Origin of the sequence: Lysinibacillus sp. NPDC096382 (assembly GCF_044762845.1) — a bacterium.
GTDB lineage: Bacteria > Bacillota > Bacilli > Bacillales_A > Planococcaceae > Lysinibacillus.
The window spans coordinates 208,986-301,489 of sequence record NZ_JBIWFC010000004.1 but is presented as its reverse complement, the minus strand read 5'-3'; the positions used below and the strand labels follow the sequence as shown (position 1 = coordinate 301,489).

The 92,504-nt window shown below is 37.8% G+C and carries 75 protein-coding genes, 7 tRNA genes, 1 riboswitch and 1 other annotated feature; of the genes, 63 read left to right on the top strand and 19 right to left on the bottom strand.

From position 1 onward, the window contains the following. Positions 1-14 precede the first annotated feature (14 nt). The 8 genes from ACIQZA_RS09295 (at position 15) to ACIQZA_RS09260 (ending at position 3,756) form a co-directional block, all read left to right on the top strand. Positions 15-90 (top strand) — tRNA-Asp (locus ACIQZA_RS09295). Between the two features lie 14 nt (positions 91-104). Then, positions 105-180, top strand: a tRNA-Phe gene (locus ACIQZA_RS09290). A gap of 5 nt (positions 181-185) precedes the next feature. Further along, positions 186-259: transfer RNA gene (locus ACIQZA_RS09285), tRNA-Gly, on the top strand. A 1-nt stretch (position 260) separates the two neighbouring features. Further along, positions 261-337: transfer RNA gene (locus ACIQZA_RS09280), tRNA-Ile, on the top strand. Between the two features lie 4 nt (positions 338-341). Further along, positions 342-418 (top strand) — tRNA-Asn (locus tag ACIQZA_RS09275). A 9-nt stretch (positions 419-427) separates the two neighbouring features. After that, positions 428-518, top strand: a tRNA-Ser gene (locus ACIQZA_RS09270). A gap of 2 nt (positions 519-520) precedes the next feature. After that, positions 521-592, top strand: a tRNA-Glu gene (locus tag ACIQZA_RS09265). Between the two features lie 386 nt (positions 593-978). Beyond that, a complete protein-coding gene (locus tag ACIQZA_RS09260) occupies positions 979-3,756 on the top strand; it encodes an S-layer homology domain-containing protein (protein ID WP_402882022.1) in 2,778 nt (925 codons plus the stop codon). 110 nt (positions 3,757-3,866) lie between these two features. Here the strand turns inward: ACIQZA_RS09260 and ACIQZA_RS09255 are convergent, their stop codons facing one another. Beyond that, entirely contained in the window at positions 3,867-4,505 is a 639-nt protein-coding gene (locus ACIQZA_RS09255) for an NAD(P)H-binding protein (RefSeq protein ID WP_402882023.1), read from the bottom strand. A gap of 152 nt (positions 4,506-4,657) precedes the next feature. On the opposite strand from ACIQZA_RS09255, the gene dpaL reads away from it, so the two are divergent. The 4 genes from dpaL (at position 4,658) to ACIQZA_RS09235 (ending at position 8,551) form a co-directional block, all read left to right on the top strand. Further along, entirely contained in the window at positions 4,658-5,869 is a 1,212-nt protein-coding gene (dpaL, locus tag ACIQZA_RS09250; protein ID WP_402882025.1) for a diaminopropionate ammonia-lyase, read from the top strand. Between the two features lie 384 nt (positions 5,870-6,253). After that, positions 6,254-7,015 carry a MerR family transcriptional regulator gene (locus tag ACIQZA_RS09245; protein ID WP_402882027.1) on the top strand — a complete coding sequence of 254 codons (762 nt, stop codon included), beginning with the start codon at positions 6,254-6,256 and terminating at the stop codon, positions 7,013-7,015. A gap of 110 nt (positions 7,016-7,125) precedes the next feature. After that, positions 7,126-7,575: a TraR/DksA C4-type zinc finger protein gene (locus tag ACIQZA_RS09240; protein WP_142510661.1), complete on the top strand. Its 450-nt coding sequence runs from the start codon at positions 7,126-7,128 to the stop codon at positions 7,573-7,575. Positions 7,576-7,624: 49 nt separating this feature from the next. Next, positions 7,625-8,551 carry a dipeptidase gene (locus ACIQZA_RS09235; RefSeq protein ID WP_402882030.1) on the top strand — a complete coding sequence of 309 codons (927 nt, stop codon included), beginning with the start codon at positions 7,625-7,627 and terminating at the stop codon, positions 8,549-8,551. Positions 8,552-8,642: 91 nt separating this feature from the next. Here the strand turns inward: ACIQZA_RS09235 and ACIQZA_RS09230 are convergent, their stop codons facing one another. Beyond that, the gene (locus ACIQZA_RS09230) at positions 8,643-9,563 is read right to left on the bottom strand and encodes a 1,4-dihydroxy-2-naphthoate polyprenyltransferase (protein ID WP_132364620.1); all 921 of its coding nucleotides are present in this window, start codon (positions 9,561-9,563) and stop codon (positions 8,643-8,645) included. Positions 9,564-10,174: 611 nt separating this feature from the next. On the opposite strand from ACIQZA_RS09230, the gene ACIQZA_RS09225 reads away from it, so the two are divergent. From ACIQZA_RS09225 to ACIQZA_RS09190, 8 genes are all read left to right on the top strand, one after another. Continuing rightward, the gene (locus ACIQZA_RS09225; RefSeq protein ID WP_400932257.1) at positions 10,175-11,560 is read left to right on the top strand and encodes an isochorismate synthase; all 1,386 of its coding nucleotides are present in this window, start codon (positions 10,175-10,177) and stop codon (positions 11,558-11,560) included. Beyond that, positions 11,553-13,277, top strand: a complete 1,725-nt coding sequence (menD, locus tag ACIQZA_RS09220; protein ID WP_402882034.1) for a 2-succinyl-5-enolpyruvyl-6-hydroxy-3-cyclohexene-1-carboxylic-acid synthase — start codon at positions 11,553-11,555, stop codon at positions 13,275-13,277. Before ACIQZA_RS09225 ends, menD begins: the two co-directional genes overlap by 8 nt. Continuing rightward, on the top strand, positions 13,265-14,098 hold the full coding sequence (menH, locus tag ACIQZA_RS09215; RefSeq protein WP_402882035.1) for a 2-succinyl-6-hydroxy-2,4-cyclohexadiene-1-carboxylate synthase: 834 nt from the start codon (positions 13,265-13,267) through the stop codon (positions 14,096-14,098). Before menD ends, menH begins: the two co-directional genes overlap by 13 nt. A 160-nt stretch (positions 14,099-14,258) precedes the next feature. Then, the gene (menB, locus tag ACIQZA_RS09210; RefSeq protein ID WP_132364614.1) at positions 14,259-15,077 is read left to right on the top strand and encodes a 1,4-dihydroxy-2-naphthoyl-CoA synthase; all 819 of its coding nucleotides are present in this window, start codon (positions 14,259-14,261) and stop codon (positions 15,075-15,077) included. An 86-nt stretch (positions 15,078-15,163) separates the two neighbouring features. Then, entirely contained in the window at positions 15,164-15,691 is a 528-nt protein-coding gene (locus ACIQZA_RS09205) for a hypothetical protein (RefSeq protein WP_403009886.1), read from the top strand. A 101-nt stretch (positions 15,692-15,792) separates the two neighbouring features. After that, a complete protein-coding gene (locus ACIQZA_RS09200) occupies positions 15,793-17,220 on the top strand; it encodes an o-succinylbenzoate--CoA ligase (protein WP_402882038.1) in 1,428 nt (475 codons plus the stop codon). Positions 17,221-17,300: 80 nt separating this feature from the next. Beyond that, entirely contained in the window at positions 17,301-17,507 is a 207-nt protein-coding gene (locus ACIQZA_RS09195) for a hypothetical protein (protein WP_402882168.1), read from the top strand. A 225-nt stretch (positions 17,508-17,732) separates the two neighbouring features. Continuing rightward, complete coding sequence (locus ACIQZA_RS09190; RefSeq protein ID WP_402882041.1) at positions 17,733-19,022, top strand: transglutaminase domain-containing protein; 1,290 nt, start codon at positions 17,733-17,735, stop codon at positions 19,020-19,022. Here the strand turns inward: ACIQZA_RS09190 and ACIQZA_RS09185 are convergent. The 4 genes from ACIQZA_RS09185 to ytzI all read right to left on the bottom strand — a co-directional run bounded on the left by ACIQZA_RS09185 (position 18,968) and on the right by ytzI (position 20,654). After that, positions 18,968-19,939, bottom strand: coding sequence for a metal ABC transporter solute-binding protein, Zn/Mn family (locus ACIQZA_RS09185; protein ID WP_400932276.1), 972 nt, complete (start codon positions 19,937-19,939; stop codon positions 18,968-18,970). The genes ACIQZA_RS09190 and ACIQZA_RS09185 overlap by 55 nt on opposite strands. Before the next feature lie 108 nt (positions 19,940-20,047). Then, positions 20,048-20,281, bottom strand: a complete 234-nt coding sequence (yidD, locus tag ACIQZA_RS09180) for a membrane protein insertion efficiency factor YidD (protein ID WP_082172819.1) — start codon at positions 20,279-20,281, stop codon at positions 20,048-20,050. Continuing rightward, positions 20,278-20,439 (bottom strand): hypothetical protein, encoded by a 162-nt coding sequence (locus tag ACIQZA_RS09175; protein ID WP_248716946.1) that lies wholly within the window; start codon positions 20,437-20,439, stop codon positions 20,278-20,280. Before ACIQZA_RS09175 ends, yidD begins: the two co-directional genes overlap by 4 nt. 68 nt (positions 20,440-20,507) lie before the next feature. Continuing rightward, positions 20,508-20,654, bottom strand: coding sequence for a YtzI protein (gene ytzI, locus ACIQZA_RS09170; protein ID WP_400932280.1), 147 nt, complete (start codon positions 20,652-20,654; stop codon positions 20,508-20,510). A 138-nt stretch (positions 20,655-20,792) separates the two neighbouring features. Between ytzI and ACIQZA_RS09165 the strand changes: the two genes are divergently transcribed. The 3 genes from ACIQZA_RS09165 (at position 20,793) to ACIQZA_RS09155 (ending at position 22,661) form a co-directional block, all read left to right on the top strand. Next, positions 20,793-21,110 carry a transposase gene (locus ACIQZA_RS09165; protein WP_132364602.1) on the top strand — a complete coding sequence of 106 codons (318 nt, stop codon included), beginning with the start codon at positions 20,793-20,795 and terminating at the stop codon, positions 21,108-21,110. A 326-nt stretch (positions 21,111-21,436) separates the two neighbouring features. Further along, complete coding sequence (locus ACIQZA_RS09160; protein ID WP_400932284.1) at positions 21,437-21,901, top strand: NUDIX domain-containing protein; 465 nt, start codon at positions 21,437-21,439, stop codon at positions 21,899-21,901. Then, entirely contained in the window at positions 21,885-22,661 is a 777-nt protein-coding gene (locus tag ACIQZA_RS09155; RefSeq protein WP_402882166.1) for an alpha/beta hydrolase family protein, read from the top strand. The genes ACIQZA_RS09160 and ACIQZA_RS09155 overlap by 17 nt, the downstream gene beginning before the upstream one ends. Before the next feature lie 179 nt (positions 22,662-22,840). Here ACIQZA_RS09155 and ACIQZA_RS09150 read toward each other — a convergent pair whose 3' ends face one another. Further along, positions 22,841-23,797, bottom strand: coding sequence for an alpha/beta hydrolase (locus ACIQZA_RS09150; protein ID WP_402882047.1), 957 nt, complete (start codon positions 23,795-23,797; stop codon positions 22,841-22,843). A 122-nt stretch (positions 23,798-23,919) separates the two neighbouring features. Continuing rightward, a complete protein-coding gene (gene pckA, locus ACIQZA_RS09145) occupies positions 23,920-25,506 on the bottom strand; it encodes a phosphoenolpyruvate carboxykinase (ATP) (protein ID WP_400932290.1) in 1,587 nt (528 codons plus the stop codon). A 617-nt stretch (positions 25,507-26,123) separates the two neighbouring features. Next, positions 26,124-26,243: riboswitch (SAM riboswitch) on the top strand. A gap of 359 nt (positions 26,244-26,602) precedes the next feature. Between pckA and metK the strand changes: the two genes are divergently transcribed. Further along, positions 26,603-27,799: a methionine adenosyltransferase gene (metK, locus tag ACIQZA_RS09140; RefSeq protein ID WP_400932293.1), complete on the top strand. Its 1,197-nt coding sequence runs from the start codon at positions 26,603-26,605 to the stop codon at positions 27,797-27,799. A 172-nt stretch (positions 27,800-27,971) separates the two neighbouring features. On the opposite strand, the gene ACIQZA_RS09135 is transcribed toward metK, so the two are convergent. Continuing rightward, the gene (locus ACIQZA_RS09135) at positions 27,972-28,490 is read right to left on the bottom strand and encodes a gamma carbonic anhydrase (RefSeq protein WP_142510678.1); all 519 of its coding nucleotides are present in this window, start codon (positions 28,488-28,490) and stop codon (positions 27,972-27,974) included. Between the two features lie 136 nt (positions 28,491-28,626). Here ACIQZA_RS09135 and ACIQZA_RS09130 point away from each other — a divergent pair, with 136 nt between their 5' ends. The 3 genes from ACIQZA_RS09130 (at position 28,627) to ACIQZA_RS09120 (ending at position 31,870) form a co-directional block, all read left to right on the top strand. After that, entirely contained in the window at positions 28,627-29,433 is an 807-nt protein-coding gene (locus tag ACIQZA_RS09130) for an alpha/beta hydrolase (RefSeq protein ID WP_402882050.1), read from the top strand. A 127-nt stretch (positions 29,434-29,560) separates the two neighbouring features. Further along, on the top strand, positions 29,561-31,063 hold the full coding sequence (locus tag ACIQZA_RS09125; RefSeq protein WP_402882052.1) for an alanine/glycine:cation symporter family protein: 1,503 nt from the start codon (positions 29,561-29,563) through the stop codon (positions 31,061-31,063). Positions 31,064-31,231: 168 nt separating this feature from the next. After that, entirely contained in the window at positions 31,232-31,870 is a 639-nt protein-coding gene (locus ACIQZA_RS09120) for a superoxide dismutase (protein WP_402882054.1), read from the top strand. A gap of 147 nt (positions 31,871-32,017) precedes the next feature. Here ACIQZA_RS09120 and mnmM read toward each other — a convergent pair whose 3' ends face one another. Continuing rightward, positions 32,018-32,596 (bottom strand): tRNA 5-(aminomethyl)-2-thiouridylate-methyltransferase MnmM, encoded by a 579-nt coding sequence (gene mnmM, locus ACIQZA_RS09115; RefSeq protein ID WP_400932305.1) that lies wholly within the window; start codon positions 32,594-32,596, stop codon positions 32,018-32,020. After that, positions 32,593-33,549 carry a tRNA modification radical SAM protein MnmL/YtqA gene (mnmL, locus tag ACIQZA_RS09110; RefSeq protein WP_400932308.1) on the bottom strand — a complete coding sequence of 319 codons (957 nt, stop codon included), beginning with the start codon at positions 33,547-33,549 and terminating at the stop codon, positions 32,593-32,595. The genes mnmM and mnmL overlap by 4 nt, the downstream gene beginning before the upstream one ends. Positions 33,550-33,760: 211 nt before the next feature. Between mnmL and ACIQZA_RS09105 the strand changes: the two genes are divergently transcribed. The 9 genes from ACIQZA_RS09105 (at position 33,761) to ACIQZA_RS09065 (ending at position 46,871) form a co-directional block, all read left to right on the top strand. After that, the gene (locus ACIQZA_RS09105; RefSeq protein ID WP_400932311.1) at positions 33,761-34,939 is read left to right on the top strand and encodes an MDR family MFS transporter; all 1,179 of its coding nucleotides are present in this window, start codon (positions 33,761-33,763) and stop codon (positions 34,937-34,939) included. Between the two features lie 172 nt (positions 34,940-35,111). Then, positions 35,112-35,459 carry an ArsR/SmtB family transcription factor gene (locus ACIQZA_RS09100; RefSeq protein WP_142510684.1) on the top strand — a complete coding sequence of 116 codons (348 nt, stop codon included), beginning with the start codon at positions 35,112-35,114 and terminating at the stop codon, positions 35,457-35,459. A 65-nt stretch (positions 35,460-35,524) separates the two neighbouring features. Next, the gene (locus tag ACIQZA_RS09095; RefSeq protein WP_402882059.1) at positions 35,525-37,249 is read left to right on the top strand and encodes a SulP family inorganic anion transporter; all 1,725 of its coding nucleotides are present in this window, start codon (positions 35,525-35,527) and stop codon (positions 37,247-37,249) included. Between the two features lie 317 nt (positions 37,250-37,566). After that, entirely contained in the window at positions 37,567-39,318 is a 1,752-nt protein-coding gene (gene dhaK / locus ACIQZA_RS09090) for a dihydroxyacetone kinase subunit DhaK (protein WP_400932317.1), read from the top strand. Positions 39,319-39,419: 101 nt separating this feature from the next. After that, positions 39,420-39,633 (top strand) — a binding site (T-box leader). 90 nt (positions 39,634-39,723) lie between these two features. After that, the gene (gene leuS, locus ACIQZA_RS09085; protein ID WP_402882060.1) at positions 39,724-42,141 is read left to right on the top strand and encodes a leucine--tRNA ligase; all 2,418 of its coding nucleotides are present in this window, start codon (positions 39,724-39,726) and stop codon (positions 42,139-42,141) included. Between the two features lie 97 nt (positions 42,142-42,238). Then, positions 42,239-42,760, top strand: a complete 522-nt coding sequence (locus ACIQZA_RS09080) for a sigma-70 family RNA polymerase sigma factor (protein ID WP_402882062.1) — start codon at positions 42,239-42,241, stop codon at positions 42,758-42,760. After that, on the top strand, positions 42,747-43,679 hold the full coding sequence (locus ACIQZA_RS09075; RefSeq protein ID WP_402882063.1) for a hypothetical protein: 933 nt from the start codon (positions 42,747-42,749) through the stop codon (positions 43,677-43,679). The genes ACIQZA_RS09080 and ACIQZA_RS09075 overlap by 14 nt, the downstream gene beginning before the upstream one ends. A 918-nt stretch (positions 43,680-44,597) precedes the next feature. After that, entirely contained in the window at positions 44,598-45,869 is a 1,272-nt protein-coding gene (locus ACIQZA_RS09070) for an L-lactate MFS transporter (protein ID WP_400932323.1), read from the top strand. Positions 45,870-46,178: 309 nt separating this feature from the next. Further along, on the top strand, positions 46,179-46,871 hold the full coding sequence (locus ACIQZA_RS09065) for an AIM24 family protein (protein WP_053485054.1): 693 nt from the start codon (positions 46,179-46,181) through the stop codon (positions 46,869-46,871). A 378-nt stretch (positions 46,872-47,249) separates the two neighbouring features. On the opposite strand, the gene ACIQZA_RS09060 is transcribed toward ACIQZA_RS09065, so the two are convergent. Then, entirely contained in the window at positions 47,250-48,500 is a 1,251-nt protein-coding gene (locus ACIQZA_RS09060) for a BaiN/RdsA family NAD(P)/FAD-dependent oxidoreductase (protein WP_402882066.1), read from the bottom strand. A gap of 528 nt (positions 48,501-49,028) precedes the next feature. Between ACIQZA_RS09060 and asnB the strand changes: the two genes are divergently transcribed. From asnB to ACIQZA_RS09040, 4 genes are all read left to right on the top strand, one after another. Next, entirely contained in the window at positions 49,029-50,879 is a 1,851-nt protein-coding gene (gene asnB, locus ACIQZA_RS09055; RefSeq protein ID WP_400932328.1) for an asparagine synthase (glutamine-hydrolyzing), read from the top strand. A 483-nt stretch (positions 50,880-51,362) separates the two neighbouring features. After that, a complete protein-coding gene (locus ACIQZA_RS09050; RefSeq protein WP_400932330.1) occupies positions 51,363-52,976 on the top strand; it encodes a putative polysaccharide biosynthesis protein in 1,614 nt (537 codons plus the stop codon). A 9-nt stretch (positions 52,977-52,985) separates the two neighbouring features. Next, positions 52,986-53,699 carry a pseudouridine synthase gene (locus ACIQZA_RS09045; RefSeq protein ID WP_400932332.1) on the top strand — a complete coding sequence of 238 codons (714 nt, stop codon included), beginning with the start codon at positions 52,986-52,988 and terminating at the stop codon, positions 53,697-53,699. A gap of 175 nt (positions 53,700-53,874) precedes the next feature. Continuing rightward, entirely contained in the window at positions 53,875-55,389 is a 1,515-nt protein-coding gene (locus ACIQZA_RS09040) for a GGDEF domain-containing protein (RefSeq protein WP_400932334.1), read from the top strand. A 495-nt stretch (positions 55,390-55,884) separates the two neighbouring features. Here the strand turns inward: ACIQZA_RS09040 and ACIQZA_RS09035 are convergent, their stop codons facing one another. Next, on the bottom strand, positions 55,885-57,060 hold the full coding sequence (locus tag ACIQZA_RS09035) for an MDR family MFS transporter (protein WP_402882071.1): 1,176 nt from the start codon (positions 57,058-57,060) through the stop codon (positions 55,885-55,887). A gap of 480 nt (positions 57,061-57,540) precedes the next feature. On the opposite strand from ACIQZA_RS09035, the gene ACIQZA_RS09030 reads away from it, so the two are divergent. Continuing rightward, positions 57,541-57,717: a hypothetical protein gene (locus ACIQZA_RS09030; RefSeq protein WP_400932338.1), complete on the top strand. Its 177-nt coding sequence runs from the start codon at positions 57,541-57,543 to the stop codon at positions 57,715-57,717. Between the two features lie 265 nt (positions 57,718-57,982). Here ACIQZA_RS09030 and ACIQZA_RS09025 read toward each other — a convergent pair whose 3' ends face one another. Further along, positions 57,983-58,204: a DeoR family transcriptional regulator gene (locus ACIQZA_RS09025; protein WP_036118795.1), complete on the bottom strand. Its 222-nt coding sequence runs from the start codon at positions 58,202-58,204 to the stop codon at positions 57,983-57,985. Between the two features lie 355 nt (positions 58,205-58,559). On the opposite strand from ACIQZA_RS09025, the gene pepV reads away from it, so the two are divergent. The 7 genes from pepV to ACIQZA_RS08990 all read left to right on the top strand — a co-directional run bounded on the left by pepV (position 58,560) and on the right by ACIQZA_RS08990 (position 66,380). Then, complete coding sequence (pepV, locus tag ACIQZA_RS09020) at positions 58,560-59,966, top strand: dipeptidase PepV (RefSeq protein WP_402882074.1); 1,407 nt, start codon at positions 58,560-58,562, stop codon at positions 59,964-59,966. A gap of 29 nt (positions 59,967-59,995) precedes the next feature. Then, positions 59,996-60,850 carry a D-amino-acid transaminase gene (gene dat / locus ACIQZA_RS09015; RefSeq protein WP_402882076.1) on the top strand — a complete coding sequence of 285 codons (855 nt, stop codon included), beginning with the start codon at positions 59,996-59,998 and terminating at the stop codon, positions 60,848-60,850. Positions 60,851-61,180: 330 nt separating this feature from the next. Further along, positions 61,181-62,185: a nuclease-related domain-containing protein gene (locus ACIQZA_RS09010; protein WP_400932344.1), complete on the top strand. Its 1,005-nt coding sequence runs from the start codon at positions 61,181-61,183 to the stop codon at positions 62,183-62,185. Between the two features lie 3 nt (positions 62,186-62,188). After that, positions 62,189-63,124 (top strand): diacylglycerol/lipid kinase family protein, encoded by a 936-nt coding sequence (locus ACIQZA_RS09005; RefSeq protein ID WP_402882079.1) that lies wholly within the window; start codon positions 62,189-62,191, stop codon positions 63,122-63,124. Between the two features lie 112 nt (positions 63,125-63,236). Further along, positions 63,237-63,884 carry a tRNA (guanosine(46)-N7)-methyltransferase TrmB gene (gene trmB, locus ACIQZA_RS09000; protein ID WP_402882082.1) on the top strand — a complete coding sequence of 216 codons (648 nt, stop codon included), beginning with the start codon at positions 63,237-63,239 and terminating at the stop codon, positions 63,882-63,884. Positions 63,885-63,895: 11 nt separating this feature from the next. Beyond that, on the top strand, positions 63,896-64,759 hold the full coding sequence (locus ACIQZA_RS08995) for a YtnP family quorum-quenching lactonase (protein WP_400932350.1): 864 nt from the start codon (positions 63,896-63,898) through the stop codon (positions 64,757-64,759). A gap of 394 nt (positions 64,760-65,153) precedes the next feature. Continuing rightward, entirely contained in the window at positions 65,154-66,380 is a 1,227-nt protein-coding gene (locus ACIQZA_RS08990) for a carboxylate--amine ligase (RefSeq protein WP_402882084.1), read from the top strand. Positions 66,381-67,011: 631 nt separating this feature from the next. On the opposite strand, the gene ACIQZA_RS08985 is transcribed toward ACIQZA_RS08990, so the two are convergent. Then, positions 67,012-67,326 carry a hypothetical protein gene (locus ACIQZA_RS08985; RefSeq protein ID WP_142508747.1) on the bottom strand — a complete coding sequence of 105 codons (315 nt, stop codon included), beginning with the start codon at positions 67,324-67,326 and terminating at the stop codon, positions 67,012-67,014. Positions 67,327-67,610: 284 nt separating this feature from the next. Here ACIQZA_RS08985 and ACIQZA_RS08980 point away from each other — a divergent pair, with 284 nt between their 5' ends. The 8 genes from ACIQZA_RS08980 (at position 67,611) to ACIQZA_RS08945 (ending at position 77,768) form a co-directional block, all read left to right on the top strand. After that, positions 67,611-68,687, top strand: a complete 1,077-nt coding sequence (locus ACIQZA_RS08980; RefSeq protein WP_402882087.1) for a M42 family metallopeptidase — start codon at positions 67,611-67,613, stop codon at positions 68,685-68,687. Positions 68,688-68,762: 75 nt separating this feature from the next. Further along, complete coding sequence (locus tag ACIQZA_RS08975) at positions 68,763-69,284, top strand: DUF84 family protein (RefSeq protein ID WP_402882088.1); 522 nt, start codon at positions 68,763-68,765, stop codon at positions 69,282-69,284. 264 nt (positions 69,285-69,548) lie between these two features. After that, positions 69,549-70,373: a DUF1444 domain-containing protein gene (locus tag ACIQZA_RS08970; RefSeq protein WP_142508749.1), complete on the top strand. Its 825-nt coding sequence runs from the start codon at positions 69,549-69,551 to the stop codon at positions 70,371-70,373. Beyond that, positions 70,370-70,984: a YtpR family tRNA-binding protein gene (ytpR, locus tag ACIQZA_RS08965; RefSeq protein WP_142508750.1), complete on the top strand. Its 615-nt coding sequence runs from the start codon at positions 70,370-70,372 to the stop codon at positions 70,982-70,984. The genes ACIQZA_RS08970 and ytpR overlap by 4 nt, the downstream gene beginning before the upstream one ends. 629 nt (positions 70,985-71,613) lie before the next feature. Next, positions 71,614-74,976: a DNA translocase FtsK gene (locus ACIQZA_RS08960; protein WP_402882091.1), complete on the top strand. Its 3,363-nt coding sequence runs from the start codon at positions 71,614-71,616 to the stop codon at positions 74,974-74,976. A 227-nt stretch (positions 74,977-75,203) separates the two neighbouring features. Then, the gene (gene murC / locus ACIQZA_RS08955) at positions 75,204-76,517 is read left to right on the top strand and encodes a UDP-N-acetylmuramate--L-alanine ligase (RefSeq protein WP_400932363.1); all 1,314 of its coding nucleotides are present in this window, start codon (positions 75,204-75,206) and stop codon (positions 76,515-76,517) included. A gap of 109 nt (positions 76,518-76,626) precedes the next feature. After that, complete coding sequence (locus ACIQZA_RS08950; RefSeq protein WP_400932365.1) at positions 76,627-77,133, top strand: DUF948 domain-containing protein; 507 nt, start codon at positions 76,627-76,629, stop codon at positions 77,131-77,133. A gap of 134 nt (positions 77,134-77,267) precedes the next feature. After that, on the top strand, positions 77,268-77,768 hold the full coding sequence (locus ACIQZA_RS08945; RefSeq protein ID WP_053485032.1) for a YtxH domain-containing protein: 501 nt from the start codon (positions 77,268-77,270) through the stop codon (positions 77,766-77,768). Positions 77,769-77,820: 52 nt separating this feature from the next. Here the strand turns inward: ACIQZA_RS08945 and pilM are convergent, their stop codons facing one another. Then, positions 77,821-79,974 carry a pilus assembly protein PilM gene (gene pilM / locus ACIQZA_RS08940; RefSeq protein WP_402882096.1) on the bottom strand — a complete coding sequence of 718 codons (2,154 nt, stop codon included), beginning with the start codon at positions 79,972-79,974 and terminating at the stop codon, positions 77,821-77,823. Between the two features lie 336 nt (positions 79,975-80,310). Here pilM and ACIQZA_RS08935 point away from each other — a divergent pair, with 336 nt between their 5' ends. Next, positions 80,311-81,396, top strand: a complete 1,086-nt coding sequence (locus ACIQZA_RS08935) for a bifunctional 3-deoxy-7-phosphoheptulonate synthase/chorismate mutase (RefSeq protein WP_132357238.1) — start codon at positions 80,311-80,313, stop codon at positions 81,394-81,396. A gap of 383 nt (positions 81,397-81,779) precedes the next feature. Beyond that, complete coding sequence (gene ccpA, locus ACIQZA_RS08930) at positions 81,780-82,784, top strand: catabolite control protein A (RefSeq protein WP_132357237.1); 1,005 nt, start codon at positions 81,780-81,782, stop codon at positions 82,782-82,784. Between the two features lie 139 nt (positions 82,785-82,923). Here the strand turns inward: ccpA and ACIQZA_RS08925 are convergent, their stop codons facing one another. Genes ACIQZA_RS08925 through ACIQZA_RS08915 form a run of 3 tightly spaced genes read right to left on the bottom strand, consistent with a single transcriptional unit; the run spans position 82,924 to position 85,388 of the window. After that, positions 82,924-84,084 (bottom strand): acetoin utilization protein AcuC, encoded by a 1,161-nt coding sequence (locus tag ACIQZA_RS08925; protein ID WP_402882097.1) that lies wholly within the window; start codon positions 84,082-84,084, stop codon positions 82,924-82,926. After that, positions 84,081-84,731, bottom strand: a complete 651-nt coding sequence (locus tag ACIQZA_RS08920; protein ID WP_142508756.1) for an acetoin utilization AcuB family protein — start codon at positions 84,729-84,731, stop codon at positions 84,081-84,083. The genes ACIQZA_RS08925 and ACIQZA_RS08920 overlap by 4 nt, the downstream gene beginning before the upstream one ends. 24 nt (positions 84,732-84,755) lie before the next feature. Next, complete coding sequence (locus ACIQZA_RS08915) at positions 84,756-85,388, bottom strand: GNAT family N-acetyltransferase (RefSeq protein ID WP_100542416.1); 633 nt, start codon at positions 85,386-85,388, stop codon at positions 84,756-84,758. A gap of 347 nt (positions 85,389-85,735) precedes the next feature. On the opposite strand from ACIQZA_RS08915, the gene acsA reads away from it, so the two are divergent. The 5 genes from acsA (at position 85,736) to ACIQZA_RS08890 (ending at position 92,207) form a co-directional block, all read left to right on the top strand. After that, the gene (acsA, locus tag ACIQZA_RS08910) at positions 85,736-87,463 is read left to right on the top strand and encodes an acetate--CoA ligase (RefSeq protein ID WP_402882101.1); all 1,728 of its coding nucleotides are present in this window, start codon (positions 85,736-85,738) and stop codon (positions 87,461-87,463) included. 374 nt (positions 87,464-87,837) lie between these two features. Next, positions 87,838-88,872, top strand: a complete 1,035-nt coding sequence (gene argC, locus ACIQZA_RS08905; protein ID WP_402882102.1) for an N-acetyl-gamma-glutamyl-phosphate reductase — start codon at positions 87,838-87,840, stop codon at positions 88,870-88,872. An 82-nt stretch (positions 88,873-88,954) separates the two neighbouring features. Then, on the top strand, positions 88,955-90,187 hold the full coding sequence (gene argJ, locus ACIQZA_RS08900; protein ID WP_400932379.1) for a bifunctional glutamate N-acetyltransferase/amino-acid acetyltransferase ArgJ: 1,233 nt from the start codon (positions 88,955-88,957) through the stop codon (positions 90,185-90,187). Next, positions 90,150-90,920 (top strand): acetylglutamate kinase, encoded by a 771-nt coding sequence (gene argB / locus ACIQZA_RS08895; RefSeq protein ID WP_402882104.1) that lies wholly within the window; start codon positions 90,150-90,152, stop codon positions 90,918-90,920. The genes argJ and argB overlap by 38 nt, the downstream gene beginning before the upstream one ends. Positions 90,921-91,076: 156 nt before the next feature. After that, positions 91,077-92,207: an acetylornithine transaminase gene (locus tag ACIQZA_RS08890; RefSeq protein WP_400932383.1), complete on the top strand. Its 1,131-nt coding sequence runs from the start codon at positions 91,077-91,079 to the stop codon at positions 92,205-92,207. Positions 92,208-92,504 lie beyond the last annotated feature (297 nt).

The window sequence follows — 92,504 nt, the reverse complement described above, 5'->3', positions numbered from 1 at the left end:
CCCGCAACCAAAATGGTCCCGTGGTGTAGCGGTTAACATGCCTGCCTGTCACGCAGGAGATCGCCGGTTCGATCCCGGTCGGGACCGCCATTTTTAAAAAATATGGGTCAGTAGCTCAGTTGGTAGAGCATTAGATTGAAGCTCTAAGTGTCGGCGGTTCGATTCCGTCCTGACCCACCATATTTGCGGGTGTAGTTTAATGGTAAAACCTCAGCCTTCCAAGCTGATGTCGTGAGTTCGATTCTCATCACCCGCTCCAAGGGCCTATAGCTCAGCTGGTTAGAGCGCACGCCTGATAAGCGTGAGGTCGATGGTTCGAGTCCATTTAGGCCCACCATTATTCCGAAGTAGCTCAGTTGGTAGTAGCACCTGACTGTTAATCAGGTTGTCGCAGGTTCGAGTCCTGCCTTCGGAGCCATTTTTTTATGGGGAAGTACTCAAGAGGCTGAAGAGGCGCCCCTGCTAAGGGTGTAGGTCGGGTAACCGGCGCGAGGGTTCAAATCCCTCCTTCTCCGCCATTGGCCCGTTGGTCAAGTGGTTAAGACACCGCCCTTTCACGGCGGTAACACGGGTTCGAATCCCGTACGGGTCATACTGAAATGCAGTAGATGTAATTTACATCTACTGCATTTTTTTTATGGTACTTTATCAAACAACGAAAATTCCTTTCCGTCGAACCGCTGTTGCAGTTAGAATAGCTAGTCTGCTTATTTATCATTCTTCCGCTTATCACGTTTAGAGACAATCGTGTATAACCTTCATTTGGCCTTTGCTCTAAACTATCTAAAAAGCTAAAAACCAACCTTAAGATTCGCGCCTCCCATAAAATTAGGTAATTCATATAGAAAAAAATATGTGTTCACTATTAAATTGGACAAATAATCCATGGTAAATAGCTATAATATTGGTATATCCTTTGGAATATAGCTATCTTTCTTTTATAATGGGAATGAATAGAATTCATAGGAGGTAATAAATGTGAAAAAAAAGCAGGGTAAATGGATTATGAGTGCAGCTTCTGCTGCTTTGATTGCTGCAGCTGTTGTTCCGACTGCAAGTGCGGCTAACTTTACAGACATTGCAAAAAATGACCATAAAGAGGCCATTTTGGCACTAGCAGATGCAAAAATTGTAGCTGGATATCCAGACGGTTCGTTTAAGCCAAACGGGGTCCTTACGAAAGGCAATGTAACAAAATTTTTAGGGAAATGGCTTGTATTAGAACACTTCCAAGTGCCAGCAGACTACAATAAAAAAGTACGTTTTACCGACATGCCTACATCTTCAAAAGATAAAGAATTACTACAATATGCAGCGCTTATAAATGATACTGGTATTTTCAAAGGGACTAACAACAAGTTATTACCTTCCGAGTATATCTCGCGCGAACAAATGGCTTCTATTTTAGTACGTGCAATTGAAAAAGTTTACGATATCGATTTAATTGCGATGTATAAAAAAGAAAACTTTAAATCATCTATTACAGATTTAAAAGTAGCTTCACCAGAAAATCATGAGGCTATCATCGCATTAGAATATGCAAAAATTACAAATGTAAAGACATTTAATCCGAAAAAAACACTAACACGTGGTCAATTTTCGTCATTTTTACATCGGTCAATGACGAATATCAGTGAAATGGTAAGAGGACCCGAAGTGTCCATCCAAACAGTTAAAGTTATAGATGCAAAAACACTACAGGTAACATTAACAGATGGGACAAGCCATAAGGTAACATTAGCGACACCGCTTACTGAAAATATGGAAACGAAGGTAGATTTCAAAATTAATGACAAACCATATTTCGCTGTTGTTACATATGAAGTGAATGAGTTAAATGTACAATCCATTGAGGGAATTAATGCTTCTCAGATTAAAGTTGTTTTCAACCAAGCTATTGATCCACTTTCTGTGATAAAAGCAGATGGGAAATTACAGGATAATGTTGTAGCTTTCTCTAATGTGGATACTTTAAGAGCGCTATCGGTTATAAAAACAGAAATCAGCGCTGATAAAAAATCAATCACCTTTACAATGAATGAATCATTAAAAGGTACACATCGTTATGTGTTCAGTAACATCAAATCGGAAAAGGGCGCAGTGCTTCAAAAAGTAGATGCGAATTTTGTTATTGCTGGAGATACACAAGCACCTACGATTTTAGGAACAACGCAAGGAAAAAATTCTTCAATCGTTAAAGTGCAGTTTTCTAAGCCAATGGCAGCATTTCCAAATGAACGCATTCAATTTACATTAGCAAATGGTACAAAGGTATCGAATGTAGTTGGAAGCATTGAGCAAAACTCAACTGAAGCGACATTTGACTTATCAGCTGCAACAATAAATGGTGTGTATTTAGCACCTGGTACAGCTGTTCAAATTACATTCGTAGCGTCAACAGATATAGCAGGGAATATTATTTCACCAAACCCTTCAACTGTAACAGTGAAAAAGGGAGATAAGGATGGTGTTCCACCGACACTATCTTCTGTTACACAAACTGGACCAAATACGTTCCAGCTATTGTTCTCAGAGGAGATTCAACCACTTTATTCATATGACCTTTCAGTGAAAAGCGGCCAGACTTCAATTTCTGTGAATTCTGTAGAGAAAGATCCTAAAAATGGTCGTTTATTTAATGTTACGGTGGATCCAAAAAGCTCGCTTCAAGGAATTACAACGATTGGGACAGCTTCTAGTCGTGTAATAACCGACTTATCAGGTGAAACGGCAACATTCTCAACAGCGTATAACTTTATAAGAGATGACAGAGCGCCAGCCCTAATGAATTCTGAAATTGTTTACGAGGATAGTGTAGAATATTTACAATTAACTTTCGATAAGCCAGTACAGTTAGGCGTTAACGCAAAAGCATCATTTACTGGAAAATTCGTGAATAATTACATTTTATATGAGGTATCAAGAGGACCTCAAAGTGATATTCAGATTGTAAAAGATCAACCTACGAAATTACGTGTTAAAATGGCAGGACTGCTAGGCATGTATGATACAAAGGGAGCTCTTTACGACGGCAAATTAAATTTATTTAATGTTACTAATTTATACGGTGTGCCAGTCACTGAAGTGCAAAATGTTAAATTTACACGTAACGGTGATTTAAATATAAATGGCAATAAATTAGCTTTATCGCAATACAATGCAATTCAAACATCTGCAACAGATTATTCTATTAAAGATAATAATATTGTTTATTTAAATTTCAATTATCCTGTTGATCCAGCACTTGCTCAAAATGTTCAAAATTATAGTATTGATAATGCTCAGGTAGAAAGTGCTGTTGTAGAGGGATCCAATTTAAATCGTATTAAGCTCACATTGAAAAAGGATTCAAATTATTTTAATGGCACACGAAACTTCACGATTAAAGGCTTAAGAGCAGCAAACTCTATGGAACCATTTGATGAGGTGCGAACATCCATTAACCTTAAAGAAAATATTGCACCAAAGGTTGTAACTGTTAATGTTAGTAATTCACAAACATTAGAGCTTGTTTTCAGTGAACCAGTAATAAACGTTAATAATTTGGATTTTAATATTACTGTGAATGGTTCTTCGGTAGCAGGAACTACCTATCCACAAGGTAATGATAGAGTATTAATTACAATACCTCAGAATGGCTATTTATTTGATAACGGCAGAAGTGTTACGATTCAAGCTTCACCTCGTAATAATATTATGGATTTCAATGGGAATAAATTAGATTTCATTTCTCAAACAATTACAGTACAAAGATAAATAAAAAGGGATTAAGCAAAAATTTACTACGATTTATCTTTAATTAAAATATAGCATGCTGGATATATTCTCAGCATGCTATTTTCTCATATCTTTTTATTGCGATTTCACTAATGAGAGATAAACGGTGCTTTATGCACGTATTTTGTATTATCAATATGATCAATGATAAAGGTGGCTATATCTTGATTCGTAATTTTTGTACCAGGCATATCCGTCAGGTTTTCCTTTATCTGATTGGATGTTAAACTATCTTTTACAAACGGTAATCTAATTAGTGTCCATTTGATCTGTTTGTTATTTAATAAATATTCCCATTCCAATTTTTTATCTTGCATCATTTTTGAAAGGAAAACTTCAAATATCTTTGCTCCTAAACGATTCATCATGCTTTTTTCGTCCTCTTTAATCGTTAGAGAACCACCTGAAACACCTATATAACGACTAATGTTTAATTCTTTCATCACATTAAAAATATTATTTGTAACTTTGCTATATATAGGTTCCTCTTTAGTTGGTTGACCAAATGTATTAATAACAACTTGACTATCTTTAAGAAGTTCTCGGATGTTTTCTATATCCTGTACCTGCCCTTTCACTATTTCAATTGCATCATTTTTATCCAGTAACTTTTCAGGATTTCTAACAAGCATCCGAACATGATATCCTTTTTGGATGGCTTGAGTTGCTATATGCCTTCCTACTTTCCCTGTTCCTCCAATTATCGCTATCTTATAAGGATTATCCATTATATACCTCCTATTTATTATGTTGGTAGATATACGATAAACCCTATCAAAAGGATTCAAATTTTTCTTTTTTTACTAAAGTATGTAATATGGTTTTGTTTTGCGAATCTATAAGCTAAGATGAAAATAGTACAAAAACTAGGGGGATATGGATGGGGAAATTATTGTGGACTAACAACCAACAATATTTGTTACAGAAGAATGTAGAACAAGTAGTACCTTTTCTACGTCATTTTTCACCAGAACAAGTAAATCGTGTTGGTAAATTTCAGCGTACATATGAGAAGTTTGAAAGCACTCCATTACGATGCTTAAATACTTTTGCATCATTCGTTGGGGTACAAAGTATTGTGGTAAAAGATGAATCTTATCGATTTGGCTTAAATGCATTTAAAGTATTAGGTGGCGTGTATGCAATTGGGCAGTACGTTGCTAAAAAGTTAGATAGAAATATTGATGAGCTATCGTTTGACCAGCTTAAATCACCTGAAATAAAGGAGCAGTTAGGGGACTTAACGTTTATTTCAACGACAGATGGCAATCATGGTCGTGGAGTGGCATGGGCTGCTAGAGAGCTTGGTTTAAAAGCTCGGATTTATATGCCTGCTGGTAGTGCAGAGGAGCGCCTCCAAAATATTAAAAATGAAGGTGCATATGCTGAAATAACAACAATGAATTATGATGATACAGTTCGTTATACATCACAACTAGCAACAGAAAATGGATGGGTCGTTATTCAAGATACGATGTGGGAAGGCTATGAAGAAATTCCGTTATGGATAATGCAAGGCTATACAACACTAATAAAAGAAGCCGCCCTGCAGTTGGAAAAAGCACCTACCCATGTATTTTTGCAAGCTGGGGTTGGATCTTTTGCAGGGGCAGTTGTAGCTTTCTTACAACAATATTATGAGCAAGAGATTACATTTGTCTTAGTTGAGCCTTTTGTAGCGAATTGCTATTATGAAAGCTTTAAAGCAGGAGATGAACAGTTTGTAACGGTTGGTGGAGAGATGCAAACAATTATGGCAGGTCTTGCTTGTGGTGAGCCGAATCCACTTGCTTGGGACCTGTTAAAGACTTATACGAAAGTAAGTATTTGCTGTGATGAAGAAGTTGCCGCAATAGGTATGCGTATTCTAGGAAATCCACTAGCGGCAGATGCACGAATTATTGCTGGAGAATCGGGAGCTGCCCCAGTTGGATGTTTTTATGAATTGATGACGAATGAGCAATATACAGAACTGAAGGAAACATTACAATTAGATGAAGATTCTCGAGTGTTGTTTATTAACACTGAGGGTGACACAGATGTAGAAAACTATAGAAATATTGTGTGGCATGGCAAGTATGCAAAAATTTAACTTCTTTCAGTGGATGTCCAAACATCTATACCTGTCGCTACGCATTCGGTACAAAAGACATTCGCTAAAATAGATGAACTTAGTCTAAGAACACCACGCCCTGTGGCAACGGCTAAGTGGCCAACGTCATGCTGTTGCTGACACTTCGCTTTCGCACAAAAAACATTTGTTGGCCTAAACCCTACGGATTATGCCAGGCATAATTGATTTTAAAGAAAAAGCAAACTAGTGTTAATAAAACGTTCTAGTTTGCTTTTTTTATTTACTGGGTCGGATCATCGACGCCAGTCGGAACGGAAATCAACCCAACGTTTTTTCTTAATTTTTTTCTTGACCTTAACGTTGCGTAAACATTTACAGTAGCATTAGTGGAGGTGAAAAAATGTGGAATATACAATTCAAGAGCTTGCTCAATTATCCGGGGTTAGCACCAGAACACTGCGTTATTATGATGAAATTGGATTACTAAAGCCTGCAAGAACGAATGAGGCGGGCTATCGATTTTATGGACAGTTTGAAGTTGATATGCTCCAGCAAATTTTATTTTATAGAGCATTAGATATGAAGCTAGCAACAATTAAGGAAATTATTAAAGCGCCTGATTTTCAACATACAGCGGCACTCAAAAATCATCGTACTGCTTTACTGAAACGCAAGGAGCAGCTGGAAAAGATATTACAAACAGTAGAAAAAACCATTCAATCTATTGAGGAGGAACAACCGATGGCAAATGAAGAGAAATTTAATGGACTAAAAGAGAAGCTAATCGAGGAAAATGAAAAGCAATATGGTCAAGAAATTCGTGCAAAATATGGTGATAAAACAGTTGATGCATCAAATGCAAAGGTAATGAATATGACAGAGGAACAGTATGAAGCAATGCAACAGCTAGAACAGCAATTATTTAATCGTTTAAAAGAAGCGATGGATATCGGCGATACGAACAACGATGTGGCAATGGAGGTTGCAGAGCTTCATAAGCGTTGGCTTAGCTTTACATGGTCACAATATTCTAAAGAGGCACATGCAGGTATAGCTCAGATGTATTTAGCGGATGAACGCTTTTCAGCATATTACGATGAGCGTGTTTCTAAAGGAGCAGCACAATTTTTACATGATGCCATCATCAATTTCACTCTGGCGTAAATATACTAAATGAAGATACATTATAAAAAAAATAAGTGATTCATCCGCATGCTTTCATGTTTTAGAAATATTAATTTAGGAAAAAATGAAGGCATGAGGAGGAGATTTTTTTGAACCCACAAGTAATGGAAAAATTAAGGAAGCAATTAGAGCAAGAATTACAGGAAATAGAGAAGCGACTTGAGGAATCAGAGCGTCCACAAGCGACAGAGCTATCTAATTATGATAATCATCCAGCTGACAATGCGAGTGATTTAACAGATCAGCTAACGGAAATGGCGATTGACGAGCACCGGGGTGACGATGCTGAAGAAATAAAAGCTGCGCTACAAGCGATGGAAGACGGTACGTATGGTAAATGTGCTGTATGTGGTGAAGAGATTCCTATTGGTCGCTTAGAAGCTATGCCGAAAGCATTGACATGTGTTGAGCACGCAGAGCACAGAGAAGAAAATTTAAGGCCAGTAGAGGAAGATGTGTTGTCTTCTACGCCAAGATCGGATGATTTCATAGAACTTGAGGAATTTGGCTCTTCTGATACACCTCAAGATAAAAGTTAGTAAGCATTTTCGCTCACAGGCAGTATAATAGCTGTATGGGGGTGAGGATATGGACATAATTGATTTACACTGCGATGCTCTATTGAAATTAACAACTTTAGAAGCGGCAAAATTTGAAGATGATGTACGTTTGCAAGCTAATCGACAGAGATTACAATTAGGGCGTGTTAAGGCACAAGTATTTGCTATTTTTATTAATCCTAAAATTCCGCAAAGTATGCGATTTTTAGAGGCAGTGCGGCAAATTGAAGCCTTCCATACACATGTATTACAAACTGAAGGCATGGTGCATATTACGAATTGGTCGCAATTAGATACTTTAACTCCGCATGAAATTGGTGCAATTTTAAGCTTAGAGGGCTGTGGTCCAATCGGCGAAGATTTAGCAAAGCTTTCTGCAATATTAGATGCAGGAGTGAAGCTAGTCGGCTTAACGTGGAATGAAGAAAATGCTGTGGCCCACGGTGCTGAACAAGATGCAAGCCTTGGTTTAAAATCATTTGGTAAAGAGGTTATAAACTTGCTAAATGAGCGAGATATTATTATCGATGTCTCGCATTTAAATGAACAGAGTTTCTGGGATGTCTTACCATTAGCGAAGCATATTATTGCGAGCCATAGCAATGCACGTGCAATTTGTGATCATCCAAGAAATTTAACGGACGCTCAGGCAAAAGCACTTGTCGAGCATGGAGGGCATATTCATGTTGTTTACTACCCGCCTTTTATCCATGACAATGCTACGCTAGATGATTTAGTAGCGCATGTGAAGCATCTAGTGAATATAGTAGGGGTAGAGCACCTTGGACTAGGTTCAGACTTCGATGGAATAGATACAACTGTAAAAGGATTAGCACACGCAGGAGAGGCACAAAATTTGTTAGAGGCGTTACGTGAACATTTTTCAACCGAAGAAGTTCGTGGTATTGCAAGTGAAAATTTTAGATGCTATGTAAAAAATGCAGCAGCCCGTTAAGCTGCTGCATCTTTAACTTCTCCCAGAAGTCAATGCCTCTCGGCACAAAGCCGGTTCCGGACCAATTATGCTGAGGCATAATTGATTAATATTAATAAAAGAAATATTGAATTAATAAACCGATTCCTAAGAGGAAGCCGAAGAATGTATTTGTTTGCGCTGTAAATTTCATCGCAGGCATAACTTCTTTTGCTTCTTTTTTATCGCGGAAAATTTGGATCGCACGAAGTGGTTTTGGAACGCTTAAGAAAATGATTAGAGCCCAAAAAGTTATACCATCAATCGCTACAAGAGCGATTACCCATAAATATGAAACGATAAAAAAGCCAGATAGCACAGAAATGGCATTATCTCGACCTACTAAAATAGCAAGCGTTCTTCGACCACCCTCTGTATCGCCAACGATATCACGGATATTGTTGGACAGCATGATAGCTCCAACTAAAATCATACTCGGTACTGAAAGCAAAACAGCGTCTAATGTCACAGTAAGCGTTTGAATATAAAATGCGATTAAAACAATCCCCATTCCCATAACAGCGCCAGAGACAATTTCTCCAAATGGTGAATAGGCTATTGGGTATGGTCCGCCAGTATATAAAAAACCAATAAGCATACAAACAAGCCCAACAGCAGCAAGCCACCAAGAGGTTGAGGCACATATGTAAATGCCAAGCAGCATAGCGATTGCGTAAAAGCTTAAGGCAATCATCATAATTGTTTTTGGTTGAACACCGTGACGCACAATCGTTCCGCCGATACCGACAGAATTTTCATTGTCCAATCCTAATTTGTAATCGTAATATTCATTGAACATATTTGTTGCTGCTTGTATAAGCATACTTGCAATGAGCATAGCAAAAAATAGTCCAAAATCAATTGTTTGTTTTTCAATTGCTAAAGCAATCGCTGTTCCTAAAAATACTGGAACGAATGAAGCGGTTAAAGTATGTGGACGTGTTAAATGCCACCAAACTTTAAAACCCCTATCAGCTTCAATGACTTTGGTCATAAGGTCTTTCTCTCCTTCAAATGTTGTAGACTATTCTTATTTTATACGAAGAATGAGAAAATGGATAGGTTCACAGCTTATTACATACAGTCCAATAAAAAAAATGATACAATAGAACATGCATTTATGAACTGAAAACAATAATTAAGATAATAGCAACAGTACGAAGAATAGGCTAGCAAATAAAAAAAATATGATGTAAAAAAGTACAAATGCTCATGTCATTATGCAAAGTTTTGGTCAATTTGTTCTAAAGAAAAGGTTCATCACCAAAAGTTTGGATGACATTTGTTAAAACGTCTACTATGTAAATAAGTTGATTGGAGTGAGGCTGGGCGACTACTTGGGGATTAGCGATATAGATGAACGAAGGCTAAAACCATCACATCCTGTGATAACGCCTTCGTGACCAACCTCGTGCTGGCCCGAGACCCTGGAGCGAGCAAAGCGACAGCTACAAAGCGCTCAGTCGGAACGGAAATCAACCACACGTTTTGGTGATGATCCAAAGAAAAGCCAAAGCAGTTGATATTTATGAGAAAGTGTAGAACGAGTACAAAACATACCGTGCGTCATTCATTATGTACATTGCAACAACGGAGGTAATTTTCATGCAACAGAAGTGGTACCAAGCCACAGAGATAGAAGTGGACTCTTTGGGCCAAAGCCTTCATTTTTATATGGAAACAATTGAAGTTAGTCGCTTATCGGCGCTCGCATTTTATGCAGCGGGCGAGGAGCATTATAAAGGTGAACGATTTTATTGGCAAAATAGAGAAAAAACAATGACATTAGTAGGGCTAGGACATGCCTATACGATTCAAAGTAACGCCAAAAATGATCGCTTCGATGCAATAGAAGCAGAGTGGAAAAATTTAACGAAAAACTGTGTGAAGGGACAAAGCGAGCTACAGCCAATTTTGTTTGGCGGATTTACATTCGATCCGCAAAATGAAGTAACTGGGGAATGGACAGACTTTCCAGAGGCTTATTTTGCACTTGCAACTTACCAGCTTGTTATTCGTGATGACAAAGCGTTTGTAAGTATTCATCTTATTTCGAAAAATGAGCAAGCAGCAACTCAATTTGAAGCGCTACGTAAAGAGCGAGATCATTTAATTCATGCAGCTCAAGTAAAAGAAGTGAAAACGTATTCAAAGCCTGAAATCACAAGTTACTTTGAGCCATACAAGGAGCCGTATTTAGCTTCGATTGACCAAGTAACAGCATTGATTAAGCAGAAGAAAGCAGATAAAGTCGTTATTGCACGCTCACTAGCATTGCAATTTAAAGAACAAGTTTCTTCACCACAGGTACTCTCACAAATTATTCATGAGCAGCCAGAGAGCTATTTATTTGGTTTAGAACGTCAAAAATTATTGTTCTTTGGTGCGTCCCCTGAACGTCTTGTAAAAGTAGAAGAGGGGCGAGCCTTTTCATCTTGTGTAGCAGGCTCTATTAAACGTGGTAAGACAGCAGAGGAAGATGAAGCCTTTGGACAAAGCTTATTAAATGATTCGAAAAATGGTGGCGAGCATCAATATGTTGTCGATATGATTGCGGAAACATTCCGTAAAAATTGTATAGAGATGACAATACCTGATGGCCCACGCTTACTAAAAATTAGAGATATACAACATTTATATACACCTGTTGAAGGTCAGTTAAATAATGAGGCAACAATATTACAACTGACAAAATCTTTGCATCCAACGCCAGCTTTAGGCGGTGTGCCAAGGAAAGAGGCAATGGCAGCTATACGTAAGTATGAGCCTATGAATCGTGGGCTTTACGCTGCTCCAATTGGTTGGGTAGATGCTGACGGCAATGGGGAATTTGCAGTGGCCATTCGTTCAGCTGCTTTACTTAAGGACAAAGCTTATTTATATGCTGGTGGCGGTATTGTAGCAGATTCAGAGCCACAATCTGAATATGAGGAAACATTAGTGAAATTCCGTCCAATGCTTCGTGCGCTAGGAGGACAATTACATGAGTGAACGGAAAATATTAACGGATTATGTTTATAAAATGGTAGCATCACTAGTACAAGCTGGTGTTGAAAACGTTGTTGTCAGCCCTGGCTCACGTTCGACACCTTTAGCTTATGCATTTGCTTCAACGAAACAGCTTCATATGTATCGTCAAGTTGATGAACGATCAGCTGCCTTTTTTGCGCTAGGAATTGCAAAGGCTACAGCAAAACCTGTTGTTCTTTTATGTACATCGGGAACAGCTGCGGCAAACTATTTTCCTGCCATTGTTGAAGCAAGCTATGCTCGTGTACCGTTAATCGTCATTACAGCTGATCGTCCACATGAATTGCGAGAGGTGGGTGCACCACAGGCTATTAATCAGCCGAATTTATATGGTACAAATGTCAAATGGAGCGTGGATTTCCCTTTGGCAGATGGTGCCGCACCAACATTGCCGTTTATTGAGCGTCATACTGCACGTGCGGTAGCAGTGGCAATGAACGCACCATTTGGACCAGTGCATATTAATGTACCGTTCAGAGAACCTTTGTTGATTGATTTTCAAGAGGAACTTCCAGAAGCGATATTTAAGCATAGCAGTATGGGTCAGTTAGTACCTTCAAAGGAGACTCAACAAGAGCTATCGGAGATTTTACGTGCAACCAAAAGAGGCTTTATTATTATTGGTGAGCTAGCACTCGGTACAGATTTAACAACTATGTGGGAGTTTATTCGCCAATTAAAATGGCCGGTCATTGTCGAGAGTTTATCTAATATGCGGTCATCTGTCCCAGAAGATTGTCTCCCTTATATGATCACGACGTATGATGCCATTATGAAAAGTGAAGATTTTAAAGCATTAGTTGAACCAGATACGGTGCTACGCTTAGGAGCACAGCCTGTTTCTAAATTTATCATGCAATTTATTACAAAATCTCAGCCTAATGCTTATATTGTTGTCGATGAAGATCCGATGTTCCGTGATTCTACAGGTGTATCTACTCATTTTGTTCATGCTAGTGTTGGTGAGTGGCTCACGCAATTAGAAATCTCTGAAACAGCACTAGAAACAGAGTATTTAGCTGAGTGGCAGGATGCTAATGATATTGCACTTGAGTATATTGAACATTATGCTGACGGTGCGATTGATGAGGGAGCAATGGTAAGTCGATTACTAAAATTGATTCCGAATGGCAGTGATATTTTTGTTAGTAGCAGTATGCCAGTGCGTGATATTGATACGTTTTTAATGGCGACACCGAAGGATATTCGGATTGTTGCGAATCGTGGAACGAATGGTATTGATGGTGTCGTATCAACTGCAATGGGCTTTAGTCAAGGGAATAACCGTGAAACCTACTTGCTTATTGGCGATTTAGCCTTTTTACATGATGTCAACGGTCTCATTGCTTCAAGATACCAGGAATGCAATTTGACAATAATCGTTATGAATAATGATGGTGGTGGTATTTTCTCTTATTTACCACAAGCTACAGTTGAGGCGCATTATGAAGATTTATTTGGTACGCCAACAGCCCTTAAATTCCATGATATTGCCAATATGTACGATATGGATTATATACGAGTAGATGATATTTCAGAGCTATCAGTAAAGTTTACTACGATGAAAAAACGACCAATGCGCTTAATTGAAATTTTCACGAATCGAGAGGAAAATGTGTATGCGCATCGTGCACTATGGAATCGCATTAACGTAGGGTTAAAAGCATGGCAAAGCTAATGATTCGAGGGCTTGAAACATACGTAGAAATCTGGAATGAAGAAGCGGAGCAAACGCTCGTTGCATTGCATGGTTTTACAGGTAGTTCGGCTACATGGCGAAATTTAGCGAAAGCTCTACCTAGTGTACGAGTGATTGCCATTGATTTAATTGGCCATGGCCAAACAGCTATACCTCAACAAATTAGTCGTTTCTCTATGCAAGAACAAATCCAAGATTTAGAGGAAGTTTTTGGCCAGCTACAGCTCAAGAAATTTACGCTGCTAGGCTATTCAATGGGAGGAAGAGTTGCGTTATCGTATTCAACCTTCTACCCAGAACGCATTGACAAGCTCATTTTAGAAAGTGCTTCTCCAGGCTTACGAACTTCTAAGGAGCGTTCTGAACGCTGTGAGAGAGATAACGCTCTAGCTGAAAAAATAATTAGTAACGGTTTGTTATCATTTGTTAATGCGTGGGAGAACATTCCTTTGTTTGAATCTCAAAAGCGTTTATCGCATAGTGTACAAGAAGCTATTCGATTAGAACGACTTTCTCAGAAGGAGGAAGGCTTGGCAGGTAGTTTACGAGGGATTGGTACAGGCAGTCAGACATCGAATTGGATGTCATTGGAGAAGCTTGAATTTCCTGTTCTACTAATTACAGGCTCACTTGATGAGAAATTTTGTAAAATCGCACTAGAAATGAAAGCGTTATTAAAAAATGCCAAGCATGCGACGGTAAATGACGCAGGACATGCAATTCATGTGGAAAATCCCGCTGAGTTTGCTACAATAGTAGGGGAGTATTTAACTTCTTTCAACACCAATGAAAGAAGTTAAAGCCTCCGGCGGATGTCACGGAATCGGAAAGGAATGCTTTGTGCTTGCACAAAGCCGATTCCAGACACAATTATGCCGAGGCATAATTGATAGTAATATAATTTTTACGTTATCGCCTCGATTTTGAACGAGACGAATTTAATTATTAGGAGGCAATTCAATGACACGTCAATGGACAAGTTTACATACTTATGAAGACATTAAGTATGAGTTCTATAACGGTATCGCAAAAATTACGATCAACCGTCCAGAAGTGCGCAACGCATTCCGACCAAAAACGGTAATGGAAATGATCGATGCTTTTTCACGTGCACGTGATGACAAAAATGTTGGAGTTATCATTTTAACTGGTGAAGGTGAGCATGCCTTCTGTTCAGGTGGAGACCAAAAAGTACGCGGCCATGGTGGCTACGTTGGTGAAGATGAAATCCCACGTCTAAACGTTCTTGATTTACAACGTTTAATCCGTGTTATTCCAAAACCTGTAGTAGCAATGGTTGCAGGTTATGCAATCGGTGGAGGACACGTATTACACGTTGTCTGTGACTTAACAATTGCTGCTGACAACGCTCGTTTTGGACAAACTGGACCAAAAGTTGGTTCATTCGATGCTGGGTATGGTTCAGGCTATCTTGCACGTATTATCGGACATAAAAAGGCGCGTGAAATTTGGTACCTTTGCCGTCAATATGATGCACAGCAAGCACTTGATATGGGATTAGTTAACACGGTTGTTCCTTATGAGCAACTAGAAGATGAAACTGTACAATGGTGTGAAGAAATGCTACAAATGTCTCCAACTGCTCTACGCTTCTTAAAAGCAGCAATGAATGCAGATACAGACGGTTTAGCAGGTCTTCAACAAATGGCTGGCGACGCTACTCTTCTTTACTACACAACAGATGAAGCTAAAGAAGGTCGTGACGCATTCAAAGAAAAACGTCAACCAGATTTCGGTCAATTCCCAAGATTCCCTTGATTATCTGAAACGTTGAACGGCTCGTATCTTAATGAGATACGAGCTTTTTGTATATCTAAAGGAGCGAGACGGATAAACTTGCTAGAGTGGCGGAAAGTTATGGCTTAGCAACGGAAGCTCGTGCAATAGCAGGGGAACATGATGTTTTAGCGGCGGACCGTGAAGCAATAGCGGCGGACCGTGAAGCAATAGCGGCGGACCGTGAAGCAATAGCGGCGGAACATGATGTTTTAGCGGCGGACCATGAAGCTTTAGCGGCGGACCATGAAGCTTTAGCGGCGGACCATGAAGCTTTAGCGGCGGACCATGAAGCTTTAGCGGCGGACCATGAAGCAATAGCGGCGGACCGTGAAGCAATAGCGGCGGACCGTGAAGCAATAGCGGCGGACCATGAAGCTTTAGCGGCGGACCGTGAAGCAATAGCGGCGGACCGTGAAGCAATAGCGGGGGACCATGAAGCAATAGCGGCGGACCATGAAGCAATAGCGGCGGACCGTGAAGCAATAGCGGCGGACCAAGATGCAATAGCGACGGAAAGCCATACTTTAACGGCGGAAACCCATGTTCTAGCTGCAGAAAGCCATACTTTAGCAACGGGACAGCATGTCAAATGACCTGAATTGCATAATCAAGTAGCAGAAAATCATGTCAGAGCACCGAATAGACGGATGATGCGATAAAGCAGTAAGATTAGGCTGATTGGAGGAATAAAGAGATGTATTTAAATTGGATTTTACAGCGAGCGTATTTAACACCTTTACGAAACGGTTTAACATATAATGGGCAGGCTTGGACATTTCAAGAATTAAATGATTTATCGTTAAAACGTGCACGTCAACTTACAGCACTGGATATTAAGCAAGGAGACCGTATTGCTATAATGGGGCCGAGTAAGCCTTCCTTGGTCATTATGATGTACGCGTGTATGCATTTACAATGTGAAATGGTCATGCTAAATCGTAGGCTAACACAGGATGAAATTGCCTATCAGCTAGAGGATTCAAAAGCTATGGCAGTATTAATTGCAGATGAGGATGTTGAAAAATTACCATCACATACGTCTTATTATTTATTTTCTACTATAGAAAAAAGTACGGAAGCGGCTATTGATATTACGAAAGAATGGTCTTTAAACCAAACAACATCGATTATGTATACATCTGGTACGACTGGTTTTCCAAAGGGCGTTTGCCAAACTGTCGGAAATCACCAGGCAAGTGCAACGGCCTCCGTTTTAAATATAGGTTTGCATGCGGAGGATACTTGGTTATGTGCTGTACCACTTTTTCATATTAGTGGCTTTTCTATTTTAGTGCGCTCACTATTGTACGGTAATAAAGTGCATTTATATGATCAATTTGATGCAGAAGCCATTTCCAAAAATATTATGGATGGCGAGGTTACACATATGTCGGTAGTCGCTGTCACATTGGAAAGGATTTTACATACCCTTGAAAAGAAAAACGCACAAGCCTCACCGAAATTTAAAATGATGCTAGCAGGTGGTGGACCAGTGCCAGAAGATTATTTAAAGAGAGCGCATGCATTAAATTTAGCTGTAGCTCAAACGTATGGTATGACTGAAACTTCGTCACAAACTGCAACATTAGCTAATGAGGATGCGATGCGAAAAACTGGTTCTGCGGGAAAACCGTTATTTTTCAATCAAATTCGCATTGCTGAGCCGAATGACAATGGTGAAGGAGAAATTTGCATACGTGGCCCACATGTTACACCGGGGTATATTGGTCGTTTTGCCGACAAAAATGCAACGATTGATGGATGGCTTCATACTGGGGATATTGGTTATATAGATGAAGATGGTTATTTATTTGTCATTGATCGTCGGGCTGATTTAATTATTTCAGGTGGCGAAAATATTTATCCTGCTGAAATCGAAAATGTACTACTTACACACCCTGCTGTTAAAGAAGCGGGAGTATGCGGCATTGATGATGATGCTTGGGGGCAAGTACCAATCGCCTTTGTTGTATTAAAAGAAGAAGTACAGGTAGAGCAAATACGAGCATTTTGTCAAAAGAAGCTTGCGAAATATAAAATACCAAAAGATATTATTGTTACGGACGAGCTCCCTCGAAACGGTGCCAATAAGCTACTTCGTAGAAAATTAATGCACGAATAACAAAAGGAAGCCTCCATTATAGGTGTTTGACATTAAGGATTTAATTTTTTAAGATAGATTTTCAAAATGGGGGTAAAGCAATGAAATTTAAAGGATCTATATATTTAAACAAATTGTTTGAACCAGAAGAAAATTCTCTGAGAGTACTTATCGATAGGTGTAATGTGAACAATACCAAGGAGTTCGTGAAAATTACAGATAAGGTTGAAATAGAAGCCTCCTCAGAAGCTGCTCATCGGACGCCCCCAGGAAGCCTTTGCTCTGCGCGTCAGCGACAAAGCGCCTAGCCGGAACGGAAATCAACCCCTCATGTTGCCCAAAAGCCATACTTCCATTTGTTTCATTTAAACAATAGTTTTTTCTATCACTATAAAGAAGCCTTCATTTATAAGAAGGCTTCTTTTATTCGTTTTAAGAATCATTTTTAGTAAACTTTTAGGATTAAATTAATCATTCATTAACATAATAAAAAATTACAGGCATAAACTAGTTATTAAAGGAGAAAGACTCATATGAGAAAATATATATATAATGTTGTCATTATATTATTTGTTCTACAAATGAGTCATGTGCAAGTATTCGCAAACTATGAACAAAAGAATATCGCAACGGCCAATACAATAGAAACACTACAACATCTTATTCAAAAACAAGTCATGCAATTATCTACTGAAATTGATATTCGTTATACTGGTAATACGTCGGAAATAAAAGATGAACTATCAGAGCTTGTAAAACATGCTATTCAGGATCCATATATTTACGCCAATATTTCTAGTTTTAAATGGAAATATGATGGCTATGCCAATAATATTGTCATTAGTTTTGTGTTTACCTATCATATTACACAGAAAGAGGAGGTATTCGTAGAACAGACTTTGACGAATATTATTACACCTATGCATGGATTAAGTGAATTGCAGAAAATACAGGCTGCACATGATTTTATCGTTCTATCTGCTGAATATTCGAAGGACACGAAAGGAAGTCAATATTCTCCCTACACATTGCTTACGGAGAACAAGGGAGTTTGTCAGGCATATGCTCTAGTGCTTTATCGAATGCTAGAGAAGCTAGGCTTTGAGGTACAATATGTGCCAGGAAATGTAGGGGAACAATTACACGCCTGGGTCTTAGTGAAGCTTGATAATGAATGGTATCATATAGATGTTACATGGGATGATCCATTGCCTGATCGTAAAGGTGAGGTCCGTTATCATTATTTTTTAGTGTCTGATCGCCAATTAGCTCAGGATCACTCTTGGGACTATACGAGTTTCCCAGCCGCTACAAGTGAAGCTTATTTTGATTTACAAAAAACGGATAAGGTTGAAGTTCTTACGAAACCGATACTAGATAGTCATTTTGCCTTTGATAAAGGGCTATTCATTTTAAGTAAAAATAAACAAACAGTAAAACAATTAATAGAACAGTCTAGACTGCTTTTTAAAAGTAATAAAAGCGATAATTTTGTTCAGGTGCATTTAAATGAATGGGAACCAATCATTTTAGAAAGTAATATAGCCCAAGTAAAGGGTAATCGAAAGATAACACAAAATGCTATCCATAAGAAAAAAGGGCTAATTAGTATTTATAGAGTGGAAAAAAGAATGCCACAAGAAAAGTACGTCATAATAAAGGAGGTGCCCCATACTTTGTTCGGGGCACCTCCTTACTCATTTATTTGTGTTTATTTAACTTCTTTCAGCGAGTGTCCAAACGATTACGGACGCAATTATGCCGAGGCCTATTTCATTGCAGTATTTAAAGTTTTAATATTTCTCTTCATAAGGGTGAAGTAAGTTTCATTATTCTTTACATCATCTGCTGTTAAAACACTTAAATTGTGTAAGACAAGAGATTCTGCTCCGACCTCTTTTTGGATAACTTCAGCTAATTTAGAAGAGACATTTTGCTCGAATAAAATGTAGTGAATATGCAATTTATTTGCTTTATCAACAATCGCCGTAAGTTCTTTTTGAGAAGGCTCGTTTTGTGAGTTTAAACCGGCTATTGGAACTTGCTTTAATCCGTATTGTCCTGCGATATAGCCAAATGCTGCATGAGATACGAAGAACGTTTTCTCTTGCGCTTTATCAGCCATAGCTTTAAATTCATTGTCTAAATCTTGTAGTTCTTTTACTAATGCCTCGTAGTTAGCTGTAAATGTAGCTTCTTGTTCTGGCATTTTTTCAACTAGAGTGTTTTTAATGGAAAGTGCTAAGTCTTGACTTATAGTTGGAGATAGCCAAACATGTGGATCTACATTACCATGATCATGGTCCTCATGTCCGTGTCCATCTTCATCTTCGTGATCATCATGTGAGTGACCTGTGCTCACAGCTAATTTTTCATCTGAAACCTGATCTGCAGTTGCTACCATTGTTACATCTTCATTCGCCAGAGTCTTTTTAGCATTTTCAACAAAGCCTTCTAGCCCTAAGCCTATATAGAAAAACATATCGGCATCTGCTAATTTCATCATATCTTTTTGTGTTGGCTCAAATGTGTGCTCATTGGCGCCAGCAGGATAAATTGAAGAAACCTCTACAAAATCGCCACCAATTCGTTGTGCAAAATAACTTAATGGATAGACAGTTGTGTAAATTGTTAATTTATCCTTTTTCTCAGACTGTTTGGATGTAGCTGATTTATTCCCACAGGCAGCAGTGAATAGGGCAAGAACTGTAATTAAAAATAACAAAAATACTTTTTTCATCTTATAGTATACCTCTTTCAAATAGTAATCATTACGATTTGTTTTTTTGAACAATTTCTATAATAACGCACATTTGAAAAAAGCACAAGAAAAAATGACCCTCGAAAATTAATTCTTTTTCGAAGGCCATTTTTCAGGTACTGGATCAAAGCCACCTGGATGGAACGGATGGCATTTTGATATACGTTTAATTGTTAAATAGAATCCTTTAATGGCACCATGTTTTTGAAAAGCTTCAAGTCCATAGGAGGAGCATGTAGGATGGAAGCGACAGGATGGCGGTGTCATAGGTGATATAAATTTTCTGTAAAACTTAATGAGCCATATAAAGGGATATTTCATAGTTGTTTATCCTTTTGTTGAGCGTTGATTTGCTTAGGCTTAGCATCGATAGTTTGTGTAAAGAAATTGCTTTTTTTCTTCAACAAGACAATAACAGAAACGCCAAACATAAGCATCATCATTGCGATCATAATGATTATTGGTAATGGTACTCCCATTGCTTTCACCCCAAATTCTATTGTTAATAATATTATAAAAGAATGTCTAAAAAAATGTACAAAATGAACTAGTCATCATCTTGATGAAAGCTTTGCTGTGGTTTATCATCGACTGTATGTTTAAAAGCATACGCACGGTTGACACTTAAAATAGTCGCGACCGTTACTAATATTACGATGATTGCTGCTACAACGAAGAGTGTGATTAAACTCATGGCATTCACTCCGTTCCTTATTCATACTCTCTATTATAAATTAGATAATCTTACTTAGTTGTGAAGGAAGTTTGACATTCCAGCGAATAAAACAGTCATTTTACCACCATACTATAGTAAAAGGAGTGTTTTGTAGAGATGGATCGTCAACGTGTATATTTTTCACTTGCCAATAGAACGTATTATACAAATCCATATGCAGGACAGTGGAACTTTGAACTCAACATAGATCGCCAAGCATTAGATGTATTTGAAAAGATTTTTCAGCAAATGCAAATGTTGGAAATTGCGAATGCGTGGCGTGCGCAATTGCCATATATACAGTATCATCTTGATAGAGAAAATGATGAAATTGATTTGCGATTAAAAAAAATCTATGCACTTGTTCATGAGTATGGGGATGCGGATACGAAGGCATTTGTTGAACAACTTCCATATTTCAATAAACGTGTCTAAAGGTAGGGTCACTGAAAAACATCAGTGACTCTTTTTTATTGATGAAAGCTAATTTCTCTTGACGGATTAACCATTATCATAAGAGAAGAGCACATGTTTTTAGGCGTCAATTTGTGGCACTGTTATTGTTCGAGATCGAATGAACATAATCGTAGATGTCGTATTACTTCTTAATAGACGCCTATCGCACCGCTTAATGGAAGTTAATATTAGTGATTTTATCTGTTGATTGTACATACATGAATACTCTATAGTGAAATAAAAGGTCATCACGGTAACGCTGATTCGACTCAGTGTATGAAATATAGAATAAGGAGTTGAAGAGCATGTTTACATTTACAGATTTAAATGGTTTACAAGTGGATTTAAGTTTTAAAAGAGATGAATTGGACACTGAGCCTAAGCATGTACTTGTTTTATTAAAACATGAAAATAAGTGGTTATGTACGATTCATAAACGACGTGGTGTCGAGGTTCCAGGTGGAAAGCAAGAACCTGGGGAAACATTGGAGCAGGCAGCAATTAGGGAAGTATTCGAGGAGACTGGTGTTCATGTGAAAAATCTTAGATGGTTTGCAGAATACGCCGTTCATGATGACATCTTATTTTGTAAAACGGTCTTTACCGCGCAGTTTGCGGGGCAGGAGGACATTGAATTTGATTTAGAAACTTCAGGGATGACTTGGCTAACGGATGAAGAATTTGCTCATCATCCAAATTTAAGCTTTCATATGAAGGATGCAGGAATGCAGAAAATGCTGGAGGAGTTGAAGCATTATGATCAATGGTAAGATCGTTGGAAAACGTCCTTATCCTTCGCCTAATCCAGCTATTCGTTTAACGGAAATCACGTATATGTCACATGGCTTACGTGTGAAGGGATTACTAGCGGAACCTAAGGCAGAAGGTACATATGATGGCTTTTTATATTTACGGGGAGGCATGCAAAGCATTGGCATGGTTAGACCTTCGCGTGTCGCGCAATTTGCAGCTCAAGGCTTTATCGTTTTTGCTCCATATTACCGTGGCAATCGAGGTGGAGAAGGTCGAGATGAATTTGCAGGAGCTGATCGGTATGACGCTGTATACGCAGTAGACGTGCTAAAACAGTTTTGCAATGATAATATTCATGTTTTTGGTTTTTCACGTGGTGGCATTATGGCGCTTTGGACTGCTATTTTACGTAGAGATATTACATCTGTTGTGACATGGGCAGGAGTATCTGATGCAACAGCTACATATTGGGAGCGGACAGATATGCGCAGGATGATGAAGCGGGTTATTGGAGGGACGCCTAATCGTGTACCAGATGCTTATGACGCTCGAACACCACTTTTTGAGATAGAGCACATTACAGCTCCAGTACTTATTATTCATGGCTATCGTGATGAAAATGTAGATATTGAGCATGCGAGACAATTAGAATTTTATTTAAAGGATGCTAATAAAAGATATGAAACATGCTATGATCTTCGCTATGCTCATCAGTTTCCACCGGCCGAAAATCGAGCAACAGTACATGCACTGTGTGAATGGATGAAACGTCAATAGATGACGCTTTGAACCAACGTAGGATAAAATTAGAAAATCAACGCCTTTTTGATAACTCTTTTTTAAAATGGCGTTTTCTGTTTGAAAAAACTGCTCAGCAAGCCCGAAGAATTGCTCAGGTAGATTAAAAAACCGTACAGGTGCTTAATATCAGGCACCTGTACGGTAGAAAAAGATATTTACTCTGTATATTTTGCTAAGAAGTTATTAATAGTTTTCCAGTAAGAGTCTCCAGCAACGCTTTCTGCAAGGCTATGTCCGGCACCTTCAACTATAAATTTCTCCTTCGGTACATTGGCAGCCTCGTATACTTTATCTAGCATATCAGATGGAACAAATGTATCATTACTTCCATGAATGAATAGCATAGGTGTTTTCGATTTCGCTACTTGCTTGACGCTATCAGCTTCACCAAGCGTATAGTCAGCTTTTAACTTCGTTACAATTGAAGAAAACTGCATAATGGGGAATTCAGGTAACTTAAAGAGTTCTTGCAATTGATAGGAGAATTCATCCCAAACTGAGGAATAACCACAATCCTCAATGATAGCCTTAACATTGCCAGGTAGCTCCTCTCCTGAGGCCATCATCACTGTAGCACCTCCCATGGAAACACCATACAAAATAATTTCAGCGTTTTTATCAGAACTGATCACATTATTAATCCAAGAGACTACATCAAGTCGATCATGCCAACCCATACCGATATAGTCACCCTCACTTTTTCCATGAGCCCTTGCATCAGGTACGAGAACATTGTAGCCTGTATCGTAAAAATGCTTAGCATACTTTGTCATTTGTGAGCCATCAGATGAATATCCATGGAAAACAATTGCCCATTTATTTGTTTCGTTTGTATTTTTAAGTGTATAGGCATGTAATTTTAAATTATCGAAAGCCTGTATGTAAGAGTCCTTGTAATTCTCTTTAAACCACTTCTCGCTCTCTTCTTTTTCTTTAGCATCCTTAGGACTAACAGCAATAGAATTGTGCGGAGCATTAAACACATCTGATTTATCAGTATTAGGATTTAAGGCAAAATTATAAAAATAATTCCCTGCAAAAAATCCAGCCACAACAAACAATACTAATAGCAGACTGACAATGGTAATAATCACTTTATATTTCTTTTTCATATATATCCTCCTAAAACTACTATTATGAATTATACACAAAGATACTAATATGAAAAGTAGAATTCTCAAAATAGGGAATAAAAAAAAGGGAACGACTGAAATCGTTCCCTTTGCTTAGTAAATTATTTTAATGGACCGCCAAGTTTAGTGATAGCTTCAGAAACATTTGAGAATTTCTTGAAGTTTTCGTTGAATAAACCAGCAAGTTCAGCAGCTTTTTTATCATAAGCAGCTTTGTCTGCCCATGCATCACGAGGATTAAGCACTTCTGTCGGTACACCTTCAATAGAAGTTGGAATGTTCAAACCGAATACTGAATCTTGAATTGTTTCAACATCAGTTAATTTGCCATCAATTGCAGCACGTACCATTGCACGAGTGTAAGAAAGCTTCATTCGGCTACCAGTACCATATTCGCCACCAGTCCAACCAGTGTTCACTAAGAATACTTGTGCACCGTGCTCGTCAATTTTTTGACCTAACATTTCAGCATAAACTGTTGCTGGAAGTGGAAGGAATGGAGAACCGAAGCAAGTTGAGAATACTGGTTCTGGCTCTGTTACACCACGTTCTGTACCAGCAAGTTTAGATGTGAAACCGCTTAGGAAGTGGTACATTGCTTGCTCTTTTGTTAATTTACTGATTGGAGGTAATACACCAAACGCATCAGCTGTTAAGAAGATGATTGTTTTTGGGTGACCTGCAACAGATGGATCAACAATATTTTCGATGTATTGAATTGGATAAGCTACACGCGTATTTTCTGTTAATGAACCATCATCATAGTCACAAACTCGAGTTTCTGGATCAACAGCTACGTTTTCTAGAACAGAACCGAAGCGGATTGCGTTGTAGATTTCTGGTTCTTTTTCAGCAGAAAGGTTAATTGTTTTTGCATAGCAACCGCCCTCAATGTTGAATACACCGTTATCAGACCAACCGTGTTCATCGTCACCGATAAGCTTACGGTCAGGATCAGCTGATAAAGTTGTTTTACCAGTACCAGATAAACCGAAGAATAATGCAACATCTCCAGCTTCACCAACGTTTGCTGAGCAGTGCATTGAAAGGATGCCTTGTTGTGGTAACAAGTAGTTCATAATACCGAAAATAGATTTTTTGATTTCACCAGCGTATTCAGTACCACCGATTAGGATAATTTTCTTTTCAAGTGATACAATGATGAATGTTTCAGAAGCAGTACCATCAATAGCAGGATCTGCTTTAAAGTTAGGAGCTGAGATAACTGTGAAGTCAGCAACATGAGAAGCCAATTCTTCTTCAGTTGGACGGATAAATAATTGATGAGCGAAAAGATTGTGCCAAGCATATTCATTGATTACTTGGATGCTTAATTGCGAATCTTTGTCAGCACCAGCAAAGCCTTTGAATACGAATAATTCTTCACGTTCTTTTAAATATTTTACTACTTTTACATATAAGTTATCGAACACTTCAGAAGAAATTGGTCGGTTAACTTTTCCCCAGTCAATTTTATCCTTTGTGCTCTCTTCTTCTACCGTATATTTATCTTTAGGTGAACGACCAGTGTATTTGCCAGTTTCTGCACGAACTGCGCCATCTACTGTTAACATAGCTTCACCACGAGATGTAGCTTTTTCAGCTAATTGTGGTACTGAAAGTTGAACATTAATGTTACCGCCGTTTAATAATTCCTTCAGTTCGTTTGCAATTTCTACTGAATTCATCGATTAAATACCATCCTTTTTTATAGTATTCCCTTGAGTCTGAGGGAGATTTTCTTAATTTCAAAAATAGTATAACACAATTGCTTAAATAATCTATACTAATTCAGAAATTATTTTTCAGATTTTATTACTTTTCAAGAAAACGACAAAAAGTAAATTGATTCGTTTTTATAATGCTTTTTACCCTATTTATAAGTGATCACACATTCACTTTCGACACAGCAAAATTGTGTTTGGAAGCTTTTGGATAACATGGGGTTCGCACAGGATGTGAAGTTTTAGCTTGTTTTTTATAGTTGGAGCTTGTCTTCGACTAAAAAGGGGCTATAATCATATTCATCCACCACATGTTTTGTAGCTAACGCTTTGCTTTTGCTGCAAAATGTACTGTAAAGGGTTACACATATGTTAACACATGATGTGAGGTGGAGAGTAGGGATTATTTTGTTTTAATTTACAGCATAACCCAAATTCCTTTCTGTATAAATCCCATACTTTCTTTGAATACAACCAATTATGCCACAGCATGCTTTCGCCAGAGAAGACACTCGCTGAAAGAAGATAAAAATATTTGACAATGTTCGACCATTTACGTATTATGAGATATTGAACGGATACTCTTATCCCGAGCTGGTGGAGGGTCAGGCCCTGTGAAACCCGGCAACCTGCATGAACTATTTCACGACATGCGCTGGTGCCAATCTGATGCAAGGGGAAACTCCCTTGAACGATAAGAGTGAAAGGTTACGAAGTCATTATTCCTTTCCTCATGTTAAGTAAGCGTGAGAAAAGGATTTTTTTATTGTTAAAAACGAATTAAAGGTAAGTATACAGTCCTTTCCTTATTATAATGACGGATCTTTCGAAAATCCTCGTGTTAAAAGCATCAGCTGTTTATTTGTGCGAAAGCGTAGTGACAGCAACAAATGTTTACTGTGCGAAAGTGCAACGACAGCAACAAATGTTTACTGTGCGAAAGTGCAACGACAGCAACAACGGCTTGAGAGTTCAATCCTTAGGGGCGAACTTGACATGGGTAATGAGTACCGTATTAATTCGCAAATATTATTTGTAAAAGTAATAGGAGGAAAATCAAATGACAAACCGTCGACTGTTTACATCAGAGAGTGTAACAGAAGGACATCCAGACAAAATTTGTGACCAAATCTCGGATGCCATTTTAGATGCTATTTTAGCAGAAGATCCAAACGCGCGTGTAGCGTGTGAAACAACAGTAACAACAGGCTTAGCGTTAGTAGCAGGAGAAATTACTACTTCTACTTATGTAGATATTAAAGGTATCGTTCGTGATACTGTAGCAGAAATCGGTTATACACGTGGGAAATACGGCTTTGATGCTGAAAACCTAGCAGTACTTGTTGCGATTGGCGAGCAATCACCTGATATTGCCCAAGGTGTTGACCAAGCATTAGAGGCGCGTGAAGGCTCTATGACAGACGCTGACATTGAAGCAATCGGTGCAGGTGACCAAGGTTTAATGTTCGGTTATGCATGTAACGAAACGCCAGAGCTTATGCCATTACCAATTAGTTTAGCGCATAAATTAGCTCGTCGTTTAACGGAAGTACGTAAATCTGGTGAATTAGCATATTTACGCCCAGATGGAAAAACGCAAGTAACGGTTGAATATGATGAAAACAATGTACCAGTACGCGTTGATACGATTGTCATTTCAACACAGCATGATGAAGAAGCTACACTTGAGCAAATTCAAGCAGACTTAAAAGAATTCGTTATTACTCCAGTTGTTCCAAGTGAATTACTAGATGCCGATACTAAATATTTCATCAACCCAACTGGCCGATTCGTAATTGGTGGTCCTAAAGGGGATGCTGGTTTAACTGGACGTAAAATCATCGTTGATACATACGGTGGCTATGCACGTCATGGTGGAGGTGCTTTCTCAGGTAAGGACGCAACTAAAGTAGACCGTTCAGCGGCATATGCAGCACGCTATGTGGCGAAAAATATCGTAGCTGCTGGTTTAGCTGATCGAGCTGAAGTACAACTAGCTTATGCGATTGGTGTTGCTCAACCTGTATCTATTGCTGTTGATACATTTGGAACAGGAAAAGTTACGGAAAGTGAAATTGTAAAATGGGTACGCGAGCTATTTGATCTACGCCCAGCGGGGATTATTAAAATGCTTAACCTTCGTCGTCCTATTTATAAGCAAACTGCCGCATATGGTCACTTCGGTCGTACAGATTTAAATGTTCCTTGGGAACAAACAGACAAAGCTGACGCATTAAAAGAAAAAGCAGGTTTATAAACTATTCAGCTAAAGCAATGAAGTATCTGGAAAAATATTTTAAAATACTATTACAGAAAGGGGCTCAATATTTTTATAGCCCCTTTCACTGTTTTTAACGAAAAAAATAAGCTCCTAATCATGGAGGGCTCTGTTACCCAAGAAAACGTGGAGCTGCTTTGATTTAGTTAAATTAATTTTTTGGTTGAAGAGATTTATAGTATTGACCCTTTTCTACATATTCACGTATGATGCGTTCCATATCTTCTTTATCTTCATCATTTAATTCTCTTACAACCTTTGCAGGACGGCCTAGTGCTAAGCTATTTGGAGGAATTACTTTGCCTGGAGGAACTAGACTACCCGCCCCAATGAATGCACCCTCTCCAATCTCCGCTCCGTCTAATACTATAGAGCCCATACCTATTAAGGCTTTTTTTCGAATCGTACAGCTATGTAAAGTTACTTGATGTCCTACTGTTACTTCATCTTCAATAATTAGTGGATATTTAGGGCTTTGATGTAAGCAACAGAGGTCTTGAATACTAACTCTTTTTCCTATAATTGTTGGTGATACATCTCCTCGAATAACTGTGTTAAACCAAATTGTTGTTTCAGCACCTATTGTAACGTCGCCAGTAACTGTTGCATAATCAGCAATGAAAACAGAAGGATCGATATTGGGCTTTTTACCTTTAAATGGATAGATCATGAGTATCGCCTCTTTTCTTTCTATGATGTAATATTATCGTATCAAATACGCAACATGATGGAAATATAAAATTAAAATGATCTAGATATTCCGATATAATCATTGTGTAATTATTTTTTTAGGAGGACTATGTGAAATGTGGAAATGGGAAGCTGATGGACAAGCAAAGGCTGTGGTTGCTATTCTTCATGGTGCATATGAAAATCACCGTTGGTATGCATGGCTTATAGAAAAACTTAGATTGGAAGGCTTCCACATAGTCATGGGGGATTTACCTAATCATGGAGTAAATGTAGGATATTCAAAAATTCACGATGAAGATTTTAAAGAATACAACAAATATACAAGGAATTTAATCGAGAATGCATTTTCGTATAATTTACCTGTCATTTTAATAGGACATGGGCTTGGCGCGACTCTATTACTACATACCATGCAAAAACGAAAATATGAATGTGCAGGAATTATTTTAACTTCACCATGGCTTCATTTAAAGCTATTGCCAGGTAAACTCTCAAATGCTTTAACTAGTTTAAGTGCCTTGACTGCCAATGTGAAACTGACCCATGAAATTACATTAGAATCATTAACGCGCAGTATAGAAGGTAGAGATGAGATGAAGGATGAAGTTCCTTTTTCATCCGTTGTTTCAGTGAAATGGTATCGCGAGCTACAACAAATGATGCGCAATTTAGTGTTATTGCCTAAGGCTGAATTCCCAAATAGGCCTATGTTAGTTATGACAGCTGAAAAAGATAACATTACTGAAACTAAACAAACAAGGAATTGGCTTTATCAGATGGAATTTACAGAGTTTCAATTCAAAGAATGGGCAAACTGTTATCATAATCTATTTCATGAAGTAGAGCGTGACGAGATTTTTGCTTATATACGTGATTTTATTAATAATGCTCTTCGAAGAATTGGCTATATAATTGAATAGTGAATTTCCTCTCCAATTAACTAGAAAAATTACTAACTTTTTGTTACTTAAATATAATGTTGTAATTTTCTGAAAAGTGTAATACTATAATGACTTAAAGTGATGCTTTTCAAATTGGAGGGGTAAAATGGAAGCAATTGTTGGGAAAATTAATGAGATTTTGTGGGGACCGTGGTTTATTTATGGCATTTTGTTAATTGGGCTCTTCTTTTCAATCATTACACGGTTCCTACAAGTAAGACACATTAAAGATATGTTTGTTTTAATGTTTAAAGGCGAAAAATCGGAGAAGGGGATTTCCTCTTTCCAAGCGATGTCTATTGCATTATCTGGTCGAGTAGGTACAGGTAATATTGCCGGTACTGCTACAGCAATCGGGATGGGGGGACCTGGTGCTGTTTTTTGGATGTGGGCAATCGCCTTTATCGGTGCGGCAACTGCTTACGTGGAGTCTACGTTGGCTCAAATTTATAAAGAAGAGAAAGACACAGAATATCGTGGCGGGCCAGCTTTTTACATAGAAAAAGGAATGGGGCAAAAGTGGTTTGCAGTTATTTTCGCTGTTGCCGCATTAGTTGCCATGTTAATTTTGATGCCAGGTGTTCAATCGAATGCAATTGCGACAGCAGTTGAAAACGCTTTCGATGTTAAGACTTGGATAACAGGACTTATTATTGTCGTACTATTAGGTACTATTATTATTGGTGGTGTAAAATGGATTGCCAATGCTGCACAAGTCATTGTACCGTTTATGGCATTAGCATATATTCTGATGGCCATCATTATTATTGTAATGAATATTAAAGAAGTACCAGCTGTATTTTCATTAATTTTTTCTAGCGCATTTGGAGCGCAAGAAATTTTTGGTGGTATTATTGGCTCCGCTATTGCATGGGGGGTTAAACGAGGTATTTATTCAAATGAAGCAGGTCAGGGGACAGGTGCGCATCCGGCAGCGGCAGCAGAAGTATCACACCCTGCTAAACAAGGTATCGTTCAAGCAGCTTCTGTGTATATTGATACGCTATTAATCTGTTCAGCTACAGCATTTATGATTTTATTTACTGGTATGTATAATGTACACGATGAAAAAGCGGGTACTGATTCATTTGTTTATGTTGGCGATTTCAACAAAGGCGGATTAACTGGAGAAGAACAAATCACATTTGCGAAAAGTATTAAAGAAGGCGCAGCATTCACACAATATGCAGTTGACTCTTCACTACCAGGTTTTGGTGGACCATTCGTAGCGATTGCCTTATTCTTTTTTGCTTTTACGACAATTATGGCATACTACTACATTGCAGAAACGAATGTGGCTTATTTATTCTCAGGAGGTACAGAAAAAGTCGTCATATGGCTAGCTAAATTCGCAATTTTAATTTCTGCATTTTACGGTACAATCCGTACATCCGATCTTGCTTGGGCAATGGGGGATGTTGGGCTAGGTCTAATGGTTTGGATTAACGTTTTAGCGATATTAATTATTATGAAGCCTGCTATAGTCGCTTTAAAGGACTATGAGAGACAGAAAAAAGAAGGAAAAGATCCTGTTTTTGATCCTCGTAAACTAGGAATTAAAGGAGCAGATTTCTGGGTAGACTATAATGAAAAACGTAAAAATAAATAGATAAAAAAGAGAAAGCTATCTAATAGATTTTAATATTCTATTAGATAGCTTTTTTGATTTTATAAAAAGAAAATAAATTTTCTGTTGACTGCAATAGAAAAAGAAGGTATATTTTGTTTTAAGGAAATTATCTTTCCTTTGAGAAACATTTTGGGAGGAGGTGAAAAAATGACTGTGTTCCATTTACCGAAACTATCATATGATTATGATCAGTTGGAGCCTTATATTGATGCTAGAACGTTAGAAATTCATCATGCTAAGCATCATGCTACGTATGTAAATAATTTAAATGCGGTCTTAGAAGGTCATAAGGATTTGCAAAATATGTCATTAGAAGATTTATTACGCAATCTTGATGTACTTCCAGCTGACATTCAAACAGCTGTACAAAATAATGGTGGAGGTCACTATTGCCACAGTTTGTTTTGGGAATTGATGAGTCCCTGTGGTGGTGGCAAAGCGAATGCAGATATGGGAAAGGCGATTGATTATTATTTTAAAACGTTTGATAATTTTCAGGATCAGCTTTCTAAAGCAGCAATTACCCGCTTTGGAAGTGGGTATGGCTGGCTAGTGCTTGATGGCGAACAATTAACCATTATGAGTACAGCTAACCAAGACACACCTTTAAAAGAAGGGAAAATTCCTCTACTCGTTATTGATGTATGGGAACATGCATATTATTTGAAATATCAAAATCGCCGACCTGAATTTGTTACGAATTGGTGGAATACTGTCGATTGGGATAAAGTCAATCAACGATATGTGGATGCAATGAAACAACAAACACTTTTAAAATCTAACTAAGCTAAGTTAATTAAGGTAATTTGACATGAAAGTAATAATTAAGTACTCCTCCCTATCCCCCGCGCCATCGGGGGATATTTTCTTTTCAAAATTAAAAGGCAGATTCCAATGTTCTATCGGAATCACGCCTTATATCGAAAGGTTTAATTAACTTAACGAGTAATCTTTCATTTTCTCCAAAGCTATCACAAAGGGTGGATCATTTTGTTGATTTAGAAACTCGTATTTTAATACATGTACATATTTTTGGGGAAGTTGACTGACATATTCTATCACTGCATCCCGTTCTTCCTTACCACCCGGATGACCGTGATAAATGACAAGGACAATAAGACCACCGATTTTGAGTAGCTTTAGCAAATCTTCAATCGCTTGTATCGTTGTATTTGGCTGTGTAACGATGTCGTGATTACTACCAGGCAAATACCCAAGATTGAAAATTGCAGCAGCTACCGGCTTGTGTACATAGTTGGCTACTTCTTCATGCCCTCTATGCAAAACAAGTGCACGGTGCTCTAAGCCATGATCTAAAAGGCGGTGGAGAGTTGCATCAACAGCGCTCTTTTGAACATCAAATGCGTACACTTGACCTTCATCGCCGACAAGCTGTGCTAAAAACAATGCGTCGTGGCCGTTACCCGCTGTGGCATCCACTGCAGTGTCTCCCTCTTCAACTGTATCTGTTAGTAGCTGTTGTGCATATTGTAAAACACGTTGTAGCTTCATTTGGCAGCCTCAGCTCGATAAAATTTCCCTTGCCAGCTTCCACGTCGTTCAAGTTCTGCATCAATGCCATTTAATACTTCCCATTTATTAACACTCCACATTGGGCCAATCATTAAATCAATTGGTCCATCGCCTGTGATACGGTGAATAACCATATCCGGTGGTAGAATTTCAAGTTGATCTGCTACAAGCTTTGTATAAACGTCTTGATCTAAAAATTCTAACATGCCCTTTTCATATTGCTTAACCATTGGCGTACCTTTTAAAAGGTGTAGTAAATGAATTTTAATGCCTTGTACATCAAGTTTTGCGACTTCACGAGCAGTTTCCATCATCATGTCATAGTCTTCAAGAGGAAGACCATTAATAATGTGCGAGCATACGCGAATACCATGCTTTCGTAGCTTGTTAACACCTTCCACATATGTTGCATAATCGTGGGCGCGGTTGATAAGATTTGCTGTTTTTTCATGCACAGTCTGAAGTCCGAGCTCAATCCATAAATAGGTACGCTCGTTTAATTCAGCTAAATATTCAACTACATCATCTGGCAGACAATCTGGGCGCGTTGCGATGGATAATCCAACAACTCCCTCTTGAGCCAACGCAGCTTCAAATTTTTCCTTTAATACAGGAAGTGGTGCATGTGTATTTGTATATGCCTGGAAGTAGGCCATATATTTGCCATCCTTCCATTTTTGATGCATTTTGTTACTGATTTCAGCAAATTGTACCTCGATAGTATCAACTTTATTGCCTGCAAAATCACCTGAACCTGCTGCACTACAAAACGTACAACCTCCGAAGGCAACAGTACCATCACGATTTGGGCAGTCAAAGCCTGCGTCTAGTGCTACTTTAAAAACTTTATGACCAAATTGCTCACGTAAATAGCGATTCCATGTATAATATCTTTTCCCATCTGAAGGAAAAGGAAAGTTTGTCTCTGTCATTTATTTCACTCCTCTAACGTTATATTTTATCACGTGCTGGTGCTTCCGTCATGATTTATGTGAATGACTGGAGCAAATCATGAGGAGTACCGAACGAAACCTATCACTATTCTAAAGCCTAAGTAAAAAGAGTAAATTTATTTTTCTTGTGCTTTTGTATTTTTCAACATAAACTAACTATTTAGAGTAGCGAAACAATGGAGGTCGTTCTATGCCAAAAAGTGTTTGGTTTTTAATTATCGGAATGTTTGTGAACACAACAGGCAACTCGTTTTTATGGCCTTTAAACGCCATTTATATGCACGATTATTTAGGGAAATCACTTGCGATGGCAGGCTTTGTGTTGATGTTGAATTCTGCTGCCGGCGTATTAGGAAATCTCTTAGGTGGTTATTTATTTGATAGAATAGGTGGCTATAAATCAACAATGTTGGGCATTCTTTTGACAATTTCCTCATTAGTTGCTTTAACGATTTGGCACGACTGGCCACATTATGTGTGGATTTTAACGATACTTGGCTTTAGTGGGGGTATTGTCTTCCCAGGAATGTTTGCTTTAGCTGGAACTGCGTGGCCTGAGGGCGGACGAAAGGCTTTTAACGCAATTTATTTAGCTCAAAATGTAGGAGTGGCGATTGGTCCTGCACTTGCTGGCGTTGTTGCTGATTACAAATTTGACTACGTCTTCATTGTCAACTTAGCTATGTATATATTGTTCTTTTTTATAGCGTTTTTTACTTTTAAACGATTAGAAGAGGGAAGCATTGCACCGAAGAATGTTGTGAGTGAAAGTAAGCGAATTATTAATAAAGCACCGTTTTATGCATTATTAATTATTAGTTCATCCTCTGTGTTATGCTGGCTAGCTTATTCACAATGGAGTGCGACTATTTCTTCCTATACGCAAGATCTAGGATTAGGGTTGAAACAGTACAGCTTACTTTGGACAATTAATGGCCTACTTATCGTTTTAGGGCAACCGCTAATTGCGCCGCTAGTGAAACGTTGGGAAAACAAATTGAAGCGTCAATTAGTTTTTGGCGTTATCCTGATCGCAATATCCTTTGGCATCATTGCATTTGCGAGTGATTTTAAAATGTTTGGAGCAGCAATGGTTGTGCTAACTTTTGGTGAAATGTTTTATACGCCTGCTTTACCTACCATCGCCAATCAGCTTGCACCAAAAGGGCGTCAGGGTTTTTATCAAGGGATTATTAATAGTGCGGCAACTACAGGTCGTATGATTGGCCCTCTATTTGGTGGTATTATGGTTGATCAGTTTGGCATGATTGCTCTCGTATTAATCCTAGTAATTATTGTATTGTTTGCGATTATTCCATGCCTTATCTATGATTATCCTTTACGAAACAAGAAAACAGTGACAGATTAATAGTTAAATTTAACAAAAATATTTTCAAAACGAGCAAAAAATGTGTGGGAAACACGTTTTTTGCTCGTTTTTTAATAGTTGATATTGAAAGTCAACAAATTGTGGCGTACAATCAATCATACATATTCAAATATTTGAATATATGAAAATGAAGTTCCTTGGAGGGGTTTATGTGGAAGAGAGCTTGCAGCAATTTAAGGCAGATTTTTTTAAAGCTTTAGCACATCCATTACGAATCAGAATTCTAGAATTACTAGTAGATGGTAAAAAAAATGTCAATGAAATTCAAAGCTGCTTAGAAAAAGAGGGCTCAGCTGTTTCTCAGCAATTAAGTGTATTACGAGCCAAAAATATTGTGCATGGGACGAAAGAGGGGAAAAGAGTTTACTATTCTTTAAGCGATCCGATGATTGGGGAATTACTTGGTGTTGCAAAGGATATTTTCAACAATCATTTGATAAATACAATTTCAAGATTAGAAGAAATGACTATTAACGAAAATAATGAAGAGGATATGTAAATTTTGTAGACTGTGTTCTTATGAAACATTTACCTTGCTTATTATTTTGAAGGGAAGATTTATAGATGAAGTCACTGTTTACAGGACGATATGAAGGATATTCAGTTCATCATTTGAAAAAAGATTTAATATCAGGGGTCATTGTCGGGATTGTGGCAATACCGCTGGCAATGTCCTTTGCTATTGCGTCAGGTGTTAAGCCTGAGTATGGAATATATACAGCTTTTATTGCTGGAATACTTATTTCTCTTTTGGGTGGTTCGAAATATCAAATCGGGGGACCTACAGGTGCGTTTGTGCCAATTCTGCTAGGGGTAGTCATTTCGTATGGTTATGAAAACTTACTAATCGCTGGATTAATGGCCGGAATTATTTTGTGCTTAATGGGGATATTTAAACTTGGCTCATTAATAAAATTTATCCCGCGTCCCGTGACAATAGGATTTACAGCAGGAATTGCAGTTATTATTTTTACAGGCCAAATCGCTAATTTCTTAGGTTTGACTAATATTAAAAGACATGAGTATTTTATTGACAATGTAAAAGAAATTGTTATGCATATTGGCACAACAAACTTTTATAGTGTTTTAACGGCAATCATTAGTCTCATCATTATTTTAATAACACCTAAAGTTTTACCCAAAGTTCCAGGGGCGTTAGCAGGCATTGTTGTTTCTACATTAGTTGCAACGTTCTTTTTTTCTGAACAAGTTGCCACAATCGCAACAGCCTATGGTCAAATTCCAAATACAATACCGAATTTTGCAATTCCAGATATCACATTAGAGCGAATTCAGCTACTTATTGGACCAGCCTTTGTGATCGCCATGTTAGGTGGCATTGAATCACTTCTATCGGCAGTAGTAGCAGATGGTATGACAAATACAAAACATAATAGTAATCGAGAACTTGTTGGTCAAGGAATTGCTAATATCGTCACTCCTTTCTTTGGAGGAATCCCTGCGACAGGGGCTATTGCTCGAACTGCAACAAATATTAAAACAGGTGCCGTATCACCAATATCAGGGGTTATTCACGGTGTATTTGTCTTAGTCACTTTATTAATACTAGCGCCCTTTGCTTCACATATTCCTTTAGCAAGTATGGCTCCAGTTTTAATGGTGGTGGCTTGGAATATGAGTGAGCAAAAGCATTTTGCGCATATTGTTAAATTAAAATCTGGCGATTCCCTCGTTTTAATGATTACGTTTTTACTGACTGTTTTTACAAGCTTAACATTAGCTGTAGAGGTTGGACTTGTGTTAGCGGTCGTATTATTTGCGAAGCGTATGAGCGAAAAGCTTGTAGTAACAAAAGTGTTACCGGATCATTCGAAAGAAAGTGGGAAGGTACAATCACATGTTGTTCATCAGAAACGTGACTGTCCACAAATTAGTATTTATACAATTGAAGGTCCTCTTTTCTTTGGTGCAGCTCAAACTTTTGAGGAGGCAATTGTAAGTTCCATTCAACAACAACAAAAAGTTTTGATATTACGTATGAGTAAAGTGCCCTTTTTGGATACGACAGGTGAGACATATTTTGGTAATGTCATCCGGAATTTTAAAGCTCAGGGTGGCACTATTTTAGTTACAGGTGTGCAAGGTGAAGTGAAATTAGCACTACAAAAAAATGGTTTATATGCTGAAATTGGTGAAGATAATTTCTATCAGCGTACAGGAGAAGCGATTAATAAGGCTTTAAGTTATTTAGATACAAATAAATGTATTGGATGTAAGCATTTTGCTTTTCGTGAATGTCAGAAATTATCCCGTGTTAACGGGCAGTAATTTATTCTCACCGAAAGCGAAGCAACAGGTACAAGTCTCCCACCTAACTTCTACGAAAACGTAGAAGTTAGGTGGGAATAACTGTTTAAGAGGTTATGATGATCATCTCTACAACATAAAAAAGCCTAGTGTCTTTAGACAAATCGTTCATTTTGTCCTTCTGAGATAAAGCGCTTTCATTTTGCTATAATTAATAAGAATATGCTTTCAAATAATAGAAATCATATCATAGCAGAAATCTCCTATGAATAATTATAGAAGTATGGATAGGAATAGGCTGCGAAGAATGTAACCAAACTTACAGGGGAGGAATAAAAATGAAAAAAATTATGAATCAACCTGAAACACTCGTTATGGAAATGTGCAATGGGATGGTAATGGCTCATCCGGAACTTGAGTTGTTAAAAAAATATAAAATAATTAAGAAAAAAGAAATGAATGAAAATAAGGTAACTTTAATTAGTGGTGGCGGTAGTGGACATGAACCGGCACATGCGGGATTGGTAGGGAAAGGAATGCTTGATGCTGCAGTATGCGGTGACGTATTTGCTTCTCCTTCGCAAATACAGGTTTATCAAGCCATTAAAGCGACAGCCAGCAAAAAAGGTACACTGCTTATTATTAAAAATTACAGCGGAGATATTATGAACTTTAAAAATGGTGCCTACTTAGCTACTGAGGATGGTATTCGAGTAGAGTACGTTCGCGTAAATGATGATATTGCAGTAGAGGATAGTCTTTATACAGTAGGAAGACGCGGCGTTGCGGGGGTTGTGTTAGTGCATAAAATTGCTGGTGCGGCAGCAGAAGAAGGTATGAATTTGATGCAGGTGAAAGCTGTTGCGGAAAAAGCGGCGGCAAATGTTCGAACAATTGGTCTAGCACTAACTTCCTGTACGGTTCCGGCTAGTGGATCACCGACTTTTAAATTAGGTGAAGATGAGATGGAATATGGCGTGGGTATTCATGGAGAGCCCGGGAGAAAACGTGAAAAAGTTATGGCAGCAGATGAATTAGCTATTCGTATGACAAATGACCTTGTGAAAGATTTAGGATTAGATAAAGGTGTTGAAATTGCTGTTTTAGTAAATGGCTTTGGCGGTACACCGCTTCAAGAACTTTATCTGTATAACAATGCCGTTACTAGAGAGTTAAGTAAAAGAAATATACGAATTAATAGAACGTTTGTCGGCAATTACATGACTAGTATTGATATGGCCGGGATTTCTCTAACAGTAATGAAACTAGATAATGAGCTGAAAACATTACTATCGAAAGAATGTAATACACCTGCATTTAAGGTAGAGGGACCAGTTGATAGTGTAGAATATGTAGATATTAATGACAATATAGAAGAGAAACGAGTTTTCTTTGAGACGGAAACAGTGGAAGAGCACGCTATTATCAAGAGTGAGGTCATCACATTAAATAATATGATTTATCTCGTAGATAAAATGAGCGAAATTATTATCAAGAACGAAGTACCTTTCTGCGAATTAGATACACATGCAGGTGATGGCGATTTCGGAATGAGCGTCGCTAAAGGATTTAAGCAATTAAAACGAGAATGGGGCTCGATTCTAGGTCAGGAACATTTAAATATTGGGACTTTCCTTGATGCGTGTTCTATGGTGATTATGGAGCATTGTGGAGGCGCTTCTGGACCCATTTGGGGAGGGGCTTTCCGAGCTGCGGGTAAAACTGTAGAAGGAAAAATCGAATTAACGGTCGGAGAGTTTGCTGAAATGTTACAAGCTGCGCTTAAAGGCATACAGTCTATCGGTGAGCGCTCTTTCGGAAGAGGGGCAGAGGTAGGCGATAAAACGCTTGTAGATGCACTAGTACCTTGTGTAAATGTTTGGACAGAAAGCGCTTTTGCTTGTGCGGATTTTAAAACTGCCTTTGACAAAGGGGCAGAGGCTGCTGTTAAAGGAGCGGAATATACAAAAGAAATCGTTGCTCGAATGGGTCGCGCTGGTACAGTTGGTGAAAGAAGCCTAGGCTATCCGGATGCTGGTGCTTATGCGCTAGGAGTTATTTTTACGGAACTTTCTCGTAGTTTAAAATAGCTGCAGTTTCACAAATAGGCATTGAATTGTTCAAAAATGGGTAGTATGTAAACAAAGTCTTGTGCTTTTCAGTACTTTCCATTAGAATAAATGCAATACTTGTAAAGACAGTGATTTAGGAATAGTAAATTTGTGGTTCTTTTTAGAGAGCTAGCGGTTGGTGGGAGCTAGTAGGAAAGCAAATTGAACTCGCCTTCTGAGTCTGCCCGCGTGAAATAGCGCGTGCCGTGCCTTTCCGCGTTAAGGAAGCAAGAGCCGAGTGTAATCACTAATGTGGGTGGTACCGCGGGAGATACGAATTCTCTCGTCCCTTTCTGACAAAGAGAGGGACGAGTTTTTTTATTTTTTAAATATTTTGTCAATTCTTTAAGTGAAAAGTATGACGCATTCAAAGGAGGAAAAATAATGAGTTTTAATCATCAACAAATTGAAAAAAAGTGGCAGCAATATTGGGCTGATAACAAAACTTTCAAAACTGAAAATGAAACAGAAAAACCAAAATTTTATGCATTAGATATGTTCCCGTACCCATCTGGTGCAGGTCTTCATGTAGGACATCCAGAGGGTTACACGGCGACAGACATCCTTTCACGCTTCAAGCGTATGCAAGGCTATAACGTCCTACATCCTATGGGGTGGGATGCATTCGGTTTACCAGCAGAACAATATGCACTGGATACAGGAAATGACCCAGCTGAATTTACAGCGAAAAATATTGCGACATTCAAGCGTCAAATCCAAGAGCTAGGCTTTAGTTATGATTGGGATCGTGAAATTAACACAACAGATCCAGAATATTATAAATGGACACAATGGATCTTTATTCAACTTTATAACAAAGGTTTAGCCTATGTAGATGAAGTAGCTGTAAACTGGTGTCCTGCACTAGGAACAGTACTTGCAAACGAAGAAGTTATTGATGGAAAGTCAGAGCGTGGTGGTCACCCTGTAGAACGTCGTCCGATGAAACAATGGATGCTTAAAATTACTGCGTTTGCTGATCGTTTAATCGACGACTTAGAGGAAGTTGATTGGCCAGAGTCTATTAAGGATATGCAGCGTAACTGGATTGGTCGTTCAGAAGGTGCAGAAGTAACATTTAGTATAGATGGTACAGATGAAAACTTCACAGTATTTACAACTCGTCCTGATACTTTATTTGGTGCTACATACTGTGTTCTTGCACCTGAGCATCAATTCGTGGGGCAAATTACAACTGCTGAACAACGTCAAGCTGTTGAAGCTTATTTAGATAAGGCAAAAATGAAATCTGATTTAGAGCGTACAGATTTAGCGAAAGAAAAAACAGGCGTATTTACAGGTGCCTATGCAGTGAATCCAATTAACGGTAAAAAAATGCCGATTTGGATTGCAGACTACGTATTAATTTCATATGGTACAGGTGCAATCATGGCGGTTCCAGCACATGATGAGCGCGACTATGAATTTGCAACAGAATTTGGTTTAGAGATTACTCCTGTACTTGAAGGTGGAGACATTAGCAAAGAGGCATTCACAGGAGATGGTAAGCACATTAACTCTGAATTCCTTGATGGCTTAAACAAAGAGGACGGTATTGCAAAAGCAATTGAATGGCTAGAGGAAAAAGGCGTAGGGGAGAAGAAAATCTCTTACCGTCTTCGCGACTGGTTATTCTCTCGTCAACGTTACTGGGGTGAGCCAATCCCTATGATTCATTGGGAAGATGGTACAACGACACCAGTACCGGAATCAGAATTACCATTAATGTTACCAAAAACAGATAATATTCGTCCTTCGGGTACTGGTGAGTCTCCATTAGCGAATATTTCTGAATGGGTAAATGTTGTTGATCCTGAAACGGGCAAAAAAGGTCGTCGCGAAACGAACACTATGCCACAGTGGGCAGGTTCTAGCTGGTACTTCATACGGTATATAGACCCAACAAATAAAGAAGCAATTGCGGACCCTGAGTTACTGAAACGCTGGTTACCAGTTGATATTTATATCGGTGGGGCAGAGCATGCCGTATTACACTTACTATACGCCCGCTTCTGGCACAAAGTATTATACGATTTAGGTGTTGTACACACGAAAGAGCCATTCCACAAATTATTTAACCAAGGGATGATTCTTGGTGAAGGTAACGAAAAAATGTCTAAATCAAAAGGTAATGTCGTTAACCCTGATGAAATCATTTCTTCACATGGTGCTGATACTTTACGTCTATATGAAATGTTTATGGGTCCACTTGAAGCATCTGTTGCATGGTCAACAAATGGCTTGGACGGAGCACGTCGCTTCTTAGATCGTATTTGGCGTCTATTTATCAATGAAGAAGATGGTACAATCGCTGCGAAAATTCAAGCTTCTGATGACAAAACACTTGAAAAATCATATCATCAAACGGTGAAAAAAGTGACAGAGGATTACGAAGGTATTCGCTTCAATACAGCTATTTCACAAATGATGGTATTCATCAATGATTGCTATAAAGCAGATGTAATTCCAACAGAATATGCTGAAGGATTTGTGAAAATGCTAGCTCCAATGGTTCCACACGTTGCTGAAGAACTATGGCAGATTTTAGGTCATGGAGAAACACTTTCATATGCGCAATGGCCAACATATGATGAGGCTAAACTTGTTGATGATGAAGTGGAAATCGCAGTACAAGTGGCCGGCAAAGTACGTGCAAAAATTATCGTAGCGAAAGATGCTTCAAAAGAAGAAATCGAAAAAGTAGCTCTTGCAGATGACAAAGTACAAGAGTATATAGCAGGCAAAAACTTAGTAAAAATTATTGTCATTCCAGGCAAGCTTGTTAATATCGTCGTGAAATAATAAGGTGAAAAGTGTCCAATATTTGGGCACTTTTTTCTTTTTTACGAAACCAACTGAGAGTTCGATACGACTATAGTGTGAAATAGGAGGTGTTTGTTTGAGTGAGCATTTAGCAAGGGTTATGGAAGAGCATGGTGAATACTGTCTTCGAGTAGCCTATCTGTATGTAAAGGACTGGGCTATCGCAGAAGAAATCGTTCAGGATGTATTTTTTGCCTATTATCGGCAGCAGGAGCGCTTTGAACAACGATCCTCACTAAAAACATATTTAGTAAAAATAACAATACATAAAAGTCATGACTATTTACGAAGCTGGAAAAATAAGCGCCATATTTTATTTGAAAAGCTGCATATTGGAGTCAGTAAACGATCGCCAGAAACAAGTTTGCTTGAAAAGGATGAACGAAGAATTGTGACAGCAGCTTTGTTTGAGCTTCCAATCAACTACCGAGAAGTAATTATTCTTTATTATTACCAAGAATTAAAGGTTCGAGAGATAGCAGAGGTTCTTGCCTATACAGAAAATACAGTGAAAACAAGACTACGTAGAGCAAGACAAATATTGCAGGAAAAACTGGACAAAAATCATTGGGAGGTGCTAAAAGATGACATCTTTTAAGGATAAGCTGGATAAAGAGCTTGGAGAAGCCCGACGTTTCTCACAACAATTGCAGGAGCGTATTTTGCACGATGTAGTTCAGCAAAATAAACAGCATAGTAGATGGCAATATCCAACGATTTTCATTGGAGCAGTCGTGACGATCCTCATTTTAATTGTAATTGGGCCATGGAAGCAAGTAGATACATCTAGGCATGCGACGATTGTTGAACTAGCCCAGCATGAGGTTAAACAGTTTACTATTGCACGAAATCAGGAGGAAGATTCCTTTGAGGCTGGAAGAACTGGTTGGATCTTAGTGCAACAAGCATATAAAAAAGATTCGGAAACAAGGCTCATTGCTAATACGCTTCAAAAAGCAGTTAAATCGAAAATGGATAATGATTATTATGCGTTTCGTGATGTATGGGTGGAGTTTGATAATGGGCAGGCTGCGCAGCTAAAAATGTTCTTAAACGATGGGCAGCTAGCTTTCAGCGATCGGCATACAAATGTCTTTTATAAAGTGAAAGATGACGATACTGCCTCAGCATTTATTGCGCTTATGCAAAAAGATGAAAAAGATTTTAGTTTTGGTAAGATCTTTACTTTTTTAATAATTGCTTTCTTACTAGGGTGGCTTTTAGAAAAAGCTATTCGAAAAAAGTTTAGCATTCCAAAGGAACCAAAATATATAAATACAAGCCATCAACGTACAACGTATATTGCTAAGTTTATACAAGGGGCGACTTTAATTTTATTTAATATAAATGGGTGGTTTTTATATACAGCTGCATTTTGCATATTTTTAACTATCGCTATAGTAAGCACTATTATGATTGACTATTATTATGGGCGTGAAGAAAAAAGACATTATGTTTCGGTGGGGTCATTTGCACTAGTGCCACTAATTATTGTATTTATCATTTATTTTCTATAGAAAAGGAAACGAACGAAAAGAGATGCTCGAGTTATTCCAGAGCATCTCTTTTTGATATATGACTAGATATTGAAAACTTTTTTTGAAAAATGTAATTAAGAAGAGGAACTGTAATAACCGATAAAAATACTAAAAGTAAAATCCTTTGAAGAATACGTTCGTATACATAACTGACCCACACTTGGAGTTTAGTGTTATTAACATCGTTCTAAAAAGTACTTTTTTACTTGTGTGCTATAGGAAAAGTTTTTGTTATAACTGATTGGTTTAGTTGCTTTTGTTTAAAAAGCATTACTAGCCATAGTTTGAAAAATGTGCAGGATTCATTTTAAGTGAAAAAATATATATTTGAATAATAAAAATGAATGGGTAGTGATTATTCATTTTAAAATATACAAAATGTGTATTGGGTTTATTTAAATGAATATCCATTAAAAGTTAAATAGATCATTTAACAATATTTTTTAGCATCCTTTTACGAGAAAGAAATTCGTTTATTTAAGTTGCAAAATTCTCTCTTATTCTAAAAATTTCTACATGATGATTATCTTTTTGTGCCCTATTAAAGAAATGTGCAGGATTAATGAGAGTTAGAAAAAATACAATATACATAGATTGTATGTGAAAATATGCACAAAATTAATTATATCAAAATAATTTATGTGCAACTTGATAATAGAGTAGAAAAATAATATTAGCTAAAAAATGTTATGGTTTTCGTTTAATAAACATCTATTTACTTAGAGGCTGTAAGGTTTTCGTTATAAAATTACTAGGGTAAAAAATAAAATACTTTTTGGAGAAATAATATTTTTTGAAAAAACATCTTGCATTTGAATAATTCTAAGTGTTAAATTGTTTTACATGGACGTTCATAAAACTTTCACAGGTAGCAAAAGAGGGGAGAAAAGAGAAATTATGAATAAAAATAGATGGTTAATTGCATTATCCGCAATCGCTATTCACCTTTCAATCGGTGGAGCATATGCATACAGTGTATACAAGCTACCGATTGTCACAGAAATGGGATGGAGTGAAACAAACGTAACAGTTGCCTTTACAATAATGATGGGGCTTGCTGGTTTTTCAGCAGCATTATTCGGTAACTTAGTAGAAAAAATGGGGCCACGTAAATCTGCAATGATAGCAGCTGTTCTATTTGGGGCAGGACAAGCTGGTGCGGGTGTAGCGATTTCAATGGATTCCGTAACATTGTATTGGTTAACATATGGTTTACTAAGTGGCTTGGGTATGGGTATTGGTTATATTGCGCCTGTATCGACATTGGTAAAATGGTTCCCAGATCGCCGCGGTTTAGCAACGGGTATGGCTGTACTTGGATTTGGTTCAGGGGCACTTATTACAGCGCCAGTCGCAGCTAACTTAATGGAGGCTGTAGGTATTTCTACAACGTACTTTATTTTAGGGGCAAGTTATTTCACGTTAATGATTTTAGGGGCTTCATATATAGCACCGCCTAAACCTGGTTATATGCCAGCGAATATGAAGGCTGCTGCAGATAATGGTAAAGAAGTAGTGAAAAAAGATTTAGCTGTCATGTCAGCACGTGAAGCTGTGAAAACTAAGCATTTCTGGATGCTTTGGTCGATGCATTTAGTAAACGTAACAGCAGGTATTATGATGATTTCTGTTGCATCTCCAATGGCTCAAGAAATTGTAGGATTATCAGTTGCGGGAGCCGCAGCAATGGTAGGAATAATGGGATTATTTAATGGTGGTGGTCGTTTAATATGGGCTGCTGTGTCTGACTATATTGGTCGTTCGAACGTCTTTGTCATTTTCTTTATCGCACAGCTAGTTACTTTTATCGTCTTACCGCATACAACAAACGTTATTATTTTCCAAGCGCTTATTTTCTTAGTTGTAAGTTGCTATGGTGGAGGTTTCTCGAATCTACCAGCATTTGCAAGTGATTTATTCGGTACGAAACAACTTGGAGTTATTCATGGTTATTTATTAACAACTTGGTCTTTAGGTGGCATTTTTGGACCGCTTTTAGTAAGCACAGTTAAAAACGCTTATGGAAGTTATATTCCAGTATTCTATGTATTTACAGGGTTAATAGCTGTTTCATTAATTATTTCATTAACATTACGTGCAGATGTACGTAAACGAACAGCATTAAAACAAGCTTCTCAAAAGGTTGGGGACGTCTCCGCTACACAATAAATTATACTTTCAATTCGCACTTGAAGGTATCGGCCATATGAGTGTCATTTCGCACATGACGCTTGTATGGTCTTTTTATGTAGTTGTTGTTATATAACACTTGATCAATCTCTGTTTAATGTATAACAGTCGGTGTCTGATGTCAATATCATTACGGGAAATAAAGTGATTTCGCTACCAAAAGAGAAATTTTGTAACGGAAAGCGAATGAGGGGTTCGTTTTCAAGAGGGAGCCTTTAAATTCTTGCATTTGATTGAATCTTTTCATATGTTAAAACGTATATAAAATAAATAAGGAGGCAATGTGATATGGGGAAATTTTCTTTAAATGAATTTATCAATAAAACACAGCAAGACGACAACGAAAATGAATACTTCGAGTTAGAAACTGAGCGTGTATTAGAGGTTAACCTAAATGGCGAGGTTTGGTCGAAAATGGGCGCGATGATTTCTTACATAGGAGATATTAAGTTTGAGCGTGAGCGTGTGCTGGAACATGGCCTCGGTAAAATGTTTAAAAAAGCATTAACAGGCGAAGGTACACAACTTATGAAAGCTAAAGGTAAGGGGCGACTTTATTTAGCCGATCAAGGGAAAAAAATAACGGTTTTCGATTTAAAGGATGAAAGTATTTGTGTAAACGGTAATGATTTACTTGCCTTTGAGCCAAGTATTGATTGGGATATTCATTTAATGCGTAAAATGGCAGGAGTCATGTCAGGTGGGTTGTTTAATGTAACCTTACAAGGAAGAGGGAAGGTAGCTATCACAACTCATTTTGAGCCGTTAACATTGTTAGTGAAGCCTGGTGAAACGGTCTATACAGATCCGCATGCTACAGTAGCATGGTCAGGTAATCTGGCACCAGAGTTTAAAACAGATATTAGCTTCCGAACGTTTATCGGTCGTGGTAGTGGTGAATCCATTCAAATGGCATTTTCGGGTGAAGGATTTGTCATCATTCAACCTTTTGAGGAAGTATATATGTCTAAAGATAGTTAAAAAAGCGTGTCCATTTTGGGACACGCTTTTTATATGATGAGAAGTAACTTAAATCGCTGATAAAAGGCTTAGAATCGCTGATAAGTCGCAGGAGATCGCTGATAAAAGGCTTAGAATCGCTGATAAGTCGCAGGAGATCGCTGATAAAAGACTTAGAATCGCTGATAAGTTGCAGGAGATCGCTGATAAAAGACTTAGAATCGCTGATAAGCCGTAGGAGATCGCTGATAAAAGACTTAGAATCGCTGATAAGTTGCAGGAGATCGCTGATAAAAGACTTAGAATCGCTGATAAGCCGTAGGAAATCGCTGATAAAAGACTCGAAATCGCCGATAACTCCCGAAAAATCGCTGATAGAAGTCTGACATACAGATTATATTATAGTACTGCATTCATCCCTGCAATACGTCCTGTAACGAGTGCTGACGTTATATTATAGCCACCTGTGTAGCCGTGAATATCAAGGATTTCTCCGCAGAAAAATAAACCAGCTTTTTTCTTTGAAGCCATTGTCTTTGGTTCAATCTCTTTAACAGAGACGCCACCTCCAGTGACGAATGCTTTTTCAAGGGATTGCGTACCACTAACTGTCATTGTGAAATTGACGAGTAGTTTAGCTAAATTGCGGATTTTTTCCTGTGATAACTCAGTACCTGTCAATTGTACATCGATGTCTGCACGTTCACATAAAAATAGAAGCCAGCTTTCAGGTGCAATTCCTTTCCAAACATTTTTCACCGCTTTTTTTGGATCTTCTTTAATGAGTTTGTTTAAATATTGCAGACACGTTTCTTCATTATAATTAACAAGAGTTTGAATACGCATTGTCACAGGCTCGTAACCGGTTTTCATTAATTCTTTCACGACAAATTGACTGCAACGCAAAACAGCAGGACCGCTTAATCCGAAATGAGTAAAGAGCATGTCCATTTGATGTGTTACGAGCACCTTGCTCTTTTTGTTTAAAACAGAGACAGCGACATCTCTTAGGGCAAGCCCTTGTAGCTCACGAGCTTGAATAAAATCCTCTTTTGATAGAACAGGAACCTCAGTCGGGAAAAGAGTTGTTATTGTATGGCCAGCACGCTCTGCCCATGGATAACCATCTCCTGTTGAGCCTGTTTGTGGAACAGCTTTCCCACCAACGGCAACGACTACTGCCTTACTACGAATTTCTGTGCCATCTGTAAGGCGTACCCCAAGAATTTTTTCCTCATCCATTAGAAGTTTATTAACGGGTGTGTGTAAGCGAACTTCAACATGTAGCCTCTGAAGCTGACGAATAAGTGCATCTACAACATCTTGCGCGCGATTAGACACAGGGAACATACGCCCATGATCTTCCTCTTTTAATGCCACGCCAAGTCCTTCGAAAAATGCGATAATATCTTCGTTATTGTAAACCGTGAATGGACTGTAAAGAAAACGGCCGTTCCCAGGTATGTGCTTAACGATTTCTTCAACAGATAAACGATTTGTGACATTACAGCGACCACCGCCTGAAATGGCCAATTTTTTGCCAAGTTTCGTCCCTTTTTCTAGTAATAATACTTTCTTTTTATGCTCTCCAGCTGCGATAGCAGCCATTAAACCGGATGGGCCACCACCGATAACGATAACATCGTACATATATTTAAACTCACTTTCTTATCAAATTAGGAATCTTTCCTATTATACATGAAGTCTATATAGAGGGGCTTCTTTCACATTGAAAATAAAACAAAAGTATTTTATAATGCTTTATCTTCTACTTTAAGTAGCTCGTCCCATAACGTGGAGTTGATTTCCGTTCCGACTGGGCGCTTTCCTGGGGGCGTCCGATGAGCCGCTTCACTCGCATTGCTCGCTCCAGGGTCTCATCTGTGACGCTGATCCCCAAGGAGTCGCCCAGTCTCCACTACAATCAACTTATACACATGGCATACGTTTTAACACAATGTCATCCAAAAGTTACGGTGAAGAGCTTACGTGTGTAAAGTTTTGAAGGGAAATTGAGGTATTTTCGAGAGATAATGTGCTCGGTGTTTGAACAAATAATCAGTGTAGGAGAACCTGCTGATGAAAGTTTTGCTATATCTGTATTGTCTGTATGAAATGAATGTCTTTTCATGCTATTATGGTAAAGGTTAAGCACTAAATTATGAGGTGAAAAATAGAATGTGCGGATTTATAGGCTATATTAATGGAACAAATGTTATCGATCATCATCAAACGATCGAAAATATGATGAATACAATTATTCACCGTGGACCAGACAGCGGTGGGATTCACAGTGATGATAAAGTAACGTTAGGATTCCGTCGATTAAGTATTATCGACTTATCAGACGTGGCAAATCAGCCGTTGTACAGTGCGGATGGTAACATCGTTCTCGTATTTAATGGAGAGATCTTTAACTTCCAAGAGCTGCGTGCTGATTTGGTTGAAAAAGGTCACAACTTTAAAACACACTCTGATAGTGAAGTTATTATTTATGGTTATGTTGAATATGGCGTAGAATTTGTCAAAAAGCTTCGCGGGATGTTCGCATTCTGTATTTGGGATAAAAAGAATGATTTGCAATTCATCGCTCGTGATGGCTTTGGTATTAAGCCACTATATTATACAGAAAACACTACAGATGGTACTTTTATTTTCGGTTCAGAAATTAAATCATTTTTACCACATCCATCATTTATTAAAGAATTAAATAAAAATGCGCTACGTCCGTATTTGACGTTCCAATACTCTTCAATGGACGAAACGTTCTTTAAAGGTGTGTACAAATTACAACCAGCACACTATATGCTTATTCAAAATGGACAAAAGCAAATTGTGCAGTATTGGGATAAAAAATTCCATGCACAAGAAGCTCCAATTGAAAAATATGTAGAAGAAATTCGTACGACAGTAAGAGAATCAGTAGATGCGCATCAAATAAGTGATGTAAAGGTTGGTTCTTTCTTATCAGGTGGTATTGATTCAAGTTATATTACTTCATTATTACGCCCTGATAAATCCTTCTCTGTTGGTTTCTCTGACTATGAGGATATGTTTAATGAAACAAATTTAGCAAAAGATTTATCTGATACATTAAATATTCAAAATGAGCGTAAATATATTTCGGCAGATGAGTGTTTTGAAGCATTACCAAAAATTCAGTGGCATATGGACGAGCCACAATCAAACCCATCTTCTGTACCACTTTACTTCCTTTCTGAATTAGCATCGAAGGATGTAACAGTTGTACTTTCAGGTGAAGGTGCGGATGAAATCTTTGGTGGTTACTCATGGTACCAAAACTCTGACAAAATGCAAAAATATGAGAAAGTTCCATTTGGTATTCGTAAAGCGTTACGTGGCTTAGCAGAGGCGTTACCTAAAAATCAATATACACACTTCCTTGTTAAAGGTGGTCAAACCGTAGAAGAACGCTTCATTGGGGAAGCTGTTGTATGGGACGAAGAAGATGCATTAAATGTTTTGAAACCAGACTATAAAAATGGGCCATCTGTAAAATCGATTACAAAACGTATTTACGATGAGGTTCCAGGTGATGATGATGTTACTAAAATGCAGTATCTTGATTTAAATCTTTGGATGCCAGGCGATATTTTATTAAAAGCAGATAAAATGAGTATGGCCCATTCTATTGAATTACGTGTTCCATTTTTAGATAAAGAAGTGATGGAATTAGCGAAAAACATTCCATCAAAATATCGCGTAAATGACATTGATACGAAATACGTTCTTCGTCAAGCTGCACATCAGGAATTACCTGAAGAATGGGCAAAACGTCCAAAGCTTGGCTTCCCAGTACCAATTCGTCACTGGCTACGTGAAGAAAAGTATTATAAGATGGTAAAAGAAATGTTTACAACTGACTTTGCCAATGAATTCTTTGATACAAAACAATTAGTAGGCTACCTTGATGAGCACTATGAAGAAAAAGCAAATCGTGGACGTTATATTTGGACAGCCTATGTGTTCTTAGTATGGTATAAACAATTTTTCGTAGATATGAAATAGAGCAGTATCATTAATCGGTGGGGGTCTTCTTAATCTCCACCGATTATTTTGAGCCTTCTACTTTCTATAGGAAGGGCACAACCACTATTTTTTTATAGAGCTTCTAGAACTTTTTAATGTATTTGTGCGTCTGTTTACCTATAAATATGTTAAGATTACAGTTGGTTTACTTATTTAATATTTTGCGATGTTTTGCTTTCTAGTTGTTTTGCTGAATTTTTTATGGCGGTAGTATTAAGATTTAAACAGTAAAGAAAGCTACGTTTGAAACAATCCTGTAAAAGTGCTCGAGTAGCGGAAAAAACCGCTCAGGCACCCAGTGAAACTCCTAAGGTAGCAGAAAGGACTGTTCAAGAATCAGGTTAAACCTCATTTTGAAAAACGCCTGCTCTGCTTTTATGGAAATAAACACCTTTAATAGCAAATATTTTATAAGTGTTACGGTAATGAAAATATTGATTTTACGATGAATGGATGGGTACGATGTCCAATTTAATGAAAGGTACTGCGATATTAACAATGGGAATGTTTTTATCGAAGGTGCTCGGATTAATTTATATTTTTCCTTTTTATGCGATTGTGGGTGAGGAAAATGTTGCTCTCTATCAATATGCATATATTCCCTATTCGATAATGCTAGCAATAGCCATCTCAGGTGCGCCAATTGCTGTATCCAAGTTTGTTTCTAAATACAATGCATTGGGTGATTACCAATCAGGCCGCAAGCTGATGAAATCTGGCATACTTATTATGATATGTACTGGGTTAGCTGCGTTTATTGTTCTTTTTATATTAGCCACGCCAATAGCGGGGCTTGTTATTAAAAGTGATGAACAGGCATTTACGGTAGAGCAAATTGCTTCAGTTATTCGCTGGGTTAGTTTTGCGCTAATTGTCGTACCATTTATGAGCCTCTGGCGTGGATTTTTCCAAGGATATGACAAAATGGAGCCTACAGCGGTTTCTCAGTTAGTGGAGCAAATTGTTCGTATTGTTGTGTTATTGGGTGGTTCTTTCTTAGTTGTGGTAGTTTTCAAAGGGAAACCAGAAACAGCTGTTTCCTTTGCAGTATTTGCTGCATTTATTGGGGCAATTGGTGGGTTGCTAGTACTTTATTATTATTGGAAGAAGTATCAACCTGAATTTGATTTACTGCGCAGTCAAAGTGTGACGTCTACACAGCTACCAATGTCCAACATATATAAAGAAGTAATTACGTATTCAATTCCAATGGTATTTGTAGGCGTAGCAAATCCGTTGTTCCAATTAGTAGATATGCTAACATTTAATGGAGCTATGATATCTATAGGCTTAGCGGAAGTAACGGATAAGTATTTATCAATGATTAACTTTACAACACAAAAGGTAGTTATTATCCCAGTAATGTTAGCTACAGGTTTTTCGTCGGCACTAGTACCGACGATTACAAAGTACTTTACGCAAGGTGAATATTTATCGCTACGACATGCAATGGATAAAACATATCAAATATTAATTTTTATTACATTGCCTGCGGTAGTTGGAATTTCATTGTTATCGAATGAAATTTACTTTATGCTCTATACTGAAAGTGAGATGGGTGCTATGATTTTAGCCCATTATGCACCTGTTGCTATTTTATTTGCATTATTCCAAGTGACGGCAGCTCTTTTACAGGGCATTGACTTCCAAAAGTGGATTGTCTTAAGCTTATTAACTGGAATTTTCGTCAAGCTAGCGATTAACATTCCGTTAATTCGTTGGATGGAGGCAGATGGCGCACTTCTTGCTACAGCTATTGGCTATAGTGTTTCAATTATCATTAATATGCTTGTGTTAAGAAAAACACTGAACTATAAATCAGAAATGGTTATTCGTCGTGTCATGCTCATTGCTCTTTTGACAGCGGCAATGGCGGTAAGTGTACTAATCGTTCATAAACTTTTAGTGTTATTAATGGGACCAGTAAGTAGTAAATTCTCTGCATTAGTTTATTCTGTTATTTGTGCTGGAGTAGGTGTAGCAGTATATGGCTATTTGTCTTTACGCCTAGGCTTAGCACAAAAGCTTCTCGGTGAACGATTGACAAGAATTACAAACAAACTGGGGCTTAAATAGGAGGTACTAATGCGTTTAGATAAATTACTGTCGAATATGGGTTACGGGTCACGCAAGGAAGTTAAGCAGCTTCTAAAGCAAAAAGCAGTGACAGTAGATGGCGCATATGCGAAGGATGCAGCATTACATGTTGATCCTGACAAGCAGGATGTCTCCGTTTTTGGTGAACGTGTGAACTATACAGAGTTTGTATACTTTATGATGAATAAACCTCCTGGAGTTATTTCTGCAACGGAAGATTTACGAGATGAAACTGTCATCGATTTGTTAGATCCATTACACCAACATTTTCAGCCTTTCCCTGTAGGTCGCCTAGATAAAGATACAGAGGGATTATTGTTGATCACAAATGATGGCATATTAGCACATAATTTATTGTCACCTAAAAAACATGTGCCGAAGGTTTACTATGCACAAATAGAAGGAATTGTGACTGAGGATGACTGTGAGAAATTTGCTCAAGGTGTTGAGTTAGACGATGGTTATGTAACAAAACCCGGAGAGCTCATCATATTAAAATCCGCTCAGCAATCAGAAATTGAGTTAACGATTCAAGAAGGTAAGTTTCATCAGGTGAAGCGTATGTTTGAGTCTGTTGGTAAACATGTAACGTATTTAAAACGCCTATCGATGGGTAGCCTAAAGCTGGATGACAATCTAGAGTTAGGTGAATATCGAGAATTAACGGCTGAAGAACTAGCTTGCTTACAAAATAGGGATTAAGGAATTCCTCGATGCTAACATTGATTAGTATCGAGGCATTTTTTATATACATAGTTATACCGGTAACTGTATAATTGATATAACTTTTGTGTAAAAAGCTATTTAGTCTATTGTACTAATAAATCTCTAAATGTTTCAGAAAATCTGATGGTGAAAATAAGTAGAGGACAAGTTAATGAAAAACCTAAGAATTAAATTATTAATATCTTTATTTGCCTTTGCATTAATACTAGTTGGTGTTATTTTTTACGTTAATAGGCAAATACTTACTGAAGATATGAAAAAACAAGAAGTCATGAATAGAACATTAATTGAAAACCATATTCTTAAGGATATGCAGGCTGTAGATAATGCACATTTTTATTTTGATAAAAATCTCTCTGAAAAAATGGAAGAAGTACTACGAAAACTAATTACTTATTATAAGGAAAATCCACATATAGCGAAGTGGGATTTACAGAAAATAAAAAGCGAAAATGAAATGGACGTGTACATACTCGACCAATCAAATACCGTAATTTATACAACTTTTGAAAAAGATAAAGGATTAGCTTTTTCAGAATGTTGCCACCGTTTTTCTACTTTACTAGACGAACGTCGAGCAAGTGGAGAATACTACACTGATGGTATAGATATTTCAACAACTACTGGGGGATATCGAAAATTTGGCTATTTAGCAACCCCTGACAAGAAATATTTATTTGAGGTAGGTATCGACTTACTTGATGATCCTGTATTCCAAACTTTTAACTTCGGAAAAACTGCTGACTATTTAATAGATAAATATGCAGATTTGTTAGAAGTACAAACGATAAATGCGGGTGGTGTTTTCTTTGATGATTCTAAATCTAAAAAAATAACTGTAAATGATAAATCGAAAATGTTTCAAGAGCATTTTGAGCTAGCAAAAAAAACGATGAAGCCAACGGAATATCAAACGGAGTTTAAAAATGGTTATATCGAAAAATACCGTTTTATACCATACGAAGCGGAAGCGGTTCGGGGAGAATCCTCTAGAAGAGTTGTATATGTGAAATATGGTAATTTCACAGAAATGAGAGCGCTAACTAAAAATATAAAGCAGTTTCGAGTATTGCTTTATATTGCCTTAGTAACTTCTTTCATCATGCTATTAGTCATCAACAAACTCCTTTCCAAAACGATTCATCTTGCAACCTATGATCCTTTAACAAATGTTTATAATCGTGCTACCTATGTTAGTAAAATGGATAAGTTATTAAGACAAAGAAAGACGAATCAACCTGGTTTATTGCTGTTAGATTTAGATAATTTTAAACAAGTAAATGATCGGTTTGGACATGTTGAAGGTGATAAAATTTTGATTGAAACAGCAAGAACATTAAAACAAGAAGTAGGAAAAAATGGCTTTGTTGTAAGATTTGGTGGCGATGAATTTGCCATTGTTTTATATGATACGAAGGATGAATGTATGGAAAAATTAGCAAATTCCATTTTGGAGAAAATTCATCACTTGAAGTGTGAGGATAAAGTTTCTATTGATAGATGGTCTGTACTTTCAGTCAGTATGGGCGGAGCTATTTGCATTCATCCAGATGAGTCAGAAAGAAGCTTATTTGAGCGTGCAGATAAGGCGTTGTATCAATCGAAAAATGCTGGTAAAGACCAATACACTAGTTATGCAGAAGCTCCTGCTAATAAAGAAAGCTAATGCCACTTCAAATTTTTAAGGATAACATTATATGTTCGCTCCATTCTTATTAGTGAGTCCAAGCAAGAAGTTAAAGCCTCCGAACGTAATTTGCCGAGGCATAATTGATAGGCTTGAGATTCGCTTATAGAAATGGAGCGATTTTTTGCCGGAAGTTAAAATCCGTAAAAGACTTATTTCTTACATTTTATTGGCTCATCACCAAAAGCTGAGTATGACATTTGTTAAAACAAATGCTATGTATAAAAGTTGATTGGAGTGAAGACTTGGCGACTCCTTAGGGATCAGCATCAGACCCTGGAGCGAGCATAGAAGAGCGAAGGCTAAATCCTTCACGTCCTGTGATAACGCCTACGTGACCAACATCGTGTTGCTGCCGCTACGTTACACTACGCTTTCGCACAAAAAACACCTGTAGTCCTAAGCGGCTCATCGGCAGCAACAAAGCGCTCAGTCGGAACGGATATCAACGACATGTTATGGTGATGAGCCACTTTATTCCTGTTGCGGTTTAAGCTTGGATCTATAAAATATACAACTGCATAAAACTAGAACAGCAATGACCGCAAACATTGCATTCATATAATGTGTTAACAGCCACCCACCAATAATTGGTCCAATAAATCCTCCTAAATTTTTAAATTGAGCTGCTCCTAAATAGGTTCCCTTTTGTGTATCAGGCGCAATTTCATCAATCATGACACTCATAGTTGGAAAGGCGAAAATTTCACCAATCGTGAATATAATCATAGCAATAATATATAACGTATAGTTAGTTGAGAAGCCGAATAATAAAAGACCAAATGCCAAGAATAAAATCCCTACTAATAGAGTAGCTGTTGATGAAAAACGTTCCGAAAGTATACTAATCGGTAATTGTAGTAATAACACAACTGCTGCATTTAGTGAGATTAGTAGAGAATAAAGCTTGGTTCCATCTTCAAATTTAAGTTCAATGATTTGTGGCAGTGTTGAATCAAATTGAGAGTAACCGATATTTATTAAAATTGCCCCGAAAATAAAGCTTAGTAATACACGATTCGTAAATAGAATCGTAAAGGTTTGCAGTATTTTAGTTGGATTTGAAGCTTTTGGTTGTTGCATTTCATAGCGATTTAACACGAAAAATAAAAATACGGCGTAAATAATATACATAGTCCCTGTCAGCATGAATGGAATACTTGGGTTGGACAATTGAGAAATATAAACACCAATAATAGGGCCGATTACAGCCGCTATGTTAATGGCTGTGTAACGAAACGAATATAATCTTTTTCGTTTATCTGCAGGAGTAAAATCAATCATTAATGCCTGTGTTGAGGGTTCAAAGAAGGAGCGACATAAGCCATTAAGGCCGTTCAATGCTACAAAGAACCAAATCGTTTGTGCTGTTGCAAAGCCAAAGAACACAATACTCCAAACAATAATCGTAAGTAAAATGACGTTTTTTCTACCAAAGCGGTCTGTTAAATAACCACCGAAGAACCCTCCTACAGTGGAGATTAACGGTGCAATACCAACCGTCAAACCTATTTGTAAAGGGGATGCTTCTATCTCATTATGTAGGTAAATTGCTAAAAAGGGCATTGCCATAAAACTTGCAATACGTGTGAAAATAGTTCCTCCTAAAATAATCCAAACTAGTGGGTGAAACAGTTTGGGAAGTTTCATAGAATCCTCCTCTCGAAATGAAGAATGTTTCGATTTTAACGGATTGTTAAACAATTGTAAATAGTGGGAAAATATTCAGAGTTAACGATGAGGAAACAAATTTTATAAAAATACAGTAATTTTTTAGAGTGGTGGTTTGAACAGAAAACCTCTAATGTGCAGGAACATCTATAAAAATAATAATACGTTGTATTAAATGATCTGCATGAAATTTCAAAATTTGCGAATATTTATTATTTTATTTTTTAGAAATATAGGCATGGTGTTTTTTGATAGATGATAGGGTGAATGGTAGAAAACAAAAGGCTGTTTTCGTATAGAGTGTTGCTATTCAACTCCCATGAAAGAACTTAATCATCTTTCATTTTCTGTGGTGAAGAGATTATTTTCGCGCTTCATGGAGGGCTAACGGGGTAGGATAGTTAAACAAAAACGGTTGTATTATTATGGTAAAATTGATTGAAAGGGAGGGCTTTCAAAATGAATTTTTCTGGGGATATGGTAGGTATGGTAGGAGCGTTGTTTGCGTTAATACCTATTTTGTTAGTAGCTTTAGTATTAAGATGGGTTAGAATCATTCGAGTAAATAGTGAAATTCAAATTGAACAAAACAAAGAAATTATTTCTTTACTTAAAGAAATGACTAAGAAAAATTAAGTGAGAAGAAAAGCGATAAATAGATGGGTGATTGAAGAAGAAGTGCAGTTGCCTTTTTCGCTAACAGGGTAGTTTAGTTAAATTTGGATTCACAACATATAAAAACCAAAAAGACAGAATTTAATCTAACTATTTTGTAGATTAAATCTGCTTTTTTGTTTTAACAGCAACAATCTTTTAGAAAACAGCCAAACAAAAAAAGAATGACCACGACGAAAGGTCATTCTTTTTCCATACAAGATGCTTTACGTGTTACACGTAAAAACTAAGACGTCATTTTTACTTTTTTCTTCGTCGTTGTCCATTTGCCTCGACTTGGACTCATCACCAAATCGTTAAAGGCTAACACGTTCAAATCTCTTTGAACGGTGCGAGGAGTGATACTAAACTCTTCGACTAAATCCTGTGTAGACACGGTTCCTTTGTCTAAAATAAACATGTACACATCTTTAATACGATTAAGCATTCGATCAGTAGTTGGTTTCATAAATGAACCACTCCTTCATCTTAATTCTCTTGGCAAAGACTAGCGGACGACAATATGTGCGGAGTGCACTTAGGCTAATAAGTAGCTGCCTTAGACATCCCCTTTTCTAATTTTATATTCAGAAAAATTGTTCTGATAAGTTCATTATATAGAAAAACAAGTCAGTTTTCTAGTGAATGCAAGAGGAATTTACAATTAAGACATAAAATTTTCACAGTATTTTGTGGGAATAAGTGAAAAACGTGCTATATGTGGTAGTGTTCGAAGTAAGATTTTGAAAAGTTGTCAGAAAGATGATTGTAATTTATGTTGTAAAGAGTAGAATAATGTTATTACTTTAGAGGAGGTACATCATATGGATTGGTTACAAGCTGCAAAGGAAAGACAAGATGAATTGATACAAGATTTACAGGAGCTTGTGCAAATTAATAGTGTTCTTGATGAGAAGACGATCACTACTGAAGTACCTTTTGGTGATGGTCCATTAAAGGCTCTTGAATGGTTATTAGCAAAGGGCAAAGCTGAAGGTTTGCAAACTAAAAATATTGATAATTATGCAGGTCACATAGAGATGGGTGAGGGTGACGATTTATTAGGTATTTTATGTCATGTTGACGTGGTACCCGTTGGTGATGAAACAAATTGGACATACCCACCCTTTAGTGGCACTGTAGCTGATGGTAAGCTATTTGCTCGTGGTGCAATAGATGATAAAGGCCCAACAATTGCAGCATGGATGGCCATGAAACTTGTCAAAGATGCAGGCATCGAACTTAATAAAAGAGTCCGTATGATAATCGGTACGGATGAAGAAACTGGCTTCCGCTGTGTCGACCACTATTTTAAACATGAGGAAATGCCGGCGATTGGATTTGCACCAGATGCGGATTTCCCGCTCATCAATGCTGAAAAAGGCATTGCAGAGCTAGTGTTCTCTCAAAATAAAACAGGCGATGCTTCGAAAGAACAGCTATTACTATTTAATGCTGGAAAGCGACCAAATATGGTACCGGATTTTGCAAAAGCAACGGTGCAGTTCGTTTCCCCACAATTCGAACAGAATTTTCACACATTTTTAAGCAAAAATCAGCTAGAAGGCTCTTTATTAATCGAGCGGTCTCGCTATATAATAACTATCAAAGGTAAAGCAGCCCATGCAATGGAGCCGGAAAAAGGTGTCAATGCAGCTGTTTATCTTGCAGCATTTTTACAACAAGAGTTGACGACAGAGGCAAGTAAACAATTTGTCGACTTTATCGCAGATGTTTTTTATCAAGACCATTATGGTAACAAGCTTAATTTACAATTTGAGGACGAAATGTCTGGTAAAACTACATTGAATCCAGGTATTGTAACTTTTGATGTGACTAAAGGTGGTAGCATGGTCATTAGCATGCGCTATTCTGTCACATATCCATTTGATGAAAAAATCACGGAAGCACAACGCTTAGCTGTGGCGAAAGGATTTTCATTAGATATCCAGGATGACTCAAAGCCTCACTATGTAAGCGAGGACGATGCATTTATCCAGACTCTAGCAGATATTTATAGACGTCAAACAGGAGATTATGAAACGCCTTTACTTTCTACAGGTGGTGGTACGTACGCTCGTGTCATGAAAAAAGGTGTAGCATTTGGCATGCTGTTCCCAGGTGAACCTGACGTAGCGCATCGTGCGGATGAGTTTGTCGTCATTGAAAATCTCATAAAAGCAACAGCTATTTATGCTGAAGCGATTGTTGAACTTGCAGGAAACAAATAAATTAAAGATGAAAAGGATGAACATAACAAATGGCATATTCATTATGGAATGATCAAATCGTTGAAGAAGGATCAATAACAGTATCTCCAGAAGACAGAGGTTACCAATTTGGTGACGGCATTTATGAAGTAATTAAAGTTTATAACGGAAATATGTTCACAGCACAAGAACACATTGATCGTTTCTATGCGAGTGCCGAAAAAATTCGTCTTGTCATTCCTTATACTAAAGACGTATTACACAAATTATTACATGAACTTATCGAAAAAAATAATTTGGAAACAGGTCATGTTTACTTCCAAATTACACGTGGTACAACTTCTCGTAATCATATTTTCCCAGATGCAAGTGTTCCAGCTGTATTAACAGGGAATGTTAAAACTGGTGAGCGTTCATATGAAAACTTTGAAAAAGGAGTTAAGGCTACCTTAGTAGAGGATATTCGCTGGTTACGTTGTGATATTAAATCTTTAAATTTATTAGGTGCTGTACTGGCAAAACAGGAAGCATCTGAAAAAGGTTGCTATGAAGCTATTTTACATCGTGGGGACATCGTAACAGAATGTTCATCAGCAAATGTTTACGGCATTAAAGATGGTAAGCTTTATACACACCCTGCAAATAACTTTATTTTAAACGGTATTACACGCCAAGTTATTTTAAAATGTGCTGAGGAAATTAATTTACCTGTTATTGAAGAACCAATGACAAAGGCTGATTTATTAACAATGAGTGAGATCATTGTGTCATCTGTATCTTCTGAAGTAACACCTGTTATCGATGTTGATGGTAACAAAATTGGTGCTGGAGTTCCTGGTGAATGGACTCGTAAATTACAACAAGCGTTCGAGGCGAAATTACCGCTTTCTATTGATGCGAAATAATGATTCTTGTCAGAGGGCTACCCTATACTTTGGGTAGCTCTCTTTTTCTATAGAACAAATTATGGATGTTTTATCCGGAAACGTCATGTAAAATAAAAAGGATGAATGCAGTTGTTGAATGATTGCTATCGGAATTTAAGGTTAAAGAGCAAATGTCGATGTAATGAATGCAAATGTCTATTTCACTTTATTTAGTAATTTTTTATGTAGCGACCGCTACAACTACATTATGCCAAGGAGAAAATTGATACTTCGATTTGCCTTCCAAGCAGTAGTAGGGAAATTAGCAAATTAGATATAGGGCGAGTAAGATTGGAGTGACCAAAACACATGGCACAATTGGTGAAAATACAAGATTATATTTCACGCTATCAAATTGATTTAGCAAGATATCCAACTCAATTTGTACGCTTAAAGAAAAGTCAATGGGAGCGTGTTAAGCGACAGTGGGAATTAGGAGAAGAAATTAGTGAGTGGCAACATACCGACGAAGACTCAGAAAATGATTCTTTCACAGAAAAAGAGAAATTCTCTTTATTCAAAAAGATATTTGCAGGTCGTCAGAAGGAAGAAAATGTGGACGTTGAACAGATAGAAATATCGAATGAACTAATAAGTGATGAAGATATCATACCTGAAGAAGAAACGACTTTAACATTTGAACCGAAAATTGTCTACGCACCACAATCAATTCATGAATTAAAACGAATGTTTATCGATCAATTTTTCCATTTTCAAATGAAATGGGCAAGTTCAACATTACGTGAAAAGTCGTATGTAGATCCTCGTTTTATGCGTGATCCATTATTACGAAATTTATTGCAAAAATTACCAGACAATTATTTGCTTTTTTATTATCCTATTTTACAAATTAGAAAAGCACCCATAGAGCTTGATGTCGTACTAATGTCACCGACAGAATGTATTTGTATAACAGTGCTGGAAGCAGAAAATCAAGCAGTTTATGTGGGAGGCAGTGAGCGATTCTGGATAAAAAAAGTAGGAACGAAGGATTCAAAAGTCCTTAATCCAATGATAAGTTTAAATCGTATGGAGTCTGTATTAACGCAATTATTTACGCAGGACGATATAAATATGCCAATTCGTAAGGTCATATTAACACAGAATGGCTATTTCGATTATCCAGGATCACCTTACGGAATTCAATTTGTAGATCGTCGAAATTATGGAGAGTGGATGGAGCATTTAAAGAAAGTATCCTCTCCTATGAAACATATGCAAATTCGTGCTTCTCAAACGATTTTAAACAACGTACAAACAACATCTTTTAATCGAGATATTTGGAAGCAATCTTCTCAACCAGCCGGGGATTAGTGAATGCGAGTATTATTTATTGTGAATGAAGCAGCAGGGCACGGCAAAGGTAAGAAAGTTTGGCATCACCTTCAACAACAATTATCAATGAATTATGAAGTTGCTTTTACAGAATATGAGGGGCATGGAAAGGAACTTGCAAAAAATTGGGCGCAAGATGCTCAAACCAAACAATTAATTGTTATTGTTGGCGGTGACGGCACAATACATGAGATTGTTAGTGGCGTTGTACATAATAAATTTATCGTTATTGGTGTAGTCCGTGCTGGTTCCGGAAATGATTTCGCACGATACTTTACTACATTTCAAAATGCTTTTCAAATTGAAAGCTATATACAAAATAATGAAATGGCTAATCTCCCAATGGATGTTGGTGTCGTTCAATTTGAAGATCAACAGCACGAAATATTCGTCAATAATGCTGGTGTGGGCTTCGATGCATTTGTCACAAAACGTATTAATAAATCCCGTTTGAAGTTTTATCTCAATAAAATCGGGCTCGGCAAGTTATCCTATGCTGCGGCTGTTGTAAGAGGGCTATTTAGCTTTAAATCCTTTGATGTAACTATTCGGACAAACGATCAAGAATGGCAATTTAAGCAGGCGTGGTTTGTAGCGACGAGCAATCAACCTTATTTTGGAGGGGGGATGAGAATTTCCCCATCTTCTAAACCTAATGATGGACTAATCGAACTAACAATCGTTCACGGTATTTCGCGACTTAAATTGCTACTAGTATTTGTTACTGTGTTTTTTGAAAAGCATACAAAATTTAAAGAGATTACTTTTTTGCAAGGCAATCAATTTAACATTTTCGTGCAAGCAAATAACGTTGATTGTCATACGGATGGTAACTATATTGGAGAAATTAGAGAGGGAACGAATATTCCTTGTACAGTGCAACGTAATGCTTGGCAGGTTATAGCAAAAAAACATTGAAAAATGGCCCATCACTAAAATATCATTTCGCAATAATTTCATGCGAATTTTATTGTTATACGTTATACTATAAAAAATCAATAATTTCATGAGAAAGAAATGAGGAAAAAAATTGAGATTAAGAAATAAGCCTTGGGCGGAGGAAATGATTACGAGTCATCCAGAGGTGATTGTTCCAAATCCTGAAGACTTTAAAGGGAATTGGCAGGCTGTTTTCGGAAATGACAACCCACTACATATTGAAGTAGGTACTGGGAAAGGACAATTTGTCACAGGTATGGCCTTACAAAATCCAGATATAAATTATATTGGCATTGAGCTTTATGACAGTGTCATTGTTTGTGCATTGGAAAAAATTATAGAGGCTAAATCTCCAGCGAATTTACGACTATTAAAAGTAAATGGCGCAGATTTAAATAAATTTTTTGCAAAAAATGATGTAGACCGTGTGTATCTGAATTTCTCAGATCCCTGGCCAAAAACGCGCCATGCTAAGCGACGTTTAATGCACGGGGATTTTTTGAAATTATATGAGTCGATTTTAGTGGATGAGGGGGAAATCCATTTTAAAACGGATAACCGTGGTTTGTTTGAGTATTCATTAATTAGTATGTCTGAATATGGTATGTTACTTAAGTATGTATCACTCGACCTACATGCGAATATGCCTGAGGATAACGTTATGACTGAATATGAGCAGAAATTTTCTGCTAAAGGACAGCCGATTTATCGTCTAGAATCGCAATTCTTTACTAAATAGGGGGAGTATGGATGGATCAGTTAACGTTTCACAGTATGTCATTATCATGGCTAAACGGGGGTGTCACTTGCCTTGATGGCGGTGCTATGTTTGGCGTTGTACCAAAACCACTTTGGTCACGCAAATATCCAGTCAACGAAAAAAATCAAATCGAGCTACCAACTGAGCCGATTTTAATTCAATATGATGGCAAAAACTATCTTGTTGATACTGGTGTTGGCTTTAACAAATTAAATGAAAAACAACTACGAAACTTTGGGGTAACTGAGGAATCAACATTAGCGGCTAGCTTACAGGAGCTAGGACTAACACCAGCTGATATTGATGCAGTATTAATGACGCATCTACATTTTGACCACGCTGGGGGTTTAACGCAATGGGAAGATGATATCCTTGTACCAACATTCCCGAATGCCAAAATCTTCGTAACGAAAATCGAGTGGGACGAAATGCGTAAGCCAAATGTTCGCTCGAAAAATACGTATTGGAAAGAAAACTGGGAGCCAGTTCAGCACTTAATAGAAACGTATGAAGGTACGTTAGAAGTAGCTCCGGGTATTGAAATGATTCATACGGGTGGTCATAGTGATGGACATGCCATTATAAAATTAACTCAAAATGGCGAGGTATTATTGCATATGGCAGATATTATGCCAACACATGCACACCAAAATCCATTATGGGTTTTAGCGTATGACGATTATCCAATGACGAGTGTCTTTGCCAAGGAACGTATAATGAAAGAAGCACTTGCAAATGGCTACGGCTTTATCTTCTACCATGATGCGTATTACCGCATGATTAAATGGGATGAAACAGGTAAAGAAATTGAAGATAAATTAGAACGCAGCAGACAAGCTGTTATTACATTTTAAATAAAAAACGTGTGAACCTTTTGTGTTCGCACGTTTTTTTATCTTTATTCAGCAAATGTTCTTTGAAACGAAAGTACAACCGTGATTACAGAAGACTTTCACCTCTGAAATGGAACATTTAAAGGGAACTTCCTGTATTACGGGTGGGTATTTTTAGGTTTTCAAAAATGGAGGTTTAATTTATTTAAAACGTATGCGATGTATATAAGTTGATTTCCGTTCCGGCTGGACGCCCCCAGGAAAGCGCGCCCGGCCGGAACGGAAATCAACTTCACGTTATGGTGATGAGCCTAATTGTCTATACCCCATTTTTTTGACACTTTTTTCGTGAACATCTTGGAAAATATGATACACTAAAAGCTATACTAAAACACAAAAGAGAGTTGAAATATACATGGCAACTGAGCAACCATTTTTACCAGTATTACTAGGATCAGATATGAATGCATATGGTATGGCACGTGCATTTTATGAGGCATATGGTATTAAACCACTTGTATTAGGGCGTTCACATTTAACGGCAACGCAAGATAGTCATATCATAAATTTCGAAGAGATTGATCGCTTAAATGAACAGGATGTATTTGCACCTGCACTTGCAAAGGTCGCAAAAAAATATTCAGATAAAAAACTACTGTTGTTAGCTTGTGGAGATGATTATGCAAAGCTTATTATCAAAAATAAGCCAGCATTGCAGGAGCATTTTACAGTACCATATATTGATGAATCACTTATGGATGAAATTTTATTAAAAGAAAATTTCTATAAAATGTGTGATAAGTACGATTTTAAATATCCTGGTACGACGACTGTAACAGCAGACAATTACGAAAACTTTACACCACCATTTGATTACCCAATTATTTTAAAGGCATCGAACTCGGTGGAATATTGGGCATGTAAATTCCCAGGTAAGAAAAAAGTTTTCGTTGCGAATGATGAAGCGGAAAAAACAGCTATTTTAAAAGCAATTTATAGCTCAACTTATCAGGATACAATGATTATTCAAGAATTCATTCCAGGTGATGATTCGTATATGCGTGTATTAAATGCGTATGTAGGGAAGGATGGCAAAGTGAAGCTAATGTGTCTAGGAAACCCAATCTTAGAAGAGCATTCACCTGAAGGAATCGGTAGTTATGCAGCTATTATTACAACATACGATAAAGAATTAATGGATCAAGTACGTTTCTTCTTAGAGGATATCGGTTATATAGGCTTTGCTAACTTCGATATGAAATATGATATGCGTGACAAACAGTATAAGTTGTTTGAAATTAACTTACGTAATGGTCGCTCTAGTTATTATGTAACAGCAAGTGGTCATAATTTAATGAAATATGTAGCGGATGACAATATGTTAAATATTGAACAGGAAGTAACTTATGTTCAGGACAAGCATTTATGGATGATCATTCCTAAAGGCGTGCTATTCAAATATGCATCAAATGAAAAGCTTAAGTTAGAAGCTAAAAAATTAATTCGTGAAGGGAAATATACAAACTCTCTTTACTTTAATCAAGATATGAATGCGAAACGTTGGGTGAAGCTAACGTTAAATAATTTAAATTATTATCGTAAATATAAAAAATACTTCAACAATAAAGGATTGTCTGAGTAAAACGAAGAAGCCATCTCCAATGACGAGATGGCTTTTTCAAGTTATTGAAAAACTATTATATCGATGAAATAAAGATGTATTATTAAATAAAAATAGCTCTTCAGCAAAAAGAGTGGTTGATTTCCGTTCCGACTGGGCGCTTTGTCGCTGACGCTTCGCTTTCGCACAGAGCAGAGCTTCCTGGGGGGCGTCCGATGAGCCGCTTCGCTGCGCTGCAGGGTCTCGGGCCAACACGATGTTGGTCACGAAGGCGTTATCACAGGATGTGATGCTTTTAGCCTTCGTTCCTCTATCGCTGATCCCCGAGGAGTCGCCCAGTCTCCACTCCAATCAACTTATTCACATAGCGTATACATGTATGCCACTCTAATTTATAGTGATAAAAAGAAATTTTTAAAAATTGTTTTTTGTGCGAAAGCGTAGTTTAACGTAGTGGCTGCAACAGCGTAAGCAACTTGAAGATTGCTCACAGAATAGCGAGTGGTTAGGAACTGAAATCTCTCTCAACATTCTTAAATATTTACTTGATCATTTTGTTTTTAACTCTATAAAAAGAAGCTATCTCAAATAACTAAGATGGCTTCTTTTTTGTAGGGTTTTATAATATTTGTTCGCGTATTACTGTATAAGGTTATACTTCTTGTAGCTCTACTACTACACCAGAGCGTGCGTCAGCAGCAAATTCAAATGTTTGCATTTCGCCCTCATTCATACGAGAGATACCTCCACGGTATACTGGAATAGTCATAATGCCGTTAGAGAAATTGTCTGTTTTCATAAAAATCCAAGAACCGTCAATCGGTGAATCCTTTTTAAATTCCTTTTTTATGTTTTCGAGTACTTGTCCTGCAGGTACATACGGAGAAACCTTTTCGCTTGCTTCTTTAACAATGACTGCGGCAGCTAGGCCAGTAGCAACACCAATTAAAAAATCACGTAATTTCATGCTTCTTTCCTCCTTTTTCTATAGCTCCATTTTAACATAGCATACAGAGTGAATGCACGTTCACACTTTAGCACTTTTTAGGAAATGTATCAATATTACGAATTTGGAAATTGCGCTGGTGCTTTGCTATTGCACAGAGCAAGTTTTGGGTAAACTTTGAAGATGAACGACAACTCTCATTTATCTTGCTACTCATTGAAAAATGGAAGTTTTCTGAAGAATATAGATAAATATGTTACAATGGCAGGGAAGAATATTCTACTTCGTGGGGAGAGAGAGTCATCATGAATGAGGAAACATTACAATTATTTAAAACACTAACAGAATTACCAGGCGCACCGGGTAATGAACATGCGGTACGAGCGTTCATGCGTTCTGAGTTGGAAAAGTACTCGGATGAGATTGTTCAGGATAATTTAGGGGGTATTTTCGGTGTGAAGCATAGTGAAGTTGCTGATGCACCAAAAGTGTTAGTTGCTGGTCATATGGATGAAGTGGCATTCATGGTTACTTCTATTACTGATAACGGGATGATCCGCTTTCAAACATTAGGTGGCTGGTGGAATCAGGTAATGCTAGCGCAACGAGTTGAAGTATTTACTAAAAACGGTGCGATTCCTGGCGTAATTTCATCAATACCACCACACTTATTAACAGATGCTGAACGTTCTAAACCGATGGAGATTAAAAATATGCTAATAGATGTTGGCGCAGACAATAAAGAAGATGCTATTGCACTTGGCGTTCGTCCAGGTCAATCAATTATCCCTGTCTGCCCATTTACACCAATGGCAAATCCGAAAAAAATTATGGCCAAAGCTTGGGATAACCGCTATGGCTGTGGATTGGCAATTGAATTGATGAAAGAAGTGAAAGGTGAAAAGTTAGCCTCGCATTTATATTCAGGTGCCAATGTAATGGAAGAAGTTGGTCTGCGAGGTGCTCAAGTGTCCGCAAATATGATTAAACCGGATCTATTCTTTGCTCTAGATGCTTCACCTGCAAATGATATGTCAGGAGAAAAAAATCAATTTGGTCAGCTTGGAAAAGGGACATTATTACGTATTCTTGACCGTACGATGGTTACACATAGAGGCATGCGTGAATTCATCTTAGATACTGCGGAAACGAATAATATTCCTTATCAATATTTTGTATCACAAGGTGGTACAGATGCAGGACGTGTACACACGGCAAATGACGGCATTCCTAGCGCAGTAATTGGTGTTTGCTCACGCTATATTCATACATCTGCTTCAATTATTCATATTGATGACTATGCAGCTGCAAAAGCTTTAATTGTGGAACTAGTGAAAAAAGCTGATCGTTCGACATTAGCAACGATTCGCGCTAATGTGTAAAGTGATTCCGCTGAAAGAAGTTAAAAGATGCCTTTAGGGGCATCTTTTTCTATGTGAGGAAAGAGGGATTAGAAAATGAACATAACTATTGGAACAACAAACAAAGCAAAAACAGAGGCAGTTGAAGTTATTGCTAGAAAATATTTTGATAAACCAAATTTTACCTACGTTAAGGCTGCTTCACAAGTATCCGATCAACCGATGACTCATGAAGAAACACGATTGGGAGCAATAAACCGTTCGAAAAACGCAATCAAAGAGACGGGTGCCCAATTATCGTTTGGATTAGAGGGTGGAGTGACTGAAATTGATGGTGTTATGTACGTTTGTAACTGGGGAGCACTTACAGTATCAAATGGTACAACTTATACAGCTGCTGGCGCACAAATTATATTACCAGAAGAAATTGCCCAGGAAATAAGAGCTGGGAAGGAACTTGGGCCTGTAATGGAGCACTATACACAACGCCGAGATATCCGACAAGGTGCGGGAGCTGTAGGAGTTTTCACACAAGGATTAGTAAGTCGTCAGATGATGTTCGAGCATATAGTTTCGCTTCTTATTGGCCAATATTTATTCACATTAGCACATGACTAGTTTCTGTTGATTAGTGATAAAGGAATGGTGAAGTTGCAACTTTAAAATAATTTTTTTAAAATAGAAATATATAAGATAATTTACATGAGATGACGAAAATCGTTCATTCGGTTAAGATTAAATAATTGGATAGTTTTGAACAGAACGGTTCACAAGCATGTGAGCCGTTTTCTCTTCACTAAACTTCTTTCAGCAATTATTTTCTGTACCGAAAGCGGTCATTACGCAAAAATAAATTAATTTAGAAGAAAGGATGTGAGCTAGGTGAAACAAATTAAATCAGAACAACTTGTGACCCTATTAAAACAACATTTGAATGAGGAAAAGTTTGATTTTGAATTTGATAAAAAGCATGATAAATTACGCCTTAACCATAAAAAAATTGGTAAAGGGATGGAGCTATCTCTACCAGGCATTTTAGCAAAATATAATGACAAGCAAGGGGCTGCAATCGATGAAGTTGTTTATACAATCGAGCAAACCTTTAATGCTATGGAACAAGAAATGGAACAAGGATTCCAAGCTATTACAAAAATTTATCCAGTTATTCGCGCAACATCCTACCCTAAAGCCTCGAATGAGGGGCATGCATTCATTACTACTGAACATACAGCTGAAACACGTATTTTTTATGCGCTTGATTTAGGAAAAACCTATCGTTTTATTGATGAATCCATGTTAGAGGTACTACAATTAACAGTAGAGCAAATTCGTGAAATGGCACGATTTTCTGTAAAGCAACTGCCAACAGTTTATAAAAAAGATGAAGTTGCAGGGAATATTTTTTATTTTGTTAATGCTAATGATGGCTACGATGCAAGTCGTATTTTAAATGAAAGCTTTTTGAAAGAGATGCAGACTAACATTGAAGGTGACATGACGTTATCTGTACCACATCAGGATGTATTAATAGTAGGTGATATTCGTAATGAAACAGGGTATGATGTATTAGCGCAGATGACGATGCATTTCTTCGCTGTCGGTACTGTACCGATTACGTCATTATCTTTTATTTATGAAGACGAGGAGCTAGAACCGATCTTTATATTAGCAAAAAACCGAGTTAAAAAGGAGCAAGAGAAACAATGAATGTATTTTACAACAAAGAGCATGTAGGAGATGTATTGCTAGTACAATTAGCAACAGAATCAATCGTGAAGACAGAATTAGAACGTGCGGGTGATATCGCTATATTAAAGGAAGCACAAACGGGAGAAATTAAAGCATTTAATTTATTTAATGCTAGCAACTATATCCAAACTGATGCAAAAGGTCTAGTTGAAGTTACTCCAGAATTAGTAGAACAACTTGAGGCAGCTATATCAAAAAATGGAGCTGTAATCAGCCTTGATGTAGATTTTTCTCCAAAATTTGTTGTAGGTTATGTAGAAACGAAGGACAAGCATCCAAATGCTGATAAATTAAACATTTGTTCTGTAAACGTAGGTGAAGAAACATTACAAATTGTATGTGGCGCGCCAAATGTGGAAGCAGGTCAAAAGGTTGTTGTTGCAAAAATCGGTGCAGTGATGCCTTCTGGAATGCTAATTAAAGAAGGTAATTTACGTGGTGTTGAATCATACGGTATGTTATGTTCAGCACGCGAATTAGCAATACCAAATGCACCTTCTGAAAAAGGAATTTTAGTATTACCGGAAGATGCGATAACTGGTAGTGCGTTTGAGGCACCAACAAGATAAAGCCTTCGGAAGCACTGTTTAGCTGTGCGAAAGCGCAGCGACAGCAACAAATGTTTTCTGTGCGAAAGCGCAGCGACAGCAACAATTTGCTAAGTGAAAATTGATTATATGTACTTAAAATCGTTATGCTACTATTATGCTAGTAACATAACGATTTTTTTATCTAGAATGAGCCTCTTAATGCAAGTTTCTATTACATTTTTATGGTATGCTTTTTGTTATAGACATTTAACTTCTTTCAGCAAGTATTTTCTGTAGCGACAGCAACAATTGTTTTTTGTACCGAAAGCAAAGCGTCAGCTACAGAAGTCTCCTACCTCTATAGGTAGTGAGATGAATGCAGATTTAGGCTACTTTTCAGTGGGTGTCCAAATACCCGCTGAAATAGAGGACCTCAGTCTAAGAACGCCACGTCCTGTGGCAACGACTGAGTGACTAACATCATGCCGCTGACGCTACGTTAACACTACGCTTTCGCGCAAAAAACATCATGCCGCTGACGCTGCGTTAACACTACGCTTTCGCGCAAAAAACATCTGTTGGCAAAAAGCCTCCGGCCGCAATTATGTCGAGGCATAATTGATTTAGTTAATGCTATAAATGAAGTGTAAGAGAAATGAGTGAACAATGTGAATTGGTTAAAAAAACAAATGAATAAATTTTTAAATAAAGATGATAATGATTACGAATATGAAGAGTTTTATGAAGACTATGAAGAAGAACAATCACAGCAGTTGCATTCATATAAAGAAACGACCATAGCAAAACAAAAAACTTTTCGTTTTCCGTTAATTGAGGATGAGGAATTTTCAGCTTCACCATCACCATCATCAAAGGCAGCATTCAATCAAATGGATGATGCTTACTCCGGACAAATTGAAGATTTATCGCTACCGAAGCATTTAAATAATCATATTGTGGATTCGAGTCTTTACGATATTGAGGTTTCAGGTATTCGAGATCTATTAGCAAATCGGACGAAGAGAACTGGTAGAACGACGATTACACGAAGTCAGCCTGAACAGGAGAATCGTTCAAAAGCAAGTCTTGTTTTTCGAGATGCGCAAAATGAATTACCGACGTCACCTAAAGTTACGAATTATCAATTAGAAAAAGCAGATGAAAGTGTTTTAATCGAAAATCGCAAGCGTTTTGTACCAAGTGATGTTCCTTCACCAGTCTATGGTTTTTCTAGGCCAAGTCCAATTGAGCAATTATTAGAGAAACGGAAGGAAGAGCACGACAAGAAAGAGTTAGCAATACCTACAGCTTCTAAGTCTTTAAAAGAAGCGACAACAAATGAGGCTATTGAAAATATACTAGAAGAAAAAGAGCCTATTAGCGCAGTTCGGAAAGATGAATCTGAACAGCTTGAAATCACTGGAAAAATCGAAGTACCTGCTAAGCAACCGATTACTTTTGAAGATAAATTAACAGGCGAAACAAATCATCATAGTGATAAGCCGACGACGGAATTACCTGTACCGCAAACAACTTCTTTTGCCGTAGAATTTGAAAATCAAATGAAAGAAGCCGTTCAACAAGAGCTGAATATTGAACAACTTTCATCTGACCAATCAGAAATCCATGTAAAAGAGGTAGTTGTAGAACAAGTACAAATCGAAAATTCGACCATCCACATTGGTGAAGTTACAGTAGTCCAGCCACTAATGAAGGAAGATGATAAGCAAGATGTGTTGCAAGAACAGTCTTTAGAAGAACTACCTTTAGAAGAGCAATCTGTAGAAAAGAAAGAAAAAAGTGGCATTCCATTTAATGTTTTAATGCTAAAAACTGATAAAGAGAAATGGAGAATCCAACAGCAATTTAAAAATATGAAGTCGACATCAACAATTGTTGACATAAATCAAGAAAAACAGGAACCTTCATCTGAGCTTATTCATTCGGAAGTAGAACAGCACATAGTGACATCTGAAAAAGAACAAATTCCACAATCTATAGATTTAGGGATTAGCGAGTTAGAGATGGACAATAAAACAGCTCTACAGTTGACGAAGGAAAACGAGGTTTCTATTGAAAATACTATTCCATCCGAAAAAGAACAAATTCCACAATCTATAGGTTTAGAAATTAGCGAGTTAGAGATGGACAATAAAACAGCTCTACAGTTGACGAAGGAAAACGAGGTTTCTATTGAAAATACTATCCCATCCGAAAAAGAACAAATTCTACAATCTATAGGTTTAGAAATTAGCGAGTTAGAGATGGACAATAAAACAGCTACACAGTCGACGGAAGAAAATGAGGTTTCTATTGAAAATACTGTCCCATTCAATGCTGCAACAGAAAGTGTATCAGTCATTACAATGGCACCAGTCACATCAATGTCTAACGTTTCGACATTAGAAAAAACAGTGATTGATATAGAAAGCTTCGACGAAATTTCAGCGACTACCGAAATGGAAGTAGAAACGGCTACTGAACAGAAGCTTACTACCGAGAATATAGATATTCCCGAGGAAAATTCTATTAATACTGAGAAGTTTCCAGAACAACCTTCCATATTAGATGAAACATTTGAGGAAGTTCAAGTACAGGAAACGCCTCGGAAGCCTGTTCATGTGTATCAAAAGCCAGATGATGAATTTTTAGAGCCACCTGAGGAAAAAACACAAGATACTGAGTGGATGGAGCAACAGGGAGATACATTGGTCGAAGCTTTGTCTTATTTCCAAGTCTCAGCTCAAATAGAATCCATTATGCAAGGACCTGCCGTGACACAATTTGAAATAACTGTGAGTCATGGTACAAAGGTTAGCAAAATCCGCAATCTTTCAGATGATTTGAAGCTTGCATTGGCAGCGAAAGACATCCGCATCCAAGCACCGATTCCTGGGAAGAGCTCAATTGGCATTGAGATACCGAACCGTGTATCTCGCGCTGTTCGATTATCGGAAGTGACAAATAGTGCTTCTTTCCTCGAGTCAGATTCACCGTTAGAAGCAGCTTTGGGTCTGGATTTAACAGGGAAGCCTGTAACCATTGATTTACGAAAAATGCCACATGGATTAATTGCCGGAGCCACAGGTTCCGGTAAATCGGTTTGTATCAATTCAATTTTGGTTAGTTTATTATATAAAGCTGCACCACATGAATTAAAGCTGATGCTTATCGATCCTAAAATGGTAGAATTAGCACCGTTTAATCATATTCCGCATTTAGTTAGCCCGGTCATCACCGATGTAAAGGCTGCTACAGCTGCACTGAAATGGGCAGTGGAAGAAATGGAACGTCGTTATCAGTTATTTGCGCATGCGGGCGCACGTGATATTACACGTTATAATGCAATTGCGGATAAAAATAATGAACATAGCTTAAAATTACCGTATATTCTAATTGTCATTGATGAATTGGCAGATTTAATGATGATGTCTCCTGCAGATGTAGAGGAGGCGATTTGTCGTATTGCCCAAAAGGCACGTGCTTGTGGTATCCATTTAATTGTTGCAACTCAAAGACCGTCTGTTGACGTTATTACAGGGCTTATTAAATCAAATATTCCTACACGTATTGCTTTTGCGGTATCTTCACAAATCGATTCACGTACAATTTTAGATGCACAAGGTGCAGAAAGATTGCTTGGACGAGGCGATATGTTATATTTAGGTAATGGTATGTCTGCTCCTGTTCGTTTGCAGGGGACATTTGTGACAGATGATGAAATTGAAGCAATTATTGAGCATGTTCGTGAGCAAGGAGAGCCTGATTATATATTCGATCAAGAGGAACTTTTAAAGAAGACTGAGGTTTCCGCTGAGCAAGATGAACTGTTCGAAGATGTGTGTAGATTTGTCTATGAGCAAGGAGGAGCCTCTACTTCCTTAATTCAGCGCAAATACCATATTGGCTATAATCGTGCTGCTCGTTTAATCGATATGTTGGAATCGCATGGCTTTGTGTCTGAGGCACGTGGCAGTAAACCACGAGAAAGTTATATTACAGAAGAAGATTTAATTGCTATGTTTGAATAAGAATTACATTGTTTTCGTATAGATTATCTTATTCACGTCGAAATTAGTATTTTTAGAAAAGTTACACATTTATCCTAATGCATAAATAGTGCTATAATAGACGAGATATGATGATTAGTACGTATTTTTTAGTACTTACAAAGGTATTAATACCTAATAATTGGTGGAAAATACGATACACCTAATAGATGATAGAAGGGATATTGAATTCCCGGGGGGTTTAATTAATGACAGTTTTTCATTTCACAGGCATTAAAGGTTCTGGCATGAGTTCACTTGCACAAATCTTATTTGATGCTGGTGAACAAGTACAGGGCTCAGATGTTGATAAATATTTCTTCACGGAACAGCCGTTACGTGATCGTAATATTCCAATTTTTACATTTAATGCAGATAATATTAAAGAAGGTATGACAGTTATTGCAGGGAACGCATTTCCTGATGACCATCCTGAATTAGAGCGTGCTCGTGAAATCGGAGTAGAAGTTATTCGCTACCATAAATTTTTAGGTGAATATATCGGTAATTATACGTCGATTGCTATTACTGGTGCACATGGTAAAACATCTACAACAGGCTTGATGGCTCATGTTGTAGGTGGGTATAAACCAACTTCTTATTTAATCGGTGATGGAACTGGAGCTGGACATGAAAATGCTGACTTTTTTGTGATGGAAGCATGTGAATACCGTCGACACTTTTTAGCGTATAATCCCGATTACGCTGTAATGACTAATATTGATTTTGACCATCCGGACTACTTTGCAAACATAGAGGATGTTTATTCAGCATTTCAATCATTAGCACTACAGGTTAAAAAAGCAATTATTGCTTGCGGTGATGATGAACATCTACAACGTATTCAAGCAAAGGTGCCTGTTGTTTATTACGGCTTTGGGGCTGAAAATGATTTTGAGGCTCGTAATGTTGAAAAAACAACTAAGGGTACAAAATTTGATGTATTTGTCCGTAATGAATTTTATAGCACATTCTTTATCCCATTATTTGGGGATCATGCGGTATTAAATACTTTATCTGTTATTACACTTTGCCAATATGAAGGTATTTCACCAGACATCGTTCAAGAACGTTTAAACACATACAAAGGTGTAAAAAGACGTTTTACAGAAACGAATATTGGGAATAATGTTTTAATAGATGACTATGCGCATCATCCAACTGAAATCCGTGCAACGATTCAATCAGCACGACAAAAGTTTCCCGATCGTGAGCTAGTAGCTATTTTCCAACCACATACATTTACACGTACACAAGCTTTTTTACAGGATTTTGCAGATAGTCTAAGTCTTGCAGATACAGCATATTTATGTGATATTTTTGGCTCTGCAAGGGAAACACAAGGCGCACTTTCAATCCAAGATTTAGCGTCTTTAATTAAAGGCAGTGCAGTGATTACCACTGAAGGAATTGAAGTGTTAACAAAGCATAAGGACGCAGTATTTTTATTTATGGGCGCTGGCGATGTTCACAAATTCCAAGATGCTTTTGAAGACGTGCTAAAGAACAACGAAACAGCTTAGTCCGCAAGGAATAAGCTGTTTTTCTCAAAATGAGAAGGAATTCAGTTTTTTTTGTCGAAGATAAGGAAAGTAATAGTAAAAAGAATTTTTACTGGCAGGAGGTCTAGTTATGGAAGTTATTTTGTATATTGCAGCAATCATTGCAGCAATTGGTTTTTTAATTTTTTGTGTGAGCGTTGGGATGACATTATTTTCGCTCAAACCAATTCTTAACAGTTTAGCTGGAACATTATCAGGTATTGAAGGACAAATGGAAGGTATTACACGTGAAACGACTTCCTTACTATCCAAAACAAATAGCTTGGCAGAGGATATTCAAGAAAAATCTGAACAGTTAAATTCCGTTGTTCATGCAGTCAAAGGAATTGGAGACTCTGTGAATGGTTTAAATACATCTGTACAGCAAATTACTTCTTCAATTTCTAAAACTGTGGAACAAAATGAAGAAAAAATTGCACAAGTTGTTCAATGGAGTAATGTTGCAATGGGCATTGCAGATAAGTGGAAGAAACGCAAAATTATTGATCAGGCCAATGAGGTGATTCAAGAAGATGTTTATTCTTCTGAATCAGAGCAGTCGGAAAAATCGAAAAGAAAATGGGGCCGTAAAAAATAATAATTATTCGGTAGGCATTAAATGTCAACGGAATAAAAATAAAATTTTAGGCATATGTTGTAGAATGCATCCGCGAAAGCAGATGGACAACCAGTCTAAGCAAATTAGATAATAAGAAGGGGAGGAATTGTTGCATGACAACTCAAAAGCCAAATTATAATGAAGTGAAGGAACAACAACTTGAAAGTTCATTGCCACAGCTTTATCAACCGCAAGAGTCGATCTATGAGGAGGAGCGAGTGAACATGAAGGATTTTGTTATTGGCGCATTAGTTGGGGGTATAGTAGGGGCAGCTGCAGGCTTATTGCTAGCTCCAAAATCAGGAAAAGATTTACGTAGCGATGTAGCAGTACAAGCTGTTAACTTAAAAGATAAGAGTGCAGATTTCTCGACAACTGCTAAAGATAAAACGGTTCAATTATCTAAACAAATTCAAGAACAATCTACACAATTAGTAGAGAAAGTAAAAACATTAAAATCAGCAAAAGCACCAACTGTTTTTGACGATGGTACTGTTTCTTTTGAGGGTGAAGAACCACTGGAAGATTTCATTCCTAGTGAAGAACCTAAAGCAGAGGATGCTAGTGAAAAAAAGGAACAAGCTGAAGAAAAAAGTGAAGAAGTTCGCGCTTAATAGATAAAAGGGATACGTTACATCTTATCAACGATGTAACGTATCCCTTTTTTTAAGATATGGGCGCTTTTTCTAGTAAAATCTCTAATTTATCCCCGCCGAAAATCTCCATATCAAAGCTTGCCGGTTGGCCGTTTCGTAAAATTGTAAAATTACCTTTAAATGTAGTAGGTAGTTGCCAGTTAGAAAAACGGAACACATCCTGGTATATCCAACGACTTCGATCTTTTTCTTTAAATGAAATTATTGCTCCATTTGGAACAGTTGAAAGAGGTGATACCACTACATGATTAACGAGAACTTCGTTGGCCATCTTTTTCAGCTCTAACACCTCGTTTTGAAAATGGATGGTCATTTTATCCTCAAGTATAACATTCATTTGGTCAGCAATCCGTTGAACGGTAGGGAATGTTTGTTGCTGAAATGTAAGTACATCACCATCTTGGACAGCATATGACATTTTAGCTGGTTTACCATTAATCATTAAATGAGCTGAAAACTCTGGTAAATACAGTGGTTTTCCGTCCACTTGAATATAAAATGACTCAAATTGTTTTACTAACTCCCAATTATTTGTGAGCTTAAATACATCCTCGACTGTTTCAGCTATTTCAAACATCACAACATCTCGATCATTTAATGCGCTATCGAGTGATGTCGGAGAACCATTAACAGTTATTTGTGGTTCGATGACATATTTTGTATGTTGAATGGTAATTGTTTTAATGGCAGCATCATCTACAATATCTCTCACCGTAGCATTAGCTGGCTGACCGTCTTGGCCTTCAATTAGCTGGATGGCATCGCCTGTTTTAATCATCGTTTTTGTGGATGCCGGATGACTATTCACTAAAATTTCTGCCGGTTGACCGTGACCCCCAGGTATGAAAATATCTTGTCCATTAACATTCACTGATAATCCATGACCCGGTTTTCCATATAATTGCTTTGCTCGAATATTGGCTGCTAAAAATGCATCTGCAACGGTCATTTCTTTTAATTCAAAAAGGCGAACTACTTGTTCATTGACAGTGAGACTCATATATTGAATAGGCATTTTTTTTGCTGCAATGGCGATACCGATTGGGGTCACCAATTCAGGAGATGCTTTAATATGATCTTCCCTCGTTAAGTTTTGAATGGCGTCAATCCCTCGAACGGCAATGCGATTGGCAGGTAAATCTAGTACTAGTCCAAGTTGAGTTGTAAGATTTGGCGTTAAGCTACCTCCACCGACAAGCATTACCGCTTTAGGAGCAGTCTGATTATTAAGGCGTAAAATTTCTTCTCCAATAGCTTTTGCGAGTTGCTTAACAGCAGGTTCGATTGCTTGAAGAACCTCTTGTTTCGGATAATATTGATCAAAGCCTAAAATATCCTGGATTAAAATGTCTTCTTCAGTTTGCAGTTGACGTTTCGCTTCTTCAGCAACAGGGAAGTCGAGTAAGTAATGGTCACTTAAAGCCTCTGTTATTTCATCACCAGCTGTTGGTACCATGCCATATGCGACAACAGTGCTTTTATCGGTAATGGCAATATCAGATGTACCAGCACCAATATCAACAAGTGCTACATTTAAACGACGCATTGTTGGGGGAATAAGTACATTAATAGCTGCAATAGGTTCTAAAGTTAGTGCATCCATCTCTAAATCCGCGCGTTTAAGAGCCGCGATAAGTGATTCTACGACAACTCGTGGCAAGAACGTAGCAATAACTTCAATTTGTGCTTCATCCCCTTGCTGATCGAGTAGGCTACCAATTTCTTCGCCATCTAAACGGTAGTATAAAACTGAATAACCAACGCAATAATAGTGGCTTATTTTAGCGTCTTCTTTGTGTTGAAGAAGCTGTTGCTGTGCCTGTTGAACAGCTTGCAGTTCTAAACGACTTATATCTTCCTCCGTAAAGATTGGTCGATTACGTATATGGATCGTCACGCTTGCTTGTTCTGTTTTTAATGAGCGGCCAGCCGCAGCGACGCTCACTTTTTTTAAAGGACCATGCTTCTCTTCAAGTTCATGTTTAATTTCATTGATTAAATCTGCCACATACATGACATTATGTATTTGACCATCAACCATGGCGCGTTCTTTATGTTCTTTTATCAAGATGTCTTCCACGTGAAAGCGGTCATTATCTTCAGCTAAAATAATGCCTACTACAGAACGTGTACCGATATCAAGTGCAAATAATTTTGAACTCAATGTACTCGCTTCCTTTCTCGTAATATGTTAACTTCTTTCAGCAAAATTTAGCTGGCATAGAGGAACTCAGGCTAAAAACTTCACAACCTGTGAAAACGCCTGAGTGACCAATATCGTGTTGGCAAAAAGCCTCTGGCGGATGTCACGAATCGGAAAGGAGTCTTTGTACTCGCTTCCTTCCTCGTAATATGTTAATATAATTTAGCGAGTTGAAGCGCTAAATTAAAAATGCGTGACATTCTGTGCAACATTGATTATAATGTTGCTAATATCTAAAAATGTAACATACATTTCAGAGTTCTGAAAGTGTCTGTCGTGAGGAGAGGAGCAAGAAACATGAGCCAAAAAGATTTAGAAAGCTTACGTAGTCAAATAGACGGTTTAAACTTAGAAATTCTTCGTCTAATTAACGAACGTGCAGCAGTAGTTGATGAAATCGGTAAGATTAAAGAAAAACAAGGTGTGAATCGCTATGATCCATTACGTGAACGCCATATGCTTGATCTTATTAAAGAGCACAATCAAGGTCCGTTAAACCAAATGACGGTTGATTATATATTTAAGCAAATCTTTAAAACAGCTTTAAAACAACTTGAAGCGGATAAGAAAAAAGAATTACTTGTTTCTCGTAAGAAAAAATCAGAAGATACTGTCATTAATGTGAATGGTGAGCTAATTGGCCAAGGAAAACCATCTTTCGTATTTGGACCTTGTGCTGTAGAATCATACGAGCAAGTAGCAGCAGTAGCAGCATCTATTAAAGCAAAAGGTGAAAAGTTAATTCGTGGCGGCGCATATAAACCACGTACTTCCCCATATGACTTCCAAGGTCTTGGATTAGAAGGACTTAAAATTTTGAAACGTGTGTCAGAGGAATACGGTTTAGGCGTTATTACGGAAATCGTTACACCAGGTCATTTAGAGGAAGCTTTAGATTACATTGATGTTATCCAAATTGGTGCACGTAATATGCAAAACTTCGAATTATTAAAAGCAGCGGGTGCAACAAATAAACCTGTACTTTTAAAAAGAGGCTTAGCGGCGACAATTGATGAATTCATTCACGCAGCAGAATACATTATGTCTAAAGGAAATGAGAACATCATTTTATGTGAGCGTGGTATTCGTACTTACGAAAAAGCAACTCGTAACACATTAGATATTTCTGCTGTACCAATTTTAAAACAAGAAACGCATTTACCAGTATTTGTAGACGTAACGCATTCAACAGGTCGTCGTGATTTACTATTACCATGTGCTAAGGCAGCAATTGCTATTGGAGCTGATGGCGTTATGGCAGAGGTGCATCCAGATCCATCTGTAGCACTTTCTGATTCACAACAACAAATGGATATCCCAACATTTGATGCTTTCTACGAAACACTACAAAAATTCATGAAGAGCCATGAAATCAATGCTTAACTTCTTTCAGCGGGTGTCCAAACACTTGCTGAAATAGAGGAACTCAGTCTAAGAACGCCACGTCCTGTGGCAACGACTGAGTGACCAACATCGGTGCTGTTGCGCTTTCGCACAGGCAAAAAACAAGTTGCTGACGCTGCGTTAGCATTACGCTTAAGCACAAAGCCGATGCCAGACGCAATTATGCCAGGGCATAATTGATGTGTTGATAAACACCGCTTGCTTTAATCAGCAGGCGGTGTTTACTATATAGTGACAAAATAATGACTAGAAAAGTACTATTTGTACTTGGTTTTTCTTTTCATGTACATACTGCTTCTTGAAAAGAATATGAAAATTATCGTATGATAAGGCTATAAAAGGAAAAAAGGGAGGCACGTACGATGACTGTTACAATTTATGATGTTGCAAGAGAAGCAAATGTTTCTATGGCAACGGTCTCTCGTGTAGTCAATGGTAATCAAAACGTAAAACCGGCAACACGGAAAAAAGTATTAGAAGTAATTGAACGATTAGAGTACCGTCCAAACGCAGTAGCGCGTGGATTAGCAAGTAAGAAAACAACAACAGTTGGCGTGATTATCCCGGATATTGCAAACAATGTTTATGCGGAGCTGGCACGTGGTGTAGAGGATATTGCAACAATGTATCGTTACAATATTATTTTAGCCAACTCAGACCAACATGAAGATAAAGAGCTTCAGCTACTGGATACAATGCTAGGAAAACAGGTTGATGGTATTGTTATGATGAGTGATGAAGTAACTGAAAAAATGCAACAAACTATGGATCATTCACCTGTACCAATTGTGCTTGCAGGTTCAGTAGATGAATCGCAAACAATTGCGACTGTTAACATTGATTATTTCCAAGCAGCTTATGAGGCGATTACATTACTCATTCAAAATGGCCATAAGCGAATCGCTTTCGTAACAGGTCCGCTTACGTATACTATTAATGGAAAATTCAAACTTGAAGCTTATAAAAAAGCCTTACAAGACGCAGGTTTACCTATAGATGAATCACTAATCGCTGCTGAAGAATCGAGCTATGATATGGGCTTAGAGGCTTGGGAATCATTATCCTCACTTGAAAATCCTCCAACTGCTTATTTTGCAGGTAGTGATGAATTAGCAATTGGATTGATTCATGGTGCACAGGATGCAGGCAAAGATGTACCTGAGGATATCGAAGTGATCAGCTTTGAAAATTCAAAATTAGCACGCATGGTTCGCCCACAGCTAACAAGTGTCGCATTACCACTGTACGATATCGGAGCTGTTGCAATGCGTTTGCTGACTAAATTGATGAACAAAGAGCCTGTTGAGGACGAAGCGGTTATTTTGCCTCATCGTATTGAACATCGACAGTCTGTCAAAAGTAAATAACAGTAATTAACACGTAAATTTGAAAATGGATTTGCGTGTTTTTTTATAGACGGATTGAAAGCCTAAAGTGATGGCTAGAATGCCAAGAGTGACTCTAAGGTTAAAATAAAAAGCCTCACGCTTGTCGTGAGGCATAGTGTTAAACGCGTTTTTCATCGCGAATAATATGAAGCGCTTTGGTTAGCATTTGCGCGTTTTTTTCTTCAATCTCTGCCTTTCGAGGGATTGGCTCATACAATGGATTTGGATCCTCCCAAGTTGGAATAAAAGGCACTGGTGCTTCAGGCTGCCAACGATCTAACCAAGCTTGAGGTAGGGGTCCTGTTGGTAATTGCTGATCTGTCATTTCAAGCCATAGCATCGACCATGCGCGAGGCACAACACGCCAAATATCATAGCCTCCACCACCAACGGCAATCCATTTCCCCCCACAATATTCATGTGCTAATTTATGTGCAAGTTTTGGAATTTCTCTATAAATGTTCATTGTTCCATATAAATGTGTTAAAGGATCAAAATAATGTGCATCTGCGCCGTTTTGCGTTAACACAACATCCGGCTTGAAAAATTCAAAGACTTCTCGCATAGCTTTTTCATATATTTCTAGAAAACTCTCATCTTCTGTAAAAGCATCAATTGGAAAATTAAAAGAAGTGCCATATCCCTGTCCATTTCCACGTTCCGTAATATTACCAGTTCCGGGGAAAAGATAGCGCCCTGTTTCATGAATAGACAATGTACAAACATCAGGATCTTCGTAAAAACTCCATTGCACCCCATCTCCATGATGGGCATCGGTATCTACATAAAGTACACGAGCATTGTATTTTTCCTGCAAATAGCGAATAGCTACTGTACTATCGTTATAAATACAAAAACCTGATGCACGACCACGGAAGCCGTGGTGTAGCCCTCCCCCTAGATTGAGGGCGTGCTCGGCTTTTCCTTCCATAACATAATCGACAGCTGTTAATGTTCCACCGACAAGCTGTGCACTTGCTTCGTGCATATTTTCAAAAATAGGTGTATCTTCGGTGCCTATGCCGTAGCTTTCACATTGTGCCTCTGAAAGCTCACCATGTCCTGCTCTTTTAACGATATCGATATATTTTGGATCATGTGCAAGTAAAAGTTCTTCCTCTGTTGCGACACGAGCTGGAACGATATTCAAATCATCAAGAGCATCAATATTCTTTAACAAATCCATTGTAAGCGTCAAGCGTTTATGATTGAAAGGATGGGTATCTGAAAATTTATATCCGAGTTGCTCTGGTGAGTATATAAATACTGCTTTTTTCATTGTAATGAAACACCTGGCAAATTAGGCCATAATACATCAAAGCCCTCTTTACGAAGTTCTTCAATCATAGCTAGTGGATTGAGAGTTTTTACTCGGATACTTAAAATTTTATTTTGCGTATTTTCAGAGTCGGGATAAACTAAGACGCTTTGGACATTTGCATGGTGTTTACGAAAAATTTTAGTAATCTCAAATAATATTCCTGGTGTATCGGATACACGAATTTCTATTTTTGAGCCGGGTTCAGTGGCACCGGTTAACTCTAAGTATGTGTAGAGTAAATCGGTAGTAGTGACAATCCCAACTAATTTTCCTCCGGAGACAATTGGTAAACAGCCTATTTTAGATTCATAAAAAGTAAGAGCTACTTCCTCTACGAAATCCAGTGGATGACCGACAATTGGATTTTTAATCATAATCTCTTCCACTTTTGCATTAAAAACTGGAGAATTAGGCTCATCCCGTAACGAGGAAGGCAATGCCTCTTTAATATCTCTTTCAGTGATCACCCCAAGAACATGATACTCTTCATCTACAACTGGTAAATGACGTACTTTTTTCTCACGCATGAACTTCAGCGCTTCAACCACTGTATTTGTCGGAGCCAGCGTGTAGGGCTCAACATTCATAATTTCTTCTACGATCATATACTCATCCCCTTTGTGTTGGTTTTAATACATGAAGCGATTTCTAAAGCGAAGTCTATCGAATCTTTCCATTGTCTCAGGAGGCACACGTTTGCCTTCACGTGCCATCAGGCAGTTAGCGGGATGTGATGTAATTTCAGGGTCATCTGTCGCAAAATATTCGAAGTTGGCAGAGCCCATCATTTTCTCCATCATTTTTCGATAATCCCAAACGTTTAAACCAGTCCCTTTTAAGTCCCAATGCCAATAATACTCGGTAGTGATAACAAGATAGTCTTCCATTTCATCCCCCATAAAAGATACGGCTAGTAGTGCTTTACCAGCACCTGTACCACGATAGTCTGGAATGACTTCAATAGCACCTAGTTCAATCATGTTATCAATTCGATCCTCCGCCCAGCGTTCAAGTGGATCGGGATATAGATAAGTGACGTAGCCTACAATAATGTTTTCATTTCGAATAATAATAATTCGTCCTTCAGGAAGTCCTGCAATTTCTATAATGGCTTGCTGCTGTTGCTTTGGAGGTCTAAAAGCAACCAAGCCTTCGTGGAATGAATATGTAGCTAATTTTTCTGGAGGAACAGGTCCTTCCACATACACAGTACCATGCTTTGTTTCCTTTGTGACAGAAAAAAAAGTTTTTTTGTGTTCCATAATGACACCACCTGAGTTTAATAGTTCCATTATAGCTGATTTCCTGCGGAAAAACGCTATCTTTTACAAAATATACCTGCATTTTTAGAAAAATAGAAATATTAAGACATTTTTAATGAATTCGTGTAAAATAGTTGTATATTGCATCTGTTATTCAACAGATGAATGTAGTGTGAATAGGCATTCACTATTTTTACACTGCTTAAACTGTTGTATAACAAGTGCTGCATAACGTAGTTGTCTTTGGAGAAAGTGGCGAATTTTGAAGGGGGAAAATAATGAAATTACGAAGATTTGAAATTTGCTTACTAATGTACTAAGGCGATAGCAAAGAGAGGGGTAGCTTCATGGGGATGAAAATGTTGGAGAAGTTGAATGCTTTACCTGGGCAATATAATTTGCTTGATTATGAGAAAGTTGCGGCAACACATGATTGGAGAGAGACAGAAAAGGGATTCAGTTGGTATGAAACAGGGCTTGTAAATATGGCATATGAGGCAATTGATCGTCATACAGAAACGCATCGAAAAAACAAAGTTGCACTTTATTTTAATGATGGAAAGCGTAAAGAGGCTTATTCTTTCAATGAAATGAAAAAGCTGACGAATAAAGCAGCAAATGTTTTTAAGGCAGCAACAAATTTAGAAAAAGGTGATCGATTATTTATTTTTATGCCGCGTTCACCGGAGCTTTATTTTTCTTTATTAGGCGCATTGAAAATGGGTGTAATTGTAGGTCCACTATTCGAGGCATTTATGGAAGGTGCAGTTTATGACAGACTTGTAGATAGCGAAGCTAAAGTATTAGTGACAACACCAGAGTTACTTGAACGTGTACCTTTAGCGAAGCTACCGCATTTGCAACACGTCTTTTTAGTAGGATCTGATATAGAGGAAACACCACAAATTTTAGATTTCAACAGACGTTTGAAAGGGGCACCTTCTCAATTTGATATTGAATGGGTGGACAGAGAGGACGGTATGATTCTTCATTATACTTCTGGATCAACTGGAGCTCCAAAGGGCGTATTGCATGTTCATAATGCAATGCTTCAACAATATCAATCTACCCAATGGGTATTAGATTTGCGTGAAGACGATATTTACTGGTGTACGGCTGATCCAGGATGGGTGACAGGTACAGCATATGGCATTTTTGGTCCATGGTTAAATGGTGTCACAATGCTAATTGTTGGTGGGAGATTTTCACCACAAGCTTGGTACCAAGCTATTGAGGATTATAGTGTAACAGTCTGGTATAGTGCACCAACTGCTTTCAGAATGTTAATGGGTGCTGGTAGTGGTATGCTTGAGAACTATGATCTATCTTCGGTACGTCATATTTTATCTGTTGGTGAGCCGTTAAATCCAGAGGTAATTCGTTGGGGGACTGATGAGCTAGGTCACCGTATTCATGATACGTGGTGGATGACTGAAACAGGTGCGCATATGATTTGTAACTATCCTTCCATGGATATTAAGCCAGGCTCAATGGGTAAACCATTACCAGGTATTCATGCGACAATTGTTGATGATGCTGGTAATGAAGTACCACCTTTTACAATGGGGAATTTAGCGGTTCGACGTGGTTGGCCTGCAATGATGCGTCAAATTTGGGGAAATCCAGAGCGTTATGAATCTTATTTCTTAAAAGGTGAATGGTATGTGTCTGGGGACTCTGCCTATATGGATGATGATGGTTACTTCTGGTTCCAGGGGCGTGTTGATGATGTTATTATGACAGCTGGTGAGCGGGTAGGTCCTTTCGAGGTAGAAAGTAAGCTACTAGAGCATCCTGATATAGTAGAGGCAGGGGTAATTGGAAAGCCAGATCCTGTCCGAGGTGAAATTATTAAAGCCTTTGTGTCATTACGTGAAGGTGTTGAACCTTCACATACATTGATAGAGGATATTCGTAATTTTGTTAAGAAGGGTTTATCTGCACATGCAGCACCACGTGAAATCGAATTTAAGGATAAGCTACCAAAAACACGCAGTGGTAAGATTATGCGTCGTGTGTTAAAGGCGTGGGAGTTAAATTTACCAACTGGTGATTTATCTACGATGGAAGATTAATTATAAGAAGCAGGAATTTGTTCGGTCGACGAAAAATTCCTGCTTTCTTTTTTAAAAAGTAAAACAGTAATCGTGTAAGTGTTATGAATATTTGTAGTAAAAATTTCAGATCCAACTGGCAATTTAGTGACACAAATTGCTTTAATACAGTGAAATAAAAAAGATGAGTAAGGCAAGTATAACTATTTTTATTTGTTAATTTCATTTCTTTTTTTATGTATTCTCTCTGTTTTATAGCTTTTAGTTATTCAAACTTTTCTCAAAACCAACTACTTAATAAATATTGCGAAAAATTCAAATATAAATAAAAATTCAGTTGACTTAATAAATATGCAGACGTATACTAATTTTAACTTAATTCAGAGGTGAGTGCATTGAAAGTAGGAATTGTTGGTGCAACCGGATATGGTGGATTAGAGCTTATTCGATTTTTACATAATCATAAAGCAGTGGAACGGATCGATTTATTCACATCTTCAGAAGAAGGCGTCATTTTTTCTTCTAAGTTTGGTCATCTCGTTCATATTGCCGATACACCTTTACAAAAAATTGATTATGGAACTTTAGAGGAATTTGATGTTGTTTTTACAAGTACCCCTTCAGGAGTGACAAGTGAGCTATTACCGCCATTGGTGGGGAAAGGCCCTAATTTAATAGACTTGTCTGGTGACTTCCGTTTACAAGATCCAGCAAGCTATGAAGCATGGTACGGTAAAAAAGCGGCGCCATTAGAATTCATTCAACAAAGTGTTTATGGCTTAACTGAATGGAATGCGGAAAATATTCAACATGCTCCTCTTATCGCAAATCCAGGGTGTTATCCAACAGCTGTTTTACTTTCGTTGTTACCATTGCTAAAAGAACGATTGATTGATTCAAGCTTTTTAGTGATTGATGCGAAAAGTGGGATTTCAGGGGCTGGAAATAAATCATCGCAAACAACGCATTTTAGTGAGGCAAACGAAAACTTTTCAATTTATAAAACGAATACACATCAGCATATCCCGGAAATAGAGCAGGCTATTTCAATGTTTGCAGGGGTTGATACAACCATTTCTTTTAATACTCATTTAGTACCAATGACTAGAGGGATTTTAACTACTTCTTATGCACCTGTTATGTCTGGTGTTACAGAGCATCAGCTAGTAGCTTGTTTACAGCATGCCTATGAAAAGCATCCGTTTGTACGGATCGTTACAGATGTAAATAGTCTAGGAACAAACCGTGTAAAAGGTTCGAACTATTGCGACATTTTGATGAAGGTTGATAGTCGTACGAATCGTGCCACAATTGTTAGCGCTATCGATAATTTAGTCAAAGGGGCTGCAGGGCAAGCCATTCAAAATATGAACGTTCAATTTGATTTACCACAAACGACAGGATTAGATGTCGTGCCGTTCTTTTTGTAACTTATTTGGAGTGAATCTTTTATGTAGCGTCAGCTACTCTTATATGCCGAGTAAAATTGATTAACTAAGGAGGAAAGATTTTATGACATTAATAGCATCCACAAGTATTATGAAAAAATTATCAAGTAAAAATATTGTTTCACCAAAGGGCTTTAAAGCTGCGGGTTTACATTGTGGTTTAAAGCATAAGAAAAAAGATTTAGCTGTGTTAGTTAGTGAAGTACCCGCAAGTGTAGCAGGTGTCTTTACAACGAACGCTGTACAGGCAGCACCATTAAAAGTAACGAAAGAGGTTGTGTACACAACGAAGAAAATGCAGGCGATGATTGTCAACTCCGGAAATGCTAATGCATGTACAGGAAGACAAGGTGCAAAGGATGCCCAAATAATGCAGGCCTTCATGGCAGAAAAGCTAGGTATTGGGGCAAATTTAGTAGGTGTTTGCTCAACTGGTGTCATCGGTGAAATGATGAATATGGAGCCACTGGCAAATGGGATTAATCAGTTAGAGCCAAAGGATAATTTAGAAAGTGCTATTGATTTTGCACAAGCGATTTTGACAACAGATACGGTTATGAAAAACACAAGTTACAGTACTATTGTTGATGGCAAAGAGATTATTATCGCTGGCGTAGCAAAAGGGTCAGGTATGATTGAACCAAATATGGCAACAATGCTAGGTTTTATTACGACAGATGCAAATATTGAATCTGATGTCCTACAGGCTACATTATCTGATATAACAAATATGACGTTTAATGCAATTACAGTGGATGGGGATACATCTACAAATGACACAGTAGTTGTCATGGCAAACGGCTTAGCAGGAAACGCGGCTTTAACTCCTGACCATCCAGATTGGCAAAACTTCTACTATACATTGAAAACAGTAGCTGAAGACTTAGCGAAAATGATTGCTAAAGATGGTGAGGGTGCAACGAAGCTGATTGAGGTTGAAGTTGAAGGGGCATTTTCGGATGAAGAAGGACGTAAAATTGCTAAAACAGTAGTTGGTTCACCACTTGTGAAAACGGCAGTATTTGGCTGTGATGCAAACTGGGGACGTATTATTGCTGCTGTAGGCTATAGTGGCGCAACGGTTGATCCGGAAAAAATTACGATACAAATTGGCGGTGTAACAATGGTTGAAAATGGTGAGCCAGTACCATTTTCGGAAGATGGGTTAATTCAAATTTTAAAAATGCATGAAGTGAAAATTTATGTGTCTCTTGGTATTGGGGAAGGCAAAGGGCATGCTTGGGGATGTGATCTCACTTATGACTACGTTCAAATCAATGCCTCATACCGCTCGTAAACGAATGGTCATTAAGCTTGGTGGAAGTACGTTAGATGGCTTAAATGAGTCGTTTTTTGAGAATTTTAAAAAACTCCAAGAAAGCGGCATAGAGCTTATTATTAGCCATGGTGGTGGCCCAGCAATTAACCGTGAACTAGCGGTGCGCGGAATAGAATCACATGCTTTAAATGGTATTCGTGTCACGAGCAAAGCTGCAATGGATATTGTACAGTCAACGTTAATAGGAAAGGTCAATCCTGCGCTTGTTCATGAATTAACAACTTCTGGCATTGCTGCAATTGGATTAAACGGCTTTGATGGTCAGTTAATTTTAGCAGATTTTCTAGATAAAGATGTATACGGTTTTGTTGGTGAAGTGAAAACCATCAATACATCTTTACTAGAAGCAATAATGAGTGCCGGGGTTGTACCGGTTATTGCTTGCGTGGGATCAGATGAACATGGTCAGGCATTAAATATTAATGGAGATACGATAGCAAGTGAAATAGCATTAGCGATAGATGCGGATAGCCTATTACTAGTAACGGATGTAAGCGGTATTCGAATTAATGATGAATATCAACCGAAAGCAACACGTTCCTCTATCAATCAATGGATTGAGGAGGGGCAAATTTATGGTGGGATGATACCTAAAGTTCAAGGAGCTCTCGAATGCTTAAGTGCAGGTATTCCATCCGTGCAAATTGTTGGAGAATCCTTAGTGGGTACGACTATTTTATCCGGGGGATGAAGAAAACCCGAATGAGTAAAGTTTCCCTTCATCCTCACTTAGTAACAGTCATTCTTCTTCTTCATAGATAGGGTGACCGTTCTAATGGTATAGAAGGAGCAATATAGTTGTTTAGGGAAAATGATTGTTATAGCAAACTTAGTAGGAGTTGATAAAATGAGTGCTTTATTTGGAAACTATGGCAAGCGCCGCGCCCAAATTGTCAAAGGGCAAGGAACTGTTGTAGAAGATTCGGCTGGGAAAAAATATTTAGATTTTACAAGTGGAATCGCTGTAGTGAGTCTTGGTCATGCACAGCCTGCAATCGTGAAGGCTATTCATGATCAAAGTGAAAAACTTTGGCATATTTCTAATTTATTTGATATTCCCGGTCAGGAAAAGGTTGCGCAAAAATTAATAGCAGATACACACTTTTCTTATGCATTTTTCTGTAATAGTGGGGCGGAAGCAAATGAAGCGGCCATCAAACTCGCACGCAAGCATACCGGAAAAAATCATATTATTACTTTTGATAAATCCTTTCATGGGCGAACTTTTGGAGCGATGTCCGCAACAGGTCAGGGCAATGTACATAATGGCTTCGGACCGCTTGTTGAAAAATTTACGATTCTTCCTTTTAATGATGTGGCAGCACTTGAAGCAACGATTGACGATTCTGTTGCAGCAATTATGCTTGAAATGATTCAAGGTGAGGGCGGTGTTAATAGTGTATCACCAGAATTCGCAGCAGCAATCGCTAAAGCCTGTGACGACAAAGGAATATTACTAATAATCGATGAAGTTCAAACAGGTATTGGACGAACAGGAACAAGATATGCCTATGAGCAAACGATTTTAAAGCCAAATATCGTGACATTGGCAAAAGGGCTAGGTGGAGGATTCCCAGTTGGTGGAATGCTTGGAACAGCCGAGCTATATGAAACTTTTAGTCCTGGCACACATGGGACAACATTCGGTGGAAACCCACTTGCGATGAGTGTTGCTGAAACCGTGCTTAATCATGTTTTTGAGCCAGCTTTTTTACAAAATGTGCAGGAGCGATCTTCGTATTTTGTTAAGCAGTTGAAGGAGAATCTACCGTCTACATATACGGTACAAGGCCAGGGCTTGCTTCTTGGCATTGGTTGTGGCGATACTGAGGTAGCCTCGTATATAGCTGCAGCAGAGGAAAATGGCTTATTATTAGTCGGGGCAGGACCAAATGTTATTCGTCTACTACCACCATTAACCGTTTCAAAAGAGGAGATAGATGAGGCGATTGCGATTTTAAAAACGATATTGTTATAGTATCTGGACAATTAAATACGATGAAAATGAATCTGCTAGACTTTTTTTGTAAGAAATCTAGCAGATTGTTTTAATGCTTATCAAAAAAGACTTAACATTATAACATGGGGTTGATTTCCGTTCCGGCTGGGCGCTTTGTTGTTGCTGCCGCTGCGTTACACTACGCTTTCGCACAGAAAAACTTGTTGCTGCCGCTGCGTTACACTACGCTTTCGCACAGAAAAACTTGTTGCTGCCGCTGCGTTACACTACGCTTTCGCACAGAAAAACTTGTTGCTGCCGCTGCGTTACACTACG

Excerpts from the sequence above, each read along its gene's own strand:
- ACIQZA_RS09255 (WP_402882023.1), bottom strand. The coding sequence starts at position 4,505 with ATGGATAATCCTTATAAGATAGCGATAATTGGAGGAACAGGGAAAGTA.
- dpaL (WP_402882025.1), top strand. The coding sequence starts at position 4,658 with ATGGGGAAATTATTGTGGACTAACAACCAACAATATTTGTTACAGAAG.
- ACIQZA_RS09235 (WP_402882030.1), top strand. The coding sequence starts at position 7,625 with ATGGACATAATTGATTTACACTGCGATGCTCTATTGAAATTAACAACT.
- ACIQZA_RS09230 (WP_132364620.1), bottom strand. The coding sequence starts at position 9,563 with ATGACCAAAGTCATTGAAGCTGATAGGGGTTTTAAAGTTTGGTGGCAT.
- ACIQZA_RS09225 (WP_400932257.1), top strand. The coding sequence starts at position 10,175 with ATGCAACAGAAGTGGTACCAAGCCACAGAGATAGAAGTGGACTCTTTG.
- menD (WP_402882034.1), top strand. The coding sequence starts at position 11,553 with ATGAGTGAACGGAAAATATTAACGGATTATGTTTATAAAATGGTAGCA.
- menH (WP_402882035.1), top strand. The coding sequence starts at position 13,265 with ATGGCAAAGCTAATGATTCGAGGGCTTGAAACATACGTAGAAATCTGG.
- menB (WP_132364614.1), top strand. The coding sequence starts at position 14,259 with ATGACACGTCAATGGACAAGTTTACATACTTATGAAGACATTAAGTAT.
- ACIQZA_RS09200 (WP_402882038.1), top strand. The coding sequence starts at position 15,793 with ATGTATTTAAATTGGATTTTACAGCGAGCGTATTTAACACCTTTACGA.
- ACIQZA_RS09195 (WP_402882168.1), top strand. The coding sequence starts at position 17,301 with ATGAAATTTAAAGGATCTATATATTTAAACAAATTGTTTGAACCAGAA.
- ACIQZA_RS09190 (WP_402882041.1), top strand. The coding sequence starts at position 17,733 with ATGAGAAAATATATATATAATGTTGTCATTATATTATTTGTTCTACAA.
- ACIQZA_RS09185 (WP_400932276.1), bottom strand. The coding sequence starts at position 19,939 with ATGAAAAAAGTATTTTTGTTATTTTTAATTACAGTTCTTGCCCTATTC.
- yidD (WP_082172819.1), bottom strand. The coding sequence starts at position 20,281 with ATGAAATATCCCTTTATATGGCTCATTAAGTTTTACAGAAAATTTATA.
- ACIQZA_RS09175 (WP_248716946.1), bottom strand. The coding sequence starts at position 20,439 with ATGGGAGTACCATTACCAATAATCATTATGATCGCAATGATGATGCTT.
- ytzI (WP_400932280.1), bottom strand. The coding sequence starts at position 20,654 with ATGAGTTTAATCACACTCTTCGTTGTAGCAGCAATCATCGTAATATTA.
- ACIQZA_RS09165 (WP_132364602.1), top strand. The coding sequence starts at position 20,793 with ATGGATCGTCAACGTGTATATTTTTCACTTGCCAATAGAACGTATTAT.
- ACIQZA_RS09160 (WP_400932284.1), top strand. The coding sequence starts at position 21,437 with ATGTTTACATTTACAGATTTAAATGGTTTACAAGTGGATTTAAGTTTT.
- ACIQZA_RS09150 (WP_402882047.1), bottom strand. The coding sequence starts at position 23,797 with ATGAAAAAGAAATATAAAGTGATTATTACCATTGTCAGTCTGCTATTA.
- pckA (WP_400932290.1), bottom strand. The coding sequence starts at position 25,506 with ATGAATTCAGTAGAAATTGCAAACGAACTGAAGGAATTATTAAACGGC.
- metK (WP_400932293.1), top strand. The coding sequence starts at position 26,603 with ATGACAAACCGTCGACTGTTTACATCAGAGAGTGTAACAGAAGGACAT.
- ACIQZA_RS09135 (WP_142510678.1), bottom strand. The coding sequence starts at position 28,490 with ATGATCTATCCATTTAAAGGTAAAAAGCCCAATATCGATCCTTCTGTT.
- ACIQZA_RS09130 (WP_402882050.1), top strand. The coding sequence starts at position 28,627 with ATGTGGAAATGGGAAGCTGATGGACAAGCAAAGGCTGTGGTTGCTATT.
- ACIQZA_RS09125 (WP_402882052.1), top strand. The coding sequence starts at position 29,561 with ATGGAAGCAATTGTTGGGAAAATTAATGAGATTTTGTGGGGACCGTGG.
- ACIQZA_RS09120 (WP_402882054.1), top strand. The coding sequence starts at position 31,232 with ATGACTGTGTTCCATTTACCGAAACTATCATATGATTATGATCAGTTG.
- mnmM (WP_400932305.1), bottom strand. The coding sequence starts at position 32,596 with ATGAAGCTACAACGTGTTTTACAATATGCACAACAGCTACTAACAGAT.
- mnmL (WP_400932308.1), bottom strand. The coding sequence starts at position 33,549 with ATGACAGAGACAAACTTTCCTTTTCCTTCAGATGGGAAAAGATATTAT.
- ACIQZA_RS09105 (WP_400932311.1), top strand. The coding sequence starts at position 33,761 with ATGCCAAAAAGTGTTTGGTTTTTAATTATCGGAATGTTTGTGAACACA.
- ACIQZA_RS09095 (WP_402882059.1), top strand. The coding sequence starts at position 35,525 with ATGAAGTCACTGTTTACAGGACGATATGAAGGATATTCAGTTCATCAT.
- dhaK (WP_400932317.1), top strand. The coding sequence starts at position 37,567 with ATGAAAAAAATTATGAATCAACCTGAAACACTCGTTATGGAAATGTGC.
- leuS (WP_402882060.1), top strand. The coding sequence starts at position 39,724 with ATGAGTTTTAATCATCAACAAATTGAAAAAAAGTGGCAGCAATATTGG.
- ACIQZA_RS09075 (WP_402882063.1), top strand. The coding sequence starts at position 42,747 with ATGACATCTTTTAAGGATAAGCTGGATAAAGAGCTTGGAGAAGCCCGA.
- ACIQZA_RS09070 (WP_400932323.1), top strand. The coding sequence starts at position 44,598 with ATGAATAAAAATAGATGGTTAATTGCATTATCCGCAATCGCTATTCAC.
- ACIQZA_RS09065 (WP_053485054.1), top strand. The coding sequence starts at position 46,179 with ATGGGGAAATTTTCTTTAAATGAATTTATCAATAAAACACAGCAAGAC.
- ACIQZA_RS09060 (WP_402882066.1), bottom strand. The coding sequence starts at position 48,500 with ATGTACGATGTTATCGTTATCGGTGGTGGCCCATCCGGTTTAATGGCT.
- asnB (WP_400932328.1), top strand. The coding sequence starts at position 49,029 with ATGTGCGGATTTATAGGCTATATTAATGGAACAAATGTTATCGATCAT.
- ACIQZA_RS09050 (WP_400932330.1), top strand. The coding sequence starts at position 51,363 with ATGTCCAATTTAATGAAAGGTACTGCGATATTAACAATGGGAATGTTT.
- ACIQZA_RS09045 (WP_400932332.1), top strand. The coding sequence starts at position 52,986 with ATGCGTTTAGATAAATTACTGTCGAATATGGGTTACGGGTCACGCAAG.
- ACIQZA_RS09040 (WP_400932334.1), top strand. The coding sequence starts at position 53,875 with ATGAAAAACCTAAGAATTAAATTATTAATATCTTTATTTGCCTTTGCA.
- ACIQZA_RS09035 (WP_402882071.1), bottom strand. The coding sequence starts at position 57,060 with ATGAAACTTCCCAAACTGTTTCACCCACTAGTTTGGATTATTTTAGGA.
- ACIQZA_RS09030 (WP_400932338.1), top strand. The coding sequence starts at position 57,541 with ATGAATTTTTCTGGGGATATGGTAGGTATGGTAGGAGCGTTGTTTGCG.
- ACIQZA_RS09025 (WP_036118795.1), bottom strand. The coding sequence starts at position 58,204 with ATGAAACCAACTACTGATCGAATGCTTAATCGTATTAAAGATGTGTAC.
- pepV (WP_402882074.1), top strand. The coding sequence starts at position 58,560 with ATGGATTGGTTACAAGCTGCAAAGGAAAGACAAGATGAATTGATACAA.
- dat (WP_402882076.1), top strand. The coding sequence starts at position 59,996 with ATGGCATATTCATTATGGAATGATCAAATCGTTGAAGAAGGATCAATA.
- ACIQZA_RS09010 (WP_400932344.1), top strand. The coding sequence starts at position 61,181 with ATGGCACAATTGGTGAAAATACAAGATTATATTTCACGCTATCAAATT.
- ACIQZA_RS09005 (WP_402882079.1), top strand. The coding sequence starts at position 62,189 with ATGCGAGTATTATTTATTGTGAATGAAGCAGCAGGGCACGGCAAAGGT.
- ACIQZA_RS08995 (WP_400932350.1), top strand. The coding sequence starts at position 63,896 with ATGGATCAGTTAACGTTTCACAGTATGTCATTATCATGGCTAAACGGG.
- ACIQZA_RS08990 (WP_402882084.1), top strand. The coding sequence starts at position 65,154 with ATGGCAACTGAGCAACCATTTTTACCAGTATTACTAGGATCAGATATG.
- ACIQZA_RS08985 (WP_142508747.1), bottom strand. The coding sequence starts at position 67,326 with ATGAAATTACGTGATTTTTTAATTGGTGTTGCTACTGGCCTAGCTGCC.
- ACIQZA_RS08980 (WP_402882087.1), top strand. The coding sequence starts at position 67,611 with ATGAATGAGGAAACATTACAATTATTTAAAACACTAACAGAATTACCA.
- ACIQZA_RS08975 (WP_402882088.1), top strand. The coding sequence starts at position 68,763 with ATGAACATAACTATTGGAACAACAAACAAAGCAAAAACAGAGGCAGTT.
- ytpR (WP_142508750.1), top strand. The coding sequence starts at position 70,370 with ATGAATGTATTTTACAACAAAGAGCATGTAGGAGATGTATTGCTAGTA.
- murC (WP_400932363.1), top strand. The coding sequence starts at position 75,204 with ATGACAGTTTTTCATTTCACAGGCATTAAAGGTTCTGGCATGAGTTCA.
- ACIQZA_RS08950 (WP_400932365.1), top strand. The coding sequence starts at position 76,627 with ATGGAAGTTATTTTGTATATTGCAGCAATCATTGCAGCAATTGGTTTT.
- ACIQZA_RS08945 (WP_053485032.1), top strand. The coding sequence starts at position 77,268 with ATGACAACTCAAAAGCCAAATTATAATGAAGTGAAGGAACAACAACTT.
- ACIQZA_RS08935 (WP_132357238.1), top strand. The coding sequence starts at position 80,311 with ATGAGCCAAAAAGATTTAGAAAGCTTACGTAGTCAAATAGACGGTTTA.
- ccpA (WP_132357237.1), top strand. The coding sequence starts at position 81,780 with ATGACTGTTACAATTTATGATGTTGCAAGAGAAGCAAATGTTTCTATG.
- ACIQZA_RS08925 (WP_402882097.1), bottom strand. The coding sequence starts at position 84,084 with ATGAAAAAAGCAGTATTTATATACTCACCAGAGCAACTCGGATATAAA.
- ACIQZA_RS08920 (WP_142508756.1), bottom strand. The coding sequence starts at position 84,731 with ATGATCGTAGAAGAAATTATGAATGTTGAGCCCTACACGCTGGCTCCG.
- ACIQZA_RS08915 (WP_100542416.1), bottom strand. The coding sequence starts at position 85,388 with ATGGAACACAAAAAAACTTTTTTTTCTGTCACAAAGGAAACAAAGCAT.
- acsA (WP_402882101.1), top strand. The coding sequence starts at position 85,736 with ATGGGGATGAAAATGTTGGAGAAGTTGAATGCTTTACCTGGGCAATAT.
- argJ (WP_400932379.1), top strand. The coding sequence starts at position 88,955 with ATGACATTAATAGCATCCACAAGTATTATGAAAAAATTATCAAGTAAA.
- argB (WP_402882104.1), top strand. The coding sequence starts at position 90,150 with ATGACTACGTTCAAATCAATGCCTCATACCGCTCGTAAACGAATGGTC.
- ACIQZA_RS08890 (WP_400932383.1), top strand. The coding sequence starts at position 91,077 with ATGAGTGCTTTATTTGGAAACTATGGCAAGCGCCGCGCCCAAATTGTC.